Source organism: Rivihabitans pingtungensis, assembly GCF_003201855.1.
Taxonomy (GTDB): Bacteria; Pseudomonadota; Gammaproteobacteria; order Burkholderiales; family Aquaspirillaceae; genus Rivihabitans; species Rivihabitans pingtungensis.
This window is the reverse complement of record NZ_QJKI01000004.1, coordinates 113,767-211,737: the sequence shown is the minus strand read 5'-3', so window position 1 is coordinate 211,737 and position 97,971 is coordinate 113,767. Positions and strand designations below refer to the sequence as shown.

Annotated in this window: 84 protein-coding genes and 4 tRNA genes; 38 read left to right on the top strand and 50 right to left on the bottom strand. The window is 62.7% G+C overall.

What is annotated here, in order from left to right:
• The coding region (locus DFR34_RS05190; RefSeq protein WP_146215058.1) for a DUF4214 domain-containing protein at nucleotides 1-476 on the top strand (476 nt) is incomplete at its 5' end.
• On the opposite strand, the gene DFR34_RS17080 is transcribed toward DFR34_RS05190, so the two are convergent.
• The 4 genes from DFR34_RS17080 to pdhA form a co-directional block, all read right to left on the bottom strand.
• Nucleotides 440-697, bottom strand: coding sequence for a hypothetical protein (locus DFR34_RS17080; RefSeq protein ID WP_158281741.1), 258 nt, complete (start codon nucleotides 695-697; stop codon nucleotides 440-442). The two genes, DFR34_RS05190 and DFR34_RS17080, sit on opposite strands and share 37 nt — an antisense overlap.
• 192 nt (nucleotides 698-889) lie before the next feature.
• Complete coding sequence (locus tag DFR34_RS05180; protein WP_110390093.1) at nucleotides 890-1,999, bottom strand: dihydrolipoamide acetyltransferase family protein; 1,110 nt, start codon at nucleotides 1,997-1,999, stop codon at nucleotides 890-892.
• 223 nt (nucleotides 2,000-2,222) lie between these two features.
• Nucleotides 2,223-3,200: an alpha-ketoacid dehydrogenase subunit beta gene (locus tag DFR34_RS05175; RefSeq protein WP_110390092.1), complete on the bottom strand. Its 978-nt coding sequence runs from the start codon at nucleotides 3,198-3,200 to the stop codon at nucleotides 2,223-2,225.
• Nucleotides 3,197-4,264: a pyruvate dehydrogenase (acetyl-transferring) E1 component subunit alpha gene (pdhA, locus tag DFR34_RS05170; RefSeq protein ID WP_110390091.1), complete on the bottom strand. Its 1,068-nt coding sequence runs from the start codon at nucleotides 4,262-4,264 to the stop codon at nucleotides 3,197-3,199. The genes DFR34_RS05175 and pdhA overlap by 4 nt, the downstream gene beginning before the upstream one ends.
• Before the next feature lie 199 nt (nucleotides 4,265-4,463).
• Here pdhA and dtd point away from each other — a divergent pair, with 199 nt between their 5' ends.
• Nucleotides 4,464-4,931, top strand: a complete 468-nt coding sequence (gene dtd, locus DFR34_RS05165) for a D-aminoacyl-tRNA deacylase (protein WP_110390109.1) — start codon at nucleotides 4,464-4,466, stop codon at nucleotides 4,929-4,931.
• A 59-nt stretch (nucleotides 4,932-4,990) separates the two neighbouring features.
• Nucleotides 4,991-6,001: a hypothetical protein gene (locus DFR34_RS05160; RefSeq protein ID WP_110390090.1), complete on the top strand. Its 1,011-nt coding sequence runs from the start codon at nucleotides 4,991-4,993 to the stop codon at nucleotides 5,999-6,001.
• Between the two features lie 111 nt (nucleotides 6,002-6,112).
• Here DFR34_RS05160 and DFR34_RS05155 read toward each other — a convergent pair whose 3' ends face one another.
• The gene (locus DFR34_RS05155) at nucleotides 6,113-7,984 is read right to left on the bottom strand and encodes a sensor domain-containing diguanylate cyclase (RefSeq protein WP_158281740.1); all 1,872 of its coding nucleotides are present in this window, start codon (nucleotides 7,982-7,984) and stop codon (nucleotides 6,113-6,115) included.
• Between the two features lie 327 nt (nucleotides 7,985-8,311).
• On the opposite strand from DFR34_RS05155, the gene DFR34_RS05150 reads away from it, so the two are divergent.
• Nucleotides 8,312-9,043 (top strand): YebC/PmpR family DNA-binding transcriptional regulator, encoded by a 732-nt coding sequence (locus DFR34_RS05150; protein ID WP_110390088.1) that lies wholly within the window; start codon nucleotides 8,312-8,314, stop codon nucleotides 9,041-9,043.
• A 387-nt stretch (nucleotides 9,044-9,430) separates the two neighbouring features.
• Here DFR34_RS05150 and DFR34_RS05145 read toward each other — a convergent pair whose 3' ends face one another.
• From DFR34_RS05145 to arfB, 5 genes are all read right to left on the bottom strand, one after another.
• Nucleotides 9,431-10,240 (bottom strand): hydroxypyruvate isomerase family protein, encoded by an 810-nt coding sequence (locus DFR34_RS05145; protein ID WP_110390087.1) that lies wholly within the window; start codon nucleotides 10,238-10,240, stop codon nucleotides 9,431-9,433.
• Between the two features lie 205 nt (nucleotides 10,241-10,445).
• Nucleotides 10,446-11,333, bottom strand: coding sequence for an NAD(P)-dependent oxidoreductase (locus DFR34_RS05140; protein ID WP_110390108.1), 888 nt, complete (start codon nucleotides 11,331-11,333; stop codon nucleotides 10,446-10,448).
• A gap of 108 nt (nucleotides 11,334-11,441) precedes the next feature.
• Entirely contained in the window at nucleotides 11,442-12,254 is an 813-nt protein-coding gene (locus tag DFR34_RS05135; RefSeq protein WP_110390086.1) for a response regulator, read from the bottom strand.
• Between the two features lie 169 nt (nucleotides 12,255-12,423).
• Nucleotides 12,424-14,214, bottom strand: coding sequence for a DEAD/DEAH box helicase (locus DFR34_RS05130; RefSeq protein ID WP_110390085.1), 1,791 nt, complete (start codon nucleotides 14,212-14,214; stop codon nucleotides 12,424-12,426).
• Between the two features lie 282 nt (nucleotides 14,215-14,496).
• Entirely contained in the window at nucleotides 14,497-14,919 is a 423-nt protein-coding gene (arfB, locus tag DFR34_RS05125; RefSeq protein ID WP_110390084.1) for an alternative ribosome rescue aminoacyl-tRNA hydrolase ArfB, read from the bottom strand.
• Nucleotides 14,920-15,055: 136 nt separating this feature from the next.
• Here arfB and DFR34_RS05120 point away from each other — a divergent pair, with 136 nt between their 5' ends.
• A complete protein-coding gene (locus tag DFR34_RS05120; RefSeq protein WP_158281739.1) occupies nucleotides 15,056-16,696 on the top strand; it encodes a methyl-accepting chemotaxis protein in 1,641 nt (546 codons plus the stop codon).
• Nucleotides 16,697-16,822: 126 nt separating this feature from the next.
• On the opposite strand, the gene DFR34_RS05115 is transcribed toward DFR34_RS05120, so the two are convergent.
• Nucleotides 16,823-17,185 carry an Mth938-like domain-containing protein gene (locus tag DFR34_RS05115; RefSeq protein ID WP_110390082.1) on the bottom strand — a complete coding sequence of 121 codons (363 nt, stop codon included), beginning with the start codon at nucleotides 17,183-17,185 and terminating at the stop codon, nucleotides 16,823-16,825.
• A 287-nt stretch (nucleotides 17,186-17,472) separates the two neighbouring features.
• On the opposite strand from DFR34_RS05115, the gene DFR34_RS05110 reads away from it, so the two are divergent.
• The 3 genes from DFR34_RS05110 (at nucleotide 17,473) to thrC (ending at nucleotide 21,579) form a co-directional block, all read left to right on the top strand.
• A complete protein-coding gene (locus tag DFR34_RS05110) occupies nucleotides 17,473-18,702 on the top strand; it encodes a pyridoxal phosphate-dependent aminotransferase (RefSeq protein ID WP_110390107.1) in 1,230 nt (409 codons plus the stop codon).
• Between the two features lie 79 nt (nucleotides 18,703-18,781).
• Nucleotides 18,782-20,092, top strand: coding sequence for a homoserine dehydrogenase (locus tag DFR34_RS05105; protein WP_110390081.1), 1,311 nt, complete (start codon nucleotides 18,782-18,784; stop codon nucleotides 20,090-20,092).
• A gap of 77 nt (nucleotides 20,093-20,169) precedes the next feature.
• A complete protein-coding gene (gene thrC, locus DFR34_RS05100) occupies nucleotides 20,170-21,579 on the top strand; it encodes a threonine synthase (protein ID WP_110390080.1) in 1,410 nt (469 codons plus the stop codon).
• Nucleotides 21,580-21,800: 221 nt separating this feature from the next.
• Here the strand turns inward: thrC and DFR34_RS05095 are convergent, their stop codons facing one another.
• Nucleotides 21,801-22,742, bottom strand: a complete 942-nt coding sequence (locus tag DFR34_RS05095; RefSeq protein ID WP_110390079.1) for a L,D-transpeptidase — start codon at nucleotides 22,740-22,742, stop codon at nucleotides 21,801-21,803.
• A gap of 175 nt (nucleotides 22,743-22,917) precedes the next feature.
• On the opposite strand from DFR34_RS05095, the gene DFR34_RS05090 reads away from it, so the two are divergent.
• Nucleotides 22,918-23,790, top strand: coding sequence for a dienelactone hydrolase family protein (locus DFR34_RS05090; RefSeq protein WP_110390078.1), 873 nt, complete (start codon nucleotides 22,918-22,920; stop codon nucleotides 23,788-23,790).
• A 101-nt stretch (nucleotides 23,791-23,891) separates the two neighbouring features.
• Nucleotides 23,892-25,451 carry a 23S rRNA (uracil(1939)-C(5))-methyltransferase RlmD gene (rlmD, locus tag DFR34_RS05085; RefSeq protein WP_110390077.1) on the top strand — a complete coding sequence of 520 codons (1,560 nt, stop codon included), beginning with the start codon at nucleotides 23,892-23,894 and terminating at the stop codon, nucleotides 25,449-25,451.
• A 219-nt stretch (nucleotides 25,452-25,670) separates the two neighbouring features.
• On the opposite strand, the gene map is transcribed toward rlmD, so the two are convergent.
• The 6 genes from map to hrcA all read right to left on the bottom strand — a co-directional run bounded on the left by map (nucleotide 25,671) and on the right by hrcA (nucleotide 31,145).
• Nucleotides 25,671-26,468, bottom strand: a complete 798-nt coding sequence (gene map / locus DFR34_RS05080) for a type I methionyl aminopeptidase (protein WP_110390106.1) — start codon at nucleotides 26,466-26,468, stop codon at nucleotides 25,671-25,673.
• Nucleotides 26,469-26,585: 117 nt separating this feature from the next.
• Nucleotides 26,586-27,671: a porin gene (locus tag DFR34_RS05075; RefSeq protein ID WP_110390076.1), complete on the bottom strand. Its 1,086-nt coding sequence runs from the start codon at nucleotides 27,669-27,671 to the stop codon at nucleotides 26,586-26,588.
• A gap of 345 nt (nucleotides 27,672-28,016) precedes the next feature.
• Entirely contained in the window at nucleotides 28,017-28,289 is a 273-nt protein-coding gene (locus DFR34_RS05070; protein ID WP_110390075.1) for a nitrogen fixation protein NifZ, read from the bottom strand.
• 4 nt (nucleotides 28,290-28,293) lie between these two features.
• Nucleotides 28,294-28,620, bottom strand: a complete 327-nt coding sequence (locus DFR34_RS05065; RefSeq protein ID WP_110390074.1) for a (2Fe-2S) ferredoxin domain-containing protein — start codon at nucleotides 28,618-28,620, stop codon at nucleotides 28,294-28,296.
• 191 nt (nucleotides 28,621-28,811) lie between these two features.
• Nucleotides 28,812-29,882, bottom strand: coding sequence for a porin (locus DFR34_RS05060; RefSeq protein ID WP_110390073.1), 1,071 nt, complete (start codon nucleotides 29,880-29,882; stop codon nucleotides 28,812-28,814).
• A gap of 237 nt (nucleotides 29,883-30,119) precedes the next feature.
• Nucleotides 30,120-31,145 carry a heat-inducible transcriptional repressor HrcA gene (gene hrcA / locus DFR34_RS05055; protein ID WP_110390072.1) on the bottom strand — a complete coding sequence of 342 codons (1,026 nt, stop codon included), beginning with the start codon at nucleotides 31,143-31,145 and terminating at the stop codon, nucleotides 30,120-30,122.
• 257 nt (nucleotides 31,146-31,402) lie between these two features.
• On the opposite strand from hrcA, the gene recA reads away from it, so the two are divergent.
• The gene (gene recA / locus DFR34_RS05050) at nucleotides 31,403-32,485 is read left to right on the top strand and encodes a recombinase RecA (protein ID WP_110390071.1); all 1,083 of its coding nucleotides are present in this window, start codon (nucleotides 31,403-31,405) and stop codon (nucleotides 32,483-32,485) included.
• Between the two features lie 263 nt (nucleotides 32,486-32,748).
• Nucleotides 32,749-33,219 carry a recombination regulator RecX gene (gene recX / locus DFR34_RS05045; RefSeq protein ID WP_110390070.1) on the top strand — a complete coding sequence of 157 codons (471 nt, stop codon included), beginning with the start codon at nucleotides 32,749-32,751 and terminating at the stop codon, nucleotides 33,217-33,219.
• Nucleotides 33,220-33,285: 66 nt separating this feature from the next.
• On the opposite strand, the gene DFR34_RS05040 is transcribed toward recX, so the two are convergent.
• Nucleotides 33,286-35,925 (bottom strand): calcium-binding protein, encoded by a 2,640-nt coding sequence (locus DFR34_RS05040; protein WP_110390069.1) that lies wholly within the window; start codon nucleotides 35,923-35,925, stop codon nucleotides 33,286-33,288.
• Nucleotides 35,926-36,492: 567 nt separating this feature from the next.
• On the opposite strand from DFR34_RS05040, the gene DFR34_RS05035 reads away from it, so the two are divergent.
• The 3 genes from DFR34_RS05035 to DFR34_RS05025 are packed head-to-tail and all read left to right on the top strand — an operon-like array spanning nucleotide 36,493 to nucleotide 39,444.
• Nucleotides 36,493-37,533 carry an efflux RND transporter periplasmic adaptor subunit gene (locus DFR34_RS05035; protein WP_110390068.1) on the top strand — a complete coding sequence of 347 codons (1,041 nt, stop codon included), beginning with the start codon at nucleotides 36,493-36,495 and terminating at the stop codon, nucleotides 37,531-37,533.
• Nucleotides 37,530-38,747, top strand: a complete 1,218-nt coding sequence (locus DFR34_RS05030; RefSeq protein ID WP_110390067.1) for an ABC transporter permease — start codon at nucleotides 37,530-37,532, stop codon at nucleotides 38,745-38,747. Before DFR34_RS05035 ends, DFR34_RS05030 begins: the two co-directional genes overlap by 4 nt.
• On the top strand, nucleotides 38,740-39,444 hold the full coding sequence (locus DFR34_RS05025) for an ABC transporter ATP-binding protein (protein WP_110390066.1): 705 nt from the start codon (nucleotides 38,740-38,742) through the stop codon (nucleotides 39,442-39,444). Before DFR34_RS05030 ends, DFR34_RS05025 begins: the two co-directional genes overlap by 8 nt.
• On the opposite strand, the gene radA is transcribed toward DFR34_RS05025, so the two are convergent.
• The 6 genes from radA to DFR34_RS04995 form a co-directional block, all read right to left on the bottom strand.
• A complete protein-coding gene (gene radA, locus DFR34_RS05020) occupies nucleotides 39,423-40,796 on the bottom strand; it encodes a DNA repair protein RadA (RefSeq protein ID WP_110390065.1) in 1,374 nt (457 codons plus the stop codon). The genes DFR34_RS05025 and radA overlap by 22 nt on opposite strands.
• A 38-nt stretch (nucleotides 40,797-40,834) precedes the next feature.
• Entirely contained in the window at nucleotides 40,835-41,146 is a 312-nt protein-coding gene (locus DFR34_RS05015) for a hypothetical protein (RefSeq protein ID WP_110390064.1), read from the bottom strand.
• A gap of 111 nt (nucleotides 41,147-41,257) precedes the next feature.
• Nucleotides 41,258-41,333, bottom strand: a tRNA-Ala gene (locus tag DFR34_RS05010).
• 80 nt (nucleotides 41,334-41,413) lie between these two features.
• Nucleotides 41,414-41,489, bottom strand: a tRNA-Ala gene (locus DFR34_RS05005).
• A 284-nt stretch (nucleotides 41,490-41,773) separates the two neighbouring features.
• A tRNA-Glu gene (locus DFR34_RS05000) sits at nucleotides 41,774-41,849 on the bottom strand.
• Between the two features lie 86 nt (nucleotides 41,850-41,935).
• Nucleotides 41,936-42,011: transfer RNA gene (locus DFR34_RS04995), tRNA-Ala, on the bottom strand.
• A 149-nt stretch (nucleotides 42,012-42,160) separates the two neighbouring features.
• On the opposite strand from DFR34_RS04995, the gene hpnC reads away from it, so the two are divergent.
• The 7 genes from hpnC to DFR34_RS04960 all read left to right on the top strand — a co-directional run bounded on the left by hpnC (nucleotide 42,161) and on the right by DFR34_RS04960 (nucleotide 48,783).
• Nucleotides 42,161-42,976, top strand: a complete 816-nt coding sequence (hpnC, locus tag DFR34_RS04990; protein ID WP_110390063.1) for a squalene synthase HpnC — start codon at nucleotides 42,161-42,163, stop codon at nucleotides 42,974-42,976.
• A 176-nt stretch (nucleotides 42,977-43,152) separates the two neighbouring features.
• A complete protein-coding gene (gene hpnD, locus DFR34_RS04985; protein WP_110390105.1) occupies nucleotides 43,153-43,989 on the top strand; it encodes a presqualene diphosphate synthase HpnD in 837 nt (278 codons plus the stop codon).
• Complete coding sequence (hpnE, locus tag DFR34_RS04980; RefSeq protein WP_158281738.1) at nucleotides 43,965-45,284, top strand: hydroxysqualene dehydroxylase HpnE; 1,320 nt, start codon at nucleotides 43,965-43,967, stop codon at nucleotides 45,282-45,284. The genes hpnD and hpnE overlap by 25 nt, the downstream gene beginning before the upstream one ends.
• Nucleotides 45,284-46,039, top strand: a complete 756-nt coding sequence (locus tag DFR34_RS04975) for an SDR family oxidoreductase (protein ID WP_110390061.1) — start codon at nucleotides 45,284-45,286, stop codon at nucleotides 46,037-46,039. The genes hpnE and DFR34_RS04975 overlap by 1 nt, the downstream gene beginning before the upstream one ends.
• Nucleotides 46,040-46,044: 5 nt before the next feature.
• Complete coding sequence (locus DFR34_RS04970; protein WP_110390060.1) at nucleotides 46,045-46,542, top strand: hypothetical protein; 498 nt, start codon at nucleotides 46,045-46,047, stop codon at nucleotides 46,540-46,542.
• Between the two features lie 205 nt (nucleotides 46,543-46,747).
• A complete protein-coding gene (cysK, locus tag DFR34_RS04965; RefSeq protein WP_110390059.1) occupies nucleotides 46,748-47,680 on the top strand; it encodes a cysteine synthase A in 933 nt (310 codons plus the stop codon).
• Between the two features lie 320 nt (nucleotides 47,681-48,000).
• On the top strand, nucleotides 48,001-48,783 hold the full coding sequence (locus DFR34_RS04960) for a ferredoxin--NADP reductase (RefSeq protein ID WP_211309293.1): 783 nt from the start codon (nucleotides 48,001-48,003) through the stop codon (nucleotides 48,781-48,783).
• A gap of 59 nt (nucleotides 48,784-48,842) precedes the next feature.
• On the opposite strand, the gene DFR34_RS04955 is transcribed toward DFR34_RS04960, so the two are convergent.
• Nucleotides 48,843-51,287, bottom strand: a complete 2,445-nt coding sequence (locus DFR34_RS04955) for a sensor domain-containing protein (RefSeq protein WP_110390058.1) — start codon at nucleotides 51,285-51,287, stop codon at nucleotides 48,843-48,845.
• A gap of 207 nt (nucleotides 51,288-51,494) precedes the next feature.
• On the opposite strand from DFR34_RS04955, the gene hmuQ reads away from it, so the two are divergent.
• Nucleotides 51,495-51,797 (top strand): heme-degrading protein HmuQ, encoded by a 303-nt coding sequence (gene hmuQ / locus DFR34_RS04950; RefSeq protein ID WP_110390057.1) that lies wholly within the window; start codon nucleotides 51,495-51,497, stop codon nucleotides 51,795-51,797.
• Between the two features lie 33 nt (nucleotides 51,798-51,830).
• Here the strand turns inward: hmuQ and DFR34_RS04945 are convergent, their stop codons facing one another.
• From DFR34_RS04945 to flhB, 6 genes are all read right to left on the bottom strand, one after another.
• Nucleotides 51,831-52,652: a flagellar motor protein gene (locus DFR34_RS04945; RefSeq protein WP_110390056.1), complete on the bottom strand. Its 822-nt coding sequence runs from the start codon at nucleotides 52,650-52,652 to the stop codon at nucleotides 51,831-51,833.
• Between the two features lie 136 nt (nucleotides 52,653-52,788).
• The gene (locus DFR34_RS04940; RefSeq protein ID WP_110390055.1) at nucleotides 52,789-53,529 is read right to left on the bottom strand and encodes an RNA polymerase sigma factor FliA; all 741 of its coding nucleotides are present in this window, start codon (nucleotides 53,527-53,529) and stop codon (nucleotides 52,789-52,791) included.
• A 94-nt stretch (nucleotides 53,530-53,623) separates the two neighbouring features.
• Nucleotides 53,624-54,487 (bottom strand): MinD/ParA family ATP-binding protein, encoded by an 864-nt coding sequence (locus tag DFR34_RS04935; protein WP_110390054.1) that lies wholly within the window; start codon nucleotides 54,485-54,487, stop codon nucleotides 53,624-53,626.
• 10 nt (nucleotides 54,488-54,497) lie between these two features.
• Nucleotides 54,498-56,066 (bottom strand): flagellar biosynthesis GTPase FlhF, encoded by a 1,569-nt coding sequence (gene flhF / locus DFR34_RS04930; protein WP_110390053.1) that lies wholly within the window; start codon nucleotides 56,064-56,066, stop codon nucleotides 54,498-54,500.
• 6 nt (nucleotides 56,067-56,072) lie between these two features.
• Nucleotides 56,073-58,157 carry a flagellar biosynthesis protein FlhA gene (flhA, locus tag DFR34_RS04925; protein ID WP_110390052.1) on the bottom strand — a complete coding sequence of 695 codons (2,085 nt, stop codon included), beginning with the start codon at nucleotides 58,155-58,157 and terminating at the stop codon, nucleotides 56,073-56,075.
• Nucleotides 58,158-58,167: 10 nt separating this feature from the next.
• Nucleotides 58,168-59,334, bottom strand: a complete 1,167-nt coding sequence (gene flhB / locus DFR34_RS04920) for a flagellar biosynthesis protein FlhB (protein ID WP_110390051.1) — start codon at nucleotides 59,332-59,334, stop codon at nucleotides 58,168-58,170.
• Nucleotides 59,335-59,437: 103 nt separating this feature from the next.
• Between flhB and DFR34_RS04915 the strand changes: the two genes are divergently transcribed.
• The 5 genes from DFR34_RS04915 to DFR34_RS04895 all read left to right on the top strand — a co-directional run bounded on the left by DFR34_RS04915 (nucleotide 59,438) and on the right by DFR34_RS04895 (nucleotide 63,036).
• Entirely contained in the window at nucleotides 59,438-60,232 is a 795-nt protein-coding gene (locus DFR34_RS04915) for a thymidylate synthase (protein ID WP_110390050.1), read from the top strand.
• Complete coding sequence (locus DFR34_RS04910; protein WP_110390049.1) at nucleotides 60,229-60,735, top strand: dihydrofolate reductase; 507 nt, start codon at nucleotides 60,229-60,231, stop codon at nucleotides 60,733-60,735. The genes DFR34_RS04915 and DFR34_RS04910 overlap by 4 nt, the downstream gene beginning before the upstream one ends.
• Nucleotides 60,736-60,895: 160 nt before the next feature.
• Nucleotides 60,896-61,729, top strand: a complete 834-nt coding sequence (gene dapF / locus DFR34_RS04905; protein ID WP_110390048.1) for a diaminopimelate epimerase — start codon at nucleotides 60,896-60,898, stop codon at nucleotides 61,727-61,729.
• 72 nt (nucleotides 61,730-61,801) lie between these two features.
• Complete coding sequence (locus tag DFR34_RS04900; protein ID WP_110390047.1) at nucleotides 61,802-62,461, top strand: DUF484 family protein; 660 nt, start codon at nucleotides 61,802-61,804, stop codon at nucleotides 62,459-62,461.
• 14 nt (nucleotides 62,462-62,475) lie between these two features.
• Nucleotides 62,476-63,036: a hypothetical protein gene (locus DFR34_RS04895; protein WP_110390046.1), complete on the top strand. Its 561-nt coding sequence runs from the start codon at nucleotides 62,476-62,478 to the stop codon at nucleotides 63,034-63,036.
• Nucleotides 63,037-63,088: 52 nt separating this feature from the next.
• Here the strand turns inward: DFR34_RS04895 and DFR34_RS04890 are convergent, their stop codons facing one another.
• Complete coding sequence (locus DFR34_RS04890; RefSeq protein ID WP_110390045.1) at nucleotides 63,089-64,483, bottom strand: GGDEF domain-containing protein; 1,395 nt, start codon at nucleotides 64,481-64,483, stop codon at nucleotides 63,089-63,091.
• Between the two features lie 180 nt (nucleotides 64,484-64,663).
• Between DFR34_RS04890 and DFR34_RS04885 the strand changes: the two genes are divergently transcribed.
• Complete coding sequence (locus DFR34_RS04885; RefSeq protein WP_110390044.1) at nucleotides 64,664-65,224, top strand: flavin reductase family protein; 561 nt, start codon at nucleotides 64,664-64,666, stop codon at nucleotides 65,222-65,224.
• A gap of 28 nt (nucleotides 65,225-65,252) precedes the next feature.
• Here DFR34_RS04885 and DFR34_RS04880 read toward each other — a convergent pair whose 3' ends face one another.
• The 11 genes from DFR34_RS04880 to DFR34_RS04835 all read right to left on the bottom strand — a co-directional run bounded on the left by DFR34_RS04880 (nucleotide 65,253) and on the right by DFR34_RS04835 (nucleotide 74,617).
• The gene (locus DFR34_RS04880) at nucleotides 65,253-65,828 is read right to left on the bottom strand and encodes a DUF4337 domain-containing protein (RefSeq protein ID WP_110390043.1); all 576 of its coding nucleotides are present in this window, start codon (nucleotides 65,826-65,828) and stop codon (nucleotides 65,253-65,255) included.
• A 263-nt stretch (nucleotides 65,829-66,091) separates the two neighbouring features.
• Nucleotides 66,092-66,562 (bottom strand): copper chaperone PCu(A)C, encoded by a 471-nt coding sequence (locus DFR34_RS04875; protein ID WP_110390042.1) that lies wholly within the window; start codon nucleotides 66,560-66,562, stop codon nucleotides 66,092-66,094.
• 94 nt (nucleotides 66,563-66,656) lie between these two features.
• Nucleotides 66,657-67,238 carry a methyltransferase gene (locus DFR34_RS04870; RefSeq protein ID WP_110390041.1) on the bottom strand — a complete coding sequence of 194 codons (582 nt, stop codon included), beginning with the start codon at nucleotides 67,236-67,238 and terminating at the stop codon, nucleotides 66,657-66,659.
• A gap of 60 nt (nucleotides 67,239-67,298) precedes the next feature.
• The gene (locus tag DFR34_RS04865) at nucleotides 67,299-68,717 is read right to left on the bottom strand and encodes an aminotransferase-like domain-containing protein (RefSeq protein ID WP_110390040.1); all 1,419 of its coding nucleotides are present in this window, start codon (nucleotides 68,715-68,717) and stop codon (nucleotides 67,299-67,301) included.
• A gap of 12 nt (nucleotides 68,718-68,729) precedes the next feature.
• Nucleotides 68,730-69,350, bottom strand: coding sequence for an alpha/beta hydrolase (locus tag DFR34_RS04860; RefSeq protein ID WP_110390039.1), 621 nt, complete (start codon nucleotides 69,348-69,350; stop codon nucleotides 68,730-68,732).
• Nucleotides 69,343-69,663: a (2Fe-2S) ferredoxin domain-containing protein gene (locus DFR34_RS04855; protein WP_110390038.1), complete on the bottom strand. Its 321-nt coding sequence runs from the start codon at nucleotides 69,661-69,663 to the stop codon at nucleotides 69,343-69,345. The genes DFR34_RS04860 and DFR34_RS04855 overlap by 8 nt, the downstream gene beginning before the upstream one ends.
• A gap of 2 nt (nucleotides 69,664-69,665) precedes the next feature.
• Nucleotides 69,666-71,084 (bottom strand): replicative DNA helicase, encoded by a 1,419-nt coding sequence (gene dnaB, locus DFR34_RS04850; protein ID WP_110390037.1) that lies wholly within the window; start codon nucleotides 71,082-71,084, stop codon nucleotides 69,666-69,668.
• Nucleotides 71,085-71,197: 113 nt separating this feature from the next.
• Entirely contained in the window at nucleotides 71,198-71,563 is a 366-nt protein-coding gene (locus DFR34_RS04845; protein WP_146215056.1) for a hypothetical protein, read from the bottom strand.
• Nucleotides 71,564-71,752: 189 nt separating this feature from the next.
• Entirely contained in the window at nucleotides 71,753-72,277 is a 525-nt protein-coding gene (locus tag DFR34_RS04840) for a M15 family metallopeptidase (RefSeq protein WP_158281737.1), read from the bottom strand.
• Nucleotides 72,278-72,609: 332 nt separating this feature from the next.
• Nucleotides 72,610-73,083: a hypothetical protein gene (locus tag DFR34_RS16770; RefSeq protein ID WP_146215055.1), complete on the bottom strand. Its 474-nt coding sequence runs from the start codon at nucleotides 73,081-73,083 to the stop codon at nucleotides 72,610-72,612.
• A gap of 349 nt (nucleotides 73,084-73,432) precedes the next feature.
• On the bottom strand, nucleotides 73,433-74,617 hold the full coding sequence (locus DFR34_RS04835) for a BaiN/RdsA family NAD(P)/FAD-dependent oxidoreductase (RefSeq protein ID WP_110390034.1): 1,185 nt from the start codon (nucleotides 74,615-74,617) through the stop codon (nucleotides 73,433-73,435).
• A gap of 406 nt (nucleotides 74,618-75,023) precedes the next feature.
• On the opposite strand from DFR34_RS04835, the gene sodB reads away from it, so the two are divergent.
• The 6 genes from sodB to DFR34_RS04805 all read left to right on the top strand — a co-directional run bounded on the left by sodB (nucleotide 75,024) and on the right by DFR34_RS04805 (nucleotide 85,571).
• Nucleotides 75,024-75,602, top strand: a complete 579-nt coding sequence (gene sodB / locus DFR34_RS04830; RefSeq protein WP_110390033.1) for a superoxide dismutase [Fe] — start codon at nucleotides 75,024-75,026, stop codon at nucleotides 75,600-75,602.
• Nucleotides 75,603-75,778: 176 nt separating this feature from the next.
• Nucleotides 75,779-76,390, top strand: a complete 612-nt coding sequence (locus tag DFR34_RS04825) for a CDP-alcohol phosphatidyltransferase family protein (RefSeq protein ID WP_211309294.1) — start codon at nucleotides 75,779-75,781, stop codon at nucleotides 76,388-76,390.
• The gene (locus tag DFR34_RS04820; protein WP_110390031.1) at nucleotides 76,387-78,132 is read left to right on the top strand and encodes a bifunctional alpha/beta hydrolase/class I SAM-dependent methyltransferase; all 1,746 of its coding nucleotides are present in this window, start codon (nucleotides 76,387-76,389) and stop codon (nucleotides 78,130-78,132) included. The genes DFR34_RS04825 and DFR34_RS04820 overlap by 4 nt, the downstream gene beginning before the upstream one ends.
• Nucleotides 78,129-80,036, top strand: a complete 1,908-nt coding sequence (locus DFR34_RS04815; protein ID WP_110390030.1) for a dual specificity protein phosphatase family protein — start codon at nucleotides 78,129-78,131, stop codon at nucleotides 80,034-80,036. Before DFR34_RS04820 ends, DFR34_RS04815 begins: the two co-directional genes overlap by 4 nt.
• 171 nt (nucleotides 80,037-80,207) lie before the next feature.
• A complete protein-coding gene (locus DFR34_RS04810) occupies nucleotides 80,208-82,436 on the top strand; it encodes a TonB-dependent receptor (protein WP_110390029.1) in 2,229 nt (742 codons plus the stop codon).
• Nucleotides 82,437-82,706: 270 nt separating this feature from the next.
• Nucleotides 82,707-85,571 (top strand): DUF4062 domain-containing protein, encoded by a 2,865-nt coding sequence (locus DFR34_RS04805; RefSeq protein ID WP_158281736.1) that lies wholly within the window; start codon nucleotides 82,707-82,709, stop codon nucleotides 85,569-85,571.
• A 168-nt stretch (nucleotides 85,572-85,739) separates the two neighbouring features.
• Here the strand turns inward: DFR34_RS04805 and DFR34_RS04800 are convergent, their stop codons facing one another.
• The 4 genes from DFR34_RS04800 to DFR34_RS04785 form a co-directional block, all read right to left on the bottom strand.
• Nucleotides 85,740-86,588 (bottom strand): hypothetical protein, encoded by an 849-nt coding sequence (locus DFR34_RS04800; RefSeq protein ID WP_110390027.1) that lies wholly within the window; start codon nucleotides 86,586-86,588, stop codon nucleotides 85,740-85,742.
• Between the two features lie 294 nt (nucleotides 86,589-86,882).
• Nucleotides 86,883-88,688 carry an aspartate--tRNA ligase gene (gene aspS / locus DFR34_RS04795; RefSeq protein WP_110390026.1) on the bottom strand — a complete coding sequence of 602 codons (1,806 nt, stop codon included), beginning with the start codon at nucleotides 88,686-88,688 and terminating at the stop codon, nucleotides 86,883-86,885.
• A gap of 16 nt (nucleotides 88,689-88,704) precedes the next feature.
• Nucleotides 88,705-89,349 carry a DUF502 domain-containing protein gene (locus DFR34_RS04790; protein ID WP_110390025.1) on the bottom strand — a complete coding sequence of 215 codons (645 nt, stop codon included), beginning with the start codon at nucleotides 89,347-89,349 and terminating at the stop codon, nucleotides 88,705-88,707.
• Entirely contained in the window at nucleotides 89,346-89,591 is a 246-nt protein-coding gene (locus DFR34_RS04785) for an FmdB family zinc ribbon protein (RefSeq protein ID WP_110390024.1), read from the bottom strand. The genes DFR34_RS04790 and DFR34_RS04785 overlap by 4 nt, the downstream gene beginning before the upstream one ends.
• 386 nt (nucleotides 89,592-89,977) lie before the next feature.
• On the opposite strand from DFR34_RS04785, the gene fabI reads away from it, so the two are divergent.
• From fabI to DFR34_RS04770, 3 genes are read left to right on the top strand one after another with little or no spacing between them, the layout of a single operon-like run.
• Complete coding sequence (gene fabI / locus DFR34_RS04780) at nucleotides 89,978-90,754, top strand: enoyl-ACP reductase FabI (RefSeq protein WP_110390023.1); 777 nt, start codon at nucleotides 89,978-89,980, stop codon at nucleotides 90,752-90,754.
• Between the two features lie 10 nt (nucleotides 90,755-90,764).
• Nucleotides 90,765-91,697, top strand: a complete 933-nt coding sequence (locus DFR34_RS04775; protein ID WP_245906813.1) for a phosphate acetyltransferase — start codon at nucleotides 90,765-90,767, stop codon at nucleotides 91,695-91,697.
• Nucleotides 91,697-92,875: an acetate/propionate family kinase gene (locus DFR34_RS04770; RefSeq protein WP_170121689.1), complete on the top strand. Its 1,179-nt coding sequence runs from the start codon at nucleotides 91,697-91,699 to the stop codon at nucleotides 92,873-92,875. The genes DFR34_RS04775 and DFR34_RS04770 overlap by 1 nt, the downstream gene beginning before the upstream one ends.
• A 226-nt stretch (nucleotides 92,876-93,101) precedes the next feature.
• Here the strand turns inward: DFR34_RS04770 and clpB are convergent, their stop codons facing one another.
• Nucleotides 93,102-95,678, bottom strand: a complete 2,577-nt coding sequence (gene clpB / locus DFR34_RS04765) for an ATP-dependent chaperone ClpB (RefSeq protein ID WP_110390020.1) — start codon at nucleotides 95,676-95,678, stop codon at nucleotides 93,102-93,104.
• A gap of 187 nt (nucleotides 95,679-95,865) precedes the next feature.
• Entirely contained in the window at nucleotides 95,866-97,353 is a 1,488-nt protein-coding gene (locus DFR34_RS17720; RefSeq protein ID WP_110390019.1) for a calcium-binding protein, read from the bottom strand.
• Nucleotides 97,354-97,971: the final 618 nt, after the last annotated feature.

Genomic DNA, 97,971 nt, shown 5'->3' with positions numbered 1-97,971 from the left:
ATGGCTACGTCAAGGTGATCAACAATGCCGACACCAGCAAGAGCACGCTGGTGGTCAACACCGAAACCCTGCAATTTGCTGATAGCAGTGAGACCATCCAGGCGCGTGACGAGCTGAAGGTGCTGGCGGGTTCTTACCTGCAAGTGCTGGGGCGTCAGGCGGATGTGTATGGTTTTGATTATTTTGGCGATCTGCAATCCAAGGGTTACAGTCTGGGTGGCATTGCCATCAATATGATCAAGTCCGATGAAGCCAAGGCACGGGGCTTTGTGCTGACTGGCGACGCGGTGAACGATGTGGAAATGCTGTACAAGGCGATTCTGGGTCGGGAGTCGGACGCCGGTGGCAAGGCAGCATGGGTGCAACAGATGCAGTCGGGTGGCATGACGCTGGAGCAGGTGGCCAATGCGTTCATGGTGTCTGGTGAGATGCAGAAGCACTATCTGGTGCAGACCGGCTGGGATTTCTTGCTGTAACGCGCGCAATCGTGTCGTCGATGCGCGTCGGTGTAGCCGTAGCTTCGCGCACTGACTTTGCGCTCGATGCTGACGGCTTGCTCGCTGGGCCCACGCTGGATGCCGAGTTTGCGCAAGGTTTTAACGATCGTCAGTTTATGCACATTAATGCCGGTGCGCCGCTTGAATTCGTGGCTGACTTCACTCAGCGTGGCGGTTCGGTCTGATTCGACGATGGTCACAAGCTGCGTGGCATGGTCTGCCTAAATTTTTGCTGGGCACCCCATTTTGGCCATGTGACTTGCTCCTCAGTTGTTAGGAGCGAGTTTACATGTTTTTGTAGACACCCTCTAAGCGCCGCTCACCCCAAAAACCGGCGCACTGCCTGATCAGCAGTGCGCCGGTTTTTTTGCAGCTGACCCCGCCGCCAGCGCTCAGTCTGGCCGCTGCAAATCAGCCATCATCGCCGCCAGAAAGCGCGCGGCTTCCGCCCCGGTGGCGGCGCGGTGGTCAAAGGTCAGCGACATCGGCAGCACCCGATGCACCACCACGGCGTCGCCCACTGCCACCGGCTCGCGTCGGGCGCGGCCAGCGCCGACAATCGCCACCGTTGGCGGCATCACCACCGGGCTGGCGTAACGGCCGGCGAACATGCCGAAGTTGGACAAAGTAATGCTGTGCCCACGCAGTGATTCCGGCGGAATGGTGCGCGCACGCACGTCTTGCTTCATTTGCTCCAGCGCGGCGCGCAAATCCTCGCGGCTGCGCTCGGCGACATTGCGCAGCACCGGCACAAACAGCGCTTCTTCGGTGTCGGTGGCGATGCCGACGTCGATCTGGCTGAGCTGGCGCACGCCCAGCGCCTGGCTGTCGAACCAGGCGTTCAGCGCGGGCGCGGCGCGGCAGCCAGCCACCATGGCGCGCAGCAAGCGCCAGGTGGTGTCTTCACCAGCCGCCCAGGCGTGGATGTCGGCGTCGTCCACCAAGGTGACGGGAACCACTTCGGCGTGGGCCAGCGCCATGTTCTGCGCCATGGCCCGACGCGGGCCGCGCAGCGGGGTGAGCGCGGCGACATTGGCCAGCACCTTGGCCACCCGCTCGACGTCGCTGGCCAGGATGACGCCATCCGGCCCGCTGGGGGTGACGATGGACAAATCCACGCCCAGCTTGCTGGCCAGCGCGCGCACGGCAGGGGCGGCGCGCACGCCGCGTGCGGCTGGCGCGGCGGCGCTGGCGTGTTCGCGCACTTCATGGGCGGTGGTGGCGGTCGGGGCGTCGCCAACCACCGAGCCGCTGTCTTCCACCTGGCCGCCGTCGTCGATGTCCACCAGCGCGCCGTCCAGCGCCACCACATCGCCGACTTTGGCGTGCAGGGTGAGCACCTTGCCGGCAAACGGCGAGGGTACGTCAACGATGGCTTTGTCGGTTTCGACTGAGAGCAGCGGTTGATCGACGACGATGTGGTCGCCAGCGTTGACGTGCCAGGCGACGATTTCCGCTTCTTGCAGACCTTCGCCCAGGTCGGGGAGTTTGAAGGTTTTCATGGTGTCGGGTTTCCTGTGTGGGGCTGGGCATGGGCAGTGGTGATCATAATGGGCTGCGCCGCCGCTTAGCCGGGTCGGACGACGGGGGTCCCCCTGGCTGGCTGCGATGCTCGGCGCGCTTTATGGGGGGCAAACCGGTTAGGTGCGACGGGTTGCGCGATGCACTCACTGCCATGCTGATTCATGCCCAGTTGCAATCAAATTCAATCAAGCTCAGTTCAGATCAATACGCCCGCACGCGCTCAACCGCCGCCAGGATGCGGGCGACGCTGGGCAGGTATTCGTCTTCCAGCCGGGCCAGGGGCAGCGGGGTGTCAAAGCCAGTGACGCGTTCGACCGGGGCGAGCAGGCTCATCAGGCCTTCGCTGGCCAGGTTGGCGGCGATTTCGGCGCCGACGCCGCATTGGCGGGCGGCTTCGTGCACGATCACGCAGCGGCCGGTTTTGGCCACCGAGGCGAGGATGGTGGGCATGTCCAGCGGTTTCAGGCTGGCCACGTCGATCACTTCGGCGGATACGCCCTGTTCGGCCAATTGCTCGGCGGCTTGCAGGGTTTCCAGCACCGAGGCGCCCCAGCTGACCAAGGTGACGTCGCAGCCTTCGCGCAGGGTGAAGGCCGCGCCCAGCGGCAGGGCTTCGCCATTGTCAGCGACCGGTTCTTTCAGCAGCCGGTACAGCCGGGTGGGCTCTAAAAAAATCACCGGGTCGGGGTCGCGGATGGCGGCCAGCAGCAGGCCGTAGGCGCGGGCGGGTGAGCTGGGGCTGACCACTTTCAGGCCGGGGGTGTGCGCCAGCCAGGCTTCGGGGGATTCGCCGTGGTGTTCCGGGGCGTGGATGCCGCCGCCCACCGGGGTGCGCAGCACCATCGGGCAGCTCAGCCGGCCACGGGTGCGGTGACGCAGGCGGGCGGCGTGGTTGATCAGGTGATCAAAGGTGGAATACATAAAGCCGGCAAACTGGATTTCACACACCGGGCGCAGGCCTTGCGCGGCCATGCCGATGGCCATGCCGGCGATTTGGGTTTCCGCCAGCGGCGCATCCAGCACGCGCTGTTCGCCAAAACGCTCTTGCAGGCCGAGGGTGGCGCGGAACACGCCGCCGTTTTTGCCGATGTCTTCGCCAAACAGCACCACATTGTCGTCGTGCGCCAGTTCCCAGGCCAGGGCGGCGTTGATGGCGTCGAGCAGGGTGAGGGTGTTCATGCTTGCCCCCTTTCGGTCAGCAGTTGCTGGCGTTGCGCGGCCAGATCGGCCGGCAGTTCGGCGTACAGATAGTCAAACAGGGTGGACAGCGCTTGCGGCGGGGTGGCCAGGTAGTCGGCGGCGGCGGCGCTGACGGCGGCTTGATTGTCGGCCAGCAGGGTTTCTTCGTCCTGCTTGCTCCACAGTTTTTGATCCACCAGAAAATGCCGCAGCCGCGCCAGCGGCTCCAGCGCCCAGGCAGCGCTGACTTCGTCCTGCGCGCGGTAGCGGCGGGCGTCGTCGGCGGTGGTGTGGTCGCTCAGCCGGTAGGTCACGCATTCGATCAGCGAGGGGCCGTCGCCGACGCGGGCGCGCTCAAGCGCGCGGCCGATGCAGTCGCGCACCGCCAGGATGTCGTTGCCGTCGCATTGCTCGCCGGGAATGCCGGCGGCGATGGCTTTTTGCGCAAAGGTGGCGGCGGCGGTTTGTTTGCGCGCCGGCAGCGAAATTGCCCACTGGTTATTGGTGACCACAAACACCACGGGCAAGCGCCAGGCGCCGGCGGTGTTCATGGCTTCGTAAAAATCGCCTTTAGAGGTGGCGCCATCGCCCAGCGTCACCACCGCCACACGCGGCTGGCGGCGATACTGAAAGGCAAAGCCCACGCCCACGGCGTGGCCGCACTGGCTGGCAATCGGCACGGCAATCGGGAAATCCTCGCGCGGGCCGGCAAAGTCGCTGCCGCGCTCGTCGCCGCTCCAGTACAGCAGCAGCTCTTGCATGCGCACGCCGCGCCAGAGCATGGCCCCGGTTTCGCGGTAGGTGGGCAGCAACACGTCCTCGGCGCGCATCACGCTGGCCAGGCCAACGGTGACGGCCTCCTGGCCCAGCGAGGACGGATAGGTGCGCAGCTGGCCAGTGCGCTGCAAGGCGACCGCCTTGGCGTCAAAGGCGCGGGTCAGCGCCATGGCGCGGTATACCGGCAGCAAATCGTGCGGCTGGAAATCGGGCGGGGGTGAGGCAAGGTGGCCGTGCGCGTCCAGAAAACGGGTGTAGGGGACGCGGAATTCGGCAATCGGGATCATGGTGGTGTCTCCTTTGTCGAAAGCGCTGACCGTGGGCGATCAGTCGATGCCCCTTGTGAGGGCATTTCCACCTTAGCCGAGTTCTGCTGGAACGTCATTCTGCACTGCGGTAGCTGCAATGCAGCGAAATCGGCATGCGATAATGTCAGGCTGGGCGCCAGTTGGCGCGGTGAATCATGCAAAAATCAAAGGTGAGCGCATGCGCGCAGTGGTGCAAAGGGTGAGTCAGGCTTCGGTCAGTGTCGATGGCGTGTGTACCGGGGCCATTGGCCCTGGTTTGCTGGTGCTGGCTTGTATTGAAAGCGGCGATGGCGAGGCCGAGCTGGCATGGATGGCGCGCAAGCTGGTGCAGCTGCGCATTTTTGCCGATGCACACGGCGCCATGAACCGCTCGCTGCTGGACGTGAACGGCGAGCTGCTGGCCATCAGCCAGTTCACTCTGGCCGGCGATTGCCGCAAGGGCAACCGGCCGTCGTTTGTGCGCGCCGAGCGCCCCGAGCGCGCCGCGCCGATGTTTGCCGACTGGTTGCACACCCTGTCGGTCCAGTTGGGCAAGCCCGTGCCCAGCGGGGTGTTTGGCGCCGATATGCAGGTGAGCCTGGTGAACGATGGGCCGGTGACGTTGTGGCTGCAAAGCCCAGGGGGAGAGGCGAGCCGTACCAGCTGATTGAGTTTGCGGCGGGCTGGCCGATATTGTCATATCCCGATCACACTGGAGCCACCCGCATGCAACTTGCTTCTCTTAGCCGCAGCCTGCAAGGCCAATGGCAGCGCCTGCGCCAGGCGGTGGTGCGCCCCAGCACCACTGGCGACGTCAGCAGCCAGGATGCCGCACCCGCGATGTCGCGGCGCGAAAAAGCCCAAGTCAGCCTGGGCGAAAAAATAGCCCAGGACCGACAAGCGCTCTACGACAAACTCGGCCAGATGGATCGCAACAGCGGCTTACGTAACAGTCGGCAAAGCGCACGCGACAAGGTGGCCATGCTGCGTGAGCGGGTGCGCATGCTCAAGGCGCAAATTGCCGGGGCGCACGGCGCCACACTCAAACGCCTGGCCCGCCAACTGGCGCAGGTGGCGGCGCAGCTCAAACAAGCCGTGTCGCAGTACGCTGGCGCCACCAGCAAGCTGAGCACGCCCAGCCCCGCTGCGCCAGCGAGCGCTGCCCCAGGCGCCGCCGTGTCAGCGGATGCCCAGGCCAGCCCGACAGCCACGGTGGACGCGGCTTCGGCTGCGCCGCCCCCTTCTGCGGAATCCGTCACCAGTATTGCCGCCGCCAGCGCACAACCGGTCACCGAGGCCGTGCTGAGCGATGCCACCCAACCCGCCACAGCCGAGTCTCGTGACGATGCTTCGCACAAGGAAATGAATGCCGCGCACGAGCGCGAGCAAGCCAAGACCGATGAAAAAATGGACAAAGCGTTCGCCAAAGAGGTGAAAGACCTGCTGCGTGAGCTCAAGCAAGCCGCCGAGCTGCTGAAACGCCGGATGCGCCATGCGCAGCAAAGCGCGGCGCTGGCCGAGCTGGAGCGCAACTTGCGCGAAATCGAAGGGCAACTGGCCCGATTGCAAAGCGGGTCTCAGTCTGGGGGCGAGCCCACCACCGGCATGCCGACCGCGACGGCGGGAGTGGATACCACCAGTGTGGATGCAGTGGATGTCGGCGTGGCGACATCGGTTGATGTGGGTGGCGGGGCGGCGGCAGGCAGTGGCGCCGTATCAGCCGGCACTGGCGCTTAGCGTCGCTCACAACACCCAGCGAAACGGTCCTGGCCAAGCGTGTGACCGCAGACAGTACGGGGAGTACGGCAAGGTCGGGCAACAACGCCAGGAGGGTTTTGTTAGCCGCTCTTAGCCAGCGTGAGTTGGCGCGCTGGCTTGCACCACCCGGTTGCGGCCCTCACGCTTGGCCTGATACAGCGCATCGTCGGCACGCGCCAGCAGGGATTCCAGCGATTCCTGCCCGCTCAGCATGGCCAGGCCAATGCTGATGGTAATGCGGATCGGCTCAGGCTCACCCGGGGCGGCCATGGCGGTGATGGCCACTTGCATGCGCAGGCGCTCGGCCAATTGCATGGCCTGGCCCAGTGCCGTGTCCGGCAGAAACACGGCAAACTCTTCGCCCCCCAAGCGGCCGATCAGGTCGTGGCGGCGCAGATTGTGCTCCAGGGTGCTGGCCAGCCCATGCAGCGCAGCATCGCCACAGGCGTGACCACGGGTGTCGTTGACCTTCTTGAAGTGATCAATGTCCAGCATCAGCGCCGCCAGTGGCGTGCCATTGGCCAGCGCAGCCTCGCGCAATTGCACGGCGCGCTCCAGGGTATGGGCGCGGTTGGCCAGCCCGGTCAGTGCGTCAGTTTGTGCCTGACGGCGCAGAGTATCTTCCAGCAGCTTGCGGCTGCTGATGTCATGAAACCCGCACAGCACCGCCGGCTGGTGATCAAACACCAGATGCACCGCCGACACCAGCGCCCAGAACTGAGTGCCATTGTCGCGCTGAAATTGCAATTCCACATTATCTACTTGCTCGGTACGGGCCAGGCGCTGGAACAGACTGGCACGCTCGGCAGGATCAACATAAAAACGGCTGGGATCTGGCCGCTGGCCCTGCTCGCGTAGCTCGGCATCCATGCCAAACAGCCGGCAGGCACGGGCATTGGCATACAGCAGGCTGCGGTCGGCCAGCGCGGTGATGGTCAGCGGAAACGGGAGATTTTCCACCATGCCGCGAAACCGCGCCTCGCTGGCTTCCAGTTGGGCTTTGCTGGCCTGTAATGCGCGGCCATCGCGGCGCTCGCCCCGATAATGCCAGGCCACCGCCCCGCCCAGCAGCGCCAGCGCACTCATCGCTGCATAGTAAGCATGCAGCATCCGCCGCCAGGCGCGCAGATAATCCTGCTCGGCCACCCCCACCAGCACCACATAGCGGGTGCCCGGCAGCAAGCGCCAGGCATGCATGCGCGCCTCTTGATCCACCACCGAGCGTGCAGTGTAATCGCCACCGATTTCGCCGCGCGCCAGGGCGTTCAGTAATGGGTGGCGGGTGGACAACACCGTGCTGTTGGCGTCGTGTTGCGGCACACGGGCAATGGTGGCCATGGTGTCGTCACGTAGCGCCACCGCGCCATGCTCGCCGACCTGAATACTGGAAAATAATTTGAGAATGGCTTTTTGGTCCACCGTGGCCAGCAGCACTCCGGCAAACTCACCCTGTGCGTCCTCAACCCGTCGCGCCAGCACAATGCCCGAGCTGCGCTGGTCGGACGACACCAACAGACGGGTGCCGAAGAATTTCAATCCCGGATCGTCGCGCATGCGGATGAAATACTCACGGCTCATGGCCTCCAGCAGCTCAGGATGTCGGCCCGTCTGGTAGATCAGCTCGCCGCGTACATTCATCAAGCCCAGGTGATCGGCAAAGCCTGCCAGCGGCAAAGCCTGCTCCAGTGCATGTTCCGCCACCAGGCGGGCGTTGGCTGGCATCGGATTATGGCGCAGGCTGACCGGATTCAGTCGTGGCGACACACTGCGCAAAGCCACGTCGATTTCACGGATACCGGCCAGCAGCCGCGCCTCCAGCAGGGCGGCAAGGTTGCGGGCTTCTTGCCGGGCCAGGTTTTCTTGTTGGCGGCGGGCATCCACCAGTTGCACGGTGAGAAAAGCACTCAGCACCCCGGCCAGCAGCAAGGCCAGCAAGGGCACCCGGTTGCTGCGTCGCGACATTCCGCGCGCCAGGGCGGTCAACGAGGGAAGCTTGAGCATAAGGCAGGCGGCGCGCGCTCGAATGATATCAAGTCGTATAGTATGACAGATTGTTCGCCATGATGCCGCAGGCGCCGGCCGGTGATATGGCCAAAGTCAGCAGACCGCACGGGCCGTGCTGCCGTCTGGTGTGCTGTGATACACTCTTTCATTCAATTGCGCTTTTTGGAGTGCGCAAGCCCGGCCAGCCTGCCGGCCGGACGGCGCGCCCTTGACATCCAGCTTACGCAAAACACCCGCTCACGCGGGTGTTTTGCGTAAGCACTGACTGACATCAACGAGGTTGCTATGGCTGGACACAGCAAATGGGCCAATATCAAACACAAGAAAGCCGCCGCTGACGCCAAGCGCGGCAAGATCTTTACCCGCCTGATCAAGGAAATCACCGTCGCCGCCAAAATGGGCGGCGCCGACGTGGGCACCAACCCGCGCCTGCGTCTGGCGGTGGACAAGGCATTTGACGCCAATATGCCAAAAGACACCATCCAGCGCGCCATCGACCGTGGCGCCGGCAATCTGGAAGGCGTCAACTACGAAGAATGCCGCTACGAAGGCTACGGCATCGGCGGCGCGGCGGTGATGGTGGATTGCCTGACCGACAACAAAACCCGCACCGTGGCCGACGTGCGTCATGCTTTCTCCAAGTTTGGCGGCAATATGGGCACCGACGGCTGCGTGTCGTTCCAGTTCAAGCACTGCGGTCAGCTGCTGTTTGCGCCGGGCACCGACGAAGACACGCTGATGGAAGCCGCGCTGGAAGCCGGCGCCGAAGACGTGCTCAGCCACGACGACGGCTCGTTTGAAGTCATCACCCCGCCGTATGAATTCTCCGACATCCGCGCCACGCTGGAAAAAGCCGGCTTCAAGGCAGATATGGCCGACGTCAGCATGAAACCGCTGAACGAAACCGAGCTGACCGGCGACGACGCCCTGCGCATGCAAAAGCTGCTGGACGCGCTGGAAAGCCTGGACGACGTGCAGGACGTGTTCACCTCGGCAGTGATGGACGAAGAAGCCTGATTCATCCATCCCGGCACACACCCGGCCCCCGCTGACTGCATGTATTGTGCAGCACCGGGGGCCGGTTGTTTTTGTCGGGAGAATAAAACCTGCTGCGGCAATCGGACGGTACTGGCGCCACGCTGATGGCCCCAGCCACACCACCGCCCATCCAACCGGCGCGGCAAGCCTGGCTGGGTGCGTGGCCGCAGATGGCGCTTAGAGCCGCTCACAAAACCCCCTGGCGTTGTTGTGTGACCTTGCCGTACTTGTGTACTGTCTGCGGTCACACGCCTAGCCAGGGCCGCTTCGCTGAGTTTTGTGAGCGACTCTTAGCACACGCAATTCGCCTAGCGCGACTAAATTTATCTTACATCTAAGACAGTCCGGCTAAGCCGCCCAACCGCCTCAGCGCCCGCGTGCCTGCGCCGCCCAGCCCTGCCACAGCGCCGGCTGCGCCTGATCGGCGCTGGCCTGGCGATATTCCGCCGCGCACCACACCTCGGGGCAATGCTGCTCGACCAGGGCAAACAGCGTGGGCCAATCCAGCGCGCCGGTGCCCGGCGCGCCACGGCCGGGCGCATCGGCAAACTGCACATGGCCAATCGGCACGGGCGGCTGGCGCAATAAGGCCGGCAGGTCCACCCCTTCGCGCGCCATGTGATACAGATCAATCTGCGCATCCAGCCCGGCCGGCTGTCCCAGCTCGGCCAGCACAGCGGCGATATCGTCTGCGGTGTTCAGCAGAAAACCAGGCATATCGTGGCGGTTAATCGCCTCCAGCCCCACCGTCACCCCCCGCGCCTGAAACCGGGGCAAGGCCGCGCGCAGATTGGCGCACAGGGTGGCCAGCGCCTGCGCCCGGCTGACCCCATCCGCCAGCCGCCCGGCCAGCACATTCACCCGCCCCGGCGCCTGCGCGCCCAAGGCCGCCAGATAGGCCAGGCACGCGTCCACCGCCTGGGCAAACGCCGCCTCGCGGCCCGGCACCGCCGCCAAACCCGGCCCGCCCTGCATCAAATCGCCCGCCGGCACATTGATCAGGCATAAACGCACGCCAGCCTCGGCGCAAGCGGCGGCCAGGGTGTCGGCGGCGATGGCCTCATACGGAAACTGGATTTCCACCCCGGCAAAACCGGCGCGCGCGGCAGCAGCCGGGCGCTCGGGCCAGGGGAGGTCGGTGAACAGCATGGAGAGGTTGGCGGCAAAGCGGGGCATGGCGGGCTCGGCGGGCGGGAAGGGGGATGGATTTTACCATGCGCCGTTGTTATCCCCATTCTGCGCCAAGAATCGCTCACAAAACCCTCCTGGCGTCGTTGCCCGACCTTGCCGTATCTACGGTGGTCGTGCGCCTGGCCAGGCGCGCGGGGCTAAGTTTTGTTAGCGGCTCTTAACATCAGAATTCTCCTACATCCGCCGGCACTCAGGCATCCCGCCCCGCAAACAAACCAATCACACTGCTCAAATCCGCCTGGCCATGTCCGCGCGTGGCGTGCAGGCGCATCAGTTGGTCCGCCAGCGCGGCCAGCGGGCTGGCGCTGTCGGTTTCCCGCGCCAGTTTCACCGCATTGTCCAGGTCTTTCAGCAGGGTGGCCACTTTCCATTGCACCGGCTCGTGCTGACGGGCGGCCATGCGTGGGGCGAGGATTTGCATGGGCAGCGAATCGGCAAATCCGCCGGCCAGGGCCGGGGCGAGCAGGCTGGCGTCCACGCCGCCGCGCTCGGCCAGCGCCACGGCTTCGGCGATCAGCAGGCTGTTGGCGGCGACAATCAGTTGATTGCACACCTTGGTCACCTGGCCGCAGCCGACCGGGCCCATATGGGTCAGCCGCTGGCTGAGCGCCGCCAGCGGCGCGCGCAGGCGCTCGATGTCGGCGGGCTCGCCGCCGGCCATGATCACCAGCCGGCCTTGCTCGGCGCCGACCACGCCGCCGGAAACCGGCGCGTCCACCCAGCGCGCGCCGCATTGCTCGGCCAGGCGCTGGGCGAACGCTCGGGTGGCGGCGGGCTCGATGCTGGAAAAATCCACCACCAGCGTGTCCGCTGCCAAATGAGCGGCCAGGCCGTCAGCGGCGAACATCACCTGTTCGACGGCGGCGGTGTCAGACAGGCATAGACACACAATCTCTGCGTCGGCGGCCAGCTCGGCCAGGGTGGCGGCGTGGCGGGCGCCGGCGGCTTGCAGCGGGGCGGTTTTGGCGGGGTTGCGGTTCCAGACGGTCAGCGGGTGGCCGGCGGCCAGCAGGCGGCGGCACATCGGCAGGCCCATCAGGCCAATGCCGGCAAAGGCGATGCGCAGGGGGTGGCTCATGGGGTTTGGCTCACAATGGCGCGGCGCGCCCGTCACCGGGCGCGCCGCAATCAGATCATCCAAATCCAGACAATCAGGTCCAGACAATCCAGGGCAATATCGGGTCAATCAGCAGGGGCTGGGCTCAACAAAAAAGTTGCGCAGCAGTTTGCGGATCAGCTCGACTTCAAAGGGTTTGTCGCAGATGGCCGACACGCCGGCCTGTTCGATGGCGGCCAGCCGGCCTTCGTCGTGCTCGGAGGACACCATCAGGATAGGCACTGAAGGTTGCATGCTGTGCTGGCGGACGTATTCCACCAGTTGCTTGCCGTCCATTTCCGGCATGTTGTAGTCGGTCACCACCAGGTCGAACAGCGTGGTGTCCAACAGCGGCACGGCTTCCTGGCCGTTGATGGCTTCGCTGATGCGCTCAAAGCCGATGCGTTGCAGCACGCCGCGAATGTGGTTGCGCGCGGTCAGGCTGTCGTCCACCAGCAGCACGCTGAGTTCGGCCACGTCCAGCACGCTGGAGTCCATGCGGTTTTCGTGGGCGTTGAGAAACTCGACGGTGTTGTTCAGCGCGTGCGACAGCTGCTCGCTATTAAACGGCTTGGGCAGGATGGCCAGGGTGCCGGCCTGACGGATGGGGTCGAGGTAGGAGCGCTTGGTTTCGCTGGACACCAATAAAAACGGGGTTTCGCGCATGCGGGCGTCGTCGCGCATGCGATAGACCAGATCGGTGCCGGTCATGTCCGGCAGGTAGAGCGCGCTGATCACCACATCCGGCGGCATCGGGCTGGACAGCAAGTCCAGCGTGGCCTGGCCGCTTTCAGTGACCTGGACATTGTCGATGCCCAGTTTGTTCAGCATGGAGACAATGATGTTGGCCTGCAGCGAGGACGGCTCGGCCAGACAGATATTCAGGTATTCGCGTTCCAGCATGGCGGTTTCCGGGACGAGGGTAAGTGGGCAACAGAATAACCCAAGACGTTAGCATGGATATGCCGATTTGTGCAGTGTCTGGCTGACGGAAGTTGCGCAAGTGGCGCATAAAAAAACCGGCGCGCACCCGAAGGCGCGCGCCGGTTTGGCGCTCACGGCTTAACGACGATCAGTCGCGAAAGCTCGGGTAGCGGTCGCGGCGGCCAGCGCCGGCGGCAAAGCCGCCTTCACGCGGACGACGCTCCTGGCTGCCGCCATGGCCGTGGCTCTTGCCGGCGTGAGCCTGGCCTTGGCCGGCGCTTGCCGAGGCTTGACGACGGTCGCCGCCAGCAAAGCTGCGGCCATCACGACGGCCGGCGTTCGGGAACGGGTTGTAGTTGGAGTTGTCGGACGGCTGACGCTCGTCGTACGGCGAACGGGCGCGCGGCTCGCGGGCTTGCTGGCCTTCGCCTTGCGGACGCGGCGCGCGGTCCTGACGGCCGGCAAACGGCTGGCGGTCGCGCTGCACGAACGGACGGCCGTCGCGGTTGTCGCGGCCTTCGTGACGCGGCTGACGTTCGCCAAAGTGGCCACGGTTGGCCACGTGCTCACCGGCGGCGCCTTCGCTGCGGGCGTTAGCGCCCATGCCGCCGCGGTCGCCAAACTGACGGTCGCCGCCACGGTCATTGAACGAACGGTCGCCGCGATGCTCGCGCGGTTGATGGTCGCGGTCGCCGAACGATTTCTTGCCGCCCCAGCCGCCGCCGCCATTCGGGCGCTTGCCGCCATGCGGACGACCACCGCCGGCGCCCGGCTTGCGGTCTTGCGGACGGAAGCGGCTTTCCATGCCTTCCACTTCGTGCACGCGAATCTTGTGGCTGGTGAAGCGCTCGATGCGGCGCAGCGGCATCACGTCGTCACGGCCCACCAGGGCAATGGCAGTGCCGGTGGCGCCAGCGCGGCCGGTGCGGCCAATGCGGTGCACGTAGTCTTCGGCAAAGCGCGGCAGGTCGAAGTTGAACACATGGCTGATGCCGGCCACGTCGATGCCGCGGGCGGCCACGTCGGTGGCAACCAACAGATCGAACTCGCCACGGCGCAGCTGGGTCAGCGTGCGGGTGCGCTCGCGCTGCGGCATGTCGCCATGCAGGGCGGCGGCGCGCAGGCCTTCCACGCACAGTTCGTCGGCCAGCTCTTCGGTGTCACGCTTGGTGGCGGTGAAGATAATGGCTTGCTTGATGCCTTCTTGCGCCAGGAAGTGCTTGAGCAGGCGTTTTTTGTGGCCCAGATCGTCCACATAGCACAGCATCTGGTCGATCTGTTCGTGGCGGGCGGTTTGCGGCGCCACTTCCACGGTGGCCGGATCGTTCAGCAGCTGGCTGGCGAAGGTGCGCACATTGTGGGTCATGGTGGCGGTGAAGAACGCGGTCTGGCGTTCTTTCGGCAACTGGTTGGCGATGGCCAGCACGTCGTCAGAGAAACCCATGTCCAGCATGCGGTCGGCTTCGTCCAGCACCAGCATTTCCAGGCGCGAGAAGTCGATGCGGCGAGCATTGACGTGGTCGATCAGACGGCCCGGGGTGGCCACCAGGATTTCGTGCGGCTTGGCCAGCAGGTCGTTCTGGATGCGGTAGGACACGCCGCCCACCACACACACGGTTTTCATGCGTTGCAGGCCCTTGGAGAAGGTTTCTGCCGCGCGCGCCACTTGCTGCGCCAGTTCGCGGGTGGGGGTCAGCACCAGCACGCGGGCGCCACGGCCCTTTTCACCCGGGGTTTGCGCCAGGCGATGCAGCGCCGGCAGCAGGAAGGCAGCGGTCTTGCCGGTGCCGGTTTGCGCTGAGCCAATCAGGTCGCGACCTTGCAGCAGCAGCGGAATGGTTTGCTCCTGCACCGGGGTCGGCGTGGTCAGTTGGTTTTGGGTCAGCGTAGAAACAATGCGAGCGTCGAGGCCGAGCGCCTCGAAAGCGGATTGCGACAAGGGAATATCCTTTGTGTGTGAAGCAAGTCAATAGAGCTCGGCGGCAAGGGCAGGCGTCAGGGCACGGGGCGGCAAGACGGCGGCGGCATGTCATGAATCATCGAATGCCAACCGTAAGAAGGTCGATCACACAGACGGATCGACAAGAGGGTCGGTAGAGACGATGCGCCTTCCGAAACAGGGTTCGAAGGCAAGGCCGAGCGGCAATCACGCAGTATCGGTGAAAACTGCCGGTAATGCAAGTGAAATCTGGTTCAATTACACCCGGTCACGCGCTATTTTTCATTCATGGCCGGGTTTGCGCTGGCGCAGCTGCTTGACTGCGCCGCGTTTGGCCTTGCCGTCCAGCCGGCGGGTTTGCGAGGCGCGGGTGGGGCGGGTGGCCTTGCGTGGGCGCGGCGCCTGGCAGGCGGCCTGAATCAGCGCCACCAGCTTGGCCAGCGCGTCGGCGCGGTTCAGCGCCTGACTGCGCTGTGCCTGGGACTGGATCAGCAACACACCATCCTGCGTCATGCGCCGGCCAGCCAGCGCGCACAAGCGCGCCTTGACCGGCTCGGGCAGACTGGGCGAGCGCCGCACGTCAAAGCGCAGCTGCACTGCGCTGTCGGTGGTGTTGACATGCTGACCGCCCGGCCCCTGGGCGCGGGTAAAGGCGGCTTCGATTTCGTCGTCGGCCAGCGCCAGGCTGCGGGTGATGGGGATCATGATTCGGCAAACAGGCAGCAAAACATCAAGTATAGCTCAGCCGATGGCGGGGTTATGTCAACTGATGCGCTTGCCGCATGCGGCAGTGCGGGCAGCCTCAGGGTAAGATACGTCATTCGTTTTAATGGAGCGCCGTATGTTTTCCTGGTTCCTGCGCATGAGCATCCGCTGGAAGCTGCAGCTGGGTTTTTTTGTGGTGACCATGATCACCACCATCTTCAATCGCCTGCTGGCCACCCACGAACTGAGCAAGATGATCGAAATCGCCCGCGCCGACCAGGTGCCGGCGGCGGTGCTGGCGCAGATGATGGACAACCGCAGCACCTATATCTTTAATTCTTTCTGGGAATCCGGGCTGGAATTCATGGTGCAGTTCATGGTGATCGGCTTTGTCGCCCGCCAGTTGGTGCGCCCGATTCAAGAGCTGCGCGATGCCATGCAGGCCATGTCGCGCGGCGATCTGGTGCACCGGCTGCAAGAAACCGCCCGTGACGAGTTGGGTGAATTGCAGGCCAGCTTTAATCTGATGCGCCGCCGCTTTGCCGACATCCTGCGCGAGATCGAAAACAGCGGCAAGCAGATGCATCAGTCGGCGTTTCAGGTGACCACCATTGCCCGCGAAATCGCCGAAGTCAGCCGCAAGGAAGAAAGCCGCTCGGTGGAAGTTCACCAGGTGACGCGCAGCCTGAGCGATATTGCCCATCAGGTGGAACAGCGCGCGCAAGCGGCCATCGAGCAATCCACCCTGCTGGAAAACCGTGGACTGGAAGGCATCGACAGTGTGCGGCGCAATATCCAGATGATGGATGAAACTGCCACTGGCGTGGCGGCAGCCTCCACCAGCATTGGCGAGCTGGAAGCCGAATCGGCACGGATTCACGCCATCATCGACACCATTCACGACATCGCCGGCCAGACCAATCTCCTGGCGCTGAATGCCGCCATCGAAGCGGCCCGCGCCGGCGAACTGGGCCGGGGTTTTGCCGTGGTGGCCGACGAAGTGCGCAAGCTGGCCGAGCGCTCCAGCGCCTCGGCGCAGGAAGTGGCCAACATCATCCAGGGCCTGGGGGTGCGCGTGCGCGAAGTCACCGGCTCAATGCAGAACGTGGTGGAGCAGGTGGCGGATGGACGTCAGGTGGCCAACCGGACGGTGGAAGTGATCGAAGGCATGGTGCAGGAAATCAGCGTGGCGGCCGAAGGCAGCCGCGCCATCGGCGAGGGCAGCCAGACCCAGGTGGCTGAACTGGGCCGCTTGCAGCACACGCTGGAAGCACTGTTCGCCACCCTGCACGAAAGCGGCTCGAAAGTCACCGCTACCGCCGCCATCGGCGAGACGATTTTTGAGGTGAGCGAGCGGCTCAACCAGACCATGGGCGGCTTTAACTTCCGCCGGGAACTGCAAACCAGCCGCACCACAGAAGAAAAACGCCGCTTCCCGCGTGCGGAAAACAGCCTGCGCGTGCATGTGGTGCACGAAGAGCGCGCCTTTGAGGGCATCTCGCTGGACATCAGTTTGTCCGGCCTGCGCCTGAGCCTCGGGCAGGATCAGATTTTACCCTCGCAAGCGCTGCTGGGCCTGAAGCTGTACATGCCGCGCAGCAGCCTGGAAGAATTCCGCAACCAGCAGCCCATCAGCCTGAGCGGCCGGGTAATGTGGTTGCGCAAGGATGGTGAGCACACACTGTATGGCATTCAGTTTGAAAATCTGAACGAAGCCAGCCGCCAGGCGCTGCGCCAGGCGGTGACGTATTTCAACAAAGCACCGGAATACCAATAACACGCCTGATCCACCGTGCGCCCTCAAGCGCACGGCTTACCATGTGAGCGTCGCTCACCAAACTCAGCACAGCGGACCTGGCCAGGCACGCGCGGGTTACAACGCCAGGGAGTGTGTGGGCGGCGCTTACAGCAGGATGGCGGCCAGCACGCGGCGGTCTTCGCTGAGCAGCACGTTATAAGTGCGGCAGGCGGCGCCGGTGTCCATGACTTCCACGCCGATGCCGGCATTGGTCAGCGCGGCGGTCAGCCGGGGATGCGGAAAACGCAGCCGCGCGCCGGCGCCAAACACCACCACTTCCGGGGTGTATTCCAGCAGGGCGGCAAAATCCTCGGCGCTCAGGCCGTCAAAGCCGGCGCGGCCCCAGGGGGCCACGTGTTCGGGGGTGATCAACACATTTTCGGTGTAGCGGGTCTGGTTCACGTCCAGATAGCCATCGCCATACTGGGTGACCAGGTTCAGCGGGCTGGTGTGCAGGTGCAGTTTCATGCGTTCAGAGTCCTTGAGTGGCCGATGTGCGCACTGTCCCGGCGCGCGTCTGGCGCAATGTGACAGAATGGTGCGCGGATTCGTGCGTTGCACAACGCTTTTGCGGTAGGATTATAAGTTCCACTTTGACTCGCGCGTAAGCCGCCGCTCGCAGAATGCGCCGGCCGCGCGCACCACTCAGGAGCGTGATCGTGACTGCCCGCCGCGCCAATGCAGCCAAAGCCCCGCGCGGCCAGCGTAGCCCGCGGGCGCGTGTGTTGCCAGAACCCAAGCCGGATTTCACCCCTATGCAACCTATTCGCAAATCGAAAAAGCTCGACAACGTCTGCTACGACATTCGTGGCCCGGTGCTGGCTCGCGCCAAGCAAATGGAAGAAGACGGCCAGAAAATCATCAAGCTGAATATCGGCAATCTGGCGGCGTTCGGTTTTGACGCCCCGGAAGAAATCCAGCAGGACATGATCCGCAACCTGCCCAATTCGGCCGGGTATTCTGATTCCAAGGGCATTTTCGCCGCCCGTAAGGCGATCATGCATTACACCCAGGAAAAAAAGATCAAGGGTGTGACGCTGGAAGACATCTATGTCGGCAATGGCGTGTCCGAGCTGATTGTGATGGCGATGAACGCCCTGTTGGACGCCGGCGACGAAGTGCTGGTGCCAGCGCCGGATTATCCGCTGTGGACCGCAGCCGTCAGCCTGTCCGGCGGCACGCCGATTCATTACCTGTGTGACGAGGCCAACGACTGGCTGCCTGATCTGGACGATATGCGCGCCAAGATCACCCCCAACACCAAGGCCATCGTCATCATCAACCCGAACAACCCGACCGGCGCGCTGTATCCGGACGCCACGCTGCAGGCGATTGTCGCCATGGCGCGCGAACACGGGCTGATTGTCTGTGCCGACGAGGTGTACGACAAGGTGCTGTACGACGACGCCGTGCACACCTCGATTGCTTCGCTGTCGGAAGACGTGCTGACGCTGACCTTCAACGGCCTGTCGAAAAACTACCGCTCCTGCGGCTACCGCGCTGGCTGGTTGGTGGTGTCTGGCGACAAGCGCCGCGCCACCGATTACATCGAAGGCCTGAACATGCTGGCCTCGATGCGCCTGTGCGCCAATGTGCCTGGCCAATGGGCCATCCAGACCGCGCTGGGCGGCTATCAAAGCATCGACGACCTGGTGGCCGAAGGCGGGCGCATGCGCCGCCAGCGCGACCTGGCGCATGAGCTGATCAGTGCCATTCCGGGGGTCAGCTGCGTCAAGCCCAAGGCCACGCTGTATATGTTCCCGCGCCTGGACCCGGCGGTATACCCGATTACCGACGATCAAGAATTCATCAGCGAACTGTTGCAGGAAGAAAAAGTCCTGCTGGTGCAGGGCACAGGCTTTAACTGGCCGCACCCGGACCATTTCCGTCTGGTGTTCCTGCCGCACGAAGATGACCTGCGCGAGGCCATTGGCCGCGTGGCGCGTTTTCTGGAGGGTTATCGCCGCCGCCATGGTACGGCATAATCCACGCCAAGCCTGAATCGGCCGGCTGACCCCGGCCTGACCGTCACTCAACCAAAAAAACTGTGGGAAACAAGCAAGCATGAAACCGATCAATGTAGGCCTGCTGGGCGTGGGGACTGTGGGTGGCGGCACCGCCACCGTATTAAAGCGCAACGCAGCGGAAATCAGCCGTCGCGCCGGCCGTGACATTGTCCTGAAAATGGCCGCCAACCTGGATCTGGACGCCGCCCGCGCCATCGTCGGCGACGGCGTGGACGTGGTGGCCGACGGCTTTGCCGTGGCCCGCCACCCGGACATCGACATTGTGGTCGAACTGATCGGCGGCACCGGCATCGCCAAAGAACTGGTCCTGGCCGCCATCGACAGCGGCAAGCATGTGGTCACCGCCAACAAAAAACTGCTGGCCGAACACGGCAACGAAATCTTTGCCCGCGCCCAGGAAAAAGGCGTGACCGTGGCGTTTGAAGCCGCCGTGGCCGGCGGCATCCCCATCATCAAGGCGCTGCGCGAAGGCCTGTCGGCCAACCACATCGAATGGATTGCCGGCATCATCAACGGCACCTCCAACTTCATCCTGACCGAAATGCGCGACAAGGGCTCGGCCTTTGCCGACGTGCTGGCCGAAGCCCAACGCCTGGGCTACGCCGAAGCCGACCCGACCTTTGACATCGAAGGCCACGACGCCGCGCACAAGCTGACCATCATGGCCGCGCTGGCCTATGGCATCCCGATGCAGTTCGACAAGGCCTATCTGGAAGGCATCAGCAAGCTGACCGCCCGCGACATTCGCTACGCCGAAGAGCTGGGCTATCGCATCAAGCTCTTGGGCATCACCCGCCGCACCGACAAGGGCGTCGAGCTGCGCGTGCACCCGACGCTGATCCCGGAAAAGCGCCTGATCGCCAATGTGGACGGCGTGATGAACGCGGTGATGGTCAAGGGCGACGCCGTGGGCGCCACCATGTACTACGGCGCCGGCGCCGGCAGCCTGCCCACCGCTTCCGCCGTGGTGGCCGATATTGTTGACGTCACCCGCCTGGCCACCGCCGACCCGGAACACCGCGTGCCGCACCTGGCCTTCCAGCCGGACCGCCTGGCCGACCTGGCCATTCTGCCGATCAGCGAAGTGGAAAGCTCCTACTACCTGCGCGTGAATGTCATCGACCGCGCTGGCGTGCTGGCCGAGCTCACCCGCATCCTGGCCAGCGAAGGCATCTCGATCGAGGCGCTGATCCAGAAGGGCAGCGAGCGCGAAGCCGAAGCCGAAATCGTGCTGCTGACCCACCGCGTGGTGGAAAAGCACGTCAACGCCGCTATCGCCCAGATCGAGGCGCTGGACAGCGTCACCGGCAGCGTCACCAAGCTGCGCATGGAAGCCCTCAACGGCTGATCCCCGTCCCGTCGCCCCGCGCCCCGGCGCGGGGCGTTTGCCGTTCTGACACGCGCAATTGCGCCAAGCGACCGAACATGAAATACATCAGCACCCGCGGCGGCATGGCCCCCGCCACCTTCTCTGACATCCTACTGGCCGGCCTGGCCCCCGACGGCGGCCTGGCCATGTGCGAAAGCTACCCGCAGCTGAGCCGCGCCGAGCTCGACGCCATGCGCGCCATGAGCTACCCGGAACTGGCCTTTGACCTGATCCGCCGCTTTGCCGACGACATCCCGGCCGCCGACCTGAAAGCCATCGTCGATAAAACCTACACCCGCGCCACCTACGGCACGGATGAAATCACCCCGCTCAAGCGCCTGGAAGACGGCCTGTATATCCAAGAGCTGTCCAACGGCCCGACCCTGGCCTTCAAAGACATGGCCATGCAGCTGCTGGGCAATCTGTTTGAATACACCCTGGCCAAGCAGGGCGAAACCCTGAACATCCTCGGCGCCACCTCCGGCGACACCGGCTCCGCCGCCGAATACGCCATGCGCGGCAAGCAGGGCGTGCGCGTGTTCATGCTCTCCCCGCACGAAAAAATGAGCCCGTTCCAGACCGCGCAGATGTTCAGCCTGCAAGACCCGAACATCTTCAACCTGGCGGTGCGCGGCGTGTTTGACGACTGTCAGGACATCGTCAAGGCCGTGTCCAACGACCACGCCTTCAAGGCCAAGTACAAAATCGGCACGGTGAACTCCATCAACTGGGCGCGTGTGGTGGCCCAGGTGGTGTACTACTTCAAGGGCTATTTTGCCGCCACGCAAAGCAATGACCAGCAAGTCAGCTTCAGCGTGCCGTCCGGCAACTTTGGCAATGTCTGCGCCGGCCACATCGCCCGCATGATGGGCCTGCCGATTCGCAAGCTGATTGTCGCCACCAACGAAAACGACGTGCTCGACGAGTTTTTCCGCACCGGCCGCTACAAGGTGCGCGGCTCGGCCAACACCTGGCAAACCTCCAGCCCGTCGATGGACATCTCCAAGGCCTCCAACTTCGAGCGCTTTATTTTCGATCTGGTCGGCCGCGACGCCGAACAAGTGCGCGCGCTGTGGCAAGCAGTGGACAGCACTGGCGAATTTGACCTCTCCGCCAGCCCGCTGTTCGCCAAGATCAGCGCCGAATACGGTTTTGCCTCCGGCAAGAGCACCCACGCTGACCGCCTGGCCACCATCCGCCACACCTTCGAGCAATACGGCGTGATCATCGACACCCACACCGCCGACGGCCTGAAAGTGGGCCTGGAACAGCGCGAAGCCGGCGTGCCGCTGATCTGCCTGGAAACCGCCCTGCCGGCCAAGTTCGAAGCCACCATCCGCGAAGCCCTGGACCGCGACCCGCCGCGCCCGGCGGGGTTGGAAAACATCGAAGCGCTGCCGCAGCGCTTTGAGGTGATGGATGCGGATGCCGAGCAAATCAAGGGGTTTATTGCGGCGCATGTGTAAGACCTGAGCCAGCGTCAGGCCACTGCGTGGCCGCGTGGTCAAAATACGCCCCGGTCTGATTGGCTCAGACCGGGGCGTATTGTTTGCGGGTCAGTTCGCCTCATTGGCCGGCAGAAACCGCCAGCAATCAGCCTGCCTCCAGGACGGCATCTTGCCCGACGCGCCAGACGGCAGATTTGGCCAAAAAATCAGCCGGCAGCGGGCTGAGCATGCGCGAAACCTCAGCCGCCATTGCGGACAGGCAGCACGCCTGCGCGGGTTTGCGCATTGCCCGAACGGGCGGCAGCTCCGCCATCAGCTGGCGCGGCGGGCTGCGCCTGCTCGACGGGCGCGGCGGACGGCGTGCTTTCAGCCGGGGCTGTTTCAGCCGGCGCGGTGTCTGGTTTGGGTGATACCGGGTGCTGCGGGTTGTGCGCCGGGGCAGACTGCTCACAGGTGACGCACACCGGCTTGCCTTCGCGCGCCTGCACGGCGGTCAGCAGACGCTTTTCATCCAGCGTGCGGCCGGTTTCGCTGGACCAGCGGCTGGCCAGATCTTTTACCTGGGCAGAGAGCTTGGCCGGGGCAGCGGCTTGCTTGTAGTGGTCGGCAAACGCCGTCACCCACAGATTGCCGTTTTCGTCGTTGTTCAGCAGCACCGGCTGGTAGGTCACGGTCACCGGCACGCCTTTTTCCATCAGTGCTGCCAACTTGAGCGCATCCGAGCTGCGCAGGCGCACGCAGCCATGGCTGCGAAAGCCCGGCACGCTGGACGGCACATTGGTGCCGTGCATGCCCAGGCCCAGCGCGGGGTCACCAAAGCGGATGAACACCGGCCCCAGCGGATTGCCCGGCCCCGGCGGCACGGCGGTTTCTACATTTTTGCCGGACTGGCGCATTTCTGCCTGAATCGACGCCGGCACAAACCAGGTGGGATTACGCCGTATGTCGGTGACTTTATATTCACCCAGCGGGGTTTTGGTCAGCGATTTACCGACAGCAATCGGGAACACATGGGTGAGTTTGCCGTTTTCCAGCACAAACAAGCGGGTTTGCGGCACATTGATAATCACCTGCCGCCCGCTGACCGTCTGAGTGGGCATCGGCAAGGGGTCGAAGGCGCCGGCAAACGCGACGCCAGACAGCAAGCAGTACGACGAAAGCAGAATGGTGGATTTACGCATGACAAGCCAGTCTCGGGGAGAATGCCCGTAGTGTATCAGTCATATTCGTGCTTGCTGTAGTCCGCGCTTGGTCATGACGGGAATTTTTTACCGGAAACCAGGTCGAAAAAGGTTGGCAACTGACTCTGCCGCAGCGGTGTTGCGCGGATTTTCTTTTCTTGAATACGAGGTCGCCATGCTGATTCCTCCCTCCCTGCGCCGCGCTGCCATCGAACTTTACGACGCCTACACCCACACGCCGCTACCCCGGCGTGAATTCCTGCGCCGGCTGGGCGTGCTGGCTGGTGGCACAGTGGCCACCAGCAGCCTGCTGGCCCTGCTGGAAAACCACTATGCCCACGCCGACACCGTGCCAGTGGACGATGCCCGTCTACAGCATGCCGATATCCGCTTTGCCCAACTGGACGGCCAGCCGCTGCATGGCTACCTGAGCCAGCCCGCCAGTGGCGGGCCACGGCCGGGCGTGGTGCTGATTCACGAAAATCGAGGGCTGAATCCACATATCCGCGACGTGGCGCGCCGACTGGCCTTGGCCGGGTTTACCGTCCTGGCGCCGGATTATCTGTCCACCCAGGGTGGCACCCCCAGCGATGAAGACCGTGCCCGCCAGGCCTTTGCGGAGATGGATCCGGTGCTGGCCCGGCGCATTTCACTGGCCGCGCTGGCCGCCCTGCGTGAACGCGGCGCCACCAAAGTGGGCGCACTGGGCTTTTGCTGGGGCGGTGGCCAGGTAGGCCAGCTGGCGGTACACGCGGCCGACTTGCAAGCCGCGGTGGTGTACTACGGCCCGCCACCGGCCAGCGATGAGGTGGCCGCCATTCGGGCGCCACTGCTGTTGCACTACGCCGGGCTGGATACCCGTATCAACGCCATGCTGCCGGCCTTCGAGACGGCCTTGCGCGCAGCGGGGGTTCGCCATCAGCTGTATCGCTACGCAAACGTGGATCATGCCTTCAACAATGACACCAACCCGGCGCGCTTCAATGCCGAAGCTGCCGCGCTGGCCTGGTCGCGGAGTATGGCCTTTCTGCATGCGCAACTGGGCTAGGCCCGGATGCCATCCTGTGCCCGAGCGGGCTGGATTTTTCTGAAAACAGCCGGGTTTTTTGCGAGAATAGCGGTCTTTGCCCACTGGTAGCAGACCCGAGCATGACACACCCGCAGCCGATCGCCCGTATTGAATCCCTCGACTTTGAAGGCCGTGGCGTAGCCCACGTCGATGGCAAAACCCTGTTCATCGACGGCGGCCTGCCGTATGAGACGGTGCGCTACAGCAGCTACCGCAAAAAACCCAGCTACGAAAACGCCGACGCGGTGCAAGTGCTCAACGCCAGCTTTATGCGCACCACGCCGCGCTGCCCGCATTTTGGCGTGTGCGGCGGCTGTTCGATGCAGCATGTGGAATTCTCCGCCCAGGTGGCCAATAAGCAGCGCGTGCTGGAAGACAATCTGGCCCATATTGGCCGAGTGACGCCCGAAGTCATCCTGCCGCCGATTTACGGCCCCACCTGGGGCTATCGCCACCGCGCCCGCCTGTCGGCGCGCCATGTGCCGAAAAAAGGCGGCGTGCTGGTGGGGTTTCATGAAAAGCGCTCCACCTATATCGCCGACATGCGCGAATGCCACATTCTGCCCGAGCGCATTTCCGCCTTGCTGATGCCGCTGCGCGAGCTGATCGGGCAATGGTCGATTGTCGCGCGCATGCCGCAGGTGGAGCTGGCGGTGGGCGACGCGGTGGACGTGCTGGTGTTCCGCATCATGGACCCGCTGACCGCCGCCGACGAGGCCTTGTTGCGTCAGTTTATCGACGCCCACGCCACGCCGCAGCGCCCGCTGCAAGCCTGGCTGCAACCCAAGGGCCCGGAAACCTGTTATCCGTTCTACCCGCTGGACGCGCCAACGCTGACCTATTCGCTGCCGGATTTCCGCGTGGTGATGCCCTATCGCCCGACCGAATTCACCCAGGTCAACCCCGGCATCAACCGGGTGATGGTGGCGCGCGCCATGCGCTTGCTGGATGCGCAGCCGGGCGAGCGCATCGCCGATATGTTTTGCGGGATTGGCAACTTCACCCTGCCGATTGCCCGCAGCGGCGCCACCGTGCTGGGCATGGAGGGCAGCCAGTCGCTGGTGGAGCGCGCCATCGACAACGCCCGCCACAATGGCCTGGAGGATCAGGTCAGCTATCGGGTGGCCAATCTGTTTGAAGTCACCCCGGAATCGTTTGCCGCGCTGGGCCAGTTTGACAAAATGCTGATCGACCCGCCGCGCGACGGCGCCATTGCCCTGTGCAAGGCGCTGGACGAAGACACCGCGCCGGCGCGGCTGGTGTATGTGTCGTGCAACCCGGCCACCCTGGCGCGCGACGCTGGCGTGCTGGTCAACACCAAGGGCTACACCCTGCGCGCCGCTGGCATCATCAATATGTTCCCGCACACCGGCCATGTGGAGAGCATCGCCCTGTTTGAAAAAACCGGCCCGTGCGTCAGCCGCGCCGAGCTGGAAGCGCAAGAGGCGGCCGAAGCCGCCGCCCGCGAAGCCGCCAAGGCGGCGGCCAAAGTGGCGCGCGCCGCCAAAGAAGCCGCCGAGGCCGAAGCGCGCGCCGCCCGCGCTGCCGACAAGGAAGCCCGCCGTCAGGCCTGGGCAGCCAAACGCGAAGCCGAAGGCTGGCACGAAGCGTCCGACGACGACACACAGGGGAAGGAATAAGCCAAGGCGCGCCAGCCTGATATTGGCATGGCGCTTGCTTAGAGAAACGGGATGCCCTTCTGGGCATCCTCCACTCGACTCGGAAGCGTGAGCTTTGGCCGCCAGCCTGGCAACAGGCTGGCGTTTTTTATGCGACAGGCCGATCAGGCAGTGCTTTGCATGCTGGGCAAAGCGCAGTACCGGTGTCGCAACACGCCAAGAGGGTTTTGTGCGCGGCGTTTATTCGCGCCCAGGGCGTGCCGGTGTACCCTCGGACAAGGTCAGCACCTCGCAGCCGGTTTCCGTCACCAGCAGGGTGTGCTCCCACTGCGCCGACAGGCTGCGGTCCTTGGTGACCACGGTCCAGCCATCGTTGAGGATTTTCAGCTGGCGCTTGCCGGCGTTGATCATCGGTTCGATGGTGAAAATCATGCCCGGTTGCAGCTCGACGCCGGTGCCGGCGCGGCCGTAATGCAGCACTTGCGGCTCTTCATGAAACCCCCGGCCAATGCCATGGCCGCAGAATTCCTGCACCACGCTGTAGCCGCAGGCTTCGGCGTATTTCTGGATGGCGGCGCCAATATCGCCCAAGTGGGCGCCAGGCTTGACCTGATCAATGCCGATCCACAGGCATTCGTGGGTGACGCGCACCAGGCGCTTGGCCTGCGGGGTGACCTCGCCCACCAAAAAGGTGCGGCTGGTGTCGCCGTGGTAGCCGTCCTTGATCACGGTGATGTCCAGATTGACGATATCGCCTTTTTTCAGCGCTTTATCGTTGGGCACGCCGTGGCAGATCACCTGATTGACCGAGGTGCAAATGGATTTGGGATACGGCGCATGGCCTTCTGGCGCATAGTTCAGCGGCGCCGGGATGCAGCCTTGCTGATTGACCATATAGTCATGGCACAGGCGGTCGAGTTCTTCGGTGGTGACGCCAGGCTGCACGTGCGGGGTGATGTAGTCCAGCACTTCGCTGGCCAGCCGGCCGGCCACGCGCATCTTGGCGATGTCTTCGGCGTTCTTGATGATGATAGGCATTGAAAACAGATAAAAAGGCAACAGAATTTATCATCTTAGCAAAAAAAACAGGCCCCGGTGGGGACCTGTTGGCTGGCGTGTTGCGTCCGGCATGGCGCGCTGACGCGCGCCTGTGCATCAGAACTTGTGGCTCAGGCCGATACCGAAGGCAGTCGGGTTGGAGCCGGCTGCGACGCCAGTAATGCCGTTATTGTCAAAATTGATCTTGGCGGCATTCTTGTTGTCGATGCGGGTATAGAAAGCATAAGCCTGGGTGCGCTTGGACAGATCATAGGTGCCCGACAGCGACCATTGGTTGGCTTTGTAATCCGCGTCAGAAATGCTGCCGCTGCCAGCGCCCTTGCGCTTGCCCAGACTCACGTAAGCCAGACCCAAACCGAAGTTGCCAAATTTCTGGATGGCAGACACCGTCCAGGCCGATTGCTTCTGGTTGGCGCCCACGATACGGTTTTGGTTTTCATATTCATAACCAGCGCCCAGTTCGGTATCGGCAAACTTGTAGCGGGCCACGGCCTTCCAGAAGTCCTGATGATTGGCGGTTTTGCTGGCGCCAGCCACAGCGCCAGTATCATCACGACGCTCAAAAGCGCCGCCCAGCAGCAGACCATCGGCGTTGTACTGTGCCGCCAGCGCCCAGGCTTGGGCATTGGTGCGCTCGCTATTGGCCAGCACGGCGCGAGTTTCATCGGTGCCATAAGAAGCGCCAAAGCTGAAGCCGCTGAAATTCGGGCTGCGGTATTGCACGCTGTTCTTCATGCGCTGCTGACCACGACCGATGATGCCATTGGCGCCAGTAAAGTCGGCCACGCCATCTTCCAGCGGAATCAGATACTTGACCATCTTGTAAGCGCTGTCGTAGTTGCCCAGCATCACCTGGCCAAAGCTGCCATCCAGGCCAACAAAGGTATTACGAGTGGCCCAGTTGCCCTTGCGGGTGCCGCCATCGTCGATGGAGACTTCTTGCTCAACCTGCCAAATGGCCTTCAGGCCATTGCCCAGATCTTCATTGCCTTTGAAACCGATCTTGGAGGTGTTGCTGCTGACGCGGGAGGTGGATTTGACGTCATTGGCGGAATTGGCCGCGCCAGTGGCTTTGACCGATTCCAGCGAGTTGTTCAGGGTGCCGTAAATGGTCACGTCAGCCAGGGCCAGCGGGGAAGCACACGCTGCGCTCAGCGCAACGACAAGCATTTTGCGGTTCATGGGGGTACGCTCCAGGGGAAAAAACGCAGAGGTGTTGCAAGCAACACAGGACAGCCGCGAGTGTACGGAGCGTAGATGACGAGGGTGTGGTGAAAATGTTACGGTGAAAGCGCAGCTTGCTGCGCAATCGGCCTGATGTTGTCGTCTGCACGCAACAACAGACCAGAAACACGCCAACAGCGCGCCTGGCCAGGTGTGGGGGTGTGACACGGCAAAGCCACGCCACACCCCCAGGCGCCTCTTGGCGCGGCTAAAAAACCCCAGCGCAGCGAGCCTGGCTAAGGGCACGACCGCAGACAACGGCAAGGTCGGGCAACAACGCCAGGAGGGTTGTGTGAGCTGCTCTTATGCTGCCGGCACTTGCTGGGTCAACTCCTCAGGCAAGCAGCCAATCGGCGGACCCAGCTCGCCGCTGGCGTCCTCAAAGCGCACCAGATAAATCATCTGGCTTTCGTCTTCTTCGGCGTAGCCAGACTGCACCACCACGCCGCGCGCGCCAGCCGGCGCCAGAATGGCGTCTTCGTCAGCGCCGGGCATGCCGCCATCGTTGAACAGATCTTCGGCGCAATACACCATCTCGCCGACTTCATAAGGGATCACAGGCAGCGGGGGCAACATGGCGTCAGCTCCAGACATCGGGCGGCGCCAACAGGCGCTCAACCGGTTGATCAAACATCAGGTGTTCATCAATGATCACGCCAACGTCTTCAGGTTTGACGCCGGTGTACATCACGCCTTCCGGGTAGACAATCACCGTTGGCCCCAGATGACAGGGCCCCAGACAGCCGGTGTTGGTCAGCAGGAAGTTGGCCCACAGATTGCGTTGCTGGAATTCATTGGAAAACGCCTGAAACACATCATTGCAGCCACGGGCCTGACAGGAGCCGCGCGGGTGGCCGGGTGGGCGGCCCTGAACGCAGACCAGAACATGTTTTTTGGGCTTGGGCATGATGGGGTTCCTGTTGGACAGAGGGGATATGTCTGTCACAGCAAGGGAGATGCCAGCCATAAGCTTTTGTTTTTACAACAAGCCATACAAGGCCTGTCAGAAACCCCACAATCTGGCGCGCAAAAAAAAACAGAGCCCCGAAGGGCTCCGTTTTGCGCTGAATTCAGCTGCGCCACCAGGACGCGGATGAATTAGAAGGCGTGGCGGATGCCAACACCGATGGCTTGCGGATCAGCACCAGCGGCGGACAGGGTGCCGTTCAGCGGGTTGATACCGAAGTTGCGGTTAGCCGACTTGTTGTTGCTCAGCTTGGTTGCGTAAGCTTGCACTTGGGTGCGCTTGGACAGGTCGTAGGTAGCAGCCAGAACCCATTGCTTGGCCTTGCCGTCGCCTTCAGCACCGTTCTTTTCCTTGCCCAGCCAGGTGTAGGAAGCGCCCACGCCCCATGCGCCCAGCTGTTGCTTGACGGCCAGGGTGAAGCCATCTTGCTTCTTGGCGGACTTGGCGAATTGGTCCACTTCGCTGTGCTCGTAGCCGGCTGCCAGGGTGGTGGCGGAAGCGAAGGTGTAAGCGCCAACCAGCTTGAAGTAGTCGGTGTCCAGACCGGTGGAGGTAGCCACGCTGTCGTTGCGGTGTTCGTAGCCAGCACCCACAGCCAGGCCGCCGTTCACGTACTTGCCGCCGAAGGACAGCGAGTAGGCGTTAGCGCGGTTACCGCCCACGGTAGCGCGGGTTTCGTCAGCACCGTAGGACACGCCGGCGCTGAAGCCGTTCACCACCGGGCTGTAGTATTGCACAGTGTTGCTCACGCGCTGGTCGCCACGGCAGAAGATGGCTTGGCTGTTGCAGGTATCAGCCGAGGTGTCGGCCAGGATGTTGGTGCCCAGACCGATGGTCATGGTCTTGTAGGCGCTGTCATGCTTGCCCAGCAGCACGCGGCCGAAGGAGCCTTCCAGGCCCACGTAGCTGTTGCGGTTAGCCCAGCTGGTGGAGGAGTTGCCGGTGTCGATGTCAACGTTTTGCTCGACTTGCCAAATGGCCTTCAGGCCATTGCCCAGATCTTCCCAGCCCTTGAAGCCGATGCGGGAGTTGTTGGCGGTCACGCGGTTGACCGACTTGAAGTCCTGCGAGGAGGTGGTGGCGCCAGTGGCCTTGGCGAATTCAACGGAAGAGTTGATCACGCCGTAGGTGGTGACGTCGGCCAGAGCGGCCGGAGCAACGAAGGCGGCCGACAGGGCGGCGGCAAGCAGTTTCTTGTTCATGGGGTTTCAGCTCCACAGGGTTGTCGTGATGGATTGCGCCGCTTGGAATCTCTCGGTGCGGTTTCTTTACAAATCCATGCCGGATGCTAACAGAGCCAATCGATGCTGACAGGAAACTGCTGTTGCATTTTTGCGTGGCGGTGCAACAAATGTTGTTTTTTTACATCACAATACCCAAACAGGCGCTTGATTCGCGTCATGCGCCAGCATGATTGCGACATGCCGCCGGGAGTGGAATCAATGCTCCACCGGATAAGACAGCGCCGACGACACCAGCCGCGCGGTGATGTCCACAATCGGAATCACCCGCTCATACGCCATGCGCGTGGGCCCCACCACCCCCAGCGTGCCCACCACCTGGCCGTTGATCTGATACGGCGCGGTGATCACCGAACAGCCGTCCAGGGTGTTCAGGCCGGATTCCTCACCAATAAAGATATGCACGCCATGCGCCTCGCGGCTGAGGTTGAGCAAGCGCAACAGCTCGGTTTTGCGCTCGAACAAATCAAACAACTGGCGCAGATTAATCAGATTGGCCGACAAGTCATCGCTATTGAGCAGGTTTTTTTCGCCAGTCACCATCACCGACTGACGCGGCCCCAGGGTGTTCTGCCCGGCGACAATCGCCGCGCCCATCAGGCTGGCGATATGGCTTTGCAGATTGCGCAGCTCGCCTTCCAGCTCGCGCGCCACCGCCTCCAGGCTGCGCCCGGCGCCGTGGTGATTGAGAAAATTGGCCGCCTCGATCAGCTCGCTGGCGGTGTAGTCGCGCTCGGTCAGCAGCAAATGGTTTTGCACATCGCCATCGGCGGTGACAAAAATCAGCAACACGCGTTTTTCTGACAAGCGCAAAAACTCAATCTGCCGAAACGCCACGCTGGCGCGCTCCGGCGTGGCCACCACCCCGGCAAAATGGGTGAGCTCGGCCAGCAATTGCGAAGCGGCGCTGACAATGCGCTGCGGGCTGTCCGGGTGCAGCTCGCTTTCCAGCTGCTGGCGCGCCGCCTGCTCCAGCGGCTGCATGGTCAGCAGATTATCCACAAACACCCGATACCCGCGCGCCGTCGGCACCCGGCCGGCCGAGGTGTGCGGGCTGATCACCAAGCCCATGTTTTCCAGATCGGCCAGCACATTGCGAATCGACGCGCTGGAAAGATCCAGCCCGGAATGCATCGACAAGGTGCGCGAGCCCACTGGCTGGCCATCGGCAATATAGCGTTCCACCAGGGTTTTCAGCAGGCGTTGGGCGCGGTCGTTGAGCATGGGAGGACATTCCTGAAACAGCAGAAAACAACTGAGGTGAGTTGAACATCGGCGCAGCCGGATAAATTTCAAGCGTGGGGCGCTGAGATGTGTCAGCGACGCGCTGATTCATATGAATCAGCATTCATATGAATGAACCATCTACGCGACAGATTTATCACCCCGTCACACAATTCGCGTTTCTGTCACGCCAATTGTGTGCCATAATGCCGGCATTGCCGCGATGCGGGCATTTTATCTCATTCCCTGGAGACACCATGGCAGACAACGACAAGGCCAAAGCGCTGGCCGCCGCTCTTGCGCAGATCGAAAAGCAGTTTGGCAAGGGCTCGATCATGAAAATGAACGAGACGCAGGTCAATGAAAACCTGCAAGTGATCTCCACCGGCTCGCTGGGGCTGGACTTGGCGCTGGGCGTGGGCGGTCTGCCGCGTGGCCGGGTGGTGGAAATCTTTGGCCCGGAATCCTCGGGCAAAACCACGCTGTGTCTGCAAGTGGTGGCCGAGGCGCAAAAGCTGGGCGGCACCTGCGCCTTTATCGACGCGGAAAACGCGCTGGATCCGCAATACGCCCGCAAGCTGGGCGTGGATGTGGATGACCTGCTGATCTCGCAGCCGGACACTGGCGAACAGGCGCTGGAAATCTGCGACATGCTGGTGCGCTCGGGCGGGGTGGACGTGATTGTCATCGACTCGGTGGCGGCGCTGGTGCCCAAGGCGGAAATCGAAGGCGAAATGGGCGACAGCCATGTTGGCCTGCAAGCCCGGCTGATGAGCCAGGCGCTGCGCAAGCTGACCGGCAATATCAAGCGCACCAACACCCTGGTGATTTTCATCAACCAGATCCGCATGAAGATTGGCGTGATGTTTGGCAGCCCTGAAACCACCACTGGCGGCAATGCGCTGAAGTTCTACGCCTCGGTGCGTCTGGACATCCGCCGTATTGGCGGCATCAAGAAGGGCGACGAAGTCATCGGCAACGAAACCCGGGTGAAAGTGGTGAAAAACAAGGTCAGCCCGCCGTTCCGTCAGGCTGATTTCGATATTCTGTACGGTGAAGGCATCAGCCGCGAAGGCGAAGTGATCGAACTGGGCGTCACGCACAAGTTCATCGAAAAATCCGGCGCCTGGTACAGCTACAATGGCCAGAAAATCGGCCAGGGCAAGGACAATGTCCGCGAATACCTGAAAGACAACCCCGGCCTGGCGCACGAAATCGAAAACAAGGTGCGCAATGCAGTGGGTGTGAATGGCCTGCCGGAGTTCGAACCCAGCGCAGAAGAGCGCAAGGAAGCCGCCTTGACCGAAGACAGCAAGCTGGACGACGGCAGCCTGTTGTAAGCGGTTGAGCAAACCCGCTTGGTGATGTTGCGCCCTTGGCCAATATTGCCTTCCGGGTTTTGTGAGCGGCGCTTAACGTCGCTCACAAAACCCAGCGCAGCGCTCCTGGCTAGGCGCACGACCGCAGACAGTACAACAAAAGTACGGCAAGGTCGGGCAACAACGCCAGGAGGGTTTTGTGAGCGGAGCCAAGCCGTTAGACTGGCATCTCAAGCCGGGCTGGCATTTGCCAGCCCGGCTGTGTTTTCTGGAGGGCGCAGCTCATGACAGAGGCGGTTGCCGCGTGGCGGCGCAAGGCGGTGGATTTGCTGGCGCGCCGTGAATACAGCCGCGCCGAGCTGGCGCGCAAGCTGGCTGGCCGCGAGGCGGACATCGACCGCGCGGCGCTGGACGCCGTGCTGGACGAGCTGGCCGCCTGCGGCTGGCAATCCGATGCGCGCTTTGCCCAGATGTGGATTCAGGCGCACGCCGCCCGCCACGGCGCGCAGCGCCTGCGCCAGGACTTGCGCCAGCGCGGGGTGGCGACGGCTGATATCGACGCCGCGCTGGCCGAACATCAGGCGGCCGAGCCGGAGCAGGACGAGCTCAGCCGCGCTCGCGCCGCCTGGGCACGCAAATTTACCGCGCTGCCGGCCAACCGCGAGGACTACGCCCGGCAGTACCGCTTTTTGGCGTCACGCGGCTTTGCCAGCAGCGTGGTCAGCAAGGTGCTGAGCGGCCGTGATCGCGATTGAACGCAAAACCGCCCCTGCCGTACAGCGGTCAGGGGCGGTTTTGCGTTCAATCCAGAGACAGCGATGTTACACCACGGCAAACGCCAAATCGCTAAAGCTCAGGGCCGGCGTGCCGGTGATTTTGATGGCCAGATCGGTGGCAGCAAAACCATTGATGGCATTTTGATCCAGCACCAGATAGGTATTGCCGGCAAACACAAAGCTGCTGACCTTGGGCGCAGTCGGGCCACCGCCCGTGGTGGCGCGCGCCAGCAGGCTATCCAGCGTATCGCTGGCGCCGACGGTCAGTTGCTGCAAGGCGGCAGGCTGGACCATGGTCTTGGCCAGCGTCAGGCTGATCTTGTCTTCGCCGTGCACAAAATCCTGAATGGTCAGGGTATTGACGCCGCTGGCATGGTTGCCGACATAGCCCTTGCTCATGGCAAACACATCATTACCAGCGCCACCGATCAGGGTGACGGCTCCCGCCAGCGCCGCGCCAGTGGCCCCATCGGCAGTGGCACGCAAGGTGTCATTGCCGGTGCCGCCATTGAGGGTATCGTTGCCGCCGCCACCAATCAGGGTGTCATTGCCGGCATTGCCCAACAGCAAGTTGGCGGCGGCATTGCCAGTCAGCACATTGCCCAATGCATTGCCGGTGCCGTCAATGGCATTGGTGCCGGTCAGAGTGAGGTTTTCCAGGCTGTCGGACACCGAGCCGCCCCCCGTGCGCGCCCCCGCCACCAGCGAGAACGTCACGCTGCTCTTGACGGTGTCCACGCCTTCGTTGGCACGCTCCAGGATGTACTGATTGATGCTGTCCACCACATAGACATCATCCCCCGCCCCACCCACCAGCCAGTTGCCGGTGGTCGTACGGGCATCCAGGGTGTCGTTACCGGTGCCACCATAGGCAAACGAACCGGTGCCAGTCAGGGTGAGGCTATCGTCGCCATTGTCACCGTACAGGCTGGAGCTGGCGCCGCCACTGATGGTGTCATTGCCATCCATGCCATAGATAATGCTGGAGACGCCCAGCGACACAATCTGGTTAGCCATGGCATTGCCGGTCAGCATCGAACCGCTGCTGTTGACACGGGCATTTTCGACATTGTCACCCAGGGTGTAATTCAGCGTGGCAATGATGGTGACAGCGTCCACCCCTTCGTCGGGGTTTTCCACCACCACATCGCCAATATCGTCCACCTGATAGCCATCGTTACCCGCACCGCCGATCAGCGTATCCGCGCCCAGGCCGCCAATCAGGACGTCATTGCCAGCGCCACCATCCAGCACATTGTTGCCGGCATTGCCGATCAGCGTATTCGCCAATGCATTGCCCGTGCCGGTCAGATTGGCCGAGCCGATCAGGCTGAGATTCTCCAGGGTATCGGCCAGGGTGTAGCTGATGCTGGACTGCACGGTATCGATGCCTTGACCAGCTTCTTCCACCACCACATCACCGATGTCATCCACTACAAATGTGTCATTACCCAGACCACCAATCAAGGTATCCTGACCCAGGCCGCCCACCAGCATATCGTTGCCGGCTCCGCCATCAAGACGATTGTTGCCGCTGTTGCCGGTGATCGAATTGGCCAGGGCATTGCCGGTGCCGGTCAGATCCGCCGTCCCGGTCAGGGTCAGCGCCTCCAGGGTATCACCCAGGGTGTAATCAATGCTGGCGGATACCGAATCAATACCCCCATTGGCATCTTCGACGATCACATCACCCAGATCATCAACCACATACAGATCGTTGCCAGCCCCACCCACCAGGACATCGGCACCAACGCCGCTATCCAGCCGATCGTTACCGTCGCCACCCAGCAAGGTGTCGTCGCCAGCACCGCCCAGCAGGATATCGTTACCGGCCCCACCATCCAGTAAATTGTTACCGGTGTTGCCACTGATCGAATTGGCCAGCGCATTGCCGATACCGGTCAGATTGGCGGTACCCGTCAAGCCCAGAGACTCGACGTTATCGCCCAAGGTGTAGTCCATGCTGGCCCACACCGTGTCATTGCCACCGTTCACGTCTTCAATGACCACATCGCCGACATTGTCTACCACATAGACATCATTGCCCGCACCGCCCTGCATGGTGTCAGCATCCAGGCCGCCCTCCAGACGGTCGCTGCCTTCGCCCCCCATCAAGACATCTGCCCCAACCCCGCCGTTGAGCAAATCATTGCCTTCACCACCCAGCAGGGTGTCATTTCCTGCGCCCCCCAGCAGAGTATCGTTACCGGCGCCGCCATCAATCAGGTTGTCACCCGCGTTGCCGCTGATGGAATTGGCCAATTCATTGCCAGTACCGGTCAGGTTGGCCGTACCGGTCAGGCCCAAAGCCTCGACATTGGCCCCCAGGGTATAGCTGACACTGGCCCATACCGTATCCATGCCCTGACCGGCCAGCTCGGTGACAATATCATTGACATCATCCACATAATAAATGTCGTTGCCATCCCCTCCCGCCATCGAATCCGCCCCGATGCCGCCATCCAGACGATCAGCGCCATCCCCGCCCAGCAAGGTATCGTTGCCAAGGCCACCCAGCAAAGTGTCGTTACCGGCATTGCCAGACAGGAAATTGTCAAACGCATTGCCAGAGAGACTGTTGGAGAGTGCATTGCCATACACGGCTTGATCACTACTGACACTCAGTGCGTAGGTAGTCGCAGTGGCCGCAAGGGTAATGGACGCGGTACTGGTGGAAGTAGCCATGATGCGTGAATCCTTTGTCTGCTTTAGTGATGGTTGTATCGTGCACGCCGCGTTGAATGGCACGGGCGCCACATTGACCTTGCCCCGGTGGGCATGACCCAGGATGGCGACAGAGACAAGGAAGTGGTGACGGCAGGCATGATCGGGAGATCATGAAAGGATCAGGGCAAAAGCCAGGAACATGCGCTGTACTGTCACACTGGGGAAGTTCAGCTGCTGTTCACAGGCTGCCGCCTTTTCAGAAAAGGCAGACCTGGCTGGGCTCCGTTCCCTCCCCAAGGGTGACGGACAGCATGGCGGCAGCGTTGCGCCGCAAACTTCCCGCGTGACTGGGCAAAGTGTTTTGCCACAGCACTACGTAGAAGTACGATACGTATATCTACTATACGTAATTATACGTAACGATGCAATGTCGCAACCTTGATCCAAGCACTGGAACGCAAGAAAAAAATCTGGTATGTCGCCCACAAACCACACCGCCCCCGCCAACAAGCCACCCACGAACATCATGTTTTCTCTCAGCCACATCGGGCATAATTCCCGCAGGCTTGATCCAGAAAGACTCCCATGAAATTGCAGGGCAAATGGCTGTGGCGCGGCGCACTGACATTGCTGGCGCTTGCGCTGGCTTGGCTGTGGCTGCGCCCCACGCCCGTCACCACGCACACCCTGGCGGCGCAGCCGGTGCAACGCTCGGTGGTGGCCACCGGCCGGGTGGAGGCAGTGCGCGAAAGTGTGCTGGGCAGCACCGTCACCGCGCGGGTGGTGGCCACCCCGGTCAAGCAAGGCGCGCATGTCGCCGCCAGCGCCACCCTGCTGCTGCTGGAATCTGACGAACTGCTGGCCCTGCGCGCACAAGCCGAGGCGCAGCTGCGCGACGCCGACAGCCAGCTAAGCGAGGCCCGCCGCCAGTGGCAACGCCAGCAGGCGCTGTTTGCCCAAGGCTTTATCAGCCAGGCGGCGCTGGATGCCGCCCGGCGCACGCTGGATGCCGCCGAGCAGCGTCAGGCGCAAACGCGCGGCGCGCTGGCGCAAAGCCAGGCCAAACTGGAACAAATGACCGTGCGCGCGCCAGCTGACGGCGTGCTGCTGACCCGCGCCGTTGAGGCGGGCGACGTGGTCACCGCTGGCAAAACCCTGCTGCGCTTTGCCAGCGACGGCCCGCGCCGGGTGCTGCTGGATCTGGACGAGCGCGACCTGGGCAAGGTGGCGCTGGGGCAAACCGCCGCCGTGCTGGCCGACGCCTTTCCCCAGCAGCGCGCGCCAGCAGTGGTCAGCCGCATCAACGCCAGCGTGGACAATGCGCGCGGCACGGTGGAAATCGAACTGGCGCTGACCGCCGCCGCCGAGCACTTGCGCAGCGGCATGACCGTTTCGGCGGAAATCCTCACCCGCCCGGCGCAAGCCACCCTGCTGCTGCCGGCCACCGCCGTGCGCGAAGGCCGCGCCGCCCTGCTGGAAGACGGCCGCGTGCGCTGGGTGAAGATCAGCACCGACGAGCGGATTGCCGGCCAGTTGCCGGTGACGGCCGGCCTGAGCGCCGGCCAGCAGGTGATTGTGCCGGCGCCGCTGCTGGATGACGGCGCGCGGGTCAAGGCGCAGCCATGAGTTTTATCTGGACGGTGGCCTGGCGCTTATTGCGCGAAGGGCGGTTTCAGACCGCGCTGATTTTGGGCGGGGTGACCATCGGCGTCGGCGTGATTGTCTACATCACCGCCATTGTCAACGGCCTGCAAGCCAATATCATCGACCGCACCCTGTCCAGCCAGGCGCATGTGGTGCTGCGCCCGGCCGACCGGCTCAACCAAGCGGCGCTGAGCGCGCCAGACGGCGTCACCCCGCTGGCCGACGTGCGCAAGCGCACCCAACGGGAAAACACCATCGCCAACTGGACGCCGCTGCTGCATGAAATCCGCGCCCATCCACGGGTGACGGCCTCGGCGGTGATGGCCAGCGGCCCCGGCGTGGCGCAGCAGGGCGGCGTGCGCAAATCGGTGTCGCTGATGGGCATTGAGCTGGATGATTACCAAACCGTGGTCCGGCTGGACAATAAACTGCGCAGCGGCCAATTGCAGCTGGCCGCCGGCGAGGCGCTGATTGGCGTCGAGCTGGCCGCCGACCTGGGCCTGAGCCCGGGCAGCCGGCTGCGCCTGCAATCGGCCAGCGGCGAGCAAATCTCGGTGCGGGTGGCCGCCACGCTGGACTTTGGCCTGAAAGACCTCAACCGCCGCTGGGTGCTGATGCCGCTGCGCGACGCGCAAAACCTGCTGGGCTACCGGCTGGACATCACCGAAATCTATGTGCGCACCGACCAGCTGTTTGAGGCGGAAACCCTGGCCGGGCAATTGTCCGCCAGCACCGGGCTGACCGCCGACAGCTGGCAGGCCAGCAATGGCCAGTTGGTCACCGCGCTGAAAAGCCAGCGCGCCTCCAGCACCATGATTCGCGTGTTTGTCACCTTCGCCGTGGCGCTGGGCATCGCCAGCGTGCTGGTGGTGTCGGTGGTGCAGCGTCAGCGCGAAATCGGCATTCTGCGTGCCATGGGCACCCCGGCCTGGCGGATTTTGGGGGTGTTTTTATTGCAGGGCGGCATTGTCGGCCTGGTGGGCGCGCTATTTGGCACCGGGCTGGGCGCCGGGCTGGCGCTGGGCTTTACCCAGATTGCCCGCACCGAAGACGGTGGGCCGCTGTTTCCGGTGGTGCTGGACAGCGAGCTGTTCATCAGCACCGCGCTGATTGCCTTTGTGGTGGGCTTATTGTCGGCGCTGATGCCGGCGCTGCGCGCCGCGCGGCTGGACCCGGTGGAGGCGATTCGTGGCTGATGTGATGGTGTTGCAAGGCATTCGCCAGCGCTACGGCGGCGGCGATTCGCCGCTGGTGGAAGTGCTGCACGGCATTGATCTTAAGCTGCCGGAAGGCGGGTTTTCTGCGCTGATCGGGCCGTCTGGCTCGGGCAAATCCACCCTGCTGAATATTATTGGCCTGCTGGAATCACCCACAGAAGGCCAGCTGTGGCTGGCCGGCGAGCAGGCCAGCGGGCAAAACGACCGCGTGCGCACGGCGCTGCGCAATCGGTATCTGGGTTTTATTTTTCAGTTTCACCACTTATTGCCGGCGTTCAGCGCTGAAGAAAACGTGCTGATGCCCGTGCTGGCCGGCGTCGGGCGCATCAGCGCCGCCGACCGCGAGCGCGCCCGCACCTTGCTGGCGCGGGTGGGCCTGGCCGAGCACGCGCACAAGCGGCCGGTGCAATTGTCTGGCGGGCAGCAGCAGCGGGTGGCGATTGTGCGCGCGCTGATCAACCGCCCCCGGCTGGTGCTGGCCGACGAGCCCACCGGCAATCTGGACAGCCAGACCGCCAACGAGGTGTTTGCCCTGCTGCGCGAGCTGAACCGCGAAGAAGGCATGAGTTTTTTGATCGTCACCCACGACCCGCGCCTGGCGCAAAGCTGCGACCAGCAGTTTTATTTGCAGGACGGGCGCTTGCTGCCGCCGGCTCAGGCCGACGAGCGGCAATAATCCACCGCCTGCTCCAGCCGCTCCACCGGAATCAGCTCCAGCCCATCAATGCCCTGGCGCGGCGCATTGGCCTGCGGCACGATGGCACGGCAAAAGCCCAGCTTGGCGGCTTCTTTCAGCCGCTCCTGGCCGTGCGCCACCGGGCGCACCTCACCGGCCAGGCCCACCTCGCCAAACACCACCAGTTTATCCGGCAAGGGCCGATTACGCAGTGACGAGACAATGGCCAGCAACACCGCCAGGTCAGCTGCCGGCTCGCCAATGCGCACGCCGCCCACCGCATTGATAAACACATCCTGATCAAAACAGGCCACCCCGGCGTGGCGGTGCAGCACCGCCAGCAGCATGGCCAGGCGGTTTTGCTCCAGCCCCACCGACAGTCGGCGCGGCTGGCCGTGCGCTTCGTCCACCAGCGCCTGGATTTCCACCAGCAAGGGGCGGGTGCCTTCCATGGTCACCAGCACGCTGGAGCCGGGCACTTCGTCGCGATGGCTGGACAAAAAAATCGCCGACGGGTTGGAAATCCCTTTCAGCCCACGGTCGGTCATGGCGAACACGCCCAGCTCGTTGACTGCGCCAAAGCGGTTTTTGATGGCGCGGATCATCCGAAAACTGGAATGGCTGTCGCCCTCAAAATACAACACGGTGTCAACAATGTGTTCCAGCACGCGCGGGCCGGCCAGCGCGCCTTCTTTGGTGACGTGGCCAACCAGAATCATGGTCACCCCGGTCTGCTTGGCCACTCGGGTCAGTTGCGCCGCGCATTCGCGCACCTGGCCGACCGAGCCGGGGGCGGAGCTGAGCACATCGGTGTACACGGTTTGAATCGAATCAATCACCACCACGTCCGGGCGCTCGCTCTGCAAGACCGCCAGCACCTGCTCCAGGCGGATTTCCGCCAGCAGGCGCACCCGCCCGGCGTCCACCGCCAGCCGCGAGGCGCGCAGCGCCACCTGCTGGGCGGATTCTTCGCCGGTCACATACAGCACCTTGCGCCGTGCGCCAACACTGGCCAAGGTTTGCAGCAGCAGGGTGGATTTGCCAATGCCGGGGTCACCGCCAATCAGGATCACCGCGCCGCGCACCAGGCCGCCGCCCAGCACCCGGTCCAGCTCGTCGCTGCCGGACGGGTCGCGCGGCGCTTCTTCGGCCTGCACCTCGGCCAGCACCTGCACTTCGCCGCTGCTGGCGGCCAGCGCCTGAAAGCGGTGATTGCCGCCGTTGGCGGCAGGCGGCGCCTGCACGGTTTCGCTCAGGGAGTTCCAGCTGGTGCAGTGCGGGCACTGGCCCTGCCATTTGGGGCTGATGCCGCCGCATTCGCTGCACACATAAACAGTTTTGGCTTTGGCCATGGGGTGACGCTCAATCAATCAGATTCAGTAAAACACCCTTACGGGTGGCGGCGCGCGTGAATGCGCTGCATCAGCTCCACGTAATCAAACAGATCGCTGAGCATGAAGTGGCGGTTTTCCGGGTTGCGCATATGGCTGACCGTGCGGCTGTCGTTGGCCAGATACTGGCGGGCGGTGCGCACAAAGCCATCCGGCAAACTCAAATTGAACGGCGAAGGCTGGCTGAGCAGATGACAGACCTGCTCGAACAGCAAGCGAAAGCGCTCGTCGTCCGGGCCCATATAAATATCAGACAGCTTGCCATAACGGGCAAACAAGGCGGTGTAGTCGGAAAGCTCGGGGGGATGCATGACAGACTCGCAATAGAGTTAAGAAGGGGTGGCGCTTCTTATAACAGTTTTGTCATGATTTTGCAGCGCAAAAAATCACGCCACCCGAAGGTGGCGTGATTTTCGATGAAGTGGTGGAGGTAAGCGGGATCGAACCGCTGACCTCTTGCATGCCATGCAAGCGCTCTCCCAGCTGAGCTATACCCCCACTGTCGGGTGCACCTGATCTGGTCAGACTCAGGATTTTAACTGCCTGATCAACTGCTTGACGCAGCCAATCGAATTTGGTGGTGGAGGTAAGCGGGATCGAACCGCTGACCTCTTGCATGCCATGCAAGCGCTCTCCCAGCTGAGCTATACCCCCACAGGGTCTTCATCGCGATGTTGCTGTGCGTCGAAGAGGTGCGAACTATATCCGTGGTCAGTGCGTGCGTCAAGGGTTTGTGTAGAAAATTTTGCAGGTTTTTTGCCAGAATCCCAGATCAAACGCGGCAAGGCATTCTTTTATCAAGACTTATCTGGATTGATCAGCAATATTGCTTGCGGCCGAAATAAGCCGCCCACGCGCCCCATCACGTTGGGCGATACCCATCACGGTGCAATGGCAATAAAAAAACCCGCCAGCACAGGCTGACGGGTTTTTTGATCTGGCGTCCCCACGGGGATTCGAACCCCGGTTATCGCCGTGAAAGGGCGGTGTCCTAGGCCTCTAGACGATGGGGACTTTAAAACACAAAAGCTGTTTATCAAAACAGCTTTTCACGCACTGCCAACAAAACCAGATAGGCTTGTTAACCGTGCAAAGTCCGGTGGTGGAGGTAAGCGGGATCGAACCGCTGACCTCTTGCATGCCATGCAAGCGCTCTCCCAGCTGAGCTATACCCCCACAGGCCAGTTGAACTTCGGCAGGGCCGTTGTTCAATGTGGGGCGCATTATGCCGTGGGGTGCGGCGAGTGTAAAGAGCGTGGGCGAAAAATTTTTCACAATCGCAGTCAGGGTATACTTTGATTGTCTCGTTCCTGCAAGGATGGCGCATGTCGGTTGGCCATTACGAAAACTTTCCGGTGGGTTCGCTGCTGTTGCCGGCGCGCATCCGCCCGGCGGTGCACGCCATTTATCACTTTGCCCGCAGCGCCGATGATCTGGCCGACGAAGGCGACGCTGCGCCCGAGGCGCGGCTGGCGGCGCTGGACGACTATCGCCAGCGCCTGCTGGCGATTGCCGGCGGCGGCGATGGCGACGGCCATCCGGTGTTTGCCCCGCTGGCCGAGCAGATGGCGCGCCATGCGCTGCCGGCGCAGCCATTTCTGGATTTGCTCAGCGCCTTCAGCCAGGATGTCAGCGTCACCCGCTACGCCAGCTTTGCCGATTTGATCGGCTATTGCCGGCGCTCGGCCAATCCGGTGGGGCGGCTGATGCTGCATCTGTTTAACGAACACGACAGCCGCAGCCTGGCGATGTCCGACGGCATCTGCACCGCCTTGCAGCTGACCAATTTCTGGCAGGATGTGGCGCTGGACTGGCAAAAGGGCCGGGTCTACCTGCCGCAGGATGCGCTGGCCAAATACCGCATCAGCGAGGCGCAGATCGCCGCGGGCGACACCGGCGGGCTGTGGTCGGTGATGATGCGTGAGCAGATTGGTCGTGCCCGCAGCATGCTGGCCGCCGGCGCGCCGCTGGCCCGACAATTGCCCGGCCGCTTTGGCCTGGAGTTGCGCTTGATTGTGCTGGGCGGCGAGACCATTTTGCGCAAGCTGCACCAAAGCGGCGGCGACGTGTTCCGCCAGCGCCCCACTTTGCAGGCGCGTGATTGGTTGTATATGGGCTGGCGCGCTTTGCGCAAACGCTGAGTGCTATCCGCAGCGCCAAGCCCCATTTAGCGTCGCTCACAAAACCCAGCGCAGCGCGCCTGACCAGGCGTGCGGCCGCAGACAGTACAAACAAGTACGGCAAGGCCGCGCAACAACGCCAGGAGGGGCTTGTGAGCGGCGCTTATTGAAAACCCCATGCGAGGATGCCCGACACAGTGACGCCCGACCAATATTGTGAGGACAAGGCCGCAAAAAGCGGCTCGAGTTTTTATTACAGCTTTCGCTTTTTGCCAGAAGACCGCCGCCGGGCGGTGACCGCTTTGTATGCGTTTTGCCGCGAAGTGGATGATGTGGTGGACGAATGCCACGAAGAGCGGGTGGCGCGGCTCAAGCTGGCCTGGTGGCGCAGCGAGGTGGAGCGGCTGTACGCCGGCGCGCCCGAGCACCCGGTGGGCCAGGCCTTGCTGCCGCATGTGCGTGCGCTGGATTTGCCGCAAGGCCAGCTGCTGGAAATCATCGACGGCATGGAAATGGACCTGGACCAGGCGCGCTACGCCAGTTTTCGTGATTTGCAGCTGTATTGCTACCGGGTGGCTGGCGTGGTGGGCCAGCTGTGCGCGCAGATTTTTGGTTATCAAGATAGACAAACGCTGAAATATGCCCACGACCTGGGCATTGCTTTTCAGCTGACCAATATCATCCGCGATGTTGGCGAAGATGCCCGCCGTGGGCGGATTTATCTGCCGGTGGAAGACTTGCAGCGCTTTAATGTGCCGGCCGACGATATTTTGAACTACCGGGAAACCCCGGCGTTTCGTGAGTTGATGCTGTTCCAGATCGAGCGCGCCGAGCAGTTTTACACGCAGGCGCTGGCGCAACTGCCCAAGGTGGACCGCAAACCGCAGCGCCCCGGCCTGATGATGGCGGCGATTTATCGCGCCACGCTGGACGAAATCCGCCGCGACGGTGCCGAAAAAGTGCTGAACCAACGGCTGTCGCTGACGCCGATTCGCAAGCTGTGGCTGGCGTGGAAAACCTCAGTGTTCGGCTGAGCACCCGCCCGCGCGTCGCCGTGGTTGGCGGCGGCTGGGCCGGTCTGGCGGCGGCGGTGACGCTGGCCGACTGGGCCGAGGTCACCGTGTTCGAAGCCGGCCGCGTGTTGGGCGGACGGGCGCGGCGGCTGGCGCGCGCGCCGGATGGCGTGTTCGACAATGGCCAGCATCTGCTGCTGGGCGCTTACAGCGAGTGCCTGCGCCTGATGCGTCGGGTGGGCGCCGCGCCAGAAGCATTGCTGTGGCGCACGCCGCAGCGGCTGGACATAGCCGGCGAGCACAGCTTTGCCATGCCGCCCTGGCCGGCGCCGCTGAATCAGCTGGCCGGCTGGCTGGGCTGGCGTGGCGCGCCCTGGGGCGAGCGCTGGCGCTGGCTGCGCGCCTTATTGGCCTTGCGCGCGCAGGGCTTTGCCGCGCCGCCCGAGCAAACCGTGGCCGACTGGCTGCGCCAGCAAGGGCAGTCGGCCTGGCTGACGCGCACATTTTGGGAGCCGCTGACCCTGGCGGCGCTGAACACCCCGATCGAGCGGGCGGCGATGGCCTGTCTGGCTGCGGTGCTGCGCGACGGCATGGCCGGCCCGGCGGCGCACAGCGACATGCTGATGCCGCGCGTAGACCTGTCGGCGCTGTTTCCCGAGCCGGCGGCGCACTGGCTGACTGCACAAGGCCATGCCATCCGTGTGGGTTACAGGGTAAAATCGCTGTTTCCTGTTCAGGATGGCGTGGAAGTGGATGGCGAGCACTTTGCCGCCGCCGTGCTGGCCACCGCGCCACAGCATGTCACCGCCTTGCTGGACAGAAAACGCGAGGACGCCACCGACTGGCTGGCGCCCATCAATAAACTGGATTATCAGCCGATATACACGGTGTATTTGCGCGCGCATCGGCCCGAGGCGCTGCCGCAGCCCTGGCTGGGGCTGGTGGACGCCCCTTGGGGCCAGTGGGTGTTTGACCGCCAGCGCTGCGCCGGCCACGCCGGCTGGCTGGCGCTGGTGATCAGCGGGCCGGGGCCGCATCAAGCCTGGTCAGCGGCGGAATTGCTCAGCCGCGCCGCCGCGGGCCTGAACCAGCGCTTTGCCGGCCTGGGCGCCCAGGCCGAAGGCCAGGTGATTGCCGAACGGCGCGCCACCTTCAGCTGCGACGCAGGCCTGGCCCGCGCCGCCGCACAAGGCCCGTGGCCCCGGCTGGCGCTGGCTGGTGATCATGTGGCCGGACCGTATCCGGCCACGCTGGAAGGCGCGGTGCGCAGCGGCGCGCACGCTGCATATTTGCTCAAGAAAGTACTGAATTGCTGATGCACGCAACACAATATGACATTCCGTCCGAGCTCTTGGCCGGGCGCGTGATTCTGGTCACCGGCGCCACGCAAGGCATTGGTCGCGCCGTGGCGCTAGGGGCCGCCCGCCATGGCGCCACCGTGGTGCTGCTGGCGCGCAATATCAAGCGTCTGGAAGCGGTGTACGATGAAATCGTCAGCGCTGGCAGCCCCGAGCCGGCGGCGATTCCGCTGGACTTGCTCACCGCCAGCGATGAAGATTTCAACGCCGTGGCGTTCAAGATTCACCAGGAGCTGGGCCGGCTGGATGGCATCGTGCATTGCGCTTCGCATTTTTATGCGCTGTCGCCCTTGCGCGACCAGGGCATTGAAGAATGGATGAACCAGTTCCGCATCAACACCGTAGCCCCGGCAGCGTTGACCCGCGCCTGCCTGCCGCTACTGGCACAATCGCCCGATGCTTCCGTGCTGGCGGTGGGCGAAAGTCATGGCTTGCACCCTGGTCCGTACTGGGGCGGCTTTGCCGTGTCGCACGCCGGCCTGCCGCACTGGGTGAAAATGGCGGCCAGCGAGTGGGACGTGTGCCCGAACCTGCGCATCAACCTGCTGGTGCCGGGCCCGGTGCAGTCGCCACAACGCACCCGCACCCATCCGGGCGAAGCAAAAACCGAAGTGCCGCCAACCGACAGCGTGGTGCCGGCCTTCCTGTACTGGCTGGGCCCGCAAAGCCGTGGGCAAAGCGGCCAGATCATCGAACTCAACCCGCAAAGGTAAACCGTATGCGAGCTTTACTGCCCCTGACGTGTGTCATCCTGCTTGGCGGCTGCAACTGGCTTGGCAATGTCTCTGGCTTGAACCGCGAAGCCAACGAAGCCATTGGCGCCGGTTGCCGGCAAACGGGCCGTTCGCTGGAAGAGTGCTTCTTGCGTCATCCCGAAGCCGACCGTGCCCAGGTGTATGCCGGCTGGCGCGGCATGAACGAGTACATGACCAAGAATAACCTGACCACCATGGCGCCGCCGGCCGACCCCAAACCCGCCGAGCAAAAAGCCAGCGCCAGGGAAGGCAGTTCCAGCCGCAACCGTGCCGAGCGCTATGCCGACGCTGAGTCGGACGCCGGCAAGCCCGACCCGGAAGTCGAAGCCGTGCTGCGCAATCTGCGCTCAGGCAAGCCGTCCAGCATCTCGCAGGCGCAGGAAGGCGAGTTGGGCCGTGTGCTGTCCATCATCAACGATCCGTCACTGGCGCCGCCTACCCCGCCCGGCGGCAAGCAGTAAACGCACGCACGCCTTACCCCATGCAGCCAGCCCCGGTTTTCCGGCGCTGGCTGTTTATGCTTAACCGGGGCAAATCTGGCCCTGCGTTATAACTGTGCCCGCTGATCTATAGAAGAAAGAACTCCAGCAGGGTGGACAAGCCTGCATTATTATTCCCAACCAGTCAGCGTCGTTGTTGTTGAACTCACCATCAGGAATATCCACCATGAACATCGCCCAGAACGTTGCCGCGCTGGTTGGCAATACCCCGCTGGTTCGCCTGAATCGCCTCACCGCTGGTGCCGAGGCCACCGTGGTGGCCAAGCTGGAGTTCTTCAACCCCGGCCACAGCGTCAAGGATCGCATCGCCGTGGCCATGCTCGACGCCGCCGAAGCGGCGGGCAAGCTTGGCCCGGACACCATTATTCTGGAGCCGACCTCGGGCAACACCGGCATTGGCCTGGCCATGGTGTGCGCCGCGCGCGGCTACCGCTGCACCATCGTCATGCCGGAAACCATGAGCCGCGAGCGTCGCCAGCTGCTGCGCGCCTACGGCGCCGAGCTGATCCTGACCCCTGGCCCCGAGGGCATGGGCGGCGCCATCGCCAAGGCCCAGGCGCTGGCCGCAGCGGATTCGCGCTATTTTATTCCGCAGCAATTTGAAAACCCGGCCAACCCGGCTATTCACCGCGCCACCACCGCCGAAGAAATCTGGGCCGACACCGATGGCCAGGTGGATATTTTTGTCTCGGGTGTGGGCACTGGCGGCACCGTCACCGGCGTGGGCGAAGTGCTGAAAGCCAAAAAACCGGGGGTGAAAATTGTCGCGGTCGAGCCGCAAGCCTCGCCGGTGCTGTCTGGCGGCCCGAAAGGCCCGCACCCGATTCAGGGCATTGGCGCCGGTTTTGTGCCGGCCATTCTGAACACCGGCGTGTACGACGAAGTGATTCAGGTCAGCAATGACAACGCCTTCGAAACCGCTCGCGCCATGGCCACCCAAGAAGGCCTCCTGGTGGGGATTTCTTCTGGCGCCGCCACCTGGGCTGCGCTGGAGCTGGCCCGCCGCCCGGAAAACGCCGGCAAGCTGATTGTGGTGGTGATTCCGTCGTTTGGTGAGCGTTATCTGTCTACCCCCTTGTTCCAACACCTGGCCGACTAAGCGTCGTTGCCCGACCTTGCCGCACTCGTCGCACTGTCTGCGTGCGACTCGCCAGGAGCGCTGCGGCTGGGTGTTGTGAGCAACGCTAAACCTGGCCAGCGCGGCGCATCAGCTTGGATGTTGCGCCGCAGCAACAGTTTTGCGCCGCCCTAGCGCCGTCTGGATGCCGCTGCCCGCCCTGCCTGAACGGCGGCGCGGGCGCCGTATTTGACACAGGGCAAATGTTGTTCAGCAAAACCCGAAATACCGGTAGGCGCACGCCGCCGGCAGCGGTAAAATCCTGCTTACTTATTATTCAGTTATTCGAGAGCGATAGCCCCATGGCCAATGCCAATATGACCGCCGAGCGCGTTCTGTCCGTTCATCACTGGAACGACACTCTGTTCAGCTTCACTTGCACCCGTGATGAAGGGCTGCGTTTCATCAATGGTCAGTTTGTGATGATTGGCCTGGAGGTCAATGGCAAGCCGCTGATGCGCGCGTATTCCATCGTCAGCTCCAACTACGAAGAGCATCTGGAGTTCTACAGCATCAAGGTGCAGGACGGCCCGCTGACTTCGCGTCTGCAACACTTGCAAGTGGGCGACACCGTGCTGATCAGCAAAAAGCCCACCGGCACCCTGGTGCAGGACAACCTGCTGCCGGGTAAAAACCTGTATCTGCTGTCCACCGGCACCGGCCTGGCGCCGTTCATGTCCATCATCAAAGACCCGGAAGTCTACGAGCGCTACGAAAAAGTGATTCTGACTCACGGCGTACGCTGGGTCAGCGAGCTGGGCTACCACGATTACATCACCAACGAACTGCCGAACAATGAATACTTCGGCGACATCGTGCGTGAGAAACTGATTTACTACCCGACCGTCACCCGCGAGCCGTTCCGCAATCAAGGCCGTCTGACCGACCTGATCGCCAATGGCAAGCTGTGCGCCGACATCGGCCTGCCGCAGCTGAACCCGGAACACGATCGCGTGCTGATTTGCGGCAGCCCGAGCATGCTCAGCGACCTGTGCGATATGCTCAACGGCATGGGCTTTAAAGAATCCCCGCGCATGGGCGACCCTGCCGACTACGCCATCGAGCGCGCCTTCGTCGAGAAGTAAGTTTTTGCGTTTGGCTTTGCCTGCACGCCGCGCCGCCTATCCAGGGCCGCGTGGCGTTGTCATATCCGCTTTGCCAGCCAGACCTCCAGCGCCGGTGCTGGCTGCGGCCGGCAAAACAGATAACCCTGATAGTACTGGCAACCATGCTGCTGCAAAAAAGCCTGCTGCTCGGCAGTTTCCACCCCTTCAGCCAGCACTTGCAGCCCCAGCGCGCGCGCCATGGCGATGATGGTGGTGATGATTTCGCCATCACTGCGCTCAAGGCCAATGCCACGCACAAAGCTCTGGTCGATTTTCAGTTTGTCGATGGGAAAGCGCTTCAGGTAGGCCAGTGAAGAATAGCCTGTGCCAAAGTCGTCAATTGACAGGCGCGCGCCCAACGCCTTCAGCGCACACATGGTGTCGATGGATTGCTCCACCTGCTCCATCAGCATGCTCTCGGTCAGCTCCAGCTCCAGGCACGCCGGCGGAAAGCCGCTGGCGGCCAGGGTGGCGCGCACGGTGTTCACAAAATCCGGATGCTGAAACTGGCGCGCAGAGATATTGACCGCCATCACCCGTGGTGGCTGGCCAGCGTCCAGCCAGATGCGGCCCTGCCGGCAGGCTTCCGCCAACACCCAGCCCCCCAACGGCACGATCAGGCCAAGCTCCTCGGCCAGTGGGATGAACTGGCCCGGTGGAACCATCGGGCCATCAGCCGGCTGCCAGCGCACCAGCGCCTCACAGCCAGCCATCTGGCCATCCGCGCCAATCAGTGGCTGGTAATGCAGCACAAACTCCTCACCATCCAGCGCCTGGCGCAGGCGGTTTTCCAGCAGCAGTTGCTCGCGCATGCCCTGGCTCATCGCCTCGGTATGAAAATGGTAGGCGTTGCGCGCCTGCTTGGCGCGAAACATGGCCAGATCGGCATGCTGCACCAGTTCGGTAGCATCGCAAGCATCGTCTGGATACAGGCTGATGCCGATGCTGGCGCTCAGATAAATCGGCGGGTGCTCGTCCAGCATGAAGGGCTCGGCCAGCGCATCCAGCAGGGTTTGCGCCAAGGCCGCCGCGGGCGCGGGGTCGTCCAGGTTATCGAGAATCAGCAAAAACTCATCGCCGCCCAGCCGCGCCACGGTGTCCACGCTCACCGCCACCGCACGCAAACGGGCGGCGGCGGCCTGTAATAACTGGTCGCCAATATGATGACCCAAGCTGTCGTTGACATTTTTGAAGCGGTCGATGTCAATCAGCAAAGCGGCTACCCGCCGGTCGGTGCGCTGGCCGCGTTCGATGGCGTGTTGCAGCCGTGAATAGGCCAGCAAGCGGTTGGGCAAGTCGGTAAGTGGATCAAAATGCGCCAGATGCTCCAGCCGGGCTTCGGACTGGCGCACCTGCGAAATATCGGTGAATACCCCAACATAATTGCAGGGCGCGCCTTGCGGGTCGTACACGGTGCTGATTGACAGCAGTTGCGGGTACAGCTCGCCGCTTTTGCGCCGGTTCCAGATCTCCCCCACCCAATGGCCTTCTTCCAGCACGTTTTTCCACATCAGCTGATAAAAATCATGATCATGGCGACCTGAGCGCAGCAGGCTGGGATTCAACCCGCGCACTTCGTCCAGCGTGTAACCGGTGATGTCGGTATAAGCGCGGTTGACGGCAACGATAGCCGGGCTCAGGTCGGTGATCAGCACGCCATCGCGCATCGATTCAAAAATGGTGGCCGACTGGCGCAAGGTTTCTTCGGTGCGTTTGCGCTCGGAAATATCCTCGGTAAAAATCACAATACCGCCCACATCACCCTGGTCATCGCGCCACGGGTGGATGGTCCAGCGCAGCCATTGCACGCGGCCATCCTGACGCACAAAGCGCTCAGCTTCGCAGTTGAGCGCTTCGCCCTGCAGCCCGCGTTGATGCAGCTCGCGCCAGCGGGCGCCGATTTCCGGGAACACTTCATAGTGGCAACGGCCATCCAGAGGGTGATGGCCCAGGCCATAATCATCCTGCCAGCGGCGGCTGGCAGCCAGATAGCGCATGTCGCGGTCGAACATGGCCAGCGCCACTGGCGCATGCTCAATAAACAGACGCAGACGCGCCTCGTGCTCGCGCAGCGCACGCTCGGCGCGCAAGCGCTCGGATACATCGTTGATCAACACCAGCTTGGCGCGCTGGCCGGCAAACTGGATCAGATGGGTGGTCACCTCCACCTCAATCACCCGGCCATCTCGAGTCAGGTGCTTCCACAGACCGGTCTCATTGAATGGAGACGCCTGCTCAGACAATACGTCCAACAGGCGGGTCACTTCTTCCGGTGAGCGGATATCGCGGATGGTCAGGTCCAGAAATTCGGCCTGACTATAGCCATAATGCTGCAACGCGGCCTGGTTGACAGCCAGAAAGCGCAAGGTGGACAGATCAAAAATCCACATTGGCTGTGGATTGGCCATGAACAGGTGCTGGAACGACGCTTCCCCGGCCATTGAGGCCATGATGGCGGAGTCCAGCGGCGTGGGCGTATGCATGCCGTGCTCCAGACAACAAACCAAAAAGATGATAACCAGCCAAGGCGGGGCCGCCAAATGTGCGGTCAAACCTGATCATGGCATGGTCAATGTCAAGGACCAATCATGTCGAATCCTGCCCATCGCGGTTTGTCCCGCAGGCGGGTACACTGACATCTACCCGCATGATCAAGCCAGCGGGATGCCCTTTTTCAGGAGAGTTGCCGCATGTTCCTCGCCATGAACCGCTTTCGCATTGCCCGGGGTCAAGAAGACGCGTTTATTGCCATCTGGCGTGAACGCAACAGCTATCTGGAGCAAGTGCCTGGTTTTATCCACTTTCACTTGCTGCAAGGCGCCAGCACCGAGGAATACACGCTGTTCGCCTCGCATGCCGAGTGGGAATCTGAAGATGCCTTTCAGGCATGGACCCGCTCGGATGCCTTCCGCCAGGCACACGCCAATGCCGGAGCGCGCCGCGAGCTGTATCTGGGGCCGCCACAGCTGGAACTGTTCAAGTCGGTATTGTGAGCCTGCCCGGTCGGGCAGGCTGGGGCCGTGAGGTCAGGCGCTGTCGCCCGGCTCATGGCGAGTTGAGGACTGAACGGCAGGCTTTTCGGCCACCGAGGGAGCCGGCCGGCTGGGATCAAGAAAGCCTTGCAGGCGATTTTCCAGGATACGGGGATTTTCGCCGCTGCCAATTGCCACCAGGCCTTCGACCTGCATTTCCATCAGATTAATCTGTTCGGTAAGCAGGGTTTTCAGCTTGTGCGCCACCGGCAGAAACACCAGGTTGGCCAGACCCACGCCATACACGGTGGCGACAAAAGCCACAGCAATACCGCCGCCCAGCTTGGAAGGCTCGGCCAGGTTTTCCATGACGTGAATCAGGCCGAGCACGGCGCCCAAAATGCCCAGCGTCGGCGCATAGCCGCCAGCGGACTCCCACACCCGGGCAGCAAAACGTTCGCGCTGCTCCAGCGAGTTGATGTCCAGCTCCAGCGCATGACGCAGGGTCACCGGGTCCACCCCGTCGGCCAAGAGTTGCAGGCCTTTTTGCAGAAAGGGGTTGTCCTCTTGTGCACGGGCAAACTCTTCCATCGACAGGATGCCGTTCTTGCGGGCAATCTGGCTCCAGCTGACCAGATCTGCCAGTTGCTGGTGCAGATCGTGGCGCGGTGGCAGAAATACGCGCGGCAAGCGGCGCAGGCCCAGCATGAATTGCGCCGGCGTGCATTGCAGCATCACCGCACCGGCGGTGCCGCCCATGACAATCAGCAAGGCCGTAGGCTGAAACAGCGAACCAATATGGCCACCTTCCAGCGCCTGGCCCAGCAAAATGGAGGCCAGGCCAACGGCCAGGCCCAGCAGGCTGATCACATCCATGTGCAGACCTCCATCTGGGCCAGACAGAACTCAAGGTGCCGGGTAAATAACCGGCCAGGCAAAAAGCGGGTGGTCATGGGGATCTTGTTGTTGTAATGAAATGATGAAGAAACCGCCCATGTCGGGCGGCAAATGCTCAGAACCAGTCGCGCAGCTTGGTGCGCAGCCGCGCCACCGCCTGGCTGTGCAGCTGGCAGACGCGCGACTCGGTCACACCCAGCACCTCGCCGATTTCCTTCAGATTGAGTTCTTGTTCGTAATACAGACTCATCACCAGTTGGTCGCGCTCGGGCAGGGTCTTGATGGCCTCGACCAGACCATGACGAAAACCGCTGTCGTTGAGGATGTCGATCGGATCCACCTGACGAACGTCGGCAATGCTTTCCACCACGCTGCCACCACCTTGGTCTTCATCGACAGCAAAGTCCTCGTAATACACCAGTTGGTGGCCCTTGCAATCAAACAGCGCATCCTGATAGTCATCCAGACTCAGGCCCAGTGCCTCGGCAATTTCCGGCTCGCGCGGTGGGCGCGCCAGGTTTTGTTCCAGCCGGGAAATGGCTTCTTCGATTTGCTTGGCCTGCTTGCGCGCCTGACGGGGCAACCAGTCGGCCCGGCGCAGCTCGTCGAGCATGGCGCCGCGCACGCGCTGGCTGGCGAAGGTCTCAAACAGCACGCCCTGACTGGCATCAAACTGGCGAGAAGCTTCAATCAGGCCAATCAGCCCCACCTGAACCAGATCGTCCAGCTCAACCGACGCTGGCAACCGACTCATCAGCAGATAGGCGATTTTTTTCACCAGCGAAATATGGCGCTCGATATCCGGTACGCCGGCATTGGCCGGCTCAGCGGAAGGATAGGCCGGGCGTCGGCTCATACGCGCCCCCGCAGCAGCAGGACGAGCAGACGGAGGGCAGGAGTATCCGGCTTCAGACATGGGAGAAACGCCGTAAGGTCAGCAATGCGGTTCATCATAAGGGGGTGGCGGCTTCCTCAGCCAAGTGGCGAGTGGCAGCCAGATAGCGTTCAAACAGTTGCCGGGCATTGCCATGTTCGACCGAACTCCAGCGTGGCAGGACAGCGGCCAGTTGCGAGCAGGCTGTGCCTGCCTCGCTGCCCGGAAAACCATGCAGGGTCGTGGTGCGCAACAAGACAGCACGACGGACCATCGGATCTTCCGGCACAAACCCTACCCAACGCAATGACACACCAAGAAACTCACTGGTCACTTGTGACAGGCGCTGAAAAATCGCCTGGGCTTCGTTCATGTCGCGCGCGCGGTTGACCAGCACGTCAAAACGGCGGCGGGCGAATTCCAGTGCCAGGCGCTTGACCATGGCGTAGGCCTGCATCAGCGTCTGGATATCGGGGGTAAGCACCAGCACCAGATTGTCGGCCAGCGCCGCCAGCGCCGGATCGGTGCTTACCGATGGCGCATCAATCAGCACCAGCTCGATATCACGGGTAAGCGCCTCATATTCGGACACCAATCGGTGTTCGATCGGCTCGGGCAGGTGCATCAGCGTGGACGGGCGGCTATGCACATTCATCACCGAAGCGCCAAACGGCAGTTGGGTAACGGCATCGTGCAAGGAGCCCTGACTGCTGGCGACCATGTCCAGTGTCACCCCTGGATCATCGACAAAACGCTGTGCCAGCGGATTACCAGGGTGCGCGTCGATAATCAGGGTGCGCCGCTGCGCAGCGGTCAGGCCGGCTGCCATTTCGCTGACCATGGTGGTGACACCGCAGCCGGACACTCCCAAAAAGGCAAAGCTACGCCCCACCTGGGCGGCAGGCGTCAGACGGCGCAGGCTGGCGGCCTGGTCTTCCATGGCCCGGGTCCTAGTTCAGGGTGCCAACAAAGGCCGACGTCAACAGCTGATATTCATCGCTCTTCAAGCTGTAGGGGCTCGCTTCGCGCGCCATCTTGAAGGCTCGATCAATCAGGTAGTTGGACTTGGCCAGGTGGAGATCTTCCGGCACGCGCTGGCCATTGGTCACGTACAGCAGTGGCAAACGGTGACGGATGATGGTGTCGATGGCGCCGCCCAAGGTCGGCGCCTCGTCGATTTTGGACATCACGCAGCCCACCAGGCCACCGCCAGGCAGATAGCGGTTGACCACGTCTTCCAGCGTGGCGCCTTCGGCATTGGCCGCCAGCACCAGCACGCGGGAAATCGGGCGGCCGCCATTGGCGGCGGTGTGGGCGTACATCTGGGTTTGTGCATCCACTCGGGCATCGCGCTGGCCCATGCCGGTGGAATCAATCAGCACCAGATGCTTGTCGGCCAGATCCGCCAGGGTCACGTGCAAATCTGCCTCGTTTTGCACCGAAAACACCGATACACCCAGAATCTTGCCGTACAGGCGCAATTGATCCTGCGCGCCAATCCGGTAGCTGTCGGTGGTGATCAGGGCAATGCGCTCGGTGCCGTGGCGCAGAGTGGCGCGGGCGGCCAGCTTGGCCACCGTGGTGGTCTTGCCGATGCCGGTGGGGCCCACCAGTGCATACACGCCGCCACGGGCGATGATTTCATCTTGCTCGTCGATGGTTTTCAGGTTGTGCACCAGCGCCAGCTTGGCCCATTTGAGCGCGGCTTCGTCGCCCAGATTGTCCGGCAGCTTGGCCACCAGCTGGCGACACAAGGCCGGCGACAGACCCAGCGCCAGCATCTGGCGGAACAGCTCGGCCTGGCGCGGGTGGTGTTCTTCCATATTGGCCCAGGCCAGGCTGGCCAGCTGGCTTTGCAGCATGGTGCGCATTTCGCGCACTTCGCCAGACAGCGAATCCAGTTTTTCCAGTGCCTCATCGCTGTTGGCAGCACCAGCTTGCCCACCCAGATCAGGCAGGGAATCTTCGGTAAAGCGTTCGCTGCTATCCGATGCGGCAGGCGCTGTTTCAGCGGGCGCTTCGTAGCGGGCATACACCGATTGCGGAGAGGGCGGCGGCGGCGGCGGCGGCGGTGTGGTGGCCGTCAGCGCCGACATCGGGATGCTGATTGACGGCACAGGCCGTGGTGCGGGCTCCGGTGCGCTGGAGCGCGCCTGAGTGCTGAACGTCTCGGTAGTGGCCGGGCGTGATGGGGTTGGATCATCCAATGGCTCCACCGGCATGGCATAGGTACGCGCCACTGCGCTGGACATCGACGAAGCGGGTTTGCTGCCTGCCGTTGCCGGAGCCGCACCCGCCGGGCCCTTGCCAGGCGTAGGCACTGGTGCAGCCACCGCAGCAGCTGCACCTGGCTTCATGCTCGAAGCCAGTGCACTGACATCCGCATCGGCCACTGCCATGATTTCCACACCACCACCCACCGGGCGGTTGGAAAGAATCAGGGCATCTTCGCCGAGTTCGTTGCGGACTTGTTTGAGGGCATCGCGAGTGGTGGCCCCAAAAAACTTCTTCACTACCATAAGCGCTTACTCTCGCCCACCCACCACCGAAATGATGCGGATGGTTTTGTTGTCCGGAATTTCATTATGCGCCAGCACTGCCAGTTGCGGCATGGCGCGGCGCAGGAATTTGGCCAGCAAAGGTCGCAGGGCCGCCGGGGTCAGCAACACTGGCACCTGGCCTTGCTGCTCGACCCGTTCGGCTTCGCGCGCGGTGCTGGCCAGCAGGTTTTCTGCCAAGCCGGGCTCCAGGCCGCCGCCCTTGGATTGTACGGCGTTGATCAGAATTTGCTCCAGCCCTGGCTCCAAAGTCATGACCGGCAATTCGTTGGCATTGCCATATAGCTGGTAAACAATGGTGCGGCCCAAGGCGACACGCACAGCCGAAGTCAGATCGTCCACATCCTGGGTGATAGGGGTATGCTCGGCCAGAGTTTCGATGATGGTGCGAATATCGCGGATGTGCAAGCCTTCGGTGAGCATGTTCTGCAGAACCTTCTGCAGGATATTGATCGGCACCACCTTGGGAATGAGATCTTCCACCAGCTTGGGCGCATCCTTGGCCACATGATCGACCAACTGCTGGGTTTCTTCGCGGCCCAGCAACTCGGCGGCATGGTTGCTCAGGATGTTGGAGATATGCGTGGCAACGACCGTACTGGCATCCACCACAGTGTAGCCCAGCGACTGGGCTTCATCACGCAAGGCGCCTTCAATCCACAACGCCGGCAGACCAAAGGCCGGATCGGTGGTGGGAGTCCCCTGGATGGTGCCCAGCACCCGACCTGGATTAATGGCCAGATACTGGCCGACAAAGGCTTCACCCTGGCCAACTTCCACGCCCTTGAGCATGATCCGATATTCATTGGGCCGGATTTCCAGATTATCCCGGATATGCACCGATGGCACCAGAAAGCCAAGCTCCTGGGCGATTTTCTTACGGATGCCGCGCACCCGACGCAACAATTCGCCATCCTGGGCACGATCCACCAGAGGAATCAGCCGGTAGCCGACCTCCAGACCGACTGGATCCACCGCCTGCACATCACGCCAGCCGACTTCGGCCAGAGGGGTCTCTGTCAATTGCTGGGCATCGGCCAGATCCGGCTCATTGAATTCGGCTTCAGCAGCACGCTGCTTGCTGCGCTCCAGCGCCCAGGCCAGACCAGCCAGCGAAGAAGCAATCAGCAAAAACGCCACGTGCGGCATATTGGGGATAATACCGATCAGCCCGATGACGGCGGCGGTAATGTACAGCACCTGCGAGTTGGCAAACATCTGCCCCAGCATCTGCTCGGACAGATCTTTTTCAGTGCCCACCCGCGACACCACGATACCGGCCGCAGTAGAAATGATCAGGCCCGGAATCTGTGCCACCAGGCCATCACCGATGGTCAGCAGGGTGTAGGTTTCCAGCGCCTTGCCCAGCGGCAGATCGTGCTGGATCAGGCCCACGCTCAGGCCGCCGACAATATTGATCAGCATGATCATGATGCCGGCGATGGCATCGCCCCGCACAAATTTGGATGCACCATCCATCGAGCCAAAGAAGTTGGCTTCTTCGGCAATCTGGGCTCGACGTTTTTTGGCGTCTTCTTCGCCAATCAGGCCGGCATTCAAGTCGGCGTCAATCGCCATCTGCTTGCCGGGCATGGCGTCCAGGGTAAAGCGGGCGCTCACTTCGGCAATCCGCCCGGCGCCCTTGGTGATCACCACAAAGTTGATGATGGTCAGGATGATGAACACCACAATACCGATGGCGTAATTGCTGCCCACCAGAAAGTGCGAGAACGCTTCAATCACCTTGCCTGCTGCGTCAGCGCCATTATGGCCATTGAGCAGAATCATCCGGCTGGACGCCACGTTCAGCGACAGCCGCAACAGCGTGGTCACCAGCAGCACGGCCGGAAACGCCGAGAACTCCAGCGGCTGGCGGGTGTTCAACCCCACCATCAGCACGATGATGGACACCGCGATATTGAAGGTGAAGAAGATATCCAGCAGAAACGCCGGCAGGGGCAGGATCATCATGCCGAGAATCATGATGATCAGCACCGGGCCGGCCAGCGAGGTGGTGTTGTAACGTGTCAGGAATTGGGAAAGTTTATCCATCCAGCATCAATCATGATTTCGGGGTTGGCGAAGTATCTTGCGGGGTCTTGCTTTCTGGGTCAAGCTCGCGCGGCACCGGCAAGTCGTCCGGGTAGACCGGCGCCATGCCACCGTGCGCATTATAATGTTTCAGTTGGAACACATAAGCCAGAATCTGCGCGGCGGCAGTATACAATTGATGCGGAATTTCCTGTCCGATTTCGGTATTGTGGTACAGCGCGCGGGCAAACGGCGGTGCGCGCATGATGGTGATTTTGTGTTCCTTGGCCAGCTCAATGATGCGCTCGGCGGTACGCAGCTTGCCCTTGGCCAACACCTTGGGTGCCCCCATGCCGTCTTCGTACTTCATCGCCACCGCGTAGTGGGTCGGGTTGGTGACCACCACGCTGGCCTCGGGCACGGCCCCCATCATCCGCTTGCGTGCGGCTTCGCGCTGCAACTGGCGAATCCGGCCCTTGACCTCAGGGCTGCCTTCCGAGTTCTTGTTTTCCTGCTTGACCTCTTCCTTGGTCATGCGCAGGCCCTTGCGGAAGTTCCACCACTGAAACGGCACGTCGATCAGCACCAGCAACAACAGCGTGCTGGTCACCAAAAACGTGGTGTGCACGGTCAACGCCATGGTCTGGGCAATGCTTTCATCCAGCGGCAGGGTGATCAATTGCATGATCTCGCCCATTTCCCGCCAGATGATCCAGGTGGATACCCCACCGATCAGCGTGCTTTTCAGCACTGCCTTGCCGCCCTCCATCAGTGCAGCCACGGAGAACATCCGTTTGATGCCCGGTGCAGGATTCAGTTTGCTGAATTTGAAGCCGATCGAATTCAGCGTAAAATTCCAGCCACCCAGCAACAGCGACGGGCCGATGGCGGCCACCATCAAGGCGCCCAGAATCGGCGCCAGCACCAACAGCATATCCAGCATGCCCTGGCGAAAATGCTCGTTGATCACACCTTCTTGCAGCAGGGTTTTCTGGTCAAAAGTGAATTCCCGGCGGATGATGGTGTTGATGGAATCGACAATGCGATTACCCAGCACCACCAACAGGCCCACGCCAGTCATGGTGACGGCAAAGGTCGCCAGCTCCCGCGATCGGGGAACCTGACCGTCTTCCCGAGCCTGTCGCAGTTTCTGCTCTGAGGGCTCTTCTGTTTTTTCGAGATCGCTTTCTTCGGACATGGTGTGCGAGGCTCGGCGCTGGGCTTATCGTAAAATTGGAGTCGGAGCGATTCTACCGGACTTTTGTGTCCATCAGTTCACCATAAAGGAATTTGGTTTTTTCATGCAGGCTTATCTTGATCTCATGCGCCATGTGCTGGAACACGGCCACGTCAAAACCGACCGCACCGGCACCGGCACGCGCTCGATCTTTGGCCACCAGATGCGCTTTGACCTGGCGCAGGGCTTTCCGCTGGTCACCACCAAAAAAGTTCACCTTAAATCCATCATCCATGAGCTGCTGTGGTTTCTGGCCGGCGACACCAATATCGCCTACCTGAAAGCCCACGGCGTATCGATCTGGGACGAATGGGCCGACGCCAATGGCGAGCTGGGCCCGGTGTATGGCTATCAGTGGCGCAGCTGGCCGGCGCCGGACGGCCGGCATATCGACCAGATCAGCCAGGTGCTGCGCCAGCTGCGTGACACGCCGGATTCGCGGCGCATGATCGTCTCGGCGTGGAACCCGGCGCTGGTGGACCAGATGGCGCTGCCGCCGTGCCACTCACTGTTTCAGTTTTATGTGGCTGACGGCAAGCTCTCCTGCCAGCTGTATCAGCGTAGTGCCGATATCTTTTTGGGCGTGCCATTCAATATCGCCAGCTACGCGCTGCTGACGCTGATGGTGGCGCAGGTGTGCCAATTGCAGCCCGGTGAATTCATCCACACCCTGGGCGACGCCCATTTGTACAGCAATCACCTGGAACAAGCACAGCTGCAACTGAGCCGCGAGCCGCGCCCGCTGCCGGTGATGCGAATCAACCCCGCCGTCACCGACCTGTTCGCCTTCAGATTTGAAGATTTCACCCTGGAAGGCTATGACCCGCATCCGGCCATTCGCGCCGAGGTGGCGGTATGAGCGCGCTGGCCCTGATCGTCGCCATGGCGCGCAACCGGGTGATTGGCAAGGACAACACCCTGCCCTGGCATCTGCCGGAAGACCTGCAACACTTCAAGCGCACCACCCTGGGCGCGCCCATCATCATGGGCCGACGCACCTGGGATTCGATTGGCCGCCCGCTGCCCGGCCGGCGCAATATCGTGGTCAGCCGCCAGCCGGACTGGCAAGCTGCCGGCGCCGAGCATGCCCGCTCGCTGCCCGACGCGCTGGCGCTGTGCGCGGCGGCGGACAGCCCCGCGCCGCGCGTATTCGTGATTGGCGGCGCCCAGCTGTACGCCCAGGCGCTGGCGTTGGCCGATGAATTGTTCATCACCGAAATTGACGCCGACATTGACGGCGACGCCCACTTTCCGGCACTGGACAGCAGCCAGTGGCAAGAACTTTCACGCGACAGCCACGTGCGCGACAGCGATGGGCTGGGCTACCACTTTGTGCATCTGCGCAGGCACGCCGCCAGTTGAGCCAGCAAGCAAGCGACATTGCGCTAAATCATGACTGTTTCAAACGGCAGGCAGCGTCACCCTGCCGAAACATGACAAGATGGTTTATGATTCGTCCGCGCGTGTTCACAGCGCCAACACCGCGCGCCCGAGTAACTCTTAGCACAAGATAGCCGCTTTCATGATTCTGAATTTCAGCAAGATGCATGGCCTGGGCAACGATTTCATGGTGATCGACGGCGTGCGCCAGCGCGTGCGCCTGAGCGCTGCGCAAATCCGCCAGTTGGGCGACCGCCACACCGGCGTGGGTTTTGACCAGCTGCTGCTGGTGGAAGAACCCGCCCTGCCCGACACCGATTTCCGCTACCGGATTTTCAACAGCGACGGCGGCGAGGTCGAGCAATGCGGCAATGGCGCGCGCTGTTTTGCCCGTTTTGTCTTCGACCAGGGCTTGACCGACAAGCACGCCATCCGCGTGGAAACCGCCAAGGGCATCATCACCCCGGTGCTGACCGATAATGGTCTGGTGACAGTGGACATGGGCCAGCCGCGCCTGTTGCCGGTGGAAATCCCGTTCGAAGCCGATGCCGATGCGGTGATTCACCCGCTCACGCTGCCGGACGGCGCTGAACTGGGTGTCACCGTGGTGTCGATGGGCAACCCGCACGCCGTGCAAGTGGTGGACGACGTCAACACCGCGCCGGTGGCCACGCACGGCCCGCAGATCGAACAACACGCCCGCTTTCCGCAACGGGTGAACGCCGGCTTCATGCAGGTGCTCAACCGTCAGGAAATTGCCCTGCGCGTGTACGAGCGCGGCGCTGGCGAAACCCTGGCCTGCGGCACTGGCGCCTGTGCGGCCGTGGTGGCCGGCATCCGCCGTGGCCTGCTGGATGCCGCCGTTACCGTGCACACCCGTGGCGGCGATTTGCGCATCGAATGGGCCGGTCCTGGCCAGCCGGTGCGCATGACCGGCCCGGCGGTCACCGTGTATCAAGGCAGCATCACCCTTTAACCCAAGCTGACGCCGCCGGCCCGTGGGCGGGACCGGCGCGCGCAAGAAACGTCCCGACAGGAGTCTGTCCCGATGTCCATGACCGCCAGCGAAGTGGCCGCCTACCTGGAAGCCCACCCCGAATTTTTTGACCAACACAGCGAGCTGCTCACCCAGGTGCGCGTACCACACGCGCGCTCGGAATACGCGGTGCCACTGGTCGAGCGCCAAGTGCTGGCGCTGCGCGACAAAAACCGCCAGCTCGGCGCCAAAATGAGCCAGTTGATCCGCTTTGGCGAACACAACGACCAGACCATTACCCGCCTGCATACGCTGTCGGTGCAACTGGTGCGCACCGAAGAGGCCACCGACGCCATCCGCCGCACACTGAGTGCGCTGGAAAAAGACTTCGACATCACCCACGCCGGCCTGCGCCTGTGGGGAACGGCCACCGAATCGCTGGGTGAATGGCACCGCCAGGATCCACGTCTGGCCATCATTGCCCGCAACCTTGAGCACCCCTACACCGGCCCGTTTGCCGCCGAACACATTATTGAGTGGTTCCCCCACGAGCCGGTGCTGCAATCGTTTGGTCAGGTGGCGCTACGCCGCGACAATGGCGAGGCATTTGGCCTGTTGGTGCTGGCCAGCGCCGACAGCTACCGCTTCACCACCGACATGGAAACCGACTACCTGGCCAATCTGGGCGCGCTCCTGTCTGCTGCGCTACAGCGCACCCTGGCCATGCACTGAGCGGCGAGCCCACCATGCACCCCGACGCGCCGCTGTGGGTCAGTCTGCTGCTGTTGCCGGCCTTTGCCGCGCGCGGCGTCTGGCGGGTGCTGCGCAGCGGCGATGGCGTGGCCCTGGCCATGCTGATTGCCAGCTGGTTTGCGTTGGCCATCGGCTTTAAGTTGCTGCGCCCCTCACTGGCGGTCAGCGCGCTATGGCTGCCGTGTTTTTATCCCTATTTGTGGCAAGGCGTGTTTGCCGGCGGCTGGCTGCTGTGCCGCCCCGACCCGCTGGCGCTGCCAGCCCGACAGGTGCTGGCCAGCGACGCGCTGGCCCTGGCGCTGGGACATCTGGGCGTGCTGGCTGGCGGGCTGTTCAGCCAGGACATCCGCCATGCCTACTGGTATCGCCCGGCGGCGATGACGCTGGTGTTCTGGCTGGCCAGCTTGCTCTTGCAGCTCTATCGTGTGCGCAGCCATCGCAACCACGCCAGCGTACTGGCGCTGGCCTGTCAGCTGATCCTGCCGGCGCTGCTGGCCGCCGGGGTGGGCTGGCTGGCGCGCGGCGGCCGCCCCACTTTTGGCCCGTGGTTCTGAACACCGTAGCTGATACGCCTGCACCTGCACCGCATCAGGCCGGCCATACGGCTCAGGCGCGCAGCGCACAGACTTCGTCGGCCGCCCACACACACACCTGATTACGTCCACGCCGCTTGGCCAGATACAGCGCCTGATCTGCCCGCTCCAGCAACTGCGCTTCACTGTCGCCATGCTGCGGCTGCCAGGCCACCCCCAGCGAAGCAGTCAGCGCAATCCGCACGCCTTGATGGCTGAGCACACAGTCCGCCAGCTCGGCACACCAGTTTTCTGCCCAGGCGCATACCGCTGCCGGCGTCAGCCCGCACAAAGCCACCAGAAATTCTTCCCCGCCAAAGCGACAGCACAGGCTGCGCGAAGGCGCGCGTTCGATCAGCAGGCGGGCGGCAGTCTGGATGGCCAGATCGCCCGCTACATGGCCGTGGCGGTCGTTGATTTGCTTGAAGTGATCCAGATCCACCATCACCAGCGCCAACCCATGGCGAGCCTGGCGGGCCTGAGCCAGCAAATCCGGCAGGGTTTCGTGCAGATAGTGGCGGTTATACAGGCCGGTGAGTGCATCGCGGTGGGCACGCGCCTGCAATTGCGCCTGCAAGGCAGAGACTTTATCCAGCTGTTCGCGCAACTGCCGGTTGGCGTCTTCCAGCATGGCCTGATAGCGGCGGCGTTCCGCCACATTGCGCGTCATGCCGATATAGCCGCACAGCACGCCATGAGCGTCGTCGATGCGGGTGGACACCACTTCCACCCACACCTCCTCGCCATTGGCGCATTGCTGCGGCGCCTCAAAACGCAGGGTGGGCGGCAGCGGCAGGCCTTGCTCCAGACACTGCTGGCGCTCGGCCACCACACGGGCCAGAATCGCCTGGCCACGGGGAGAAAACAGACTGAACACCGATTGCCCCAGCACCGCCCCGCGCGCCACCCCGCGCAAGCGCTGATCAGCCGCGCTGATGTAGGTGATGTGCATGTCGCGGTCCAGCTGCCAGATGACGTCTTCGCTGTTTTCCGCCAAAAAGCGGTAATGCGCCTCGCTGTCGCGCAACAAGCGCTCGGCCTCGTGCTGGGCAGTGATGTCCTCGGAAAAAATCGCCACCCGGCACACCTCGCCGTCGCGGTCCATCACCGGGACCGCCGACGTACGGTAATGCTGGCCATCGCGGTGATCTTCGAACACCTGCGGCTGGCGGCTGGCGGTCACCGCCTGCAAGCGCCGCTGGCGCGAGGCGGCCACTTCCACCGGAAACAAATCAAACAAATACAGGCCCAGCGCCTGCGCTGGCGCCAGGCCCAGTCGGGCAGCGCCGGCACGATTGATGGTGAGAATACGCCCGTCACGATCAAGCAGCATCGACGACGCGGGCGCAGCGTCGATCAAGGCCTGAACATCCAGCAAGGTGGACGCCAATGCTTCGATCATGCCGTGACTGGAAGCGGGAGCGGCCATGGCTGCACCAAAAAAGGACAAGCGGCTAGTGTGTCACTCATATGGCATGATGCGCCACGGTTTTTTCATCAGCTTTTCATCTCGCCGCACACAGTGTCGCACGCACGCATCAGCCCAGCCGCCCCGCTTGGCTGGACAAGCCGGCAAAGGCACAATGCCAGTTTTGCCCGACACCTCATCATGCGCATTTCTGTCCCGCTGGCTCACGCGTATCGACTGCTCAACCACGGTCCGCTTACCCTGATCAGCAGCGCCCACGCCGATCAGCGCAATATCATGGCCGCCGCCTGGGCCATGCCGGTGGATTTTCAGCCGCCCAAGGTGGCGGTGGTGATCGACAAAAGCAGCCATACCCGCCAGCTGATTGAAGCCAGCGGCCATTTTGTGCTGGCGCTGCCCGGCCAGCAATTGGCGCACACGGTGTTGCAACTGGGCAGCCACAGCGGCCGCGACATCGACAAATTCGCTGCCTTTGGCCTGCATGGCGCCAGCGCTGAACACGGCGGCGGCCTGCTGCTGGACGGCTGCGCCGCCTGGCTGGAATGCAAAATCCTGCCCGAACCGGCCATGGCCGAACGCCACGATATGTTTCTGGCCGAAGTGCTGGCGGCCTGGGCGGATGATCAGGCCTGGTGCGACGGCCGCTGGACCTTTGCCGATCCGGCGCTGCGCACCCTGCACTATGTGGCCGGCGGGCAGTTTTTTGTCACTGGCGATAGCCTGGTGATTGAACAAAGCTAACCAACCCAGACGCCTGGTGCGCGTGGATTTACAGATGCGCCAGCGCCATACCGCCCAGCACCACGCCAGCACCGGCGGCCAGATAGGTGGCGTAATTCAGCCAGCGCCGCCGGGTCAGCAAGGACACCGCCGCCAGCGAAATGGCCACCTGAATGCCGGTCATTGCCTGCGCCCAGCGGTGATGCAGGTGCATGGCTTCGTCGCTCTTGTGCTCGAACCCTTGTGATTCGGCCTCCAGCTTTTCAGCGGCGGCCTTGATCTCGGCCTTCTCGGCGCGGTAACGCTCGATGTCTTTCTGGTATTTGTCTTTGTTGGCGGCATCCTGACTCAGCGACAGCGCCAGTTCGGCCAGGTTTTGCTTATTGCTCTTGGCCTGATAGTAATTCCACTGATTGGCCGCCTCGGTTTTTTTAATCGCCGCGGCATTTTTCATCAGCATTGCCTCGTTTTGCGTCGCGCCGCCGGAATAACTGAACAGCGCGCCCACCGTGGACATCACCGCCGTCATCACCGCAATGCGCGATGCAAAACTGTCCCCCGAATGCCCACCATGCTCGACTGCATGATCGTGCGGGCCGTGCACATGAAAACCATGACCTGACATGACAACTCCTTGACTGAATATATTCACCAAACTGGCGGCATATGGCGACAGTAGATATCAAATCAAGAGCCGGATACAAAAAAATAGCGCGCCCACAGCGGGGCGCGCAATATTTTCAGACGGGCGCTCACCAACAGCACAGTGCGGCTCGCCCCACTCAGCCAAGCAGCTCGGGTTAGGCAGTCAGGCGTGTGCTTGCAGACAGTACAACACCTCAGACAAGGTCACACCACAAGGCCAGGGGGGGTTGGTGAGCAGCGCGATTAGTGACCGGCGTGGGCCCCGGCAGCCGCCGGCATGGCGCCCACCTTGTCCACATGCACATCCACCTTCACTTCGCCGGCCTTCTCAAAGCGCAGGGTCATCGGAATCTTGTCGCCTTCTTTCAGCGGCTGCTTCAAATCCATCAGCATGATATGCAAGCCACCCGGTTGCAGCTTGACCGTGGCGCCGGCTTCAACCGGAATATCCGGGATCTGGCGCATTTTCATCACGCCATTGTCGTTCAGATGCGTATGCAGCTCGGCGTGGTCGGCCACGTCAACACTGGCGGCCACCAGGCGGTCGGCCTGCTTGCCGGTATTGCTCACCGTCAGGTAAGCCGCGCCGTTCTTGGCTGCGCCTGGCGTGGCGCGCGCCCAGGGGTGGTCGATTTTCAGCTCGCCCACCGCATAACCATGGGCATGGGCCAGCGAAGCAGCGGCAAACAGGGCGAGGGCGAGCAGGCGTTTCATCGTTCATCTCCAGGGCGGCGCAACGCCGCAAATAACAGGCGGCGATGATAGCCGGCGTGAGGCAGCGCCGACAATGCGGCAAATTGTCGCACCATCAGCGCCGACGCCACACCATCCAGTGCTCGCGCCCGGCAAACACCGGCAGGCTATCGCTGGCCGGCTCGCGGCTTTCCAGGGTGAAATGCCCGCCCAACAGCTCGACCAAGCGCGCCTCGCTGATGCCAAACGGCGGACCCTTGGGCGTGTCGGCAATAAAGAAATACCCGGCCAGCACGCCGCCGGGGCGCACCAGGCGGGCGGTTTGCGCCGCCCAGTCGTCCCAGGTTTTTGGCGGCAGCGCACACAACAACGCGCGCTCGTACAGCCAATCAAACGGCGCGTCGTCCAGCTGAAAAAAATCGCCTTCGCGCACGCAGTCGGCGTGCTCGCCCAGCACCTCGCGCGCGCGCGCCACCGCCGCCGCGCTGAAATCCACCGCCAGCACCTTGGCACCATGTTCGGCCAGGCCGCGCACCTCGTAGCCACTGCCGCAGCCCGGCGCCAGCACCCGTTCGCCCGGCGGGCGGGCAGCGGCAAACGCCACAAACTGGCTGGGCATCTGCCCGGCATCCCACGGAATCACGCCCTGCTGGTAGCGGGTTTCCCAAAAATCTGCACGCGAGCTGTCTTGCGCCATGGGAGGCTCCTGTCAATTCAGATAAAGCGCAAGTGTGCCGTGGCCAGCCGCCGGGCGCAATCAGCCAGCCTGCAATTGGCGGCCCACTTCGGCCAGGCGCGCCAGCACCGGCTCGTCCAGGGCAAAGCCGGCATTCAGCCGTAAACAGTGACCAAAACGGCCACTGGGTGAGAACAGCGCCCCTGGCACAAAGCTCACCCCAGCCGCCAGCGCCTTGGGATAGTGGGCCAAGGTGTCGCACTCGGGCGGCAGCGTCACCCACAAGAAAAACCCGCCGGCCGGGGTATTCACCTCGCTGCCGGCCGGGAAATGCCGGCGCACGGTGTCGGCCAGCCGCGCGCGATTGCTGGCCAGGGTGTCGCGCAGCCGCGCCAGCCGGCGGTCGGGGCGGCTATCACGCAGATAGCTGGCGACTGCCATTTGATTGGGAATCGACGTGCTCAGGGTGTTCATTAATTTATGCAGCAGCGCGGTTTCGGTGTGGCGGCCGGCGGCCAGCCAGCCGATGCGCGGCGCCGGCGAAAACGCCTTGGCAAAGGTGCCGCAATACAGCACGCGGCCATCGCTGTCGTGGTGCTTGAGCGGCGGCGGGCTGCCGCCGGGCGGCAGCAGCTCGCGGTAGGCGTCGTCTTCGATGATGGCAAAATCGTGCTCGCCAGCCAGCGCCAGCAGGCGCGCGCGCGCCGCCGCCGGCATGATCGCCCCCAGCGGGTTTTGCAGCGAAGGCATCAGCATGCAGGCGGCAATACGGTGGCGGCCCAGCGCCTGCGCCAGATCATCCACGTCCAGGCCGGTGCGTGGGTCGGTGCGGATTTCCAGCGCCTGCATGCCATTGGCCTCGATGGCGTAGAGCATGCCGTAAAACGCCGGGGATTCCACCGCCACCACCGCGCCGGGGCGGGCAACAGACTTCAGCGCCAGATTCAGCGCCTCCATGGCGCCGCAGGTAATCAGCAATTCATCTTGCTGCAAGCGAAAGCCGTGATGCAGCGCGCGGCGGACAATCTGCTGGCGCAGGGCATCATGGCCGGGCGGCAGGTCGGTCAGGCCACGAGCAGGGGAGAATTTGCGCACGGCGCGGCGCAAGTGGTCGTTGACGCCGGCAATATCCAGCCAGGCCGGGTCGATAAATGGCGAGCCAAACGGCGCAATCGCCGGGTCGCGCAGCGCCTCAAACAGCCGCAAGGCCAGGGTGGCAATGCTGACCGGCGCGGGCTGGCCAGCGGGCGAGGGATAACCGGGCTGACGCGGCTGGGCCACAAACAAACCCAGACGTGGCCGGGTTTCAATCCAGCCGCCAGCGTGAAGCTCTTCTACCACCCGCCGCGCCGTGGTCAAGCTGACATTGTGGCGGGCGGCCAGCTCACGCACCGCCGGCAAGCGCGCGCCAGCGGGCAGCCGGCCGCTGGCGATGGCGTCGCGCCAGTGGCGAAACACCTGCTGATACAGCCGCGCCGGCGCTGGCCCATCCAGAGTCAAGGGGCGGCCCGCTTACAGCGACGGAACCAGCCGCTGCACATACTGCTGCAACAACACCAGCTTGCCATGAAAGAAATGCCCAACGCCGGGGAACACCACCACCGGCAGGCTTTGCGGACGCGCCCAATCCAGCACCTGCGCCAGGCTGATGACTTCGTCGTGCTCGCCGTGAATCACAATGGTGTCGGCCGGCACGTGGGGCATGGCGTATTTGGGCGACACCGCCGCGCCCAGCATGATCAAATGGCGGGCGTCGATGCGCTGGCGCAGTTGCGCGGCCACATAGCTGCCAAACGAGAAACCCGCCAGCACCAGCGGCACATCGCCATGCTGGGCGCGGGCGTAGTCCACCACAGCCTGGGCGTCGTCCACCTCGCCGTGGCCATAGTCGTGCTCGCCGCCGCTATTGCCCACCCCGCGCAAATTGGGGCAGTAGCAGATATAGCCATGCTGGCTGAGCGCGCGCGCCGTGGTCTGCACCACTTTATTGGTGTTGGTGCCGCCTTGCAGCGGGTTGGGGTGGGCAATCAGGGCGATGCCGCGCGGCGCGCCGTCCTTGGGGGCAATCACCAGGGTTTCCAGCTGGCCCACCGGCCCGTCGATATAAATTGGCTCTTGTTGCAGTTTAAGCATGGTCAGACAGCTTCAGGCGTTCCACCACCCGGCCGTTGACCAGGTGTTCGTCGATGATTTCGTCAATATCGGTCTTGTCCACATAGGTGTACCAGACCGCTTCCGGGTAGACCACCAGCACCGGGCCTTCGCCACAGCGCTCCAGACAGCCGGCTTTCTGAAAACGCACCTTGCCCGGCCCGGCCAGGCCCATGGACTTGATGCGGCCCTTGGCGTGGTCCAGCGCCTCGCTGGCGCCCAGTGCGTTGCAACAGCTTTCGCCCTCAGCGCGCTGATTGGTGCACAAAAACACATGGCGAGCAAAATAGCTCATGGTCAGTCTCCTTGATCCCAGCCGGACACTTGTTGCGGCGAGGCGTTTTCAAAGCGGGAATAATGCCCCAGAAAGGTCAGCGGCACGCGGCCGGTGGGGCCGTTACGCTGCTTGCCGATAATGGCCTCGGCCATGCCCTTGAACTGCGAATCCGGGTTGTAATACTCGTCGCGGTACATAAACACAATCAAATCAGCATCTTGCTCAATAGCGCCGGATTCACGCAAATCCGACATCATCGGGCGCTTGTCGGTGCGCTGCTCCACCGAGCGCGACAGCTGCGACAGCGCAATCACCGGCGCTTGCAGCTCTTTGGCCAGCGCCTTGAGCGAGCGGGAAATCTCGCCCAGCTCCGAGGCGCGGTTTTGGTCGCGGCGGTCGCTGGAGCCGCTCATCAGCTGCAAATAGTCAATCACGATCAAGCCCAGCTGGCCGCCCATCTTGCGCGCCAGCCGGCGCGCGCGGCTGCGCAACTCCAGGCCGGACAAGCCGGGGGTTTCGTCGATAAACAACGGCGCCTCCCACAAGCGCGACACCGCCATGCCGAACTTGTCCATCTCTTCGTCCGACAACTGGCCGGTGCGCAGCGCGTGCTGATCCAGCCGGCCCACCGAGCCAATCATCCGCATCGCCAGCTGGGTGGCGCCCATTTCCATCGAGAACACCGCCACCGGCAAACCGGTGTTCAGCGCGACATTCTCGGCAATATTCATCGAAAACGCGGTTTTACCCATCGACGGCCGGCCGGCCACAATCACCAGATCGCCCTTTTGCAGACCGGAGGTTTTTTTGTCCAGATCGACAAAGCCGGTAGGAATGCCGGTCACGTCGTCCAGATTGTCGCGGCCGTACAGCTCGTTCACCCGCTCCACCACCTCGGTGAGGATCTGCTCCATATTGAGAAAATCCTGCTGCGAACGCGCCGTGCTCTCGGCAATGCGAAACACCTTGGTTTCCGCCTCGTCCAGCAGCTCGCGCGCATCGCGACCCATCGGGTTATACGCCGAATCGGCAATCTCGGTGCCAATCTGCGCCAGCTGACGCATGATCGAACGCTCGCGCACAATCTCGGCGTAGCGCTTGATATTGGCCGCCGACGGCGTGTTTTGCGCCAGCGTGGCCAGATACGCCAGCCCGCCCACCTCGCCCAGCTGGGCGCTTTTTTCCAGCTGCTCGGACACCGTCACCACATCCGCCGGATGACTGCGCTCGATCAGCTTGACGATGGCCTGAAAAATCAGCCGGTGGTCATGGCGGTAAAAATCTTCGTCGGCCACCGCATCGCCGATGCGGTCCCAGGCGGAATTGTCCAGCAACAAACCGCCCAGCACCGATTGCTCAGCCTCCAGCGAATGCGGCGGCATGCGCAACTGCTGATACTCGGCGTCAGACGGTGGGGGATTGGGGATGTAATCAGTCATGCAGGCGTCCAGAGCGCGCGCCAAGCGCGGCAAAAGCTGATTTTAGCAGGTCTTGGCGGACAGGATGCAGCAGGCGGCGGCGTCAAGCTGGGCACTTGGGGTGGGAACGGCGCTTACCATGTCACCACGCCCAACAGGGGGTGACGGAAAACAATATGCCGACGCAAAGCAGCATCCAACAACTGACAACGCTGCCCCTGCGTGGAACCACTGCTATTGGGCAAGTGCAGTTGCTTTTCTATCGCGCTAAACCAGCTGGGGTCACCAAAATCCGGGCCATGCCCTTCGGCATCAGCGGAAGACGCATAATGCTGCTCAATATGCTGAAACCACGCTTCGGTGCATGGAGGGGCGGCGGGAGGCGTGGGGCGCTGCGTGGTACTGGCCACGAAGATGAGGAAGAGGGCAAGCAGGGCGGAAGGGAGAAAGCGGCGGCTCATGGAAGGAGAGAGAAGCGGATAAAGAGAAAGAATATTCAATTTTGCACAAACCAGAGCGCAAGACACTGATTTATTTTGGCTTTAATCTTCAAGGCAGACTCTGAATCAACCACCTCATCCGCAATCACTGTTACACGCATCACTGACGGCGTGCACCGCACCATACCGCGCCTGAGCGCAGCCCGTCACACACGCCCAATACTGATCGCCATACGAAAAATGCCACCATTATTGCGGGTAATTCACCAAACCTGCGGCGGTCATCACCTCAACCAATAACTGCCGATGGCGCGCCGCTGTATCGGTGAGGCCAGGATACTGCGTGGCGCACAACTCTGGCGCCACCTCACCCCAATCACACAAGGCCATGCCGAAATCCAGCGGCTGACCCGCCGCATCGACAATATCCACGTCCACCGCCCCACCCGTGCTGTGCGGCGGAATCATCGGCTCCCCGGCAAAGGTGCGCAACGGCGAAGCAAGCATGGCCGCCTGCGCATAACACCAGGCAGCGCTTTGGTCTGGATGAGCGATTTGCATCCTGCGCCACTGCGCGTCGAACAGTATTTGCTGGATTTTCGGATGCCGGTAACCCTCGTACACACGCAAATGCAAACCCGCCGGCAAATGCTGCTGAGCCTGCTCCAACCTGGCCAGCACCCCAGCGCGCAATAAGCGGTAAAACGGCGCGGTTTCCGGGCATTCTGGCGGCGGGCCGCAGCGGATGAGGCTGCTGCGGGAGGCGTCGAGCAAAGGCTCTCCGCAGTCAGCGATGGGGATGGCTTGGACTTGGGGGGAGGAGGGGGTGATTTGGGCGTGGGGCAGCATGGGGTTGTAGTTTTGTGGGAAGGGCAGCGTTAGAAATTAACAGGGCATTGAGTGTTGCCGCCAAGCTGGTGGGTGGTCGAACGCAGCTTCAGTTCGACCACTCACTTCCGACGTTTGGTCAGAGGCTACGAGAAACTGCCGTAGAGTCTGGCTGAGCTACAGTACGTTGCATTCGCCATTTTGATGGCGTCACACTATATTTGATGGGTTTTGCTTTATGGCAAACACGACCATGTAGATAAATCAGCAACCCTTGATTATCTGCTGCCACTTTCAGAGCGACTGTACATATCCTCCAGTGATTTTTCTAACTTTTCAATGATTGATTTATATGTAATCCTTATGCTTGCCTTAAAAATCGACTCACTCTCGCCATTATGTTTTTTGTGTTGTAGCGACATACTCCAAGACAATGCATCACTATTTGATAATGGTTGATTTAGTTTTTTCTTTAGATCTTCAAGATTATCCGGTAAAACATCATACCACATGAGGTCTTTTAGCATCTCTGCGGCACCACGTTTTGCGCCAACCTTATACGTTTCCCGCACAAACGCTCTGAGATCATCTGCAGAAACTTGATTGGCAATACGCTCTTCAAGCTGGCTCAAAACGTTTTCCATGCATTCGGTTGGTGTGCCGCCAAAATTCTCAACATCAAAACGATCTGCAATTATTGAACTCCACTTATTCACACTTTCAGAATGTAGCCTGGCTTCATATGTACTCATGTCACAACCTTATTGTGATTAGCAGATGATTTATAATCACCTTGGAATTTATAGAAATTTTTTGGCATTTGCCGATTAGCTACAGTAGCAATAAGCTCTCACTTAAAACTGCTGTGCATAAACAAGTCGATCAGACGCAGCTTAATATTAATAACTTTTCAACAAGTAGCGTCACCCAAGAATGTGGCGGCATTTTTGACGGCTTGCTGTCGCATCGTTTGCAAGGCGCGATGATCCAGGACGCGCCCATCGGAAGGTTGTTTGCATTCTATGGATGCGTATTATTGCTTACATGATGCTACTTATAGAAAAGTTAGTATATTCCAAGCCAATTCTAATTGTCACCCCCTCAACACCTCCCCCCCACCACATACCCCGACGACCATGCCCACTGGAAGTTGTACCCCCCCAGCCACCCCGTCACATCCACCACCTCCCCAACAAAGAACAACCCCGGCACCTTGTTCGCCATCAGCGTTTTCGACGACAGTTCCCGCGTATCCACCCCGCCCACCGTCACTTCGGCCTTTTTATAGCCTTGCGTGCCGCCGGGGCGGATGGGCCAGGCGTGGATTTGCGCTGCCAGGGCACTCAGGGTTTTGGGGCTGAGCTGGCGCATGGGCGCGTCGGCCACGCCTTGGGCGGCCAGCCATTGCACGGCAAAGCGTTTGGGCCAGGCTTGCGCCAGCACGTTGGAGAGTTTTTGCTCGCTGTGCGCGGCTTGGCTGAGCAGGTGGTGGGCGTCGGCGCTGGGCAGCAGGTCGAGTTCGATGGTTTGCCCGGCTTGCCAATAGGATGAGATTTGCAGGATGGCTGGGCCGCTGACGCCTTTGTGGGTGAACAGGCCTTGTTCCCGAAAACTGGCCTTGCCCAGGCTGGCGGCGATGTCCAGCGACAGGCCGGCCAGTGGGCCGAAGGCGTGTTGTTCGGCGGCGTCGAAGGTCAGCGGCACCAGGCCGGGTTTCAGCGGGGTGACGGCCAGGCCAAATTGTTCGGCCAGCCGGTAGCCCCAGGGGGTGGCGCCGATGGCGGGGATGGAGAGCCCGCCGGTGGCCACCACCAGTGATTCAGCGTCGAATTCGCCGTGGGCGGTGGCCAGCACAAAGCGGCCGTCGTCGCTGCGCGCCACGCTGTGGATGGCGCAGCCCAGGCGGCGGGTGACGCCGCCGTCGGCGCATTCGGTGTCGAGCAGGTCGATGATTTGCTGGGCGCTGTCGTCGCAAAACAATTGGCCGAGGGTTTTTTCGTGGTAGGCGATGCCGTGGCGTTCGACCAGCTTGATAAAGTCCCACTGGCTGTATTGCGCCAGCGCCGAGCGCACAAAGTGCGGGTTGGCGGACAGATAGCGCTCGGGGTGGATGTTGAGATTGGTAAAGTTGCAGCGGCCGCCGCCAGAGATGCGGATTTTTTCGGCCAGTTTGTCGCTGTGGTCGAGCACCAGCACGCGCCGGCCGCGTTGCCCGGCCACGCTGGCGCACATCAAGCCGGCGGCGCCGGCGCCCACCACGATTACATCATACGATTGCTTTGCCATCCTGGCCCTATATAACAAAAAATTAGTTTAGTGATTTAGTCAGGAATTGGCGCAATGCAGATGATCCGCTAGAATGTCATGCAGACAGCCGATATAGAGCGGCTAACAAAACCCAGCGAAGCGCGCCTGGTTAGGCGTGTGGCCGTAGACAGTGCAGGTAGCACGGCAAGGTCACACCACAACACCAGGCGGGTTTTGTTAGCGGCTCTAAGAGCGGCTAACAAAACTCAGCAAAGCGATCCTGGCTAGGCGCACGACCGCAGACAGTACAACAAGTACGGCAAGGTCGTGCAACAACGCCAGGAGGGTTTTGTTAGTCGCTCTAAGCGCGCTGTCAGCACCCACCCCCAACTGTGGGCGCCACTCACCTCGCGCCCCAACCCGATATTATCGCTCAGGAGTGAACATGGAACACAAACTGCCCGAACTGCCCTACGCGCTGGACGCCCTGGCCCCGACCATCTCCAAGGAAACCCTGGAGTTTCACTACGGCAAGCATCATCAAACCTACGTCACCAACCTGAACAACCTGATCAAGGGCACCGAGTTCGAGAACGCCAGCCTGGAAGAAATCGTCAAGAAATCCAGCGGCGGCATCTTCAACAACGCCGCCCAGGTGTGGAACCACACCTTCTACTGGTTTGGTCTGTCCCCGAACGGCGGCGGCGAGCCGACTGGCGCGCTGGCTGAGGCGATCAACGCCAAGTGGGGCAGCTTTGACGAGTTCAAAAAGGCGTTCAACGCCGTGGCCGCTGGCACCTTTGGTTCTGGCTGGGCCTGGCTGGTGAAGGCGGCCGATGGTTCGCTGGATCTGGTGTCCACCAGCAATGCCGCCACCCCGCTGACCACCGACAAGACCCCGCTGCTGACCTGTGACGTGTGGGAGCACGCCTACTACATCGACTACCGCAACAGCCGCCCGAACTACCTGGAAGGCTTCTGGAAGCTGGTGAACTGGGACGTCGTGGCCAAGCACTTCGCCTGATTCCGGTGACACGGCCAGCCTGAGGCTGGCCGAGACGCCCACGCCGCCCCGGTCAGATATGTTCTGGCCGGGGCGGCGTTGTTTTGTCGGCTGGGCATGCCAATTTGCTGGCCGCGCAGGTGACACACCCGTCAGGCATATGCACAATGGGGTTTTTGCCCGATGAGTGATCAATGCTGACGCTTTACCAACTCAAGCCGCGCTTTCAGGCGCTGCTGCGCCCTGGGGTGGCCTGGCTGGCGGCGCATGGGGTGACGGCCAATGCGGTCACGCTGGCCGCCATGCTGCTGTCGCTGGCGCTGGGGGCGGGCTTGTGCCTGGCGGGGCCGCAGTCGCCGCAGTGGTTTTTGCTGCTGCCGGGCTGGATGCTGGCGCGCATGGCGCTGAACGCGGTGGATGGCATGCTGGCGCGCGAGTTTGGCCAGCAGTCAGCACTGGGGGCGTATTTGAACGAGCTGGCCGATGTATTGGCCGACGCGGCCTTGTTTGCGCCGTTTGCCTTGCAGCCGGCGCTGGGTTGGCCGGCGGTGTGTGCGGTGATTGTGCTGTCCGGGGTATCCGAGATGGCCGGTGCACTGGGGCCGATGGTGGGCGCACCGCGCCAGTATGATGGCCCGTTGGGCAAAAGCGACCGCGCCTTGCTGTTTGGCGCACTGGGCCTGTGGCTGGGCCTGGCCGGCAGCCTGCCGGCTGCAGCATTCTGGCTGATGCCGGTGGCCATCCTGGCGCTGGTGGTCAATATGATTAACCGCATTCGCAGTGGCCTGCGCGCCATCCAGACCCCATGACCCGAGCTCACAATACCCATCACTTTGCCACGCATGACGATGTGGCGCTGTTTTATCGCCGCTGGCCGGCGCAAGGGCCGCGACGCGGCGCGGTGCTGTTGTTCCACCGTGGCCACGAGCATGGCGCACGCATGGCCCATCTGGTGGACGAGCTGGCGCTGCCGGATTTTGATTTTTACGCCTGGGATGCACGCGGCCATGGCCATTCGCCCGGCGAGCGCGGCTATTCGCCCAGCTTTGCCGATTCGGTGCGCGATGTGCAGACGTTTGTCGAGCATATCCGCGATGTCTGGGGCGTGGCAGAAAGCGAGATGGCCGTGTTGGCGCAAAGCGTGGGCGCGGTGCTGGCGGCCACCTGGGCGCACGATTATGCCCCGCGCGTGCGCTGCCTGGTGCTGGCCTCGCCCGCGTTCAAGGTCAAGTTGTATGTGCCGTTTGCCCGCCCCGGCCTGCGCCTGTTGCGGCGCTTGCGCGGGCATTTTTTTGTGAACAGCTATGTCAAGTCGCGCTTGCTCACCCACGACCCGGCGCGCCAGGCCTCGTATGACAGCGACCCGCTGATCAGCCGGCCGATTTCGGTGAATATCCTGCTGGAGCTGTACGAAGCCGCCGAGCGGGTGGTGGCCGATGCGCAGGCGATTGTCATCCCCACCCAGTTGCTGATTTCCGGGGCGGACTGGGTGGTGCACCAGGCGCCGCAAAACACGTTTTTTGCCCGCTTGGGCAGCACGGTCAAAGAGCAGCATCTGCTGGACGGGTTTTATCACGACACCTTTGGCGAGCTGGCGCGCGCCAGCGCAGTAGAAAAAGCACGGGACTTTATCCTGCGCCAGTTTGCCGCCCCCTTGGCGCACCCGGATTTGCGCCAGGCGCACCGTGCCGGCGCCACCTTTGCCGAGGCGCAAGCCCTGGCCGCACCGCTGCCCCGCTTTTGCCTGCGCGCGCTGTGGTGGCGCGCCTACCGCGCCAATTTGCGTCTGGGCGCCTATTTAAGTGAAGGCGTGGCGCTGGGCCAGCGCACCGGTTTTGATTCGGGCAGCACGCTGGATTATGTCTATCGCAATCAGCCGCGCGGCCTGGGGCCGCTGGGGCGCGCCGCCGACCGCCAGTATCTGGATGCCATTGGCTGGCGCGGCATCCGCCAACGCAAGCTGCACGTAGAAGCCCTGCTGCGCGAGGCGCTTAACCGGCTGCATGCGGCCGGGCAGCCGCTGCGCGTGCTGGATATCGCCGCCGGCCACGGCCGCTATGTGCTGGACGCGCTGGCCGACGGCCCGCGCCCGGACAGCATTCTGTTGCGCGATTTCAGCCCGATCAATGTCAGCGCCGGTCAGGCACTGATTGCCGAGCGCGGCCTGGGCGACATTGCCCGCTTTGAGCAGGGCGATGCCTTCGACCGCGCCAGCCTGGCGGCAGTGAGCCCGGCGCCGACGCTGGCGGTGGTGTCGGGTTTGTATGAGCTGTTCAGCGATAACGACGCGGTGGCCGGCTCGCTGGCCGGGCTGGCCGATGTGGTGCCGCCCGGCGGCTATCTGGTGTACACCAACCAGCCCTGGCATCCGCAGTTGGAGATGATCGCCCGCGCACTCACCAGCCACCGCGATGGCCAGGCCTGGGTGATGCGCCGGCGCACGCAAGCCGAGATGGATCAATTGGTCCGCGAGGCAGGCTTTACCAAGCTGGCCCAACGCATCGACCGCTGGGGCATTTTTAGCGTGTCGCTGGCGCAGCGGCAAGCATGAACCCGCCAGTGTGGCAGCGGGTGTTGTGGCTGCGCAGTGTGTTGTGGCTGCTGGGGCTGGCGCCGTTTTTTTTCTGGAGCTATGGCTACGCCAACCAGATGGCCGCCGCGCGCGGGGTAGAACGCGCACTGGCCTTTGCCTGGGAGGCGCACATCCCCTTTGTGCCGTGGACTATCGTGCCGTATTGGTCGATTGACCTCTTATATGGCCTGTCTTTTTTGTGTTGCCGCAGCGCCCGCGCGGTAGATCGCCACGCCCTGCGCCTGTTCAGCGCGCAATGCCTGTCGGTGGCGTGTTTTTTATGGTTTCCGCTGCGCTTTTCTTTCGAGCGCCCGCCGGCGGATGGCCTGTTTGGCGCGCTGTTCACCGCCCTGACCAGCTTTGACCTGCCGTATAACCAAGCGCCATCGCTGCATATCAGCCTGCTGATTTTGCTGTGGGTGCAGTTTACCGCCCTGCCCGCGCCCCGCTGGGCGCGCTGGGGCATGCATCTGTGGGCCATGCTGATTGCCGTCTCGGTGCTGACCACCTGGCAGCATCATGTGATTGACCTGCCCAGCGGCGCGGCGGTGGGGGTGTTTTGCCTCTGGCTCTGGCCCGAGCACGGCCCGACGCCGTGGCGGCGGCAAGCGTACGGCCATACGGCCGCGCGCGTGCGCCTGGGGCTGGCTTATGCTTTGGGCGCGGCCTTGTGTCTGGCGGCGCTGGCGGCCTGCGGCCTGCCGGGGTTTTACCTGGCCTGGCCGGCCCTGGCCCTGGCGCTGGTGGCAGCAAATTATCTGTGGTGCGGCGCGGCCGGGTTTCAAAAGCACGCCGGCCGGCATAGTCTGGCCAGCGCCTGGCTGTTTGCCCCCTACACCCTGGCTGCGCGCTTGAATGTCTGGCTGTGGACGCGCCATCTGCCGGCCTGTGTGCCGGTGGCGGATGGCGTCTGGCTGGGGCGTATGCCGCGCGCAGCCGAGCTGCGCGCCGGCGGATTTACCGGCTTGTGCGAGCTGTGCGCCGAATTGCCCGCGCCGCGCGGCCCCTGGCGCTGGGCCGGGCAGCCCAGCCTGGATTTGATTCCGCCTGCGCCCGAGCGCCTGCTGGCCGCCGCCCGCGACATCGAAGCCCTGCGCCAGCATGGCCCAGTATGGGTGGCCTGCGCGCTGGGCCACTCGCGCAGCGCCTGCGCGGTGGCGGCCTGGCTGCTGTACAGCGGCCGCGCCGCCGATGTGGACGCCGCACTGGCCCAACTGCGCGCAGCCCGTCCGCAAGTGGTGATCCGCCCGCCCCACCGCGCCGCGCTGCAGGCGCTGGCTACCAACTTAGCGCCGCTCACAAAACTCAGCGAAGCGGCCCTGGCTAGGCGTGTGACCGCAGACAGTACAACAAGTACGGCAAGGTCACACAACAACGCCAGGAGGGTTTTGTTAGCGGCTCTTAGCCAAAACAGCCACATGCGCAAACCAAGCCCCTCCACCGAATCGCGCGCTCTGGCCCGAGTTGGCCTGGCGCTATGCCAGCTGGGCGCGGGCCTGCACCGCCTGAGCCTGCCCTTCACCGTGGCGGCGCTGCTGTGCGCGCTGCTTGCCCCCTTGCCCACCGCCAGCCGGCTGGCGCTGCTGGCCGCAGGACTGGCCGGGCTGGCGGAAACCCTGCTGGCGCTGCGCCTGGCGTTTGATCGCCCCATTCTGGCTGGCTGGGCGCAGGATTGGCACGACGCCAGCGCCCAGCCCGACGACGATATGGCAGCCTTCGACAGCGCATTGGCCACCCTGGGCCTGGCCGCCCCCACCCACCACAGCCGCCCACTGACCGACCGCGTGCGCGGTGTGCGCCGGCTGCTGGCCTGGCAAGGCAGCTGGCTGGCGGCGCAGCTATTGGGCTGGCTGGCCAGCGTATGGCTGGCCAGCCACGGCTGAAATCCACGGCAAGGTCACACCACAAGGCCAGGAGGGGTTTGTGAGCGGCTCGATGTGCACCACGCTCAAGCCACCCCGCCCCGATCCAGGGGTGCGACAATTTGCCGCATTCCGGCCCTTGCCCGACTCCCGGACAATTCACCCTTATTGATAAAGTTCGGGGAATGTTTCATGGGATGCCGCATCCGTCCGTTAACCGCCGCCGTAGCGCTGGCTTTTGTGTCGTCGTCGGGCTGGCAACTGGCCCAGGCGCAAGCGCTGGATGAAGTGGTGGTCAAGGCCAGCAAACAGGCCACGCTGCCTGGCGCCAGCCAGGCCGGCGAGCTGGCCGCACAAAGCGCCGCCAGCCGCGACACCGCCGCCTTGCTGAAAAACATCCCCGGCGTCAGCCTGTACGGCGCTGGCGCGGTGTCCAGCCTGCCGGCCATCCACGGCCTGGCCGACGACCGGCTGCGCATCAAGGTGGACGGCATGGACCTGATTGCCTCCTGCCCCAACCACATGAACCCGGCGCTGTCCTACCTCGACCCCAGCCAGGTGGGCACGCTGACGGTGTACGCCGGCATCAGCCCGGTCAGCCTGGGCGGCGACAGCATTGGCGGCAGCATTGTCGCCAACACCCGCGCGCCAGAATTTGCCGAGCCCGGCCAAGGCCGGCTGCTCAAGGGCGAAGTCGGCGCCTTCTTCCGCAGCAACAACAACGCCCGTGGCGGCAATGCCTCGATCACTTACGCCACTGAAAACGTCAGCCTGAGCTACAGCGGCGCCTATAGCGAAGCCGACAACTACAAAGCCGGCAAGGATTTCAAAACTTTCACCGCCAGCGGCCGCCCCGGCCACGACCTGGCGCGCGACGAAGTGGGCTCCAGCGCCTACCGCAGCGCCAACCACACGCTGGATTTGGCGGTCAAACACGACAACCATCTGTTTGAAGCCAAGCTGGGCTACCAGAACATGCCCGAACAGCTCTACCCCAACCAGCGCATGGACCTGCTCAATAACGAGCAAAAGCGCATCAATCTGCGCTGGCTGAGCGACTACGCCTGGGGCAAGCTGGAAACCCGCGCCTATCACGAAACCGTCAAGCACTACATGGACTTTGGCGCTGACAAGCAATTCCAGTACAGCACCGCGCCTGGCATGCCGATGCACACCGAAGGCAAAACCACCGGCGCCACGGTCAAAGCCGAAATCGACCTGGCCGCGCGCAGCCTGCTGCGCCTGGGCGGCGAATACCAGCACTACACGCTGAACGACTGGTGGCCGGCCTCCGGCACCGGCGGCATGTCGCCGTACACTTTCATCAATATCAACGACGGCCAGCGCAACCGCCTGGCGCTGTTTGGCGAATGGGAAAAACAATTCACCCCGCAATGGACCACCCAGCTGGGCGTGCGTTACGAGCGGGTAAACACGAGTACCGGGCAAGTGCACGGCTACAACCAGAACAACAACCCGACCAGCGCCGGCATGTCGATGATGAACCAGACCAACGACGCTGCCCGCTTCAACACCAGTGCCAAACGCGACAGCACCGACAATAACTGGGACTTTACCGCCCTGGCGCATTACAAAATCGACGCCACCCAGGACATCGAATTTGGCCTGGCGCGCAAGGTGCGCTCGCCCAATCTGTACGAGCGTTATTCCTGGTCCACTGCCAATATGATGGCGATCATGAACAACTTTGTTGGCGACGGTAACGGCTATATCGGCAACCCCGACCTCAAGCCAGAAAAAGCCCACACCCTATCCGCCACCTTTGACTGGCACGACGCCGAGCGCCGCCGCGAACTCAAGCTCACCCCGCATTACAGCCATGTGACCGACTACATCGACGCCATCCAGTGGGACAACGTCAGCAACACCGCCCGCACCACCCCGCTACGCAATCAATTCACCACCCTGCGCTATGCCAACCAGACCGCCCGCCTGTACGGCCTGGACATCTCCGGCCAACTGCCGCTGGCCAACACCGCCTGGGGCGAATTCGGCCTGAAAGGCCTGCTCAGCTATGTGCGCGGCAAAAACACCGACACCGGCGACGATCTGTACAACATCATGCCGCTGAACGCCAAGCTGACCTTCACCCACAAAATCGGCGGCTGGGACAACGCGCTGGAAATCGAAGGCGTGAGCGGCAAGAAAAAAGTCGCCGACGCCCGCAACGAAATCCAGACCGGCGGCTACGCCCTGGTCAACCTGCGCGCCAGCTACAGCTGGCGGCAAGCACGGCTGGATTTCGGCGTGGCCAACCTGTTTGACCGTGGCTACGCCCTGCCCACCGGCGGCGCCTACACCGGCCAGGGCACCACCATGGGCATCAACAGCATCCCCTGGGGCATCGCCGTCCCTGGCATGGGCCGCTCGCTGTATGCGGGGGTGAATGTGAAATTCTGATTGGGCAGCAGGTAGAAAGAGATATGGGTGACACCCCGGCGGAGGAATCTGGCGGGGTGTTTTTTTGGGGGACGATTGGATGAGGGCGCATGCCGGCGGCGAGGGGCGGCAGGGGGGTGCGTCCAACAGTTGGGCCAGAGCAAACTTCTGTATTTCCGCCCATGCGGAAGTGAAAATTTTTTTACCTCCTGATAAAACAACGGAATATTCCGGTTAAACTTTCCTCTTGCACCGGGATCAAGGCCGGGTTTTTAGCGCATGGGGGCCGTCGTGCCAGTCACAAGCAAGCGTATTTTCATCTCCAGCACTTCCATTGACCTGCCGGAACACCGGCAAAAAATTATCGACGCCTGCAATCAACTTCATCTGATTCCCGATGGCATGGAACACTGGCCAGCAGCCGATGCCAAGGCGCTGAAGTTCTGTCTGGACAAGGTCAATCAGGCCGATGTCTTTGTCGGCATCTATGCCCATCGCTATGGCTGGATACCGCCGGAGGAAAGCAAGTCCATCACCGAACTGGAGTACGACCGGGCGGTGGAGAGGGGGATTCCGCGCTATCTGTTCGTGATGGGCAAGAAGCATCCGATCCTTGCCGAAGATGTTGAAAAGGGTTCTGGCGCCGAGGCGCTGGAAGCCTTCAAGCAACGCATCGGTGGCGAGCGGGTGTGGAAGACCTTCGATAACGTCGATCAACTGCATGCCCATGTTCTGCATGCCCTGTCGGCAAACGCCAAACCTGACGATGGCGACCACGACGACATCCGCACCGACCTCACCCACCTCCCCGCCGGCGCCGCCCACTTCCTCGGCCGTGAGCACGAACTCGCCGCCCTCGACGCTGCCTGGGCCTCTGCCGGAAAAACCGCCCTGGTCGAACTCATCGCCCCCGGCGGCGCCGGCAAGACCGCACTGGTCAAGCGTTGGTTGGAAAACCTCAAGCAGGACAATTGGCGTGATGCTCGCCGGGTGTTTGCCTGGAGTTTTTACAGCCAGGGCAGCGGCGACGAGCGTAACGCCTCGGAAGACGTTTTTCTCGCTGAAGTCATCCAGTGGTTTGGTGTTTCGGTCGCCGACAGCCTTAACCCCGCCGACAAGGGCCGGGCGCTGGCGGAAGCCATTGTCGCCCGCCGCTGCTTGCTGGTGCTGGATGGCCTGGAGCCACTGCAACACCCGCCCGGCCCGCTGGCTGGCGAGCTGCGCGCACCTGGCCTTAAAGCCTTGCTCATCCATCTGGCTACCGTTGGCCGCCCCAGCCTGGCGCTGCTGACCAGCCGGGAGGCGCTGAAAGACCTGGACGAATGGGTCAACAGCCCGAGCGGCGCGGCGCGGCGCATCGACCTGGGCAATCTGAGCGACCGCGACGGCGCGGCCCTGCTGCATGCCGAAGGGGCCAACAAGGCCGGTAGCGTGCCCATCGCCGCCGATGATGCCGAGCTTCTGCACGCCAGCCGACAGGTCAAGGGCCATGCTTTGACGCTGAGTTTGCTGGGCAAGTATCTCAGGCGCGCACACGGCGGTGACATCCTGCGCTGCAGTGACGTGGATTTTGCCAAAGCCAGCCAGAAAAGTGGCGGCCATGCCTTCCGTGTGATCGCCGCTTATGAGCATTGGCTTGCAGGGAACGGCGGTGAGAGTGCGCAAGAACTGGCAGCCCTGCGCCTGCTTGGCTTCTTCGACCGCCCGGCCACCCCGGAAAACCTGGCTGCGCTGCGCACGGCCCCGGCCATCACCGGCCTGACGGAAGCGCTGCAAGACATCGATGACATTGACTGGCACATAGCGCTATCCAATCTCGCCGACAGCCGCCTTGTTGAGCACGACGCGGACACTGGCCGCCTGGACGCCCACCCCCTGCTGCGCGAATACTTTGCCGCTACCCTGAGCAAGCACCAGCCCGAGGCTTGGCAGGAAGGCCACCGCCGGCTGTACCAGCAACTCAAAGACAGCGTGCCCTATCGCCCCGAAGGCCTAGCTGGCTTGCAGCCGCTTTACCAGGCGGTGGTGCATGGTTGTCGGGCGGGGTTGTACCAACAGACGCTCAATGAGGTGTATATCGACCGCATTTTGCGTGGCATGGATTCGGACGGCTTTTACAGCACAAGGAAACTCGGCGCCTTCGGCGCCGACCTGGGGGCGGTGGCCTGTTTCTTCGCAGACCCTTGGCTGCGGCTGGCGCCAGGCTTGTCGATAGACGACCAAGCCTGGCTGCTCAACGAAGCAGCCACTCGTCTGCGCGCCCTGGGCCGGCTGGCGGAGGCGCTGGAGCCGATGCGGGCTGGGGCGCAGATGCGGGTGGAGCAAGCGGACTGGGCAAATGCCGCCACCAGCTACGGCAATCTTTCCGAACTGCAACTGAGCCTGGGCCATATCGCACTGGCCGTGGCCGACGCCGAACGCTCGGTGAACTACGCCGACCGCAGTGGCCATGCCTCTTACCGCATGATCTTCCGCACCACCCTGGCCGACGCCCGCCACCAGCAAGGTAAATGGGAGGCCTCTCGTCGCGGTTTTGCCGAAGCTGAGACCATGCAGGCCGAGCGCCAACCCAAGTACCCGCTGCTCTACTCGCTGCCAGGCTTTCGGTATGACGAGCTGCTGCTGGCCGAGGCCGAGCGGGCCGCCGCCTGGGGCGGGGCAGTGGAGGGAGAAGGCAGCGAAGGGTGCGCCCAGGTGGCGCAGCGGGCAGCTCAGGCCTTGCCTATTGCAAAGCGCAATAATCAACTCCTCAGCATCGCCCTCGACCAGCTGACCCTCGCCCGCTGCGCCCTCTACGCCGACCTGCTGCACGGCCGCCTCCCCGGCGAAGACGCCCAGCAGCACACCGAAGCCGCCGTCGCCGGCCTGCACCAGGCGGGCCAGCAAGACGTACTCCCCCTTGGCCTCCTCACCCGCGCCTGGCTGCGTCACAGCCTGAACGACCTCCCCGGCGCGCAAGCTGATTTGGCCGAAGCCCAGCGCATCGCCGAGCGCGGCGGCATGAAGCTCTATCTCGCCGACATCGCCCTGACCCGCGCCCGGCTGTTCGAGGATAAAGCCGAGCTGGCCAAAGCCCGCGCACTGATTGACGAGTGCGGCTACGGACGGCGCTTGCCGGAGCTGGAGGATGCCGAGGCGGCTGGCTGGGCTCAGTGACTGAGGGGGATTAACCGCCCCGCCGCTGACCACCCGCCCCCGGCGGGCGATGCCGGGTTTTATGGTCTATTTGCCCCAATCAGCAAAAACCCCCGCGCGTCACCCACGGGGGTTTTTGCTTGGCCCAGCGCCGCGCTACCCGCCCACTGGACGGTTTGCGCGCGCATGTCAGCGTCTCAGCTGATACGCGCTCTTCTTGGCCGGGTTGAGCGCCGCGACGATGGCGTTGTTGTTGTACACCACCAAATCGCTCAGCTGCACCGCCTTGCCGCCATTGTCCACCCAGTCGCTGGCGGTAAACGGCAGCGGCGCAGCAGTAGCTTGTGCGGCCAGTTCGGTCAGCCGGGTGCTCAGGGTGTGCAGGCCGCCCTGGGCGTTGAGTTTTTTCGCGTTCAGCACAAAGCGCGTGCCATCGCTGCTGAGCTGGCCCACCGCCAACAGGGCGGCGTTGACGTTTTGCAGCGCAGTCCAGCGGGCGTTGTCCATGGATTTGGGTTTGTTCGGCTCTGCGGCGTCGTGCGGGTCATCGCTGCGATAGTAGCCAACCAGCCCTTCAAACAGATTGACCGGCGCCCACACCACGCGGCCCAGGGTCAGCCCCGTGCCCGCGCCGGCCGCTTGCAGGGTGCTCAGCGCGCTGACGATGGCTTGTTTGTCGCTGTCGTTGCTGATGTCGCTGATGGAAGTCTGGGTGATTTGGTACAGCGCCTGCATCGAGGTTTGCGGCAGGGTGTGATGCAAAGAAAAATTCGGGCCAATCCAGGTTTGCACGGTGGGGGCGACGTTGTTGGGCGGGATTTTTTTCGCGTTCAGCGCCGCTTCGGCTTGGGTCAGCAAGCTGCCCGACCAGGTGATGCTGGCCGGCGCAGCCGGGCGCGCGGCAATCGGCAGGCTGATGTCGCCAGAGGTTTTGCCAGCGGCCCATGCCGTGGCGGACAAGGCGCTGGCGCTGATCACCAGCGCAGCCAGCAGGCGGCGCAGGGAAGCAAGAGGGGATGAGGCACACGAAATCGACATGACAGGCTCTCCAAAAGAAGGGCAGCACAACAGCATGCGCTGCGCCACACCGGCAGGATGCGCGGTGGTGTCTGTCAAGACGTGATAATTCTGGTGCTGTGAAGGCCGGGCGGGGCTGTCGGCGGCCGCGCGCCCAGCCACAGCCGCTGCGCGGGGCTTTGTCCGCCGCGCTGACGGCTCGCGCAAACACACACGCCCGCCCGGTTGCTGCCAACCGGGCGGGCGTGTGTTTGTCTCCTGCGGCGCGCACCCAGCCTGTGCTTGCTCAGGCTGGGCGGCGCGTGCCTCAGCGGCTTAGGCCGCCGGGGTTTCCGCTTTCTGGCGCAGGCGCAGGTTCAGTTCGCGCAGTTGCTTTTCGTCCACCGCGTTCGGCGCGTTGGTCAGCAGGCACTGGGCGCGCTGGGTTTTCGGGAAGGCGATGACGTCGCGGATGGATTCCGCGCCGCACATCAGCGTCACCAGGCGATCCAGGCCAAAGGCCAGGCCACCGTGCGGCGGGGCGCCAAACTTCAGGTTGTCCAGCAGGAAGCCAAACTTGTTTTGTTGCTCTTCCGGGCTGATTTTCAGCGCGGCGAACACTTTTTCCTGCACGTCGGCGCGGTGGATACGCACCGAGCCGCCGCCGATTTCCCAGCCGTTCAGCACCATATCGTAGGCGCGGGCGAGGCACTGGCCCGGATCGGTGTCCATCAGGTCTTCATGGCCCGGTTTCGGGCTGGTGAACGGATGGTGGCAGGCGGTCCAGCGGTCGTCGTCTTCGTCGTATTCAAACATCGGGAAGTCCACCACCCACAGCGGACGCCATTCGCGCACAAAATAGCCGCCGGCTTCGCCGCGTTCGTGGCCGATCTTGATGCGCAGCGCGCCGATGGCTTCGTTGACCACCTTGGCCTTGTCGGCGCCAAAGAAGATCAGGTCGCCGTTTTCGGCGCCGGTGCGGGCGATGATTTCGCTCAGCGCGTTCACCGACAGGAACTTGACGATGGGCGATTGCAGGCCGCTGGTTTCGTCGTTGGTGATCTTGCTGTTGTCGTTGACCTTGATGTACGCCAGACCCTTGGCGCCGTAGATGCTGACAAACTGGGTGTAGTCGTCGATTTCCTTGCGCGACAGGCTGGCGCCGCCGGGCACGCGCAGGGCGACCACGCGGCCATTGGGCATGTCGGCCGCGCCACGGAACACCTTGAATTCTTCGGTCTTCATCAGGTCGGTCAGTTCGGTGAACTTGAGCGACACGCGCAGATCGGGCTTGTCCGAGCCGTAGTAGAACATGGCGTCGTTGTAGGTCATGCGCGGGAACTTGCCCAGCTCGACACTGAGCACGTCGCGGAAGATTTCCTGCGCCATGGTCTCGGTGATGTCCATGATTTCGTCCTCGTTCAGGAACGAGGTTTCGATATCAATCTGGGTGAATTCCGGCTGACGGTCGGCGCGCAGGTCTTCGTCGCGGAAGCATTTGGTGATTTGGTAGTAGCGGTCAAAGCCGGCCACCATCAGCAGCTGCTTGAACAGTTGCGGCGATTGCGGCAGGGCAAAGAATTCGCCCGGATGCACGCGCGAGGGCACCAGGTAGTCGCGGGCGCCTTCCGGGGTGGAGCGGGTCAGCATCGGGGTTTCGATGTCGATGAAGCCCTGTTTGTCCAAGTGGTTGCGCACGCCCATGGCCACGCGGTAGCGCAGGCGCAGGTTTTTTTGCATCACCGGGCGGCGCAGGTCGATCACCCGGTTGGTCAGGCGGACGTTTTCCGAGAGGTTTTCGTCGTCGATCTGGAACGGCGGGGTGGCGGCGGTGTTGAGCACTTCGATTTGTTTGGCGAGAATTTCGATTTCGCCAGAAATCAGGTTGGCGTTGGCGGTGCCGGCCGGGCGTTCGCGCACGATGCCGGTGATGGCCAGCACATATTCATTGCGCGAAGCGTCGGCGGTCTGGAAGGCTTCCGGGGTGTCCGGGTCGATCACCACTTGCACCAGGCCTTCGCGGTCGCGCAGGTCGATGAAGATCACGCCGCCGTGGTCGCGGCGACGGTGCGCCCAGCCCTTGACGGTGACCGTCTGGCCAAGGAATTTTTTGTCAATCAGTCCGCAGTAGTCGGTTCGCATGCTCTGTGTTCAACTTTCAACGAGAGGTAGGAGTAGAAGGTGGGACGGGCTTGGCGGCAGGGGCCACCACGCCCATCGAAATAATGTACTTCAGCGCGTCGTCCACGCTCATGTCCAGCTCGCGCACCGCCGAGCGCGCCACCAGCATCATGTAGCCGGAGGTCGGGTTGGGGGTGGTGGGCACGTAGACGCTGACGTAGTCGCCATTGAGGTGCTCGGCCACGCCGGGGCCGGGTTTGCCGGTGAGAAAGGCGATGGTCCAGGCGTCCTGATGCGGAAACTGCACCAGCAAAGCCTTGGAAAACGCCTGCCCGCTGCCGGACAGCAAAGTGTCGCTGACCTGCTTGACGCTGTTGTAGATGGTTTTCACCACCGGGATGCGGCCCAGCATGGCTTCCCACAGGCCCACCACTTTCTGGCCCAGCATATTGGCGGCCAGAAAGCCGGTCATCAGCACAATCAGCAGCGCCAGCACCAGCCCGCTGCCGGGAATGTGCATGCCAAACCAGTGGGTGGGCTGCAAGGCCATCGGCAGCCAGTTGATCATGCTGTCCATGGTGGAAATCACCATGTCCAGCACCCACAGCGTGACGGCAAACGGCAGCCAGATCAGCACGCCGGTCAGCAGGCAGGCCTTGAGGGTGAGTTTGCCCTGGGTCATGCCGCGCAACCGCCGCCGCAGCCGCTGGCCGCACACGGCGGCAGCTCGGGTTTTTTCTGGCTGTGCTTGAAGTCAGTGGCGTACCAGCCGCTGCCCTTGAGCTGAAAACCGCCAGCAGACAAGAGCTTGGTGTAGTGGCTGCCGCCGCAGGCCGGGCATTCGGCAATCGGCGCATCCGACAGTTTTTGCAAATGCTCCTTGACCTGACCACAGTCTTCGCAACGGTATTCGTAGATTGGCATCGGGTAAAGTCTCCGCAAACGCAAGTCAATGACATGAAACGCCGAACTTTTGTTACAGTCCGGCAGTCGCAAGGCAGGCAAGCGCCGGCCCACGAACAAACACAAAAGTATATCGCACCGCCACGCCAAACCAAAACATTGCGCGGCATGCACCGTGACGGCGCAGGCTTTCACGCTCTTGTCATCCCAGTGTGGGATAAAAAAGAAAAGCCCCACTTGCATTCAGGTTATGTTGCGGAGCAACATGATGCAATCGGCCGCTTGATTCTGCTAAACAGGCGGCCATCCCAACTTCCTGGCCTGCCCAATCCGGGCGGCGGCGCAGGATGACTCAACCTCATGCCCAGCTTAAGCAGATGGGCGCAACAACGATACGGAGCTCGACCATGGAAAACCTCAAGACCATGCTGCAAGGCAAAAAAGGCCTGATCGTGGGCATCGCCAACGACAATTCGATTGCCTACGGCTGCGCCCGCGTGCTGCGTGACCTCGGCGCCGAGTTTGCCGTTACCTACCTGAACGAAAAAGCCGACCGTTTTGTCCGCCCGCTGGCCGAAGAGCTGGAAAGCCCGCTGATCCTGCAAATGAACGTGGAAAACCCGGGCGAACTGGAAGCCACTTTCAAGGCCATCGAAGAAAAATGGGGCAAGCTGGATTTTGTCATCCACTCGATCGCCTTCTGCCCGATGGAAGACCTGCATGGCCGCGTGACCGATTGTTCCAAGGATGGCTTCCTGCAAGCCATGCGCGTGTCGTGCTACTCGCTGATCGAAATGGCCCGCCTGGCCGAACCGCTGATGAAAGACGGCGGCGCGCTGGTGACCATGACTTACTACGGCGCTGACAAAGTGGTGGAAAACTACAATGTGATGGGCCCGGTGAAGGCCGCGCTGGAATCCACCGTGCGCTATCTGGCCGCCGAGCTGGGCAGCAAGAAAATCCGCGTGCACGCCGTGTCCCCCGGCCCGCTGAAAACCCGCGCCGCCTCTGGCATCGCCCACTTTGACAAGCTGATCGAAGAAGCCATCGCCCGCACCCCGGAACACCGCCTGGTGGACATCGAAGACGTGGGCATGACCACCGCCTTCCTGGTGTCTGGCGGCGCCCGCGCGCTGACCGGCGACACCATCTATGTCGATGGCGGCTTCCACAACATGGCGTAAGGAGGTCACCATGACCCGCGACGAACACGCTTTTGCCGACATTCTGGAAGAAGCCGAACAGTTTGGCCCGCTGCCGATGGCGGTGGCGCACCCGTGCAGCCAGGAATCGCTGATGGGCGCCGTCGAGGCCGCCCAGCACGGCATCATCACCCCGATTCTGGTCGGCCCGCAGGCCAAGATCGCCAAGGTGGCTGCCGAATTTGACGTGGACCTGTCGCGCTTTCGGGTGATTGACGTGCCGCACAGCCACGCTGCGGCCGAAACTGCCGTGGCGCTGGTGAAAAATGGCGAAGCCCACGCGCTGATGAAGGGCAGCCTGCACACCGACGAATTCATGACCGAGGTGCTGAAAAAAGACGGCGGCCTGCGCACCGGCCGTCGCCTGTCGCATGTATTCATCATGCGCGTGGACAGCTACCCGCGTTATCTGTTCATCACCGACGCCGCCATCAATATCCAGCCGGATCTGATGGCCAAGGTGGACATCACCCAGAACGCCATCGACCTGACCCACGCGCTGGGCATCGCCCGGCCCAAGGTGGCGCTGCTGTCGGCAGTGGAAACCGTCACCCCGACCATCCAGTCCACCCTGGACGCCGCCGCGCTGTGCAAGATGGCGGATCGTGGCCAGATCACTGGCGCGATTCTGGATGGCCCGCTGGCCTTTGACAACGCCATCTCGGCCGAAGCCGCCCACACCAAGCACATCGTTTCGGCGGTGGCTGGCGACCCGGACATCCTGGTGGTGCCGGATCTGGAATCGGGCAATATGCTGGCCAAGCAGTTGTCCTACCTGGCGGCGGCAGCCTCGGCCGGCATCGTCATGGGCGCGCGCGTGCCCATCGTGCTGACCAGCCGCGCCGAAGACGCCCAAGGCCGCCTGGCCTCGGCGGCGGTGGCCAATGTGGTCGGCCACAAGCTGTTGAACGCCGGAGACGATTGATGCGCGTGTTGTTGATCCTCAACCCCGGCTCGGCGACGTTCAAGTTTGAATTTTTCGCCCTGGCCGACAATGGCGAGGCCACCCCGCGCTATCGCGGCCTGGTGGACGGCGTCGGGCGCGACAGCGCCCGGCTGCTGATCGAGCGGATCAGCGACAACAGCGTGGCGGAAGATCGCCAGATCCAGCCGGCCAGCCACCCGGACGCGCTGGCTGCGGTGTTTGCCTTTGCCCGCCAGCATGGTTACACGCTGGCGGCGGTCACTCACCGCATTGTGCATGGCGGGCCGTTCTTCCAGCGCGCCGTGCGCATCGACGCCGACGTGATCGCCAAGCTGGAAACCCTCACCCCGCTGGCGCCGCTGCACCAGCCGGTGGGGCTGGCGGCGATTGCCGCCGTCAGCCAGGCCGACCCGGACATCACCCAGATCGCCTGCTTTGACACCGCGTTTCACACCACGCAAGACCCGCTGGGCGCACGCTTTGCCATCGCCCAGCGCTGGCACGACGCTGGCGTGCGCCGCTACAGCTTTCATGGGCTGTCTTATGCGGCGATTGCCCACCGCCTGCCTGGCGTAGTCGGCCCCGAGCTGGCCGAGGGGCGGGTGGCGGTGCTGCATCTGGGCAGCGGCTCGTCAGCGTGCATCCTGCATCGTCGGCAGAGCGTGGCCAACAGCACCGGCATGAGCGCGGTGGAAGGCCTGATGATGGGCACCCGCCCCGGCAATCTCGACCCGGAAGTGGTGTTGTGGTGGATGGAAAACGCCGGTATGGACATCGCCGCCGTGCGCCGCGAGTTGTACAAGGCCAGCGGGCTGTTGGGCGTGTCGGGCATTTCTGCCGATATGCGCGAGCTGCTGGCCTCCAGCGAACCGGCCGCCGCGCTGGCTGTGGAGCTGTATTGCTACCGCGCCGCGCGTGAAATCGGCGCGCTGGCGGTGCAGGCCGGCGGCCTGGACGCGCTGGTGTTCACCGCCGGCACCGGCCAGCGCAGCGCGCCAGTGCGGGAGAAAATCCTCGCCCGCCTGGCCTGGCTGGGTTTTGACCTCGACCCCGAGGCCAACGCCGCCAACGCCGCGCGCATCACCCGCGACGGCAGCCGCCTGTCGGCCTGGGTGATCGCCACCGACGAAGAAGGGCAGATGGCGCGTGAGGCCGCTGCGCTGCTGGCCGAGGGTTAAGCGCCGCTCACAAAACCCCCCTGGCGTTGTTGTGTGACCTTGTCGTACTGTGCTTGTACTGTCTGCGGTCACACGCCTAGCCAGGGCCGCTTCGCTGGGTTTTGTGAGCGACTCTTAAGAGCGACCGCCAAGCCATCCCAAACCGGGTTGTTTGGGGTGTGCTGTACGCAAAAACGCCACGGAAGGGCCCCTCCCGTGGCGTTTTTGCGTCTGTGGCCGCTGTCGGTCAGGCAAACACCAGCCGCTGATTGGCCTCCCCGACGTGAATCACAGTCTTGGGCGGATAACGGCCAGCCAGGATGGCCTTGGCCAGCGGGTTTTCGATTTCACTCTGAATCGCCCGCTTCAGCGGCCGCGCGCCATACACCGGATCAAACCCGGCCTCGCAGATCAAGGCCAGCGCCGCTTCGCTGATGTCCAGCTGCAAGTCCATCGCCGCCAGCCGCGCTTGCAGGTGCTTGAGCTGGATGCGGGCAATCGAGGCAATGTGCTGGCTGTCCAGTGCGTGGAACACCACGGTTTCATCAATGCGGTTGATGAATTCCGGGCGGAAGTGGGTGCGCACTTCGCCCATCACCGCCAGCTTGACCAGCTCGTAATCGTCGGTGGCCATGCTCTGGATCAGCTGGCTGCCCATATTCGAGGTCATCACCACCACGGTGTTGCGGAAATCCACCGTGCGACCCTGGCCGTCGGTCAGCCGGCCGTCGTCCAGCACTTGCAGCAGGATGTTGAACACGTCCGGGTGGGCTTTTTCCACTTCGTCGAGCAGAATCACGCTATACGGCTTGCGGCGCACCTGTTCGGTCAGATAACCGCCTTCTTCATAGCCGACATAGCCCGGCGGCGCGCCAATCAGGCGGGCGACCGAGTGTTTCTCCATGTATTCCGACATATCAATGCGGATCAGGTGTTCTTCGCTGTCGAACAGGAAGCCGGCCAAGGTCTTGCACAGCTCGGTCTTGCCCACCCCGGTCGGGCCGAGGAACAGGAAAGAACCATACGGCTTGTTCGGGTCAGACAGGCCGGAGCGCGAGCGGCGGATGGCGTCGGCCACCACGCGCACGGCCTCGTCCTGGCCCACCACGCGCTGGTGCAGCACGTCTTCCATTTTCAGCAGTTTTTCCCGCTCGCCAGACAGCATCTTGGATACCGGAATACCGGTGGCGCGGCTGACCACTTCGGCGATTTCCTCGGCGCCCACCTGGGTGCGCAGCAGCTTGGTTTTGCTGCTTTGCGGGTTTTCGCCAGCTTCAGCGGCCTTCAGTTGTGCTTCCAGCTGCGGCAGCTTGCCGTATTGCAGCTCGGAGACTTTTTGCCAGTCACCACGGCGGGTGGCGTCTTCCATGTCGATGCGCAGGCGGTCGAGCTGTTCTTTGATCGACTGCGAGCCCTGCACGGCGGCTTTTTCTGCTTTCCAGATTTCTTCCAGGTCAGAATATTCACGCTCCAGCCGGCGGATTTCGTCTTCGATCAGGCTCAGGCGCTTTTGCGAGGCTTCGTCTTTTTCCCGACGCACTGCTTCGCGTTCGATCTTGAGCTGAATCATGCGCCGCTCCAGCTTGTCCATGGATTCCGGCTTGGAGTCGATTTCCATCTTGATGCGGCTGGCGGCTTCGTCGATCAGGTCGATGGCCTTGTCCGGCAAAAAGCGGTCGGTGATGTAACGGTGGCTCAGCTCGGCGGCGGCGACAATCGCCGGGTCGGTGATGTCCACGCCGTGGTGGATTTCGTATTTCTCCCGCAGGCCGCGCAGAATGGCAATGGTGTTTTCCACGCTCGGCTCGTCCACCAGCACCTTCTGGAAGCGGCGCTCCAGCGCGGCGTCTTTTTCGATGTATTTGCGGTATTCGTCCAGCGTGGTGGCGCCCAGACAGTGCAGCTCGCCGCGCGCCAGCGCCGGCTTGAGCATATTGCCGGCGTCCATGGCGCCTTCGGCCTTGCCGGCGCCGACCAGGGTGTGGATTTCATCGATAAAGACGATGGTGTTGCCTTCATCTTTGGCCAGCTCATTGAGGACCGACTTCAGCCGTTCTTCAAATTCGCCACGGAACTTGGCGCCGGCCAGCAGCGCGGCCAAGTCCAGCACCAGCAGCTTTTTGTGCTTGAGGCTTTCTGGCACTTCGCCATTGACAATGCGCTGGGCCAGGCCTTCGACAATCGCCGTCTTGCCCACCCCTGGTTCGCCAATCAGCACCGGGTTGTTCTTGGTGCGGCGTTGCAGCACCTGGATGGCGCGGCGGATTTCATCGTCGCGGCCAATCACCGGATCGAGCTTGCCTTCACGGGCGCGGGCGGTGAGGTCGAGGGTGTATTTGGCCAGCGCCTCGCGCTTGCCTTCGGCGTCCTGGCTGCCCACTTGCTCGCCGCCGCGCACGGCGTCGATGGCGGCGTTCAGCGCAGCCGGCGTGGCGCCGGCTTCTTTGAACAGACGGCCGGTTTCGCCCTTGTCCTCGGTGAGCGCCACCAGGAACAGCTCGCAGGCAATGAATTGGTCGCCGCGCTTGATGGCGGCCTTGTCGGTGAGATTGAGCAGATTGATCAGCTCGCGCGACACATTGACTTCGCCGCCAGCGCCTTGCACTTTGGGCAGGCGCTCAATCGCAGCGGCCAATTGCTGACGCAGGCGCGGGGCGTTGACGCCGGCGCGCGCCAACAGGCTGCCAATGCCGGAATCGGCATCGTCCAACATGGCCGCCAGCAAGTGCTGCGGTTCGATATAGGCGTGATCATTGGCCAGCGCCAGGCTTTGCGCATCGGCCAGAGCTTGTTGGAATTTAGTGGTGAGTTTGTCTTGACGCATGGTTCGTGCACCTCGAGAAAGTTTTGTCAAGACCGTAGTTGAGGGGCAGGGAGGACTTTTCAAGCCCCAAAAACCATAAATTGCATAGGGCTGTTGATGATGCCAAAACAGCGGCGGCGACCAGACGCAAGCCAAGGTCGCCGCTGACGGCAACGCAACCATCCGTGATGATTTACATCAGGATGCGTTACACCAGATCGAACACCAGATCAGACAACACCACTCCTGGCGTGCCGGTGATCTTGATGGCCAGATCCGATGCGGAGAACACGATAGCCGTGCTTTGGTCCAGCACCAGATAGGTATCGCCGGCAAACTCGAATTTTTTGATGGTCGGGTTGGTCGGGCTGCCCAGACCGCCTGCCGCCCGATCCAGCACCATGGCCAAGGTATCGAAAGCATATACCGGCGTCGTGCCCAGTGCGGTAGGCGCCGTAGCGGTCAGGTCAATGCCAAAGCGGATGTGATCCACGCCCGAAGTAAAGTCGCCCAGGGTCAGCTGATTGGCGCCGCTGCTGTGGTCGCCCAAATAGCCTTTGCCAATCCAGAACAAATCGGCGTCGGCGCCGCCCAGCAGCGTGGTGGCGCCAGATACGCCGCCGCTATCCGAACCGATTTGCAGAACATCGTTGCCTGCACGCCCGTCCAGCGTGTCGTTGCCACCCTTGCCGTCCAACTGGTTATTGGCGTTGTTGCCATAAATCACATTGCTGTTGATGTCGCCAAAACCATAAATATTGGCGGCGCCAGTCAGCTCCAGGGTTTCGATGCCGCCACTGGCCCACGAGGCGGCCGGATCTGCAGTGTAGGTCAGGCTGAACGACACGGCGCTCTTGACGATGTCAATGCCACCAGAATCCACCACCATGTTCTGGCCGCCAATCACGATGAAGGTGTCGTTGCCGGCATCGCCAAACAGTTTGTCGTTGCCATTGCCATAGAGAATATCGTTGCCATTGCCGCCGTACAGCCAGTCGGCATCGGCGGTCACGCCCACGCCGGCAGCATCGGCATACAGCTTGTCGTCGCCGTCGTAGCCATAAATGGTGTCATTGCCCAAACCGCCGGACAGGACATTGGCGCCGCTATTGCCCTTGATGGTGTTCACCAGATTGTTGCCAATCCCATTGATATTGGCTGTGCCTGTCAAGGTGAGGTTCTCCACCTCTCCGCTGACCAGGGTAGCGCCCGCCACGGGAAGCGTGCCGTTCAGTGCGATGGTGTCGCTGCTGTATACCGTATCGATGCCAGCGCCAGGCAGCTCGTTGATGATCGAGTTATTGGCCGAGACGTAATAGCTATCGTTGCCGACGCCGCCCTGCAAGAGATTGTTGCCGCCAAATTCGCCATGCAAGATGTCATTGTCAGCGTCGCCATACAAATAATCCTGGCCATCGGCATACAGGACATCGGCGCCATTGCCGCCATACAGCGTATCGACATACAGGGCGTCGACGCTGCCGACATCGCCGGCATAAATGGTGTCGTTGCCATCGAAGCCAGACAGGATGTCGGCTTGACCCAGACCTTTGATCAGATTGGCGCCGGTATTGCCATCAATCTTGTTGGCCAGGGCGTTGCCATTGCCGTTGATATTGGCGGCGCCGGTCAGGATCAGATTATCTTCGGCGGCGGCCAGGGTATAGCTGACAGCCGAACTGACGGTGATGGTCATGGAAACTTCCTTCTGAGGTGAGGAGTAAGAGCCGCTCACAAAACCTCCTGGCGTTGTTGTGTGACCTTGCCGTACTTACCCGTACTGTCTGCGGTCACACGCCTAGCCAGGACCGCTTCGCTGGGTTTTGTGAGCGACTCTAAGCACTGGCCTGTGCTGCAATCCAGAAGCCAGCATGCTTGCCGCAGCGGAGTGGGGTGTTCCATGCGGCTGTCACAGTAAATAGCAGTCGGGTGAAATATGCAAAATTCGCTGAATGTGAGTGAGGTTAACTAAGTATTTATACTTATAACGCATGCTTTTTTTGAAACATTATCATTTAATATATTGGTGGAATAAGGCACTAAATCAAATAAATGAATATGGATAACATGATGTTTAGCATAGTGTTTTTAAATAAATCTACGGTTATTTGTCATGATATTCATGCCATTGACAGATGTTGCGCAAATACAACTTGTGCACAGAGTCTGTGTCTTGCATCAAGCCAGCCAGGTTTTTGGCCGGGGGGAAATATGCCGATATGCGCGCAAGCGCAGGGGCCATCAAAGCGCAGTTTGCTGTGGGCCCGAAGCGGATGAGCACATAAAAAAACGCCTGCACAAGGCAGGCGCGAAC

Bases quoted from the DNA above. Each gene is read 5' to 3' on its own strand.
- thrC (WP_110390080.1), top strand. From the start codon at position 20,170: ATGAAATACATCAGCACCCGCGGCGGCATGGCCCCCGCCACCTTCTCT.
- DFR34_RS04910 (WP_110390049.1), top strand. From the start codon at position 60,229: ATGAGCGCGCTGGCCCTGATCGTCGCCATGGCGCGCAACCGGGTGATT.
- DFR34_RS17720 (WP_110390019.1), bottom strand. From the start codon at position 97,353: ATGACCATCACCGTCAGTTCGGCTGTCAGCTATACCCTGGCCGCCGCC.
- DFR34_RS04940 (WP_110390055.1), bottom strand. From the start codon at position 53,529: ATGAGCCGACGCCCGGCCTATCCTTCCGCTGAGCCGGCCAATGCCGGC.
- DFR34_RS05105 (WP_110390081.1), top strand. From the start codon at position 18,782: ATGAAACCGATCAATGTAGGCCTGCTGGGCGTGGGGACTGTGGGTGGC.
- DFR34_RS05150 (WP_110390088.1), top strand. From the start codon at position 8,312: ATGGCTGGACACAGCAAATGGGCCAATATCAAACACAAGAAAGCCGCC.
- recA (WP_110390071.1), top strand. From the start codon at position 31,403: ATGGCAGACAACGACAAGGCCAAAGCGCTGGCCGCCGCTCTTGCGCAG.
- DFR34_RS04785 (WP_110390024.1), bottom strand. From the start codon at position 89,591: ATGCCAATCTACGAATACCGTTGCGAAGACTGTGGTCAGGTCAAGGAG.
- radA (WP_110390065.1), bottom strand. From the start codon at position 40,796: ATGGCCAAAGCCAAAACTGTTTATGTGTGCAGCGAATGCGGCGGCATC.
- DFR34_RS05015 (WP_110390064.1), bottom strand. From the start codon at position 41,146: ATGCATCCCCCCGAGCTTTCCGACTACACCGCCTTGTTTGCCCGTTAT.
- DFR34_RS04895 (WP_110390046.1), top strand. From the start codon at position 62,476: ATGCACCCCGACGCGCCGCTGTGGGTCAGTCTGCTGCTGTTGCCGGCC.
- dtd (WP_110390109.1), top strand. From the start codon at position 4,464: ATGCGCGCAGTGGTGCAAAGGGTGAGTCAGGCTTCGGTCAGTGTCGAT.
- clpB (WP_110390020.1), bottom strand. From the start codon at position 95,678: ATGCGTCAAGACAAACTCACCACTAAATTCCAACAAGCTCTGGCCGAT.
- DFR34_RS05095 (WP_110390079.1), bottom strand. From the start codon at position 22,742: ATGCGTAAATCCACCATTCTGCTTTCGTCGTACTGCTTGCTGTCTGGC.
- DFR34_RS04880 (WP_110390043.1), bottom strand. From the start codon at position 65,828: ATGTCAGGTCATGGTTTTCATGTGCACGGCCCGCACGATCATGCAGTC.
- DFR34_RS04960 (WP_211309293.1), top strand. From the start codon at position 48,001: ATGGCCAATGCCAATATGACCGCCGAGCGCGTTCTGTCCGTTCATCAC.
- recX (WP_110390070.1), top strand. From the start codon at position 32,749: ATGACAGAGGCGGTTGCCGCGTGGCGGCGCAAGGCGGTGGATTTGCTG.
- DFR34_RS04820 (WP_110390031.1), top strand. From the start codon at position 76,387: ATGACCCGAGCTCACAATACCCATCACTTTGCCACGCATGACGATGTG.
- DFR34_RS05070 (WP_110390075.1), bottom strand. From the start codon at position 28,289: ATGTTGCCCCCGCTGCCTGTGATCCCTTATGAAGTCGGCGAGATGGTG.
- DFR34_RS05140 (WP_110390108.1), bottom strand. From the start codon at position 11,333: ATGAGCCACCCCCTGCGCATCGCCTTTGCCGGCATTGGCCTGATGGGC.
- DFR34_RS04970 (WP_110390060.1), top strand. From the start codon at position 46,045: ATGCGAGCTTTACTGCCCCTGACGTGTGTCATCCTGCTTGGCGGCTGC.
- hrcA (WP_110390072.1), bottom strand. From the start codon at position 31,145: ATGCTCAACGACCGCGCCCAACGCCTGCTGAAAACCCTGGTGGAACGC.
- DFR34_RS05090 (WP_110390078.1), top strand. From the start codon at position 22,918: ATGCTGATTCCTCCCTCCCTGCGCCGCGCTGCCATCGAACTTTACGAC.
- cysK (WP_110390059.1), top strand. From the start codon at position 46,748: ATGAACATCGCCCAGAACGTTGCCGCGCTGGTTGGCAATACCCCGCTG.
- DFR34_RS04800 (WP_110390027.1), bottom strand. From the start codon at position 86,588: ATGTCGATTTCGTGTGCCTCATCCCCTCTTGCTTCCCTGCGCCGCCTG.
- flhB (WP_110390051.1), bottom strand. From the start codon at position 59,334: ATGTCCGAAGAAAGCGATCTCGAAAAAACAGAAGAGCCCTCAGAGCAG.
- flhA (WP_110390052.1), bottom strand. From the start codon at position 58,157: ATGGATAAACTTTCCCAATTCCTGACACGTTACAACACCACCTCGCTG.
- arfB (WP_110390084.1), bottom strand. From the start codon at position 14,919: ATGATCCCCATCACCCGCAGCCTGGCGCTGGCCGACGACGAAATCGAA.
- DFR34_RS05135 (WP_110390086.1), bottom strand. From the start codon at position 12,254: ATGCTGGAACGCGAATACCTGAATATCTGTCTGGCCGAGCCGTCCTCG.
- DFR34_RS05110 (WP_110390107.1), top strand. From the start codon at position 17,473: ATGCAACCTATTCGCAAATCGAAAAAGCTCGACAACGTCTGCTACGAC.
- dapF (WP_110390048.1), top strand. From the start codon at position 60,896: ATGATTCTGAATTTCAGCAAGATGCATGGCCTGGGCAACGATTTCATG.
- DFR34_RS04835 (WP_110390034.1), bottom strand. From the start codon at position 74,617: ATGGCAAAGCAATCGTATGATGTAATCGTGGTGGGCGCCGGCGCCGCC.
- DFR34_RS05035 (WP_110390068.1), top strand. From the start codon at position 36,493: ATGAAATTGCAGGGCAAATGGCTGTGGCGCGGCGCACTGACATTGCTG.
- DFR34_RS05155 (WP_158281740.1), bottom strand. From the start codon at position 7,984: ATGTCGCGACGCAGCAACCGGGTGCCCTTGCTGGCCTTGCTGCTGGCC.
- DFR34_RS04870 (WP_110390041.1), bottom strand. From the start codon at position 67,238: ATGGCGCAAGACAGCTCGCGTGCAGATTTTTGGGAAACCCGCTACCAG.
- DFR34_RS04900 (WP_110390047.1), top strand. From the start codon at position 61,802: ATGTCCATGACCGCCAGCGAAGTGGCCGCCTACCTGGAAGCCCACCCC.
- rlmD (WP_110390077.1), top strand. From the start codon at position 23,892: ATGACACACCCGCAGCCGATCGCCCGTATTGAATCCCTCGACTTTGAA.
- fabI (WP_110390023.1), top strand. From the start codon at position 89,978: ATGGAAAACCTCAAGACCATGCTGCAAGGCAAAAAAGGCCTGATCGTG.
- DFR34_RS05065 (WP_110390074.1), bottom strand. From the start codon at position 28,620: ATGCCCAAGCCCAAAAAACATGTTCTGGTCTGCGTTCAGGGCCGCCCA.
- flhF (WP_110390053.1), bottom strand. From the start codon at position 56,066: ATGGTAGTGAAGAAGTTTTTTGGGGCCACCACTCGCGATGCCCTCAAA.
- map (WP_110390106.1), bottom strand. From the start codon at position 26,468: ATGCCTATCATCATCAAGAACGCCGAAGACATCGCCAAGATGCGCGTG.
- DFR34_RS05040 (WP_110390069.1), bottom strand. From the start codon at position 35,925: ATGGCTACTTCCACCAGTACCGCGTCCATTACCCTTGCGGCCACTGCG.
- DFR34_RS05160 (WP_110390090.1), top strand. From the start codon at position 4,991: ATGCAACTTGCTTCTCTTAGCCGCAGCCTGCAAGGCCAATGGCAGCGC.
- DFR34_RS04945 (WP_110390056.1), bottom strand. From the start codon at position 52,652: ATGGATGTGATCAGCCTGCTGGGCCTGGCCGTTGGCCTGGCCTCCATT.
- DFR34_RS04775 (WP_245906813.1), top strand. From the start codon at position 90,765: ATGACCCGCGACGAACACGCTTTTGCCGACATTCTGGAAGAAGCCGAA.
- DFR34_RS16770 (WP_146215055.1), bottom strand. From the start codon at position 73,083: ATGAGTACATATGAAGCCAGGCTACATTCTGAAAGTGTGAATAAGTGG.
- dnaB (WP_110390037.1), bottom strand. From the start codon at position 71,084: ATGACTGATTACATCCCCAATCCCCCACCGTCTGACGCCGAGTATCAG.
- DFR34_RS05075 (WP_110390076.1), bottom strand. From the start codon at position 27,671: ATGAACCGCAAAATGCTTGTCGTTGCGCTGAGCGCAGCGTGTGCTTCC.
- DFR34_RS04885 (WP_110390044.1), top strand. From the start codon at position 64,664: ATGCGCATTTCTGTCCCGCTGGCTCACGCGTATCGACTGCTCAACCAC.
- aspS (WP_110390026.1), bottom strand. From the start codon at position 88,688: ATGCGAACCGACTACTGCGGACTGATTGACAAAAAATTCCTTGGCCAG.
- hmuQ (WP_110390057.1), top strand. From the start codon at position 51,495: ATGTTCCTCGCCATGAACCGCTTTCGCATTGCCCGGGGTCAAGAAGAC.
- DFR34_RS05180 (WP_110390093.1), bottom strand. From the start codon at position 1,999: ATGAAAACCTTCAAACTCCCCGACCTGGGCGAAGGTCTGCAAGAAGCG.
- pdhA (WP_110390091.1), bottom strand. From the start codon at position 4,264: ATGATCCCGATTGCCGAATTCCGCGTCCCCTACACCCGTTTTCTGGAC.
- DFR34_RS04790 (WP_110390025.1), bottom strand. From the start codon at position 89,349: ATGACCCAGGGCAAACTCACCCTCAAGGCCTGCCTGCTGACCGGCGTG.
- DFR34_RS04770 (WP_170121689.1), top strand. From the start codon at position 91,697: ATGCGCGTGTTGTTGATCCTCAACCCCGGCTCGGCGACGTTCAAGTTT.
- DFR34_RS04875 (WP_110390042.1), bottom strand. From the start codon at position 66,562: ATGAAACGCCTGCTCGCCCTCGCCCTGTTTGCCGCTGCTTCGCTGGCC.
- DFR34_RS05115 (WP_110390082.1), bottom strand. From the start codon at position 17,185: ATGAAACTGCACCTGCACACCAGCCCGCTGAACCTGGTCACCCAGTAT.
- DFR34_RS05175 (WP_110390092.1), bottom strand. From the start codon at position 3,200: ATGAACACCCTCACCCTGCTCGACGCCATCAACGCCGCCCTGGCCTGG.
- DFR34_RS05030 (WP_110390067.1), top strand. From the start codon at position 37,530: ATGAGTTTTATCTGGACGGTGGCCTGGCGCTTATTGCGCGAAGGGCGG.
- DFR34_RS04815 (WP_110390030.1), top strand. From the start codon at position 78,129: ATGAACCCGCCAGTGTGGCAGCGGGTGTTGTGGCTGCGCAGTGTGTTG.
- sodB (WP_110390033.1), top strand. From the start codon at position 75,024: ATGGAACACAAACTGCCCGAACTGCCCTACGCGCTGGACGCCCTGGCC.
- DFR34_RS05145 (WP_110390087.1), bottom strand. From the start codon at position 10,240: ATGCCCCGCTTTGCCGCCAACCTCTCCATGCTGTTCACCGACCTCCCC.
- DFR34_RS04915 (WP_110390050.1), top strand. From the start codon at position 59,438: ATGCAGGCTTATCTTGATCTCATGCGCCATGTGCTGGAACACGGCCAC.
- DFR34_RS04890 (WP_110390045.1), bottom strand. From the start codon at position 64,483: ATGGCCGCTCCCGCTTCCAGTCACGGCATGATCGAAGCATTGGCGTCC.
- DFR34_RS05120 (WP_158281739.1), top strand. From the start codon at position 15,056: ATGTTTTCCTGGTTCCTGCGCATGAGCATCCGCTGGAAGCTGCAGCTG.
- DFR34_RS05060 (WP_110390073.1), bottom strand. From the start codon at position 29,882: ATGAACAAGAAACTGCTTGCCGCCGCCCTGTCGGCCGCCTTCGTTGCT.
- DFR34_RS04935 (WP_110390054.1), bottom strand. From the start codon at position 54,487: ATGGAAGACCAGGCCGCCAGCCTGCGCCGTCTGACGCCTGCCGCCCAG.
- DFR34_RS04810 (WP_110390029.1), top strand. From the start codon at position 80,208: ATGGGATGCCGCATCCGTCCGTTAACCGCCGCCGTAGCGCTGGCTTTT.
- DFR34_RS04855 (WP_110390038.1), bottom strand. From the start codon at position 69,663: ATGAGCTATTTTGCTCGCCATGTGTTTTTGTGCACCAATCAGCGCGCT.
- DFR34_RS04860 (WP_110390039.1), bottom strand. From the start codon at position 69,350: ATGCTTAAACTGCAACAAGAGCCAATTTATATCGACGGGCCGGTGGGC.
- hpnC (WP_110390063.1), top strand. From the start codon at position 42,161: ATGTCGGTTGGCCATTACGAAAACTTTCCGGTGGGTTCGCTGCTGTTG.
- DFR34_RS04975 (WP_110390061.1), top strand. From the start codon at position 45,284: ATGCACGCAACACAATATGACATTCCGTCCGAGCTCTTGGCCGGGCGC.
- DFR34_RS04955 (WP_110390058.1), bottom strand. From the start codon at position 51,287: ATGCATACGCCCACGCCGCTGGACTCCGCCATCATGGCCTCAATGGCC.